95 protein-coding genes, 1 pseudogene and 1 riboswitch are annotated in these 111,389 nt (G+C 69.1%); of the genes and pseudogenes, 34 read left to right on the forward strand and 62 right to left on the reverse strand.

The window, feature by feature from the left end; translation table 11 throughout:
• Window positions 1–848: PASTA domain-containing protein (locus HMPREF0321_RS11125; RefSeq protein WP_006946644.1), on the forward strand; the 848-nt coding region annotated here is incomplete at its 5' end.
• A 77-nt stretch (window positions 849–925) separates the two neighbouring features.
• Here HMPREF0321_RS11125 and HMPREF0321_RS11130 read toward each other — a convergent pair.
• A complete protein-coding gene (locus HMPREF0321_RS11130; RefSeq protein WP_006946641.1) occupies window positions 926–2,266 on the reverse strand; it encodes a class II 3-deoxy-7-phosphoheptulonate synthase in 1,341 nt (446 codons plus the stop codon).
• Window positions 2,267–2,457: 191 nt separating this feature from the next.
• On the reverse strand, window positions 2,458–3,474 hold the full coding sequence (locus HMPREF0321_RS11135; protein WP_006946530.1) for a 1-acyl-sn-glycerol-3-phosphate acyltransferase: 1,017 nt from the start codon (window positions 3,472–3,474) through the stop codon (window positions 2,458–2,460).
• Window positions 3,475–3,649: 175 nt separating this feature from the next.
• Between HMPREF0321_RS11135 and HMPREF0321_RS15000 the strand changes: the two genes are divergently transcribed.
• Window positions 3,650–4,210 carry a hypothetical protein gene (locus HMPREF0321_RS15000; protein ID WP_006946580.1) on the forward strand — a complete coding sequence of 187 codons (561 nt, stop codon included), beginning with the start codon at window positions 3,650–3,652 and terminating at the stop codon, window positions 4,208–4,210.
• Window positions 4,211–4,281: 71 nt separating this feature from the next.
• Here the strand turns inward: HMPREF0321_RS15000 and HMPREF0321_RS11145 are convergent, their stop codons facing one another.
• The 4 genes from HMPREF0321_RS11145 to HMPREF0321_RS11160 all read right to left on the reverse strand — a co-directional run bounded on the left by HMPREF0321_RS11145 (window position 4,282) and on the right by HMPREF0321_RS11160 (window position 7,517).
• Complete coding sequence (locus HMPREF0321_RS11145) at window positions 4,282–4,962, reverse strand: endonuclease/exonuclease/phosphatase family protein (protein ID WP_006946560.1); 681 nt, start codon at window positions 4,960–4,962, stop codon at window positions 4,282–4,284.
• Window positions 4,959–5,945, reverse strand: a complete 987-nt coding sequence (locus HMPREF0321_RS11150) for an ROK family glucokinase (protein WP_006946529.1) — start codon at window positions 5,943–5,945, stop codon at window positions 4,959–4,961. Before HMPREF0321_RS11150 ends, HMPREF0321_RS11145 begins: the two co-directional genes overlap by 4 nt.
• A complete protein-coding gene (locus tag HMPREF0321_RS11155) occupies window positions 5,942–6,907 on the reverse strand; it encodes an ROK family glucokinase (protein WP_006946531.1) in 966 nt (321 codons plus the stop codon). Before HMPREF0321_RS11155 ends, HMPREF0321_RS11150 begins: the two co-directional genes overlap by 4 nt.
• A gap of 121 nt (window positions 6,908–7,028) precedes the next feature.
• Window positions 7,029–7,517: an SRPBCC family protein gene (locus HMPREF0321_RS11160; RefSeq protein WP_006946556.1), complete on the reverse strand. Its 489-nt coding sequence runs from the start codon at window positions 7,515–7,517 to the stop codon at window positions 7,029–7,031.
• A 107-nt stretch (window positions 7,518–7,624) separates the two neighbouring features.
• Between HMPREF0321_RS11160 and HMPREF0321_RS11165 the strand changes: the two genes are divergently transcribed.
• A complete protein-coding gene (locus HMPREF0321_RS11165) occupies window positions 7,625–9,430 on the forward strand; it encodes a long-chain fatty acid--CoA ligase (RefSeq protein WP_006946538.1) in 1,806 nt (601 codons plus the stop codon).
• A 35-nt stretch (window positions 9,431–9,465) separates the two neighbouring features.
• On the opposite strand, the gene HMPREF0321_RS11170 is transcribed toward HMPREF0321_RS11165, so the two are convergent.
• Both HMPREF0321_RS11170 and HMPREF0321_RS11175 read right to left on the reverse strand, forming a co-directional pair.
• Complete coding sequence (locus HMPREF0321_RS11170) at window positions 9,466–10,320, reverse strand: hypothetical protein (protein WP_006946609.1); 855 nt, start codon at window positions 10,318–10,320, stop codon at window positions 9,466–9,468.
• 20 nt (window positions 10,321–10,340) lie between these two features.
• Window positions 10,341–10,508: a hypothetical protein gene (locus tag HMPREF0321_RS11175; protein ID WP_006946593.1), complete on the reverse strand. Its 168-nt coding sequence runs from the start codon at window positions 10,506–10,508 to the stop codon at window positions 10,341–10,343.
• 332 nt (window positions 10,509–10,840) lie between these two features.
• On the opposite strand from HMPREF0321_RS11175, the gene HMPREF0321_RS11180 reads away from it, so the two are divergent.
• Complete coding sequence (locus HMPREF0321_RS11180; RefSeq protein WP_006946557.1) at window positions 10,841–12,667, forward strand: DEDD exonuclease domain-containing protein; 1,827 nt, start codon at window positions 10,841–10,843, stop codon at window positions 12,665–12,667.
• Here the strand turns inward: HMPREF0321_RS11180 and HMPREF0321_RS11185 are convergent.
• Together HMPREF0321_RS11185 and trpD are read right to left on the reverse strand one after the other, a co-directional pair.
• Window positions 12,616–12,897, reverse strand: coding sequence for an Lrp/AsnC family transcriptional regulator (locus tag HMPREF0321_RS11185; protein ID WP_038567799.1), 282 nt, complete (start codon window positions 12,895–12,897; stop codon window positions 12,616–12,618). The two genes, HMPREF0321_RS11180 and HMPREF0321_RS11185, sit on opposite strands and share 52 nt — an antisense overlap.
• Window positions 12,894–13,979, reverse strand: a complete 1,086-nt coding sequence (gene trpD, locus HMPREF0321_RS11190) for an anthranilate phosphoribosyltransferase (RefSeq protein ID WP_006946543.1) — start codon at window positions 13,977–13,979, stop codon at window positions 12,894–12,896. Before trpD ends, HMPREF0321_RS11185 begins: the two co-directional genes overlap by 4 nt.
• 246 nt (window positions 13,980–14,225) lie before the next feature.
• On the opposite strand from trpD, the gene HMPREF0321_RS11195 reads away from it, so the two are divergent.
• From HMPREF0321_RS11195 to HMPREF0321_RS11215, 5 genes and pseudogenes are all read left to right on the forward strand, one after another.
• Window positions 14,226–14,879, forward strand: coding sequence for a heme-copper oxidase subunit III (locus HMPREF0321_RS11195; protein WP_006946553.1), 654 nt, complete (start codon window positions 14,226–14,228; stop codon window positions 14,877–14,879).
• 61 nt (window positions 14,880–14,940) lie between these two features.
• Entirely contained in the window at window positions 14,941–15,720 is a 780-nt protein-coding gene (locus HMPREF0321_RS11200) for a c-type cytochrome (RefSeq protein ID WP_006946652.1), read from the forward strand.
• A gap of 50 nt (window positions 15,721–15,770) precedes the next feature.
• On the forward strand, window positions 15,771–16,880 hold the full coding sequence (locus HMPREF0321_RS11205; RefSeq protein WP_006946571.1) for a ubiquinol-cytochrome c reductase iron-sulfur subunit: 1,110 nt from the start codon (window positions 15,771–15,773) through the stop codon (window positions 16,878–16,880).
• Window positions 16,877–18,538: a ubiquinol-cytochrome c reductase cytochrome b subunit gene (locus HMPREF0321_RS11210; RefSeq protein WP_006946606.1), complete on the forward strand. Its 1,662-nt coding sequence runs from the start codon at window positions 16,877–16,879 to the stop codon at window positions 18,536–18,538. The genes HMPREF0321_RS11205 and HMPREF0321_RS11210 overlap by 4 nt, the downstream gene beginning before the upstream one ends.
• 937 nt (window positions 18,539–19,475) lie before the next feature.
• Window positions 19,476–20,494: pseudogene (locus HMPREF0321_RS11215) on the forward strand (transposase).
• Window positions 20,495–20,890: 396 nt separating this feature from the next.
• On the opposite strand, the gene HMPREF0321_RS11220 reads toward HMPREF0321_RS11215, so the two are convergent.
• From HMPREF0321_RS11220 to HMPREF0321_RS11255, 8 genes are all read right to left on the reverse strand, one after another.
• Window positions 20,891–21,292, reverse strand: coding sequence for a cytochrome c oxidase subunit 4 (locus HMPREF0321_RS11220; protein ID WP_006946541.1), 402 nt, complete (start codon window positions 21,290–21,292; stop codon window positions 20,891–20,893).
• Window positions 21,289–23,013, reverse strand: a complete 1,725-nt coding sequence (gene ctaD / locus HMPREF0321_RS11225) for a cytochrome c oxidase subunit I (RefSeq protein ID WP_006946564.1) — start codon at window positions 23,011–23,013, stop codon at window positions 21,289–21,291. The genes HMPREF0321_RS11220 and ctaD overlap by 4 nt, the downstream gene beginning before the upstream one ends.
• Window positions 23,013–23,942, reverse strand: a complete 930-nt coding sequence (gene coxB, locus HMPREF0321_RS11230) for a cytochrome c oxidase subunit II (protein WP_006946600.1) — start codon at window positions 23,940–23,942, stop codon at window positions 23,013–23,015. The genes ctaD and coxB overlap by 1 nt, the downstream gene beginning before the upstream one ends.
• A gap of 66 nt (window positions 23,943–24,008) precedes the next feature.
• Entirely contained in the window at window positions 24,009–24,710 is a 702-nt protein-coding gene (gene aat / locus HMPREF0321_RS11235; protein ID WP_006946588.1) for a leucyl/phenylalanyl-tRNA--protein transferase, read from the reverse strand.
• Entirely contained in the window at window positions 24,707–25,693 is a 987-nt protein-coding gene (locus HMPREF0321_RS11240) for a carbohydrate kinase family protein (protein ID WP_006946602.1), read from the reverse strand. The genes aat and HMPREF0321_RS11240 overlap by 4 nt, the downstream gene beginning before the upstream one ends.
• Window positions 25,694–25,771: 78 nt before the next feature.
• Window positions 25,772–26,134: an iron-sulfur cluster assembly accessory protein gene (locus HMPREF0321_RS11245; protein ID WP_006946562.1), complete on the reverse strand. Its 363-nt coding sequence runs from the start codon at window positions 26,132–26,134 to the stop codon at window positions 25,772–25,774.
• 94 nt (window positions 26,135–26,228) lie between these two features.
• Window positions 26,229–26,912, reverse strand: coding sequence for a M50 family metallopeptidase (locus HMPREF0321_RS11250; RefSeq protein WP_006946591.1), 684 nt, complete (start codon window positions 26,910–26,912; stop codon window positions 26,229–26,231).
• Window positions 26,913–27,037: 125 nt separating this feature from the next.
• Window positions 27,038–28,405, reverse strand: a complete 1,368-nt coding sequence (locus HMPREF0321_RS11255) for a dipeptidase (protein WP_006946573.1) — start codon at window positions 28,403–28,405, stop codon at window positions 27,038–27,040.
• Between the two features lie 72 nt (window positions 28,406–28,477).
• On the opposite strand from HMPREF0321_RS11255, the gene HMPREF0321_RS11260 reads away from it, so the two are divergent.
• Window positions 28,478–29,107 (forward strand): DUF3043 domain-containing protein, encoded by a 630-nt coding sequence (locus HMPREF0321_RS11260; protein ID WP_006946565.1) that lies wholly within the window; start codon window positions 28,478–28,480, stop codon window positions 29,105–29,107.
• 121 nt (window positions 29,108–29,228) lie between these two features.
• Here HMPREF0321_RS11260 and gcvT read toward each other — a convergent pair whose 3' ends face one another.
• On the reverse strand, window positions 29,229–30,332 hold the full coding sequence (gcvT, locus tag HMPREF0321_RS11265; RefSeq protein ID WP_006946532.1) for a glycine cleavage system aminomethyltransferase GcvT: 1,104 nt from the start codon (window positions 30,330–30,332) through the stop codon (window positions 29,229–29,231).
• A gap of 101 nt (window positions 30,333–30,433) precedes the next feature.
• Between gcvT and HMPREF0321_RS11270 the strand changes: the two genes are divergently transcribed.
• From HMPREF0321_RS11270 to HMPREF0321_RS11280, 3 genes are all read left to right on the forward strand, one after another.
• On the forward strand, window positions 30,434–31,918 hold the full coding sequence (locus HMPREF0321_RS11270) for a leucyl aminopeptidase (RefSeq protein ID WP_006946582.1): 1,485 nt from the start codon (window positions 30,434–30,436) through the stop codon (window positions 31,916–31,918).
• A 188-nt stretch (window positions 31,919–32,106) separates the two neighbouring features.
• Entirely contained in the window at window positions 32,107–33,957 is a 1,851-nt protein-coding gene (sucB, locus tag HMPREF0321_RS11275) for a 2-oxoglutarate dehydrogenase, E2 component, dihydrolipoamide succinyltransferase (protein WP_006946555.1), read from the forward strand.
• A gap of 23 nt (window positions 33,958–33,980) precedes the next feature.
• A complete protein-coding gene (locus HMPREF0321_RS11280) occupies window positions 33,981–34,889 on the forward strand; it encodes a TIGR01777 family oxidoreductase (protein ID WP_006946521.1) in 909 nt (302 codons plus the stop codon).
• 68 nt (window positions 34,890–34,957) lie between these two features.
• Here the strand turns inward: HMPREF0321_RS11280 and HMPREF0321_RS11285 are convergent, their stop codons facing one another.
• Window positions 34,958–36,643, reverse strand: a complete 1,686-nt coding sequence (locus tag HMPREF0321_RS11285; protein ID WP_006946649.1) for a serine/threonine-protein kinase — start codon at window positions 36,641–36,643, stop codon at window positions 34,958–34,960.
• A 143-nt stretch (window positions 36,644–36,786) separates the two neighbouring features.
• Here HMPREF0321_RS11285 and lipB point away from each other — a divergent pair, with 143 nt between their 5' ends.
• From lipB to HMPREF0321_RS11300, 3 genes are all read left to right on the forward strand, one after another.
• Complete coding sequence (lipB, locus tag HMPREF0321_RS11290) at window positions 36,787–37,428, forward strand: lipoyl(octanoyl) transferase LipB (RefSeq protein WP_006946636.1); 642 nt, start codon at window positions 36,787–36,789, stop codon at window positions 37,426–37,428.
• Window positions 37,429–37,543: 115 nt separating this feature from the next.
• Window positions 37,544–38,569 (forward strand): lipoyl synthase, encoded by a 1,026-nt coding sequence (gene lipA, locus HMPREF0321_RS11295; RefSeq protein WP_006946581.1) that lies wholly within the window; start codon window positions 37,544–37,546, stop codon window positions 38,567–38,569.
• A 4-nt stretch (window positions 38,570–38,573) separates the two neighbouring features.
• Window positions 38,574–39,383 carry a DUF4191 domain-containing protein gene (locus tag HMPREF0321_RS11300; RefSeq protein ID WP_006946616.1) on the forward strand — a complete coding sequence of 270 codons (810 nt, stop codon included), beginning with the start codon at window positions 38,574–38,576 and terminating at the stop codon, window positions 39,381–39,383.
• Between the two features lie 220 nt (window positions 39,384–39,603).
• Here HMPREF0321_RS11300 and HMPREF0321_RS11305 read toward each other — a convergent pair whose 3' ends face one another.
• Window positions 39,604–40,029, reverse strand: a complete 426-nt coding sequence (locus HMPREF0321_RS11305; protein WP_006946587.1) for an RDD family protein — start codon at window positions 40,027–40,029, stop codon at window positions 39,604–39,606.
• 246 nt (window positions 40,030–40,275) lie between these two features.
• On the opposite strand from HMPREF0321_RS11305, the gene glnA reads away from it, so the two are divergent.
• Window positions 40,276–41,700: a type I glutamate--ammonia ligase gene (gene glnA, locus HMPREF0321_RS11310; protein WP_006946569.1), complete on the forward strand. Its 1,425-nt coding sequence runs from the start codon at window positions 40,276–40,278 to the stop codon at window positions 41,698–41,700.
• On the opposite strand, the gene xerC is transcribed toward glnA, so the two are convergent.
• Window positions 41,688–42,854 carry a tyrosine recombinase XerC gene (xerC, locus tag HMPREF0321_RS11315; RefSeq protein ID WP_006946648.1) on the reverse strand — a complete coding sequence of 389 codons (1,167 nt, stop codon included), beginning with the start codon at window positions 42,852–42,854 and terminating at the stop codon, window positions 41,688–41,690. The genes glnA and xerC overlap by 13 nt on opposite strands.
• Complete coding sequence (locus HMPREF0321_RS11320) at window positions 42,847–43,464, reverse strand: DUF6214 family protein (RefSeq protein ID WP_040014930.1); 618 nt, start codon at window positions 43,462–43,464, stop codon at window positions 42,847–42,849. The genes xerC and HMPREF0321_RS11320 overlap by 8 nt, the downstream gene beginning before the upstream one ends.
• A gap of 139 nt (window positions 43,465–43,603) precedes the next feature.
• Between HMPREF0321_RS11320 and HMPREF0321_RS11325 the strand changes: the two genes are divergently transcribed.
• From HMPREF0321_RS11325 to HMPREF0321_RS11375, 12 genes are all read left to right on the forward strand, one after another.
• Entirely contained in the window at window positions 43,604–43,807 is a 204-nt protein-coding gene (locus tag HMPREF0321_RS11325; protein WP_006946578.1) for an AlpA family transcriptional regulator, read from the forward strand.
• 26 nt (window positions 43,808–43,833) lie between these two features.
• Window positions 43,834–44,508 (forward strand): hypothetical protein, encoded by a 675-nt coding sequence (locus HMPREF0321_RS11330; protein WP_006946561.1) that lies wholly within the window; start codon window positions 43,834–43,836, stop codon window positions 44,506–44,508.
• Window positions 44,501–44,875 (forward strand): hypothetical protein, encoded by a 375-nt coding sequence (locus tag HMPREF0321_RS15005; RefSeq protein WP_006946551.1) that lies wholly within the window; start codon window positions 44,501–44,503, stop codon window positions 44,873–44,875. Before HMPREF0321_RS11330 ends, HMPREF0321_RS15005 begins: the two co-directional genes overlap by 8 nt.
• A complete protein-coding gene (locus tag HMPREF0321_RS16135; protein ID WP_139023639.1) occupies window positions 44,875–45,714 on the forward strand; it encodes a helix-turn-helix domain-containing protein in 840 nt (279 codons plus the stop codon). The genes HMPREF0321_RS15005 and HMPREF0321_RS16135 overlap by 1 nt, the downstream gene beginning before the upstream one ends.
• A 397-nt stretch (window positions 45,715–46,111) precedes the next feature.
• A complete protein-coding gene (locus tag HMPREF0321_RS11345; RefSeq protein WP_006946572.1) occupies window positions 46,112–47,578 on the forward strand; it encodes a terminase TerL endonuclease subunit in 1,467 nt (488 codons plus the stop codon).
• Window positions 47,575–48,903: a phage portal protein gene (locus HMPREF0321_RS11350; protein ID WP_006946568.1), complete on the forward strand. Its 1,329-nt coding sequence runs from the start codon at window positions 47,575–47,577 to the stop codon at window positions 48,901–48,903. The genes HMPREF0321_RS11345 and HMPREF0321_RS11350 overlap by 4 nt, the downstream gene beginning before the upstream one ends.
• Complete coding sequence (locus HMPREF0321_RS11355) at window positions 48,900–49,451, forward strand: hypothetical protein (RefSeq protein ID WP_006946630.1); 552 nt, start codon at window positions 48,900–48,902, stop codon at window positions 49,449–49,451. Before HMPREF0321_RS11350 ends, HMPREF0321_RS11355 begins: the two co-directional genes overlap by 4 nt.
• The gene (locus HMPREF0321_RS11360) at window positions 49,432–49,893 is read left to right on the forward strand and encodes a hypothetical protein (RefSeq protein ID WP_006946595.1); all 462 of its coding nucleotides are present in this window, start codon (window positions 49,432–49,434) and stop codon (window positions 49,891–49,893) included. Before HMPREF0321_RS11355 ends, HMPREF0321_RS11360 begins: the two co-directional genes overlap by 20 nt.
• A gap of 11 nt (window positions 49,894–49,904) precedes the next feature.
• On the forward strand, window positions 49,905–50,081 hold the full coding sequence (locus HMPREF0321_RS16545) for a hypothetical protein (protein ID WP_006946536.1): 177 nt from the start codon (window positions 49,905–49,907) through the stop codon (window positions 50,079–50,081).
• Between the two features lie 109 nt (window positions 50,082–50,190).
• On the forward strand, window positions 50,191–51,060 hold the full coding sequence (locus HMPREF0321_RS11365) for a phage major capsid protein (protein WP_006946574.1): 870 nt from the start codon (window positions 50,191–50,193) through the stop codon (window positions 51,058–51,060).
• Window positions 51,061–51,149: 89 nt separating this feature from the next.
• On the forward strand, window positions 51,150–51,389 hold the full coding sequence (locus tag HMPREF0321_RS11370; protein WP_217490546.1) for a hypothetical protein: 240 nt from the start codon (window positions 51,150–51,152) through the stop codon (window positions 51,387–51,389).
• Between the two features lie 705 nt (window positions 51,390–52,094).
• Window positions 52,095–52,562, forward strand: coding sequence for an SRPBCC family protein (locus HMPREF0321_RS11375; protein ID WP_040014932.1), 468 nt, complete (start codon window positions 52,095–52,097; stop codon window positions 52,560–52,562).
• Between the two features lie 166 nt (window positions 52,563–52,728).
• On the opposite strand, the gene HMPREF0321_RS11380 is transcribed toward HMPREF0321_RS11375, so the two are convergent.
• From HMPREF0321_RS11380 to mraZ, 21 genes are all read right to left on the reverse strand, one after another.
• Window positions 52,729–54,876 carry a S9 family peptidase gene (locus tag HMPREF0321_RS11380; RefSeq protein ID WP_006946554.1) on the reverse strand — a complete coding sequence of 716 codons (2,148 nt, stop codon included), beginning with the start codon at window positions 54,874–54,876 and terminating at the stop codon, window positions 52,729–52,731.
• Window positions 54,877–54,905: 29 nt separating this feature from the next.
• A complete protein-coding gene (gene dnaE, locus HMPREF0321_RS11385) occupies window positions 54,906–58,454 on the reverse strand; it encodes a DNA polymerase III subunit alpha (protein ID WP_006946522.1) in 3,549 nt (1,182 codons plus the stop codon).
• Window positions 58,455–58,556: 102 nt separating this feature from the next.
• Entirely contained in the window at window positions 58,557–59,486 is a 930-nt protein-coding gene (locus tag HMPREF0321_RS11390) for an RluA family pseudouridine synthase (protein WP_006946614.1), read from the reverse strand.
• On the reverse strand, window positions 59,483–60,085 hold the full coding sequence (lspA, locus tag HMPREF0321_RS11395) for a signal peptidase II (protein WP_082740965.1): 603 nt from the start codon (window positions 60,083–60,085) through the stop codon (window positions 59,483–59,485). The genes HMPREF0321_RS11390 and lspA overlap by 4 nt, the downstream gene beginning before the upstream one ends.
• Window positions 60,058–60,474 carry a TraR/DksA C4-type zinc finger protein gene (locus HMPREF0321_RS11400; RefSeq protein ID WP_040014933.1) on the reverse strand — a complete coding sequence of 139 codons (417 nt, stop codon included), beginning with the start codon at window positions 60,472–60,474 and terminating at the stop codon, window positions 60,058–60,060. Before HMPREF0321_RS11400 ends, lspA begins: the two co-directional genes overlap by 28 nt.
• Window positions 60,475–60,687: 213 nt before the next feature.
• A complete protein-coding gene (locus tag HMPREF0321_RS15010; RefSeq protein WP_006946610.1) occupies window positions 60,688–61,815 on the reverse strand; it encodes a DivIVA domain-containing protein in 1,128 nt (375 codons plus the stop codon).
• 93 nt (window positions 61,816–61,908) lie between these two features.
• On the reverse strand, window positions 61,909–62,187 hold the full coding sequence (locus HMPREF0321_RS11415; protein ID WP_006946604.1) for a YggT family protein: 279 nt from the start codon (window positions 62,185–62,187) through the stop codon (window positions 61,909–61,911).
• 101 nt (window positions 62,188–62,288) lie between these two features.
• Entirely contained in the window at window positions 62,289–62,789 is a 501-nt protein-coding gene (locus tag HMPREF0321_RS11420; protein ID WP_006946575.1) for a cell division protein SepF, read from the reverse strand.
• Window positions 62,790–62,862: 73 nt separating this feature from the next.
• Window positions 62,863–63,642 carry a YggS family pyridoxal phosphate-dependent enzyme gene (locus HMPREF0321_RS11425; RefSeq protein WP_006946567.1) on the reverse strand — a complete coding sequence of 260 codons (780 nt, stop codon included), beginning with the start codon at window positions 63,640–63,642 and terminating at the stop codon, window positions 62,863–62,865.
• Entirely contained in the window at window positions 63,639–64,382 is a 744-nt protein-coding gene (gene pgeF / locus HMPREF0321_RS11430) for a peptidoglycan editing factor PgeF (protein ID WP_006946611.1), read from the reverse strand. Before pgeF ends, HMPREF0321_RS11425 begins: the two co-directional genes overlap by 4 nt.
• Before the next feature lie 15 nt (window positions 64,383–64,397).
• The gene (gene ftsZ / locus HMPREF0321_RS11435) at window positions 64,398–65,720 is read right to left on the reverse strand and encodes a cell division protein FtsZ (protein WP_006946559.1); all 1,323 of its coding nucleotides are present in this window, start codon (window positions 65,718–65,720) and stop codon (window positions 64,398–64,400) included.
• 223 nt (window positions 65,721–65,943) lie between these two features.
• Window positions 65,944–67,395, reverse strand: coding sequence for a UDP-N-acetylmuramate--L-alanine ligase (gene murC / locus HMPREF0321_RS11440; protein WP_040014934.1), 1,452 nt, complete (start codon window positions 67,393–67,395; stop codon window positions 65,944–65,946).
• Window positions 67,392–68,492, reverse strand: coding sequence for an undecaprenyldiphospho-muramoylpentapeptide beta-N-acetylglucosaminyltransferase (gene murG, locus HMPREF0321_RS11445; RefSeq protein WP_006946518.1), 1,101 nt, complete (start codon window positions 68,490–68,492; stop codon window positions 67,392–67,394). The genes murC and murG overlap by 4 nt, the downstream gene beginning before the upstream one ends.
• A 5-nt stretch (window positions 68,493–68,497) precedes the next feature.
• Window positions 68,498–69,751 (reverse strand): putative lipid II flippase FtsW, encoded by a 1,254-nt coding sequence (gene ftsW / locus HMPREF0321_RS11450; protein ID WP_006946534.1) that lies wholly within the window; start codon window positions 69,749–69,751, stop codon window positions 68,498–68,500.
• Complete coding sequence (murD, locus tag HMPREF0321_RS11455) at window positions 69,748–71,253, reverse strand: UDP-N-acetylmuramoyl-L-alanine--D-glutamate ligase (RefSeq protein ID WP_006946549.1); 1,506 nt, start codon at window positions 71,251–71,253, stop codon at window positions 69,748–69,750. Before murD ends, ftsW begins: the two co-directional genes overlap by 4 nt.
• A complete protein-coding gene (gene mraY, locus HMPREF0321_RS11460) occupies window positions 71,250–72,341 on the reverse strand; it encodes a phospho-N-acetylmuramoyl-pentapeptide-transferase (RefSeq protein WP_006946613.1) in 1,092 nt (363 codons plus the stop codon). The genes murD and mraY overlap by 4 nt, the downstream gene beginning before the upstream one ends.
• On the reverse strand, window positions 72,338–73,750 hold the full coding sequence (murF, locus tag HMPREF0321_RS11465; RefSeq protein WP_006946622.1) for a UDP-N-acetylmuramoyl-tripeptide--D-alanyl-D-alanine ligase: 1,413 nt from the start codon (window positions 73,748–73,750) through the stop codon (window positions 72,338–72,340). Before murF ends, mraY begins: the two co-directional genes overlap by 4 nt.
• Window positions 73,747–75,486: a penicillin-binding protein 2 gene (locus tag HMPREF0321_RS11470; protein WP_237723950.1), complete on the reverse strand. Its 1,740-nt coding sequence runs from the start codon at window positions 75,484–75,486 to the stop codon at window positions 73,747–73,749. Before HMPREF0321_RS11470 ends, murF begins: the two co-directional genes overlap by 4 nt.
• Before the next feature lie 326 nt (window positions 75,487–75,812).
• Window positions 75,813–76,478: a hypothetical protein gene (locus HMPREF0321_RS16550; RefSeq protein WP_006946514.1), complete on the reverse strand. Its 666-nt coding sequence runs from the start codon at window positions 76,476–76,478 to the stop codon at window positions 75,813–75,815.
• Window positions 76,475–77,446 (reverse strand): 16S rRNA (cytosine(1402)-N(4))-methyltransferase RsmH, encoded by a 972-nt coding sequence (gene rsmH, locus HMPREF0321_RS11480; protein WP_006946519.1) that lies wholly within the window; start codon window positions 77,444–77,446, stop codon window positions 76,475–76,477. Before rsmH ends, HMPREF0321_RS16550 begins: the two co-directional genes overlap by 4 nt.
• Before the next feature lie 138 nt (window positions 77,447–77,584).
• On the reverse strand, window positions 77,585–78,016 hold the full coding sequence (gene mraZ / locus HMPREF0321_RS11485) for a division/cell wall cluster transcriptional repressor MraZ (protein WP_006946550.1): 432 nt from the start codon (window positions 78,014–78,016) through the stop codon (window positions 77,585–77,587).
• 396 nt (window positions 78,017–78,412) lie between these two features.
• Between mraZ and HMPREF0321_RS11490 the strand changes: the two genes are divergently transcribed.
• Genes HMPREF0321_RS11490 through HMPREF0321_RS11500 form a run of 3 tightly spaced genes read left to right on the forward strand, consistent with a single transcriptional unit; the run spans window position 78,413 to window position 82,676 of the window.
• Window positions 78,413–79,384, forward strand: a complete 972-nt coding sequence (locus tag HMPREF0321_RS11490; protein WP_006946590.1) for a MoxR family ATPase — start codon at window positions 78,413–78,415, stop codon at window positions 79,382–79,384.
• Entirely contained in the window at window positions 79,381–80,481 is a 1,101-nt protein-coding gene (locus HMPREF0321_RS11495) for a DUF58 domain-containing protein (RefSeq protein ID WP_006946592.1), read from the forward strand. Before HMPREF0321_RS11490 ends, HMPREF0321_RS11495 begins: the two co-directional genes overlap by 4 nt.
• Window positions 80,478–82,676 (forward strand): transglutaminase domain-containing protein, encoded by a 2,199-nt coding sequence (locus HMPREF0321_RS11500; protein WP_006946586.1) that lies wholly within the window; start codon window positions 80,478–80,480, stop codon window positions 82,674–82,676. Before HMPREF0321_RS11495 ends, HMPREF0321_RS11500 begins: the two co-directional genes overlap by 4 nt.
• Before the next feature lie 261 nt (window positions 82,677–82,937).
• On the opposite strand, the gene HMPREF0321_RS11505 is transcribed toward HMPREF0321_RS11500, so the two are convergent.
• The 15 genes from HMPREF0321_RS11505 to HMPREF0321_RS15025 all read right to left on the reverse strand — a co-directional run bounded on the left by HMPREF0321_RS11505 (window position 82,938) and on the right by HMPREF0321_RS15025 (window position 105,689).
• On the reverse strand, window positions 82,938–84,599 hold the full coding sequence (locus tag HMPREF0321_RS11505) for an RNA polymerase sigma factor (protein ID WP_175282489.1): 1,662 nt from the start codon (window positions 84,597–84,599) through the stop codon (window positions 82,938–82,940).
• A 294-nt stretch (window positions 84,600–84,893) separates the two neighbouring features.
• A complete protein-coding gene (locus HMPREF0321_RS11510) occupies window positions 84,894–85,256 on the reverse strand; it encodes a universal stress protein (RefSeq protein WP_006946612.1) in 363 nt (120 codons plus the stop codon).
• A 69-nt stretch (window positions 85,257–85,325) separates the two neighbouring features.
• Window positions 85,326–86,498 carry a homoserine O-acetyltransferase gene (locus HMPREF0321_RS11515; protein WP_083607268.1) on the reverse strand — a complete coding sequence of 391 codons (1,173 nt, stop codon included), beginning with the start codon at window positions 86,496–86,498 and terminating at the stop codon, window positions 85,326–85,328.
• 34 nt (window positions 86,499–86,532) lie between these two features.
• Window positions 86,533–86,641, reverse strand: a riboswitch (SAM riboswitch).
• An 89-nt stretch (window positions 86,642–86,730) separates the two neighbouring features.
• On the reverse strand, window positions 86,731–87,669 hold the full coding sequence (locus tag HMPREF0321_RS11520; RefSeq protein WP_139023640.1) for a hypothetical protein: 939 nt from the start codon (window positions 87,667–87,669) through the stop codon (window positions 86,731–86,733).
• Between the two features lie 272 nt (window positions 87,670–87,941).
• Complete coding sequence (locus tag HMPREF0321_RS11525; protein WP_006946552.1) at window positions 87,942–88,628, reverse strand: EcsC family protein; 687 nt, start codon at window positions 88,626–88,628, stop codon at window positions 87,942–87,944.
• A gap of 127 nt (window positions 88,629–88,755) precedes the next feature.
• Entirely contained in the window at window positions 88,756–89,685 is a 930-nt protein-coding gene (locus HMPREF0321_RS11530) for a PAC2 family protein (protein ID WP_040014953.1), read from the reverse strand.
• Between the two features lie 73 nt (window positions 89,686–89,758).
• On the reverse strand, window positions 89,759–90,202 hold the full coding sequence (locus tag HMPREF0321_RS11535) for an HIT family protein (RefSeq protein ID WP_006946632.1): 444 nt from the start codon (window positions 90,200–90,202) through the stop codon (window positions 89,759–89,761).
• A 20-nt stretch (window positions 90,203–90,222) separates the two neighbouring features.
• On the reverse strand, window positions 90,223–94,185 hold the full coding sequence (gene hrpA, locus HMPREF0321_RS11540; protein WP_006946608.1) for an ATP-dependent RNA helicase HrpA: 3,963 nt from the start codon (window positions 94,183–94,185) through the stop codon (window positions 90,223–90,225).
• 70 nt (window positions 94,186–94,255) lie between these two features.
• Entirely contained in the window at window positions 94,256–95,509 is a 1,254-nt protein-coding gene (locus tag HMPREF0321_RS11545) for a DUF445 domain-containing protein (RefSeq protein WP_006946545.1), read from the reverse strand.
• Between the two features lie 160 nt (window positions 95,510–95,669).
• Window positions 95,670–96,980: an McrC family protein gene (locus HMPREF0321_RS11550; protein ID WP_006946533.1), complete on the reverse strand. Its 1,311-nt coding sequence runs from the start codon at window positions 96,978–96,980 to the stop codon at window positions 95,670–95,672.
• On the reverse strand, window positions 96,977–99,817 hold the full coding sequence (locus tag HMPREF0321_RS15020; RefSeq protein WP_006946642.1) for an McrB family protein: 2,841 nt from the start codon (window positions 99,815–99,817) through the stop codon (window positions 96,977–96,979). The genes HMPREF0321_RS11550 and HMPREF0321_RS15020 overlap by 4 nt, the downstream gene beginning before the upstream one ends.
• A gap of 303 nt (window positions 99,818–100,120) precedes the next feature.
• A complete protein-coding gene (serA, locus tag HMPREF0321_RS11560; protein ID WP_040014956.1) occupies window positions 100,121–101,317 on the reverse strand; it encodes a phosphoglycerate dehydrogenase in 1,197 nt (398 codons plus the stop codon).
• A gap of 163 nt (window positions 101,318–101,480) precedes the next feature.
• Window positions 101,481–104,408 (reverse strand): vitamin B12-dependent ribonucleotide reductase, encoded by a 2,928-nt coding sequence (locus HMPREF0321_RS11565; RefSeq protein WP_006946589.1) that lies wholly within the window; start codon window positions 104,406–104,408, stop codon window positions 101,481–101,483.
• Between the two features lie 80 nt (window positions 104,409–104,488).
• Window positions 104,489–104,947, reverse strand: coding sequence for a transcriptional regulator NrdR (gene nrdR, locus HMPREF0321_RS11570; protein ID WP_006946570.1), 459 nt, complete (start codon window positions 104,945–104,947; stop codon window positions 104,489–104,491).
• A 313-nt stretch (window positions 104,948–105,260) separates the two neighbouring features.
• Window positions 105,261–105,689, reverse strand: coding sequence for a LysM peptidoglycan-binding domain-containing protein (locus tag HMPREF0321_RS15025; RefSeq protein ID WP_139023642.1), 429 nt, complete (start codon window positions 105,687–105,689; stop codon window positions 105,261–105,263).
• Between the two features lie 336 nt (window positions 105,690–106,025).
• On the opposite strand from HMPREF0321_RS15025, the gene lexA reads away from it, so the two are divergent.
• Window positions 106,026–106,742, forward strand: coding sequence for a transcriptional repressor LexA (lexA, locus tag HMPREF0321_RS11580; protein ID WP_006946650.1), 717 nt, complete (start codon window positions 106,026–106,028; stop codon window positions 106,740–106,742).
• A 90-nt stretch (window positions 106,743–106,832) separates the two neighbouring features.
• Here the strand turns inward: lexA and HMPREF0321_RS11585 are convergent, their stop codons facing one another.
• Complete coding sequence (locus HMPREF0321_RS11585; protein ID WP_006946605.1) at window positions 106,833–107,666, reverse strand: Sir2 family NAD-dependent protein deacetylase; 834 nt, start codon at window positions 107,664–107,666, stop codon at window positions 106,833–106,835.
• A 70-nt stretch (window positions 107,667–107,736) separates the two neighbouring features.
• Here HMPREF0321_RS11585 and HMPREF0321_RS11590 point away from each other — a divergent pair, with 70 nt between their 5' ends.
• Window positions 107,737–108,669 (forward strand): LysR family transcriptional regulator, encoded by a 933-nt coding sequence (locus HMPREF0321_RS11590; protein ID WP_006946558.1) that lies wholly within the window; start codon window positions 107,737–107,739, stop codon window positions 108,667–108,669.
• Here HMPREF0321_RS11590 and HMPREF0321_RS11595 read toward each other — a convergent pair.
• Together HMPREF0321_RS11595 and HMPREF0321_RS11600 are read right to left on the reverse strand one after the other, a co-directional pair.
• Entirely contained in the window at window positions 108,660–111,146 is a 2,487-nt protein-coding gene (locus HMPREF0321_RS11595; protein ID WP_006946584.1) for a ComEC/Rec2 family competence protein, read from the reverse strand. The genes HMPREF0321_RS11590 and HMPREF0321_RS11595 overlap by 10 nt on opposite strands.
• A partial coding sequence (locus tag HMPREF0321_RS11600) for a helix-hairpin-helix domain-containing protein (protein ID WP_006946607.1) occupies window positions 111,143–111,389 on the reverse strand: 247 nt, incomplete at its 5' end. The genes HMPREF0321_RS11595 and HMPREF0321_RS11600, both read right to left, overlap by 4 nt.

Genomic DNA, 111,389 nt, shown 5'->3' on the forward strand with positions numbered 1-111,389 from the left:
CCGCGACGGCGATCGCCGCCGGCGGCCTCGCGCTCGCCCTGACGGTGGGGCCGCTGACGTCGACCGACATCCCCGAGGTAAACGCTCGACCTCAGGGTGAGGCCATTTCGACCCTCCGTTCCGCCGGATTCGACACGCGCGTCACGCTGGCTGATTCCGACTCTGTCCCGGCCGGCCGCGTCATCTCGACCTCACCCGAGCAGGGCTCGAGCCATCGTCGCGGCACCGACGTCACCCTCGTCGTGAGCAACGGACCGAAGATGGTCGACGTCCCCGCCGTGGCCGGCCTGCAGCGCGACAAGGCTGAAGCCAAACTCAAGAGTGAGGGTTTTGGCCACGTGACGCACACCGAACGGCACGACGTCCGTGAGGCGGGAACGGTACTGTCGGTCTCTCCCGGGGCGGGCGCTCACATCCGTCACGACACCACCGTCACCCTCGTCGTCAGCTCGGGGCCGGAGGAGTTCCACCTGCCCGACGTGGCGAAGCAGACGCAGGAGAACGCGACGACGACGCTGCAGGAGCGCGGCCTGACGGTCACGACGCGCGAGGAGTTCTCCCCCGACGTCCCTTCCGGCTCGGTCATCGGCACCGACCCGACGAGTGGAACCCAGGTGAAGACGGGTGACACGATCACGCTGCGCGTCTCGAAGGGCGTCGAGATGGCCGACGTGCCCGACGTCACCGGAATGAAGGCCGCCGAGGCCCGTTCTCGCCTCGAGGACGCGGGCTTCCACGTCGACGGGGCGTCCTGGCTCGACGAGCTGCTCAGCTCCACCGTCAGCTCGCAGACGCCGTCGGGCGGCTCGCGCACCCCCAAGGGGAGCAGCGTCACCCTGAGCTTCTGACGGCGCACCGTCGGAACATACGACGATGCCCGCCCACCATGAGGCGTGCGGGCATCGTCGTCAGTTCGACACGGACGTCACTGCGCGCGAGCGCTCAGCATCTCCGCGACGAGGTAGGCCAGTTCGAGGCTCTGCTGGTGGTTGAGACGCGGGTCGCAGGCCGACTCGTACCGGCTCTCCAGATCCTCGTCACGCACCTCGACGCTGCCGCCGAGGCACTCGGTCACGTCGTTGCCCGTCAGCTCGACGTGCAGGCCACCCGGGACGGTGCCCGCCGCCTCGTGAACCTCGAAGAAGCCGCGCACCTCGTCGACGATGTCGTCGAGACGACGCGTCTTGAAACCGCTCGCGGATTCGAACGTGTTGCCGTGCATCGGGTCGGTGATCCACACCGGCGCCGCGCCCTCGGCCTTGAGTCGCTCGACGATGGGCGGCAGCGCCTCACGGATCGTGCCCGCGCCCATGCGCGTGATGAACGTCAGACGGCCGGGCTCACGCTCGGGGTCGATCTTGTCGATGATGCGCAGCAGGTCGTCCGGGTCGGCCTTCGGCCCGACCTTCATGCCCACCGGGTTCGACACGCGGGAGACGAAGTCGATGTGCGCACCGTCGATCTCGCGCGTGCGCTCACCGACCCACAGCATGTGCCCGGACGTCGCGTACGGGCGGCCCGAACGCGAGTCGACGCGCGTCAGCGGACGCTCGTAGTCGAGCAGCAGCGCCTCGTGGCTCGAGAAGAAGTCGACGGCGCGCAGGGCGTCGAAGTCGACCCCGCAGGCGGCCATGAACCGCATCGCGCGGTCGATGTCCTTCGCCGTCTTCTCGTAGCGCGCGTTGGCGGCGTTGGCGATGAAGCCCTTGTTCCAGTCGTGGACGTTGCGTAGGTCGGCGAAACCGCCCTGGGTGAACGCGCGCACGAGGTTGAGCGTCGCCGCACTCGTGTTGTAGGCCTGCAGCAGTCGCTCGGGGTCGGGGCGACGCGCCTCGGGCGTGAACGCGAAGTCGTTGACCATGTCACCGCGGTAGGCCGGCAGGGTGACGTCGCCGCGCGTCTCGGTGTCCTTCGAGCGCGGCTTGGCGAACTGCCCGGCGATGCGGCCGAGCTTCACGACGGGCGTGCTCGCGCCGTACGTCAGCACCGCAGCCATCTGCAGGATCGTCTTGACGCGGTCACGGATGTTGTCGGCCGTCGCCGAGGCGAACATCTCGGCGCAGTCACCGCCCTGCAGGACGAACGCCTCACCGCGCGACGCTGCAGCGAGGCGGGTGCGCAGATCGTCGCACTCGCCCGCGAAGACGAGCGGCGGATAGGTGGCCAACGTCTCGCGCACGCGCTCCAACGAACCGTCATCCGGCCACGACGGCTGCTGCTTGGCAGGCAACTGCGGCCACTCGAGACCCACGGGACGCGTGGGCACGGACGGGGTGTTCTGCGTTTCGGGCGTGGTACTCACCCGAGCGAGCCTAGGCGTCGAAGCACGATGGCGCACATCGGCCCTGACTGTGAGACATCACGGGCGACGTGCGAGCCGGACTCGCGGGCGGCGATGCCAGGTCGACGCCCCGGCCCGAGAGCCCGGGGCGACGCCCGGTACAGCGTCGGCGATCGTCAGCCGGCGTCGCGAGCGCCGTGCGCGTCGCCGTCGGTGCCGTCGGTCGTGATGGATTCGACGCGCTCGACAGATTCGACACGCTCGACGGACACGGACGTCTCGCCGTCATCGATCGTGACGGCGTCATGAGCGGCGTCGTGGACCGCGATGTCCTCGACGTCGGCCGTGACGTCGGCTGCCTCGCCGGCGGGCGCGTCGTTGTTCTTGATGTCCTTGCCGTCCTTGTCCGAGCCCTTGCGCGGCAGGCGGGCGGCAGCGTCTTCGAGGGCCGCGGTGGCGCTGCCCTGGATCTCCTTGGCCACCTGCACGGCGCCCTCACCGAGGGAGCGGGCACGCTCGCCGACCGACTTCTTGCGCGACGCGGCGTACTCATCAACGTACTCCTGGCCGGACAGCAGCATCAGTTCATACATGATCTCGTCGGTGATGGAGCGCAGCACGAAACGGTCGGAGCCCATGCCGTCGAAGCGCGAGAAGTCGAGCGGCGCGCCGAAGCGCACGTGCGGCTGCGCGTAACGGCCGAACTTCTCGCCGGGAGGTGCCACGGTGTCGGTGTCCATGACGGCGACCGGGATGACGGGCACGCCACTCTCGAGCGCGAGACGCGCGATACCGGTCTTGCCCTTGTAGAGACGGCCGTCGGGCGAGCGCGTGCCCTCGGGGAAGATGCCGAACAGCTCACCGGCGGCGAGGATCCGCTTGCCGGTCGCGAGCGCACCGGCCGCGGCGGAACCGCTCGTGCGATCGATCGGCACCTGACCCGTGCCGGAGAAGAAGCCCTTCTGCAGACGCCCCTTGACGCCGGGCGTCGTGAAGTACTCCGACTTCGCGACGAACGTGACGCGGCGTTCGACGACGAGGGGGACGAACAGCCAGTCCGAATAGGAGAGGTGGTTGATCGCCAGGATCGCCGGGCCGGCGTCGGGAATGTGCTCGAGGCCCTCGACCGTCGGGCGGAAGACCGTTCGAAGCGCAGGCCCGACGAGAACCCTCTTGAGAAGCCAGTAGAGCACGGGAAGTCTTCCTCTCGGGGTGCAGGACGGCTTCACTCTACTGGGTCACACCGGCCTGCACATGCCGCCACGGCGACGCAGCGTGCCAGGATGAGCACATGCGAACCCGGCCCCGCACCCGCCCACCGACGTCCGCGCCCGGGCGGGCCACCTCGCGCATCGGCGAGGCGCTGCGATGAGCACCGAGCCCCGCGACCGCGACTGGGACGCCGAGTTCGCCCAGATCACCCGGCATCTCGACCTCGACGCAGCGTCGGAATCCGCGACGCGCCGCGGCGCCCACCGGGATCTCTTCGAGCCCACATCCGACGAGACCACGCCCATGACGCCCGCCTCGCCGGCCCCGGCCGACGACGGTCCTGTACCCGGCTTCCGGCCGCAGTGGCGCATGCCGGACGAGCAGCCATGGGTGATGACGCCGCCGCCTCACGGGCAGGCTGAGAGCGCTGCAGGTCAACACGACCACGACGATCTCGATGACCTGGACGAGGAACCCTTCGTCCCGCCTGAGCCCGCACCGTTCGAGACCGGTGACCCGGCGAGCGTCATCATGCTCGCCTGCTTCGTCCTCGGGCCGGTGTGGCTGCTGTACCTCACCCTGTTCGATCGTGAGGCGGCCACGCTGTGGTGGCTCGTCGCGGCGGGGCTGCTCGTCGGCGGCTTCGCCCTCGCCGTCGCGAGGCAGCCGAAGAACCGCGACGAGCACGACGATGACGACGACGGCGCCCGCGTCTGAGCCTCTGCGACTGCCGGCCCGAGCGGCCTCGTCCGATCCCCCGGGCCCTCCCAGCGGACGTCAGTCGGTCGTCAGTGCGACGTCACCGTGACGTCGACGACGAGCGGGCGGTGATCGGTCGCGACCGTCATGTCGTGCTCCACGGCGCTCATGTCGACCGTCTCCAGCGTCAGCGACGGCGAGGCGTAGACAAAGTCGATGCGCTTGTGCGGTTCGGCGGCGTTGAACGTGTTGATGCGCGGCCCTGCGTCGACGAGCCCGTGTGCCTTGAACTCCCGCCCCGCGGGCCCGTTCTCGAGCTCGTTGAAGTCGCCGGCGATCGCCCACGGCACGTCGCCCGGCAGGTTCGGGTCGGCGATGAGCTCACGCGCGTGCCCGGCGCGCATCGAGCTGTAGAGCGACAGATGCGTGCTGATCGCGAGCCACTTCGCCTCGCCGGGCAGGCACACCTCGGCCCATGCGTAACCGCGCGGCTCTTGCGGACGCGGCACGGTGTAGAGGCCGTGGCCGCTCGCGGCGACGTCGAGGCGCGGCGCCGTCACGATCGCGGTGCTCATGCGGTGACGGTTGCCTCCGCCCCACACGAGCCCGACGGATTCGGCGAACTCGGCGATGCGATGGTCGGAGAACGGATGGCGCGGCATCTCCTGCAGGCACAGCACGTCGGGCGCGGCGTGCCGGATGACGCGCAGCAGGGCCGCACGGTCGTCCTTGAGGCCGCGCACGTTGTACGACATGAGACGGGTGGTCATGCGATGTCCTCCTCGACGGCGCTGCGCGCCAGGTCGGCCGCGCCGATGAGCCCGGCCTCGTTGCCGAGCTGCGCCTGCACGATTCGTGCCTCCGGGCGGTACCCGCGCCCCGGCAGCTGCTTGCGGAAGGCCTCGCGCGCCGGCGTCAACAGCATCTCGCCGGCTGCCGACACGCCGCCGCCGATGACGAACGCGCCCGGGTCGAACGCACTCGCGAGGTTCGCGAGGCCGGTGCCGAGCCACGAACCGATCTCGGCGAGCAGTTCGGCCGCCGTCGCGTCCCCTGCAGCCGCGGCCTGGGTGATCATGGGCCCGGTCAGCTTCGTCAGGTCGCCGCCGATCTCGGCCTCGATGTCGTGCGCCATCGGCGACTGCGCCGCGAGCAGCGAGCGCGCCTCGCGCACGAGCGCGTTACCGCTGGCGTACTGCTCCCAGCAGCCGCGGTTGCCGCACTCACAACGGATGCCGCCGGGCACGACCTGCATGTGCCCGAACTCACCCGCGATGCCGTACCGGCCGCGCTGCATCACCCCGTCGACGAGGATCGCGCCGCCGATGCCGGTGCCGAGGTTGACCATGATGACGTGGCTCTCCCCCGCCACCGCGCCGAAACGCCACTCCGCCCAGCACGCGGTATTGGCGTCGTTGTCGACGAAGACGGGGAACGCGCAACGGGCGCGCAGGTTCTCGCGCAACGGCTCGTTGCGCCACGACAGATGCGGCGCGAAGACGACGGTCGAGCGGTCGGCGCCGACGAATCCCGCCGCGCCGATGCCGATGGCGCTGACCTCGCCGAGGTCGTCGCGTTCGGCGGCATCCTGCAGTTCATCGACGACGCTGACGAGTAGGTCCTCGACGACGGCGGCCTTCGTCGAGCGGTGCGGCGTGTCGCGGCGAGCGCGCGCGATGACGGTGCCGCGCTCGTCGACGAGGCCGCCCGCGACCTTCGTGCCGCCGATGTCGATTCCGATGGCGAGACTCATGCACGCCCCCTCTCTGCGAGCGCTGCGGCGCCGATGACGCCGGCGTCGTTGCCCAGTTGTGCGACGACGAAACGCGGCGACGGACGGTGCCCGCCGCCCGTCAGCTCGTCGGCGAAGTGGATGCGAGCCGATTCGAGGACGAGGTCGCCCGCCTCCGCGAGCCCCCCGCCGATGACGAAAACGGCCGGGTCGAGCACGGCCGCGAGTGACGCGCAGCCCTCGCCGACCCAACGGCCGATCTTGCTCAGCAGCGCCAGGGCTGCCGCGTCGCCCTCTTGTGCCGCTGCCGTGACGTGCGCGCCGCGCAACGCCTCCGGATCGCCCGCGCAGGCTTCGCGAAGCCGCGCGGCCTCGGTCGCGCCCGAAGCAACGAGATCGCGCGCCTCACGCACGAGCGCGGACCCGGAGGCGTACACCTCGAAACAACCGCGATTGCCGCAACCGCACAGGTGACCGCCCGGCACGACACGCATGTGCCCGATCTCGGCGGCGATGCCGTGGCTGCCGCGCATGAGTTCGCCGTCGAGGACGATGCCGCCGCCGACACCGGTGCCCAGCGTCACCATGACCATGTCGTCGACGTCCGCGCCGCCACCGTGGAGGAACTCGCCGTAGGCGGCCGCGTTCGCGTCGTTCTCGATGACGACGGCGTGCCCCGTCGCTTCTTCGAGGCGTGCGCGCAGCGGCTCGTGCCGCCAGGCGATGTTGGGGGCGAACAGGACGTTCGCGCCCTGCTTGTCGATGTATCCGGCGCACGCGACCCCCACCTTGGGCGCCTCGACGCCCTCGGCACGCGCCACGGCGCCCAGCTCGTCGATGAGTTCGACGGTGGCGGCCACGATGGCGTCGGGCTCCTGCGCGGGCGTGTCGCGGCGCGCGCGGCGCACGATGGTGCCGCCGGAGTCGACGAGGCCCCCGGCGATCTTCGTTCCACCGATGTCGATGCCGATGCTGAGTGTCACGCTCGTTCCTCACTGCTCGCGGACGGCGACGGCGCATGGGCCGTCACGATCATCCTGACGGGGCGGGGCGCCGAGCCCAAATCGGGTGGCGCCCCGGTGGCGGGGCCGTACATGCGGCGCCTCAGGCGGTGGCGTTCGCCCCACCGTGATCGAGATCCGGCGCCTCGGCGTGCGCCTTCAACGCATCGAGGGCCGCGGTGATGATCTGCGTCTCGACCTTCCGGCGCAACGCCGTGTGCAGCGGAAAGCCGGGCCGTGCGTGCAGGGCATACGCGACGTCGGTGGCGTCGCCGTCAGCACGCAGGTCGTAGTGGCCTTGCATCGCCTCGATGTGCTGCGCCTCGACGAGTTGCCACGCCACCCGTGCGCGGTCGGCGCGACGAGCCACCGTGTACGCGAGCGTCACGACGTCCTTGAACGGGCCGGAGGCGAACGTCAGCTGTGCCTGGTCGACGTCGCCGGAGGGCGTTCGACTCAGCACGACGGCTCGCGCGACGTCCTTCGACCACTGCGGGTAGGCCGGCAGGTCGAGCACCACGTCGAGCACCCGAGCGCAGCTCGCCTCGATCCGGATGCGGCCCTCGCTGAGGGCGTCGCTGTTCGTCGTCATGACACCGAGGGTATGCGCCGAGCGGCGGCAGGGTCGTAAGGTACGCATGACGACGGGCCTCACCGACCGCCGCCACCGACCCAGTACCGACCCAGCGAGGATCCGCAATGCGTGAAGTGAGCACGAAGCTGCTCGTGCCGTTCGACGAGGAGCTCGCGCTTCCGCACATCGTGGTGCGCAACGCGTCCGAGGATCCGCGAGGCATCGGTTACGCCCGGCGTGAGGGCGCGACGTGGGCCGGGGTGACACACGAGGAATTCCTCGCGCAGGTCGAGACGCTCGCCAAGGGGTTCATGGCGGCGGGCGTCGAAGCGGGTGACCGCGTCGCGCTCATGAGCACGACCCGCTACGAGTGGACGCTCACCGACCTCGCGCTGCTGACGTGCGGCGCTGTCGTCGTGCCGATCTACGAGACGTCCTCGAGCGACCAGGTCGCCTGGATCCTCGCCGATTCCGAGGCCGTCGCCGTCGTCGTCGAGAACCAGGAGATGGCGCTCACCGTCTCGCAGGTACGCGAGCGCTGCCCCCATCTGCGCGACGTCTGGCAGATCGACGCCGGCCACCTCGACGAACTGCTCGAGGGTGCCCCGGAGGTCAGTGACGCGCAGATGCGTGCGCGCCGCGACGCCGTCGACGCCGACCACGTCGCAACGATCATCTACACCTCGGGCACGACCGGCCTGCCGAAGGGATGCGTGCTGACGCACGGCAACTTCGTGTCGTTGTCGCAGAACTGCCTCGCGCTGATGGACGACCTCGTCAACGGCGGTGAGGAGAACAACGGCACCCTGCTGTTCCTGCCGCTCGCCCACGTCTTCGCCCGCCTCATCCAGTTCGTCGCGATCGCCTCACGCACACGCCTCGCCCACACGACGATCGGGACGCTCGTCGACGACCTCGGCACGTACGCGCCGTCGTACCTGCTCGGCGTGCCGCGCGTGTTCGAGAAGGTCTACAACTCCGCCGAGCAGCGCGCGCAGGGCGACGGCCGCGGCAAGATCTTCGCCGCCGCCGCCGACACCGCGATCGCCTACAGCGAGGCGACGAACGCCGGACGCCGCGCGCCGCTCACCCTGCGCGTCAAGCACACCTTGTTCGATCGACTGGTCTACGCGAAGCTGCGCTCGGCGTTCGGCGGTCATCTGCGCTACTCCATCTCCGGGGGCGCTCCCCTGTCGGCCCGGTTGGCGCACTTCTACAACGGCATCGGCCTGCCCGTTCTCGAGGGATACGGACTCACCGAGACGACGGCTCCCGCCTGCGTCAACCCGCCGAAGGCGCTGCGCATCGGCACCGTCGGCCCCGCCTGCCCCGGCGTCGGCCTGCGGATCGACGACGACGGCGAGATCCTCGTCAAGGGCATCAACGTCTTCCGCGAGTACTTGCACAACCCCGAGGCCACCGACGAGGCGAAGATCGACGGCTGGTTCCGCACCGGCGACCTCGGTGAACTGGACGCCGACGGCTACCTGTCGATCACGGGGCGCAAGAAGGACATCCTCGTGACGGCGGGCGGCAAGAACGTCAGCCCCGCCAAGCTGGAGGATTCCCTGCGCTCGCACCCCCTCATCGCAGAAGCCGTCGTCGTGGGCGACGCCAAACCGTTCATCGCGGCGCTGCTGTGCCTCGACGAGGAGATGCTGCCCGGCTGGGCGAGCGCGCACGGCATCACCGACCTGGACCCCGCAGACGCAGCACAGGATCAGCGGGTACTCGACGAACTGCAGAAGGCCGTCGACCAGGCCAACACCCTCGTCTCCCGCGCCGAGTCGATCCGCGCCTTCCGGGTGCTGACCACGCCTCTGACTCAGGAATCCGGGCACCTGACGCCGTCGCTCAAGGTCAAGCGCAACGTCGTGCTCGACGACTACGCCGACGTCATCGACTCGATCTACTCCTCTCCCCGCACCTGAGACAGCTCACGCCGCCTCGTCGCCGTCGTCACCCCTCACCGGAGCCGACCTGACAGCCAGGTGGTGAAGCTCTCTCGACCCGCGACGAGTGGCGCCGCGCCTGCGGTCGCGTCACGCGGTCGGGCGCGCACTAGGGCGACGACCCGTGCGGTGCCTGCACCATCGGCGAGATACGTGACGTAGGCGTGCGCCCATTCGTATCCGAGCTCGGTGCCCACCTGCTCCTGCGGGGGCGGTGAATCCCCGATCTTCTTCTGCGGCGCCGCTTGGGCGAGCGTCGGCCAGCGGCTGCGTTCAGGCACCGACACGAGAGGTGCGGCCGTCCACTCGGCGGCTCCCTCCTTCAGCCACCACTGCGTCGCGTCCGCGCCGAACTGCCCGAGCCACAGATGCGTCAGCTCGTGCGCGAGAACGACCCGGCGGCCGCCCTCCGTCAGCGACGAGGCGACAGAGGGCGCGAGGAACACACCCTGCCTCGTGGTGACGCCCGCGGTGTCGGCGTCCAACCCGTCGGCACTCGCCGCGAACTCCGCGTCGTCCCGGCAGAGCGTCACCCGCAGATCACCTTCGAGACCCGCCGGCCGCGTGGTGCCCCACACCTCAGCGATCCGGTGCGCGGCCGCCTCGACGCGCGCGCGCCACTGCGCCGAGGCATCGTCCCCGGCCCCTGATGGCGAGGACGCGCCTTCGTCGAGCGCGTTCGGCAACCGCAGCACCACGCGCCCGAGGACGGTGTCGATCGTGAGGCTGGAGACCCCGCCATCGGTTCCGCCACTTGCCTCGGCTGACGACGACGTGCCCCCGGGTCGGCGCTCGCACCCTGCGAGCCCCAGGATCGCCCCCGCGGGCGCGATGACGCCTCCCAGGACGAAGTGGCGTCTCGACAGCATGGCGCAAGCGTAGGAGGTTCTCACACGGCGGCGCGCAGACCGGCGAACGGAGCGCTCTCCAGCAGCGCTGACGCCGCGTCCTCATCACCGACGAGACCGGCGCTGCAGAGCATGTCGAGAACACGGTGGTCCTCCTCCTCCCAGACGGGGCCGCTGGTGACGGCGGGCATGTCCAGGAACGTCTTCATGACGCACGTGTCGCACGCACGACCTCGTGCCGGGCACGAATCACAGGTGATGAGCATGACGCCTCCTCGAAGCGCTGATCGGTCGATTCCCCAACGGGTCTCGATGTGTTTCGCACGCTAGGTTCGAGCACCGACAACCCCGCCGTCCCGGGCGATTCGGGGGTCATCGACACGTTCGTCGCGGTCGAAGATCGCCCGCGTCCGACCTCCGCGACCGCCCGTCGCGGCGCGCCTCGTCCCCGCCGCGCCGCCTGCCCGTCCCCACCCCCTTGAAAGGCACCGGCCACCGCCTCATCCGGGGGTTGTCACCACCGCCGTCTAGCGTTCGCGACATGGTGACGAACACGCAGACGAATCCGACCGCGGTGCAGGGCTGCCTCGACGATCTCGGCACCCCGTTGCACGACGTCACCTTCGTCATCGTCGACCTCGAGACCGCCGGGGGTCGCCCGGGCGCGCAGGGCATCACGGAGATCGGCGCCGTCAAGGTCCGTGGCGGCGAGGTGCTCGGCGAGTTCGCCACCCTCGTCGACCCCGGCTGCGCGATCCCACCGCAGATCCAGCGGCTCACCGGCATCACGACGGCGATGGTGCACAACGCGCCGAAGCTGGCATCGGTGCTGCCCGCATTCTTCGAGTTCCTCGGGCCCGACGCCGTCCTCGTCGCCCACAACGCACCCTTCGACGTCGGCTTCCTCACGGCGGCCGCACGGGATCTCGAGGTCCCGTGGCCCGCTCCTGCGGTCGTCGACACGGTCAAGCTCGCCCGCGCCCTCGTGCCGCGCGACGAGGTCCGCAATCACCGCCTCGGCACGCTCGCGGCCCACTTCGGCGCAAGTGTCAACCCGAATCACCGCGCCCTCGCTGACGCCCAGGCCACCGTCGACGTCCTGCACGCCCTGCTCTCGCGAGCCGGCAGTCTCGGCGTCACCTCGCGTGAGGAACTGCTCTCCTTCAGCGCGAAGGTGCCGGCGGCGCGGCGCCGCAAGGCCACCCTGGCCGACGGCCTGCCCGCCGAGCCCGGCGTCTACGTCTTCGAGAACGAGGACGGAAAGCCGCTGTACGTCGGCACGTCCGGCAACCTCCGCACCCGCGTGCGTTCGTACTTCACCGCGTCGGAGAAGCGTCGCGAGATGGGGCTCATGGTCGATCTCGCCGCCCGCGTGACGCCCATCCCCTGCGCGACGTCGCTCGAGGCACACGTGCGTGAGATCCGGCTCATCGCCGAGCATCGGCCACGGTTCAACCGACGCTCGAGCCGGCCGGAGAAGATCGCATGGCTCAAGATCACCGACGAGAAGTTCCCGCGCCTGTCCGTCGTGCGCGAGCAGCGAGCCGACGAGGCGACGTACCTCGGCCCGTTCCGCACGATGGTCGCCGCGCGGCTCGCCCGCGATGCGGTGCACGACGTCCGCCGCATTCGCCAGTGCACCACGCCCATCCGCGCCAAGGGCGGCACGGCGTGCGTCCTGGCGGAGATGGATCGGTGCGATGCGCCCTGTATCGGAGGCATCACCCAGCGCGATTACCTCGACCTCGTGTCGAGGTTGAGGCAGGAACTGCTCAACGAGCCCGGGTCCATCGTCAATGACGTCGAGGCGCGCCTGGCCCGCCTCGCGGGGCAGGAACGCTTCGAGGAGGCCCGCGCTGGGCGCGACGCCCTCATCGAGCTCCTGCGTGGGCTCGACCGTCACCAGCGCCGGGCACCCATCGTCAACAATCCGCATCTCATGGCGGCACGGCCACGTCGGGGCGGCGGCTGGGAGTTCGCCGTCATCCGACACGGTCGGCTCGCGGCGAGCGGTGCCTCACGACCCGGTCAGGATCCACGGCTGACGATCGAGGCCTTGCGGGCGACGGCCGAGGCCGTCGCGACCCCGCCTGCACACCGTTCCGCAGCGCTTGAGGAGGAGACGGAGGTGCTCCTGCGCTGGATCGCGCGCGCAGGCACCCGCATCGTCGAGACGGACGCGCCGTGGGTCAGCCCGCGGGATGCCGCGACACGCTACCTCGACGATCTCGATCCCGTCGTCCGCCGCGCGCACGAAGCGGCAGCCGTCGAATCCGGCGTGCTCGCGCATCCCGGACAGGGGCGGGCGACGACCCGTCAGTCGTCGAGCCCCAGATCGAACCCCGCGTCGAGATCGCGTTGGGAGTAGGTGCGAAAGGCCAGGTGCGTGTCGGTCTCGAGCACGCCGTCGACCTTGTTGATGCTTCCGGAGATCACCTCGGCGAGTTGCTCGTACGCCGTGACGCGCACCATCGCGATGAGGTCGACGCCTCCGGTCACCGAGTAGACCTCCGTCACCCCGGGCACGTCGGCGACGTGCTGGGCCACCTCGGGGATGCGTGCGACGTCCGCCTTGATGAGGACGATGGCGGTGATCATCGGGTCTCCTTCATGAGGGGCTCGGAATCGGCGTCTACGGCACTCGAACCGTGGATCCAGACGTCGAGGGTGCGTTGCGCGGCGCTGGAATCGACGGCCTCGGCAGCGCGCGTCATGCCCGCACGGATGCCGGACGCGAGGTCGTCCGCGCCACCGAAGAGGCTGCCGCGCTCGTACTGGGCGACGAGTGCGAGAGCCGCGCCGGCGTTGAGCAGGACGGCGTCGCGCACGGGCCCGCGCTTCCCGGCGAGGACGTCACGGACGACCTGAGCGTTGAACGACGCGTCTCCGCCGCGCAGCGCCTCGATCGGGGCTGGCGACAGCCCGACCTGCTCGGGCGAGATGCTCTCTTCGATGACCTCGCCGTCGTGCACCCACCACAGGCTCGACGTCGTCGCCAGGGTGAGCTCGTCGAGGCCGTCGTCACCCCGGAAGACCGCCGCATCGGCGCCGCGTTGCGCGAAGACGCCAGCCATGACCGGTGCCATCCTACGGTTCGCGCAACCCACAGCAGCGATGGCTGGGCGCGCCGGATTGGTCAGGGGGCCGAGGAAGTTGAACGCGGTCGGGACGGCGAGCTCCCGCCGCGTCGCGGCGGCGTGCCGCATGGCGGGGTGGAAGCTCTGGGCGAACAGGAACGTCATCGGGGCATGCGTCACGTCTTGCTGCAGCTCGTCGACGTCCGCGCTCAGGTCGACCCCGAGCGCTTCGAGAACGTCAGCCGTCCCGGTCGAGCTCGAGCTGGCTCGGTTGCCGTGCTTGGCCACCTTGACCCCGGCACCGGCGCACACGAGCGCGGCCATCGTCGAGATGTTGACGGTGTGTGCCATGTCGCCGCCCGTGCCGACGATGTCGAGGGCCGGCACGTCGAGCCTGAACGGCCGGGCGTGCTCGACCATGACGTCGGCGAGCCCCCGCAGCTCCTCCACCGTCTCGCCCTTGCTGTGCAGTGCGACGAGGAACGCCGCGAGCGGAACGGGGGCGACCTCCCCGTTCATCACGGCCGTCATCGCGGCGTGGGTCTGCTCTGGCGTCAGGTCCTCCCCACGCATGAGCTGGGCCACGAGGCTCGGCCACTTCATGACGGATCTCCTTGCACGTCGTTCGTCGTACCACCACCCTAAGCGGCGCCGTGACCGTGCGACAGGCGCGTCCACCGACGTCCCGCGTCACCGTGCTAGGCGCTGACGTGCGGGGTTGCAACCGCGTCAACACACACAGGAAGAACACCCTTCAACACCCAGCGAGCACACAGAGCAGATAACGAATATGTGTCCAATTGGGGGGCCGCTGTCATGATCGCTGCCAGGGCAGGACATAATGTCCGGGTGGCGACCGCAACTACAGCTCAGACGAGCGAACACGGCATCCCCGCCGGGCACGCACCGGCGACCCGACCCAACCTGACTGCCGTAGGCACGATGGTGTGGCTCGGGAGCGAACTCATGTTCTTTGCCGGATTGTTCGCGATGTATTTCACGATCCGCTCCGTGGCAGGCGACCTGTGGCACGAACGCACGTCGCACCTGAACGTGACGCTGGCGGCCATCAACACGACGATCCTCGTGATCTCGTCCGTGTGGTGCCAGCTCGGCGTGTTCAAGGCGGAGCACGGCATCCCCCACCGCACGGGCAAGCTGCTCGAGGTCGGCAAGTGGGGAATGCGTGAGTGGTACTCCCTCACCTACCTGTTCGGCGCGATCTTCGTCTCCGGCCAGATCATGGAGTACGCCACGCTGCACGAGGAGGGCATCTCCCTCGACAGCGACGCCTACGGCTCGATGTTCTACATCACGACCGGCTTCCATGGCATCCACGTGACCTGTGGCCTTCTCGCGTTCCTGCTCATCATCGGACGCACGTTCACCTCGCGCACCTACAGCCACCACCAGGCCACGGGCGCGATCGTGACGTCCTACTACTGGCACTTCGTGGACGTCGTGTGGATCGCGTTGTTCGCTGCCATCTACCTCCTCAAGTGATGCGCGACACCACTAGCAGAACCCGAACCCTGACTCCCCCGACCGCCGACAGGATGTCCTTGTGAGCACTCTCGCCGCCCGCCGCCGACACCCGGCCTCCCTGTTCGTCGTCCTGCTGCTGGCCCTGGTCGTCACCGGTGGCCTGTACGCAGCCTTCGCGCCGAAGAGCGCCAAGGCCGAGACGACGTCCGCCAGTGACGTCAACGCTGGCAAGCAGCTGTTCCTCGCGAACTGCTCGACCTGCCACGGCACGAACGCCACCGGCACGTCCGCCGGCCCCTCCCTCGTGGGCGTCGGCGCTGCCGCCGTCGACTTCCAGGTGGGCACCGGCCGCATGCCGCTCGCCGCGCCAAACACGCAGGCGCAGCGCAACACGAAGCAGTTCAGCGACAAGGAGATCGCCCAGATGGCCGCCTACGTGGCCTCGCTCGGCACCGGTCCCAACGTCCCCGAGAAGCAGTACACGACCCCGGGTGGCAACTCGGCCAAGGGTGGCGAACTGTTCCGCGTCAACTGCGCCATGTGCCACAACTTCGCCGGCTCGGGTGGCGCGCTGACGCGAGGCAAGTACGCGCCGCCGCTGACGTCCGTCTCGGGCAAGCACATCTACGAGGCCATGCAGACGGGCCCGCAGTCCATGCCGGTGTTCAACGACACGAACCTGTCGCCGCAGGACAAGAAGGACATCATCACCTACCTCAAGGACATCGAGAAGCAGCCTGCGCAGGGTGGTCACACCCTGGGCAACCTCGGCCCGGTCTCCGAGGGTCTGTTCGTGTGGACGTTCGGCATCGGCCTGTGCATAGCGGTGGCTGTCTGGCTCGGACGTAAGGCAGCGTGATGAAATTCCCCCGCTTCGGCTCTGACTCGTCAGACAGGAAACGCAACGAAATGAATGAAACCGGCGCGCATGCGCTCCCCGGTGACGGCCACCCGGACAACGCTCCGGTGAGCCCGAACGACGGGCACGTCGAGCGTTCGGGCGCACTACCCGAGCACTTCTCCGACCCGGGCCTGCCCCCGCACGTCCACCGTCTCGGTGACGAGGATCCGGCTGCGGCCAAGCGCTCCGAGCGCCAGGTCGCCATGCTGTTCCTGCTCTCGATGATCGCGACGATCGCGTTCGTCGTCTGCTACTTCGCGGTCGGCCGCGAGTCGATCATCTCGGTTCCTTTCATCGGCCCGATGAAGGCGCTGCACTTCGCTCTCGGCCTCACGATGGCGATCTCCATGCTGGGCATCGGCCTGGGTGCCATCCACTGGGCTAAGACGATCATGCCCGACGAAGAGGTCGTCGAGGAGCGGCACGAGCTCAAGTCCGACGACGAGGCCTGGGAAGCCGCCGCCAAGATCATGACGGGTGGCGCGGAGGCCGCGCAGCTGAAGCGTCGCCCGCTGCTCAAGTGGACGCTCGGTGGCGCTCTCGGTCTGTTCGCCGTCCCGGTGGCTCTTCCGCTGCTCGGTGGTCTCGGCCCCATGCCGAAGAACGACCTCGCGACGACGCTCTGGGACGAGAAGATCAACGGCCGCGGCCGCCGCCTCATGCGCGACCCCGAGGGCACCGCGATCCGCGCCTCGGACGTCACGCTGGGTTCGGTCTTCCACGTCCTGCCGGAGGGCATCAACACGACGGAGCACCCCCTCAACGAGAAGGCGAAGGCCTCCGTGCTGCTCGTGCGGCTCGACGAGGAGAAGATCAAGTCGGAGCGTCAGCGCAAGTGGGGTGTTGACGGCATCGTCGCCTACTCCAAGATCTGCACACACGTCGGCTGCCCCGTCGGCCTGTACGAACAGCAGACGCACCACCTGCTGTGCCCGTGCCACCAGTCCACGTTCGACATGACGGATGACTGCAAGGTCATCTTCGGCCCCGCCAAGCGTCCGCTGCCGCAGCTGAAGATCTCGGTCGACGACGAGGGCTACCTCGTTGCTGACCAGGGCTTCAAGCGCCCGGTCGGCCCGAGCTTCTGGGAAGACAACGGGAAGGAACTCAAGTCATGAGCACCGCTGCCTCTTCCGCGAGCGCAACGCACCCCACAACACAGCGTCAGGACCCGCAGGGCGGCCTGGCTGGCATGTCCAACTGGTTGGACGAGCGCACGGGCGGCGCCAAGGGCGTTCGCTTCCTCATGAAGAAGGTGTTCCCCGACCACTGGAGCTTCATGCTCGGTGAGGTCGCGCTGTACTCCTTCGTCATCCTCATGATCACCGGTACGTTCCTCACGTTCTGGTTCGTGCCGTCGCAGGGCGAGACGATCTACAACGGTCAGTACGTCCCGATGCAGGGCATCCAGATGTCGGAGGCCTACGCCTCCGCGATCGACATCTCGTTCGACATCCGTGGTGGGTTGCTGATCCGTCAGCTCCACCACTGGGCGGCGCTGCTGTTCATCGTGTCGATCATGATGCACATGTTCCGCGTGTTCTTCACGGGCGCGTTCCGCAAGCCCCGCGAGATCAACTGGGTCATCGGCACCCTGCTGTTCATGCTCGCGATCATCGAGGGCTTCATGGGCTACTCGCTCCCGGACGATCTGCTCTCGGGTACGGGTATCCGCGCCATGGAGGGCTTCATCCTTTCGGTCCCGATCGTCGGCACGTACATCTCGTACGCGCTGTTCGGTGGCGGCTTCCCCGGCGAGATGATCATCCCCCGCTTCTTCACGCTCCACATCCTCATCATCCCGGCGATTCTCGTCGCGTTGCTCGCCGCACACCTCATCCTGCTCGTCGTGCACAAGCACACCCAGTACCCCGGCCCGGGCCGCTCCGACAAGAACGTGGTCGGCTTCCCCCTCATGCCGGTGTACATGGCGAAGGCCGGTGGCTTCTTCTTCGTCGTGTTCGGTATCACGGCGCTGATCTCGGGTCTCATCACGATCAACCCGATCTGGATGTACGGACCGTACGAGCCGACGCAGGTGACGGCCGGTTCGCAGCCTGACTGGTACATGGGCTTCGCCGACGGTGCTCTCCGTCTGCTGCCCGGCGTGTTCGAGTTCCAGCTGTTCGGCCACACGTGGAGCATGAACATCTTCCCGGGTTCGATCGCCTTGCTGCCGTTGTTCTTCGGCGCCATCGCGGTCTACCCCTTCATCGAGGCCTGGGTCACGGGCGACAAGCGTGAGCACCATGTGCTCGACCGTCCGCGCAACGCTCCGACGCGCACGGCGATCGGCGTGGCGTTCGCGACGTTCTATGCGGTCCTCATGTTCGCGGCCGGCAACGACCTGATGGCGATCAAGCTGCACATGTCGATCAACGACATCACGTACTTCTTCCGCGTCATGGTCTTCCTCGGCCCGATCCTCGCCTACCTCGTGACGAAGCGCATCTGCCTCAGCCTGCAGCGTCGCGACCGCGACCTGGTGCTGCACGGGCGCGAGTCCGGACGCGTCATCCGCACGCCGGAGGGTCGATTCTTCGAGGCGCACGAGCCGCTCGACGAGTACACGCGTTGGCAGCTCGTGAGCTACGAGGCCGGTACTCCGAGCCAGATCGAGCTCGATGGTCTTTCGGGCAAGGAGCGGAGGAAGGCGAAGCGTCGCAACCGCTGGACCAACTTCTACTACAAGGACAGCATCGCCCCCGTCACTCCGGCCGAGCTCGAGGCAGCTCACCACCACGGTGACGACCACGCTCTCGAGGGCGCTCACTGAGTCGCCCGCGAGGATAACGCCGAAGGCCCCCGACATCACTGATGTCGGGGGCCTTCGGCGTATCTCGGCCGGGAGGCGTCAGGACGACGCTCCATGGCCACCTCAGGTGGGCCGGCCAGGGAGGAAGGGCAGCTTCCCGGGTGCAGGCGTCTGCGGGTGCCAGGTCGCCACGCGCTTCGGGTGGCGGAGTTCCGCGAGGCTGCCGGCCTCGCCCGGGATGGTGCTCTGGACGCACCGCATCGCCTCGATCCCCCTCGCCCGCGTTTGTCTCGCATTCGTCACCGGTCGTGAGGGTGTCGCCCACGCATCAGCTCATGCGTCCACGTGGTCCGGAGGGATTCTCCCCCGTCTCATCGTGCCGTACAGCGGTGCCTCGCTCGGCGGCCGGAGCCGTTCGCTCATCGCGCCCGGAGCCGCCTCGTGCTCACGTCAGGGCAACGTCGACATCGTGGCCGGAGCCGCCTCCTACTCGCGTCAGAACAATGTCGCCATCGTGCCCGGGGCCGTTTCGTCGTCGCCTCCCGGCCCCGGTCGTCGCTCAACGGCTGGTGGTCGTGGGGAGACGGCCGACGCCATACCAGCCTGCCCTGCCCCCGCCTGCGAGCGGGCACCCCTACAAGCGGGCATGAGGGCGCCGCCTCGGGAGGCAAGGAGCGCGCACCACGCTGTGAGAGGCGGCGGGCGCCCAGCAGCGTCTCTGCATGGTCCTTCGCCTGAGCTGATGGCGGCGCGCCCAGCAAGTCGCCCGTCGGTGCCCTGCGATGACGGCGGCGATTGGCCCTGGCCTGCTGTGCCGGCAGCGTAGCCGCGGCGCAGATGAGTCCCTGATTGTGGTGAAACACCGGTCGTCGCGCCCCCGGCCTCTTGGACGTGGGCGCAGCCACCGCGTGATCCTTCGAGTCAACCTCCTACAGAATCCTCGAACGGAGTCATCACGATAACCGCACCTCACATTGTCGACCCTGCCAGCGTGCTGGGCGAAGCCTTGTCCGAAGCAACCCGGACATGGTGCGCCACCTACTGCAAACCATGCTCAGCGCTCTGCTGTCCGCCGACGCGGACGCCGTGACCGGCGCCGAGTGGGGCCAACCCAGCCCGACACGCACGACCCACCGCAACGGCTACCGCGACCGCGACCTCGACACCCGCCTCAGCGCCCTCGACATCGCTGTATTGAAGCCGCGCTCAGGCGCCTACTTCCCCCGACTGGCTCATGGAACGATGCAAACGAGCCGAGTCCGCACTCAACACCGTCGTCGCTGACTGCTACCTTGCCGGCGTGTCCACGCCGCCGCATGGCCCCCCGCTACGCGCGATGCGGGGATCGCAGCGGGTGGTGCCCCCAAGCTGGTGAAAACCCTCGGCGCCAACGCACTGTCGAAGTCCTAGGTCAGCCGTATGGCCGCCGACCTCGACCAGCTCGTCGACGACTTCCGCAACCGCCCCCTGGGCGATGCAGGCCCGTTCACGTTCGTCACCGCCGACGCCCTCACGATGAAAGTGCTGAAGGACGCCGCGTCATCAACACCGTCGTCATGCTCGCCACCGGCGTCAACAATGACGGCCTCGTGAAATGCTCGGCCTGCGCGTGGCCACGAGCGAAACCGGGTCAGCGAGGAGCGAGTTCTTCGCCGACCTCGTCGCCCGCGGCCTGAGCAGTGTCTTGCTCGTCACCAGCGACGCCCACCCCGGTCTGCGCAAAGCGCTCAGCGCGAACCTGCCGGGCGCGAACTGGCAACCATGCTGCACTCACGACGTCGCGAACTCGTCGGGATCTTCTCCAGCCGCGACGCGATCGTGCACCTCGTCGGCGCCGTCCCGGCCGAACAAACCGATGAACGGGACGAAGGACGCCGCTACCTCGGCCTCGACGTCCTCGCCCGCTCACGCGCGGCCGTCCTCACCGACCCGCCCACCGAGCCAGGACACGAACCCATGCCCGCACTCACCGCCTGAACCCACCCCGCGAAGGAACACACCGTTACACCACTGCCAGAGACTTGAACGCCGGCGCGCCCAGGGGCGACGCGCACGAGCGCGAGCGAGACGCCGCGATCGCCGCACTCGCGCAAGATCCGCTGCGTGAGTTTGATTGTGCTTCGCAGTTGTGGACGCGATTCGCAGATGGGCACGTCATTGGCAAAGGGGGGACGGCAATCGCAATGTGGACGAAAATCGCAGGTACGCACGGGCCGGCTGGGGGGCGCCCGGGCGGCTTTGCCAGCCCCGCCACTGTCATCACCGCACCCTCGCGTGACGTCGCACAGCTGAACCAGCGAGCCCACCCCACCCAGACATGCAGATCGCCCCGCCCTTCCAGAGGAAGGGCGGGGCGATCTTTGGTGCGAGTGATCAGATGGCGTGCTCGCCACTGAAATATTCGAACGTCCATAGCACGACCGCAACGCAGACGAGCGGAGCGGCGATGAACACGATCCACCAGCCGACAGCCATCCCGAACGCGAGCAGCGAAATCGCAGCGGCGAGCCACAGCGGCGTCCACGAGTGGGGCGAGAAGAAGCCCTGCTCGCCGGACACGTCGCTGATCTCGCCCTCGGGGCGGTCGCTCGGGCCCGCACCCAGCTTGCGGTCGGTGACCGCGAAGTAACCGGCGATCATGAGGCCGAAGCCGGTGCTGAGCGCGAGGCCGACGACACCCACCGGCTCGTCCCAGTGGCTGAAGTGGCCGTAGATGAAGATCAGCGGCAGGTAGAAGAGGCCGAGCACGAGGAAGAGCTTGTATGACGTCTTCATGCGGTGTGAGCCTTTCCGCCCAGCTGGTCAACCGTGTCCTGCGCCGGCAGGACCGAGAAGACTCCGACCTCCGGGTGGTGCAGGTCGAACGCGGGGCGCTCGGAACGGATGCGCGGGATGCTGTTGAAGTTGTGACGCGGGGGCGGGCAGGACGTCGCCCACTCGAGCGAGGCCCCGAAGCCCCACGGGTCGTCCTCCGTGACGAGCGGCGCCTTTTTCCACGTGATGTACACGTTGTAGAGGAACGGCAGCATCGAGGCACCCAGCAGGAACGAACCAACGGTCGAGACCTGGTTCAAGAACTGGAAGCCGTCCTCTGGGAGGTAGTCCGCGTAACGACGGGGCATGCCCTCGACACCCAGCACGTGCTGGACGAGGAACGTCAGGTGGAAGCCGACGAACAGCAGCCAGAACTGGATCTTGCCGATCGTCTCGTTCAGCATGCGGCCGGTGAACTTGGGCCACCAGAAGTAGTACCCCGCGAACATCGCGAACACGACGGTGCCGAAGATCACGTAGTGGAAGTGCGCCACGACGAAGTAAGAGTCGGACAGGTGCAGGTCGAGCGCCGGGCTGGCGAGGATGACACCCGTCAGACCACCGAAGAGGAAGGTCGCGAGGAAGCCGAGCGCCCACAACATCGGAGTCTCGAAGGTGAGCGAGCCACCCCACATGGTGCCGATCCAGTTGAAGAACTTCACGCCGGTCGGGACGGCGATGAGCATTGTCATGACGGCGAAGAAGGGCAGGAGCACCTGGCCGGTCGCGTACATGTGGTGAGCCCACACCGAGACCGACAGCGCGCCGATGGCGATCGTCGCGAAGACCAGCGTCTTGTAACCGAAGATCGGCTTGCGCGAGAAGACCGGCAGGACCTCGGAGATGATGCCGAAGAACGGCAGCGCGATGATGTACACCTCGGGGTGCCCGAAGAACCAGAACATGTGCTGCCAGAGCATGGCTCCGGCCGTCTCCGAGTCGAACACGTGCGCATTCATCGTGCGGTCGAGGCCGAGGCCGAACAGAGCGGCGGCGAGGACCGGGAAGACGAGCAGCACGAGGATCGAGGTGATGAGCACTGTCCACACGAAGATCGACATGCGGAACATCGTCATGCCGGGAGCGCGCATGCAGACGATCGTCGTGACGAAGTTGACCGCACCCATGATCGAAGCGAAACCGGTCAGCGCGAGGCCGTAGACCCACAGGTTGCCGCCGAGACCGGGGCTGTAGGTGGTGCTCGAAAGCGGCGCGTACGCGAACCAACCGAACGAGGCCGCACCCTGCGGCGTCAGGAAGCCGGCCACGGCGATGAGGCTGCCGAAGAGGTAGAGCCAGTAGGCGAGCATGTTGAGTCGCGGGAAGGCGACGTCGGGTGCGCCGATCTGCAGCGGCATGAGCGCGTTCGCGAAGCCCGAGAACAGCGGCGTCGCGAACATCAGGAGCATCACCGTGCCGTGCATGGTGAACAGCTGGTTGAACTGCTCCGGGTTGTCGACGACCTGCAGGCCGGGCGACCACAGCTCGGCACGGATGACCAGAGCCATCGCACCACCGAGCAGGAAGAAGATGAACGACGTGATGAAGTACAGGTTGCCGATGACCTTGTGGTCGGTCGTCGTCAACCACTTGACGATGGTTCGGCCCGCGTTGAAGTCCTCAGGACGCCGTGCCTCGGGGCGCTGCTGAAGGCCTGCGGCGGGAGTCGTAGCCGTAGCCATTACTTACCCTCCTTGACGATGTCCGGCGCGCCGACACCCTCGGGCAGGTACTGCTGGTCCTGCGGGGCGACGCTGGAACGGTTGAGGGAGTTCGACAGGAAGCCGGACTTGCCCTGCTTGCGCAGGTCGTCCATGTGCTTGTCGTACTCCGCCTGCGAGACGACCTTCACGTTGAAGAGCATCTGAGAGTGGTACGCACCGCACAGCTCGGCGCACTTGCCCTTGAAGGTGCCCTCTTGCGTCGTGTCGACGGCGAACTTGTTCACCTTGCTCGGGATCATGTCGAGCTTCTGCAGGAACTGCGGCACCCAGAACGTGTGGATGACGTCGCGCGTCGTCAGCACGAACTCGACGCGCTTGTTCACGGGCAGGTACAGCGTCGGCAGTCCGGCCTCGGCGCCCGGCTTGCCGGCCTTCATGTCACCCATGACGCCGGTGTCGTAGGTCTTGGCGTCGACGTAGTTGAAGTCCCAACTCCACTGCTTGCCGACGACGTTGATCGTCACGTCGGGCTTCGGCTTGGTGTCGAGCAGCTTGTTCTCCAGCCCGACCGTCTTGCCGAACAGCACGGCGACCATGAAGATCGGCACGACCGTGTAGAGGATCTCCATCGGCACGTTGTACTGCATCTGCGCCGGGAAGCCCGTGTCGCTCTTGCGACGGCGGTAGCGCAGGATGCACCAGAGCATGAGGCCCCAGACGAGCACGCCGACGGCGAGCGCCCAGTACCAGGTGTCCACCCAGAAATCGATCACATGGTGGGAGTTCTCGGTGACGCCCTCGGGCAGCCAGCCGCGGCTGACCTCTCCGGAGCACGCGGTCAGCGGCAGTACCGCTCCACCGACACCGACAGCAGCAATTCGACGACGCCACGAGGGGCTCGTCTTCCGTAAGGGCCGACGCACAGCGTCCACCTTCCTCAGATCCATACCAGGCACATTCAAACCTTATCCCAGGCTCAGACTTCGCCAAGGGTCGGGGGGTATCTCCTGGCTCTAACGATTGCCTAACGGCACCCGCGCGCCCGGCACCAGACCGGTGATCGGCGGCGAGGTGACGAGGTGCGCGACGGCGTCGCGGTACGCCGGACGCTCCATGGTGGTGATGCCCAGGCTCGCGAGGTGGTCCGTGCGCCACTGCACGTCGATCAGACGCGGCCCGGGCTCGGCGAACACGACCTCGCTCAGCGCCCACAGCGCCACCTTCGATGCGTCAGTCGCGACGTGGAACTTCGACTCGCCGGCGAACAACCCACCGAGCGCGAGCCCATAGAGGCCGCCGACGAGTTCGCCGTCCTGTCTCACCTCGATCGAGTGCGCCACCCCGAGGCGGTGGAGTGCGCCGTAGGCCGAGGCGACGGCGGGGGTGATCCACGCGCCGTCACGGCTCGGGTCGGCGCAGGCGGCGACAACGTCGTCGAACGCGGTGTCGATGCTCACCTCCATCGTCCGGCCCGAGCGACGCAGGCTGCGGGAGACGTGGAAGTCACCGCGACGCAGGACGCCGCGCTCCAGCGGCGACCACCAGCCGAGCGGTTCGCCGCCGCCCTCCCCCAGACCCATCGGGAAGACGCCCTGGGAGTACGCCCCGACGATCGTCGCCGGTTCGAGGTCGGCGCCGAGGGCGACGAGGTCGTCATCGGCGTCGAAGTCGGCGTCGGCGAAGTTCCACCGGCACTCGAGCTCGAGCGGGTTCACGACCGCCGATCACGCAGGCGCGCCGCCACCTCGCCTGCCGCGGCGTCACCGTAAGCCGCGCGGAAGCGGTCGAGGAAGGCGGGCGCCTTCAGCACGTACTCCTGGGTGCCGACGGTCTCGATGACGTGAGCGGCGAGCACCGAACCCAGCTGGGCGCAGCGCTCCAGCTCGAGCTGCCACGACAACCCGGCCAGGAATCCAGCGCGGAAGGCGTCGCCGACGCCCGTCGGGTCGACCGCCTGCGCGATCTGGGCGACGGGCACGTCGATCGTCGGCTCACCGCGGCGGTGGATGCTCGCGCCGTCCTTGCCGCGGGTGATGACACGTACCCCGACGCGGTCGAGGATCTCGTCGGCGCTCCAGCCCGTCTTCTGCTCCGTGAGGTGCGATTCGTACTCGTTGGTGAACAGGTACTGCGCGCCGTCGATGATGTCGCGGATGAACGCGCCGTCGCCGAAGGCCAGCTGCTGGGAGGGGTCCGCGACGAACGGGATGCCCCGACGCCGGCACTCCTGCGTGTTGCGACGCATGCCCTCCGGGTCGTGCGCGCCGATGAGGACGAGGTCAAAACCCCCGTGGCGCTCGGCGATCGGGCCGAGTTCGACCTCGCGCCCCTCCGACATCGCACCCGGGTAGAACGACGCCATCTGCGCCATGTCGTTGTCGGTCGTGCAGACGAAACGCGCGGTGTGCTGCGTCTGCGAGATGCGCACCTCAGAGGTGTCGACGCCATGACGCTCCAACCAGGAGCCGTAGTCGGCGAAATCGGCGCCCACGCACCCGATGAGGATCGGGCGCAGGCCGAGGTTGCCGAGGCCGAACGCGATGTTGCCCGCCACGCCTCCGCGGCGGATCTGCAGGTCGTTCACGAGGAACGAGACCGAGATCTTGTCGAGCTGCTCGACGACGAGCGAATCGGCGAAGCGCCCGTCGAACGTCATGAGATGGTCGGTTGCGATGGAACCCGTCACTGCGATCTTCACCGCATCAACCTACCGTGAAACGCGTTCGGCGCCCACGCTGCCATCGCAGCAGTGGGCGCCGAGGCGGAGCCGATCGGATCAGCTGAAGCTGTCACCGCACGCGCAGGAGCTGCCCGCGTTCGGGTTATCGATCGTGAAGCCCTGCTTCTCGATCGTGTCGGCGAAGTCGATGGAGGCGCCGTCGAGGTACGGCGCGCTCATGCGGTCGACCACGACCTCGACGCCACCGAAGTCGCGCACGAGGTCACCGTCGAGGGTGCGCTCGTCGAAGTAGAGCTGGTAGATGAGGCCCGAGCAGCCGCCCGGCTGCACGCCGACGCGCAGGCGAAGGTCGTCACGGCCCTCCTGCTCGAGCAGGCTCTTCACCTTGGCTGCGGCGACGTCCGTCAGAATGACGCCGTGGGTGGCCGTCTCGGCCTGGGTGTTCGTCTCCACCGTCATCGTGGATCGATCCTCTCTCACGTCTTCGGTCCTGGTGGTCTCCAGGCCGTTCTTCGTGCAACACCGCGGCGGCCCGCCGTGTTCCCGCCCCACCTTACGCGCCGCCGAGGCGCGCCAGTGACGAGCGGACCGGCTCGAGCACTCCGACGACGGCGGCAGCCGCCGTCAGGCACGCGATGGCGGCGAGCAAGAACACGAACCGCCAGACGAACGCAGGGACGTGACCGACGCGCGCGAGCTCCATCGCGTCGTCACGCCCGACGTGGGGGCGGAACAGCTCGAGCGCGGAGCGCAGCCCGCCGACGAGCAGGAACCACGACGCGCTCGCCACGACGACGTTCGTGACGGGATCGGAGGCCCAACGTAGCGTCGCGACGAGCAACGCCCCGACGCACGCGATGACGACGACGCCGAACGCGTTGCGCAGGAGCAGTGCCATGAGTGCGACGACAACGGCGCCGGCGACGAGCCAGATCCGCGCCTGGTCTGCGCGCAGGGCGACCAGACCCCCGAGCCCGACGATCCCGGGCGCCGGGTACCCGGCCAGGAGGGTCAGCACGACGCCGAGCCCACCCTGTCGGCCGACGCTTACCGCCTCACCTGACGAATCACGGTTGAGCCGCACCGAGCGCACGCTGCGCCCCGCGAGAAGAGCGACGAGGGTGTGCCCCGCCTCGTGGACCGCGGTCACGGCATGACGCAACGGGCCGAACAACCAGCCTGCCAGCGCGCACACGGCACCGACGACGGCGCTCAGCAGCATGAGGTCGTCATTCATGTCCCGACATCGCCCCCTCGGGATGGATGAGGCTCTTGACCCCGGCCTTCACCACAGGCACCCGACAGCGGGTGAGGCCACGCGCCATCACGCAGGCCTCACCCGTCGTCGTCGAGCGCCCCGTGTCACGCGCCGTCCGAGGCCTTCGCGACGCGCTGCAGGAGAACCGCCTCGGCGAGGCAGACCTTCGCGAACTCGCCGAGGTGCAGCGATTCGTTCGCGCCGTGCGCGCGGGTGTCGGGGTCTTCGACACCGGTGACGAGCAGCGCAGCGTTGGGCATCATCTCCGCGAACAAGGAGACGAACGGGATCGAGCCGCCGATGCCGACGTCGACGGGGTCGCTGCCCCAGGCGTCACGGAAGGCGGCGCGGGCCTCGTCGTAGAGCGGGCCGGTGGCGTCGGCGTCGAAACCGGAACCGATCTCCTCGAGCTCCACCTCCACCTGCGCACCCCACGGTGCGTGGGAGCGCAGGTGCTCGGCGAGCGCCTCGTAGGCGGCCTGCGGGTCCTGCCCGGGGGCGACGCGCAGCGACAGCTTGGCTCGCGAACTCGCCGCGAGCGTGTTGCTCGCGACGTCGACGCCCGTCGCGTCGAGCCCGATGACGGTGATGCTCGGCCCACGCCACAACCGCGCGGTCAGCGGGCCCGTGCCGATGAGCTGCGTGCCCTCGAGCATGCCGGCGTCGCGGCGCAGCTCCTCGGGCGTGTAGTCGATGTCGACGTTCTCGTCGGAGTCCAGCCCGGCGACGGCGACGCTGCCCGCGTCGTCATGAAGCGTTGCGAGCAGGCGGCACAGCGTCGTCAGCGAGTCGGGGACGGCGCCCCCGAACATGCCCGAGTGCACCGAGTGCGCCAGGGTGCGGACGGTGACGACGGCGCGGACGGTGCCGCGCAGGGTCGTCGTCAGCGCCGGCGTGCCGACGGCCCAGTTCGCTGAGTCGGCGAGCACGAGGACGTCGGACGTCAGCTCGTCCGCGTACGTGCGCAGCAGTGCGGGCAGGGAGTCGGAGGCGATCTCCTCCTCCCCCTCGATGAAGAGGGTGACGGTGCAGGGCAGGTCGTCGCCCCAGGCGCGGATCGCGGCGATGTGCGCCATGACACCGGCCTTGTCGTCGGCCGCGCCGCGGCCGTAGAGGCGACCGTCGCGCTCGGTCGGTTCGAACGGCGGGCTCTGCCAGTCGGCGTCGTCACCGGGGGGCTGGACGTCGTGGTGGGCGTACATGAGGACACGCGGCGACCCTGCGGGTCCTTCCTTGTGCGCGATGACGGCCGGGCGGCCGCCCTCGGAGACGACCTTGACGTCCATCCCCTCGGCCTCGAGCAGCTTCGCGACGGCGCGCGCGGAGTCGTCGACGTGCTGTTGGTCGAACGATCCGAGGGAGACGCTGGGGATGCGCGTGAGGGCCTTGAGGTCCTCGACGACGCCGGGCATGAGGGTGGCGATGCGCTGGCGGAGATCCTCCGGGGCGCCCGCGTTCACGGTGGCAGTCACAGCCGCCACGGTATCCCCCGCGCGCCCGTGTCGGCGATGGGAGGCGCGCGGGCGTGACGTAAAGTGGCGCGGGTGCGAGCAGTGAAGAAGAAGACGAGCAGCGGCGCCACCGCCGTCGGAGCCACCGCGGTCGAGAAGGATGCGACGCGCGAGCCGGCCGCCCCGACGAATGATGCGGCGCACACTCCGCGCCCCGGTGCGAAGAACCGCCCGACGCCTAAGCGCAGGGACCAGGAGGCCGCTCGTCGGCGCCCCCTCGTCGAGACCGACCGCAAGGCAGCCAAGGCGGCAGAGAAGGAGCGCGCACGCGAGGCGCGCGCCCAGCAGCGCGCAGCCGCCGATCGTGGCGAGGAATCCGCGCTGCCGCTGCGCGACCGCGGCCCCGAGAAGCGCTACATCCGTGACCGCGTCGACGCCCGCCTCAGCCTGGGCGAGGTCGCGATGCCGCTCATGTTCATCCTGATCTTCTCGTGGTTCCTGCTGCCCAAGCTGGCCGCCATCACCCTGGCGCTCGTGTGGGTCATCGTGCTCGCGGGCCTCATCGACTCTGCCCTGCTGTGGCGCCGCATCAAGAAGGACCTCATCGCCAAGTTCGGTGCCGTGCCGCGCGGCGGCGCCCTCTATGCGGTGACGCGCTCGATGCAGATGCGCCGCCTGCGCTTCCCCCGTCCGACGGTGAAGCGGGGCGACACGGTCGCCTGACGCGCCTCACCTCGGCACGTCCAGAACGAACGCATGACGAAGGGGGTCGCACCATCCGGTGCGAGCCCCCTTCGTCATGTCGTCAGAGGAGACGCCGCCGAGGCGGGAGGCGCTCATCGCGTCAGCTGCTGCGCGTCTGCACCTCGACGAACGGCGGCTTCGTGACGACGGCCTCGAGCATGCGACCACGCACGTCGACGACGACCTGGTCGCCCTCGGCGAGCATTGGCGAGACGAGCGCGAGCGCGACGCCCATGCCGAGAGTCGGCGAGAACGTCCCGGACGTCACCTCGCCGAGTTCAGCGCCCTCGGCGTCACGCACGATGCAGTGCGCGCGCGGGATGCCGCGGCCGGTGAGCTTGAGGCCACGCGAGATGCGGCGCGGGCCCTCGGCCTTCTCCTTGGTCAGGGCGTCCTTGCCCCAGAACGCGTCCTTCTTCCAGCCGACGGCCCAGCCGGAGCGCGCCTGCACGGGCGTGATGTCGAGCGAGAGATCCTGCCCGTGCAGGGGGTATCCCATCTCGGTGCGCAGGGTGTCGCGCGCCCCGAGGCCACAGGGCAGACCCTCGTAGGGGGCCGCGGCCTCGACGAGGGCGTCCCACAGCGCGAGGGCATCGTCCCAGCGGCAGACGAGTTCGTAGCCGCGCTCACCGGTGTAGCCGGTGCGGCACACGGTGACGGGGCGGCCCTGCCAGTCGGCCTCGTCGAAGCTCATGTAGTCGTGGTCGACGGGCAGAGCGAGTGCGGAGACGACCTCGTCGGACTTGGGACCCTGGACGGCGAGCACGGCGTATTCCTCGTGCGCGTCGGCGACCTCGATACCCTCCGGCGCGGCCTCCTCGAGGCGGCGCACGACCTCGGCCGTGTTCGCGGCGTTGGGGATGAGGAACAGATCGTCCTCGGCCTTGACGTAGACGATCAGGTCGTCGACGACCCCGCCGCTCTCGTCGCAGCACATCGTGTACTGGGCCTGGCCGGGCCCGATCTTGCGCAGGTCGTTCGTCAGGCACGAGTTGACGAAGTCGAGCGCGCCGGCACCCTTCACCGTCGCCTTGCCCAGGTGGCTCACGTCGAAGATGCCGACGCGCTCACGCACCGCTGTGTGCTCGCGCACGACACCTCCGCCCGGATACTCGATGGGCATGTCCCATCCTCCGAAGTCGGCCATCTTCGGCCCGAGGGCGCGGTGACGCTCGTCGAGGGGCGAGAGCTTGTTCTCAGTCATGCCTCGAACCTACCGCGCCCACCACGTCCTACGGGCCGTTAAGCTCGCCCCAGCAGCACGCACGCCGATGACCTCGGCATCACCCACGAAAGGGGCCCCACATGGTCGACATCACCCTCAGCGACAAGAGCGCGGACGCCATCGCAGCCGACGCCACCGTCGTCCTCACCGCACCGACGAAGGACGGCGCCCGCGTCATCGACCCCGTCGGAGTCTCCCCCGCCGCCGTCAAGGCGCTCAACGAGGCTCTCGCGACGCTCGAGGCGAAGGGTCGCGCCGACGAGGTGCTGCGCCTGTCGGGTGCCGGCGACCTGAGCGGCCTCGTCATCGCCGTCGGCTCGGGCGTCGACGCCGAGCAGGCGCCGACGAAGGCCTCCGCGCTGCGTGACGCCGCCGGCGCCGCCGCGCGTTCGCTCACGGGCACCTCGAGCGCCGTCTTCGCCTTCCCCGCGGTCGCCGACGACCTCGTCCAGGCCATCTGCGAGGGCATCGCCCTCGGCGCGTACGCCTACACCGCGTACAAGAGCAAGCCGAAGGACGCCCTCGCCAAGGCAACGCTGCTCGTCACCGACGCGAAGTCCTCCGGCGCCCTCGCGGGCGTCGAGACCGCGGCGGCCGTCGTGACCGCGCAGAACTGGGCGCGCGACCTCGTCAACATGCCGCCGCTCGACCTCAACCCCGCCTCGTTCGCCGACATCGTCCGCAAGCGCATGTCGGGCACCAAGGTCAAGGTCGACATCATGGACGAGAAGGCCCTCGCCAAGGCCGAGTGCGGCGGCCTCATCGGCGTCGGCCGCGGCTCGGCGCGTCCGCCGCGCCTCGTGACGCTGACGTACAAGCCCGCGAAGGCGACGAAGCACATCTCCATCGTCGGCAAGGGCATCACGTTCGACTCCGGCGGCCTGTGCATCAAGCCCGCCAACGGCATGGCGACGATGAAGTGCGACATGGCCGGCGCCGCCGCCGTCGCGGCCTTCCTCGAGGCCGTCGCCGCGCTCGAGCTGCCGGTCGCCGTCACGGGCTACCTGTGCCTCGCCGAGAACATGACGGGCGCCGACGCGCAGCGTCCCGGCGACGTCATCCGCATGCACGACGGCACGACCGTCGAGATCGACAACACCGACGCCGAGGGGCGCCTCGTCATGGCTGACGGCCTGTGCTACGCCACCGAGGAGGAGCCCGATCTCATCATCGACATCGCGACGCTCACCGGCGCGGCCGTGCTCGCGCTCGGCAACCGCACGGCGGCGATCGTCGGCAACAACGACGAGGTGCGCGACGAACTGATCGCGGCCTCCGAGCGCGTCGACGAGCACATGTGGCCGATGCCGCTGCTCGAGCACCTGCGCCCGAGCATCGACTCCGAGGTGGCCGATCTCAAGCACACCGGCGAGCGCATGGGTGGGCTCATCACCGCGGCGATGTTCCTCAAGGAGTTCGTCGGCGAGAAGAACGGCGAGCAGATCGACTGGATCCACATGGACATCGCGGCGCCCGCGTTCAACGAGGGCAGCCCCTACGGCGTCAACCCCAAGGGCGGCACCGGTTTCGCCGTCCGCACCCTCGTCGAGCTGGCTCGCGCCTGATCGAGCAGGCCCGCGGGTGGGAACGGCCGTTTTCCTACCCGCGGGTATTCGGGGCGGGTTTCCGCAACCCCGTCCGCGAGTGACAAGATGGCCTTGATCGGGGAGATCCGCTCGCTGCGAAGTGCCCCGGAGTTCACAACTTCATCCGCGAAACCAAAGTGAATTTTGGATTGAGGAGACCTCCACCCATGTCTGACCGCGTGACCATGCCGGCCCTCGGCGAGTCGGTGACCGAAGGCACCGTGACCCGCTGGCTGAAGAACGTCGGCGACACCGTCGCCGTTGACGAGCCGCTGCTGGAGGTCTCCACGGACAAGGTCGACACGGAGATTCCGTCGCCGATCGCCGGAACGCTGCAGGAGATCCTCGTCGAAGAGGATGAAACGGTGCCGGTCGGCGCCGACCTCGCCGTCATCGGTGACGGCGACGCTCCCGCGTCGTCCGACTCCGGTTCCGACTCCTCCTCCGACGACTCGCAGGAAGCCGAGCCGCAGGCCGAGGCCGACGAGATGAAGGACGAGGCCGCCGAGAGCGCGCCGCAGGCGTCCGAGAGCTCGAACTCCTCGAACGACTCCGCTGCTGAGGTCTCCGGCGGCGAGAAGGTGACGATGCCCGCGCTCGGCGAGTCCGTCACCGAGGGCACGATCACGCGCTGGCTCAAGTCCGAGGGCGACGACGTCGCCGTTGACGAGCCCCTGCTCGAGGTCTCCACGGACAAGGTCGACACCGAGGTTCCCTCCCCCGTCGCGGGCAAGCTGACGAAGATCCTCGTCGCCGAGGACGAGACGGTGCCGGTCGGCGCCGACCTCGCCGTCATCGGCGGCTCGGCCGGTTCGAGTTCCTCCGACGACTCGGCCGAGGCCGAGAAGGCGCAGAAGAACCAGGACGAGGTCGACTCGAAGAAGCAGGACGAGGCCGTCGAGGCCGCGGAGTCGAAGAACGAGACGCCGGCCCCGGTCAAGGACGACGAGGCCGCCGAGAAGGAAGCCCCGGCGGCCGAGTCGTCGGCGAGCGAGGCGCCGAAGGACGAGGCCCCCAAGGCCGGCGCCGGCTCCGACAAGCAGCAGGAGACGTCGACGAAGGTCGACAACTCCGGCACCTACGTCACGCCTCTGGTGCGCAAGATCGCGGCCGAGAACAACATCGACCTGTCGACGATCACGGGCACCGGCGTCGGTGGCCGCATCCGTAAGCAGGATGTCCTCGACGCTGCGAAGAAGGCCCAGGAGCCGAAGCAGGAGGCCGCCCCGGCTGCGTCCGCCGCGGCTCCGGCAGCATCCTCCACCCCGGCCGCGTCGACGACGACGCCGCAGCCGTCCGCCGAGGCTCAGGCCAAGCGCGGCACGACAGAGAAGATGTCGCGTCTGCGCAAGGTCATCGCGCAGCGCATGGTCGAGTCGCTCGCCGTCTCCGCGCAGCTGACGGCCGTCGTCGAGGTCGACCTCACGAAGGTCGCGAGCATCCGTGCGCGCAACAAGGAGAGCTTCAAGTCTCGCGAGGGCGTCAACCTCTCCTACCTGCCGTTCATCACGACGGCTGTCGTCGAGGCGCTCAAGGCGTTCCCGCAGGTCAACTCCTCGGTCGACGGTGACAACATCATCTACCACAACGCCGAGCACATCGGCATCGCGGTCGACACGCCGCGCGGCCTGCTCGTGCCCGTCATCAAGGACGCGGGTGACCTGTCGATCGCCGGCATCGCGAAGAAGATCGCCGACCTCGCCGCTCGCACGCGTGACAACAAGGTGACGCCGGACGAGCTGGGTGGCGGCACGTTCACGATCTCGAACATCGGCTCGAACGGTTCGCTCATCGACACCCCGATCATCAACCAGCCGCAGGTCGCCATCCTCGGCACCGGCGCGATGGTCAAGCGTCCCGTCGTCGTCACCGATGAGTTCGGCAACGACTCGATCGCGATCCGTCAGATAATGAACCTCGTCCTCACCTACGACCACCGCGTGGTCGACGGCGCCGACGCCGGTCGCTTCCTCTCGGCCATCAAGGCTCGCCTGGAAGAGGGCGCCTTCGAGGTGTGATCGTCGCGGGCTAGTCTGACCGCATGACTGGACAGCGCATCGCCATCACCGGTTCCTCCGGAGTGATCGGCGGTGCGCTGTCATCATGTCTGCGTCGCCGCGGCGACACCGTCATCCGGATCGTCCGACGACCGGCGGTCACACCCGGCGAGGTGACGCTGCCCGAGGCCCGCAGCTCGAACAGCCGATTGGTCGAGACGCTCGCCACCGTCGATGCGGTCGTCAACCTGGCCGGGGCGGGCGTCGGGGATCATCGGTGGAGCCGCGCGTACAAGGACGCGATTCGCGAGTCGCGGATCGAGACGACGTCGAGGCTCGCCGACGCACTGGCGGAGGTGCCACAACGGATTCGTCTCGTCTCGGCTTCGGCGATCGGCTTCTACGGCGATCGCGGTGACGAGGTGCTCGACGAGACGAGCGCACCCGGGGAAGACTTCCTCGCTCGCGTCTGCATCGAGTGGGAAGCTGCGGCGATGAGGGCTGCGAAGCGCCACGACGTCGCCCTCGCGCGCACCGGTCTCGTCATGACGGGCGAGGCCGGAGCGTTCGCTCCCCTCCTGACGACGACGCGGCTGGGCGCAGGGGGCCCATTGGGTTCGGGGCGGCAGTGGTGGAGCTGGATCACGCTGCGTGACGAGGTGCGCGCGCTGGTGTTTCTTCTCGACCACCCCGACGTCGTCGGGCCCGTCAACCTCGTCGCACCGCGCGCGAGTCGGCAGGCCGATCTCGCACAGGCACTCGCGCGCTCGCTGCGGCGCCCCGCTGCCCTGCGCGTACCGAAGGGGGCATTGCGCTTCGTCCTCGGTGAGATGGCCGACCAGGTGACCGCGTCGACGCGGGTACGCCCCCACGTGCTCGAAGCTGCCGGGTTCGACTGGCAGGACGAGAACCAGGACCAGGCGCTCGACCGGCTCGTCGCGTCGGCGCTCTGACCGGCGCGCGTCGGGAGGCTGATCGGGCGCGTGGCGCGCTCTCGTCCGGTTCATGGCGGAGATGCGCCTCAGCTCGCTGACCAGGACGAGATGCGCCAGCCCGTGCCGTCGTGGCTGAGGACGAGCCGGACGTCATCGTGACGCGCAGCAACACGCTCGCTCGCGGTCTTGGTGCGGACGTCGTACCCCGACGTCGTGATTCGGCTCGTCAGGCACACCTGGCCACCGCTGCATGACGTCGGCGTCAGCGCGCCGATCGCGTAGCCGAGGCCGTCGTACGACGCGCCCTGCGCGCTCGCCCGCGTGAAGGCCTGCAGGTCGTGCGTGTGAGCAGCCGAGCCCGGCACGAGGCACCGGCCCAGGCCTTCTCGATCCAACGTCGACCAGGCCTTGGCCCGGCAGTCGAGCAGCGCCACGACCTCCTGACGCGTCGGAGCCGTCATCGTGGGCGTCTTCGCACCGGACGCGGGCACCGCCGTCCCCGCCTCCGGGTTGGTCGAGGGCGACACCGCGTTCGGCATCGTCTTCGACGGCGGTGCGGGCGTCACCGCCGTCGAGGACGTCGTCGAGTTCGCCGGTGTCACACCAGGGTTGGCGCGCGCGTAGGCCGCGCTCGTCGAAGATCCGGCGTCATTCGCCGAGTCTCCGCCTGCGTGAACGGGCCACATCGCTGCTGCTGTGACGACGCACGCCCCCAGCAGCGCCGCGGGCACCCAGCGACCAGCTCTCCAGCACGCGCCCGCCGCGTCAGCACGTCGCCCAGCGTCGACGGCCCCTGGACGCCACGTCCGTCTTCCCCCGACCTCGCCGCGGGTTTCAGCGCCACGACGCCCCCGTCGCCCACGACGTCCGCCCCTGAGTGACGACCCATGGCGCTCCGCGTCGGCCGGCTCGAGGAACTGCCGCCGCTGCGCCTCGTCCCGCAGTCGTCGCGTGATCGACTCACCAACGGCAGGGGTGTCACTCCCCTCGCCAATCGGCACGGCGGTCGGCACGGGCACCGGGCGTGCGGTGGCGACACCGCGCAGCCGGGTCGCCAGCTCCGCGGCGTGCGGGCGCGACGACGGCGTCTGTGCGAGGCACGCCGTGATGAGGTCGACGAGCGCGTCCGGCGCGTCGGGCAGGACGTCGACGAGGTGCGGCCGCAGCGCTGCGACGGGCGGCGGCATCCCCAGGAGACAGAACCAGGCGAGCGCCCCGAAGGAGTACACGTCGGCCGCAGCGCTGGGCGGTTCGCCGTCGACGATCTCGGGAGCGACGAACCCGTAGGTGGCCCAGTCGGCCCCGTCGGCGCGTGCCGCGACACGCGTGGCCCCCAGGTCTGCGATCGCAGGGCGTCCCTGGTGGTCGAAGAGAATGTTGGACGGGGTGAGGTCGGCGTGCACGCATCCTCGGTCGTGGAAACCCGCCATGGTCGCCGCGACCGGAGCGAGCGCCGTCACGCACTCGCCGACGGTGAGTCCGCCGCGTCCTCGCACGACGTCGTCGAGGCTGCCTCCGGCCATGTACTCGAGCACGAGCGCGCTGTGGCCCTCGGCGCTCGTCGTGAGATCGAGGGCCTCGACGACGTGGGGCCCCGCGTGGCGCCGCAGCATCCGCCATTCCGAACGCGCCGTGATCGCGGGTTCCGTGCCGACCTTGATCGCGACGGTGCCCTGCGGCCCGGTGGCGCGCCACACCGACGAGCTGCCGCCCTGCCCGATGAGCGCTTCGATGGTGTATCCGGCGATCGTGGGTGCGGTTGCGTCGGGCATGGTGACTCCTGGGTTCGGCGTGCGAGGGGCGCCGCGGTCGGCGTCACTGGTTCCACTGTCGCCCAGGAGGGCCGAAGCGTGCGTCGAGTTATCCACAGGCAGGCCGGCGGCCGTCGCGGCGTGTCGGAGAGTACGCTCGGGGGATGCGTATCCAGCACCTCGGCTTCGCCCCTGACTTCGTCGACTACGAGCAGGCGTGGGAGGTGCAGCGTCAGGTCCACGCCGACGTCGTCGCGGGCGGCGAGGACACGGTTCTGCTGCTCGAGCACTCCCCCGTCTACACGGCGGGCAAGCGCACCGAGGCGCACGAGCGTCCCTTCGACGGCACGCCCGTCGTCGACGTCGACCGCGGCGGCAAGATCACGTGGCACGGTCCGGGTCAGCTCGTGGGCTACCCGATCATGGCGCTGCCCATCCCCATCGACGTCGTCGCGCACGTGCGTCGCCTCGAGCAGCTCATGATCGACGTGTGCGCCGAGTTCGGCGTCGACGCCGACCGCGTGGAGGGACGTTCCGGCACCTGGGTGCTCGCCGACGACAAGGGCCCCGACCGCAAGATCGGCGCCATCGGCGTGCGCGTCTCGAAGCGCGCGACGATGCACGGTTTCTCGCTCAACTGCGACTGCGACCTGTCGTGGACGCAGACGATCGTGCCCTGCGGCATCGCCGATGCCGGGGTGACGACACTGAGCCGCGAGGTCGGTCGTGACGTCACCGTCGCCGAGGTGCTCCCTGTCGTGGAGCGTCACCTGTCGGCGATCGTCGCCCCGTCGAAGGCGGCGTGAGCGCCGTCCGCGTACTCGCCGGGAAGTTTTCACCCGCGTACGCTGTTGTTCTGAGCGCTGGCGCGCATCTTCGCGCCGTGTCGCCCTCAATCGCCAAGCCGAGGAGTGCTTTTCTGTGACCGTCGCGCCCGAAGGCCGTCGACTGCTGCGCGTGGAAGCGCGCAACGCCGAAACGCCCATCGAACGAAAGCCGAGTTGGATCCGCACCACGGCGAAGATGGGCCCGGAGTACAACTCGCTGCAGAATCTCGTCAAGGGTGGCGGCCTGCACACCGTGTGCCAGGAGGCCGGCTGTCCCAACATCTTCGAGTGCTGGGAGGACCGTGAGGCCACGTTCCTCATCGGCGGCGACACCTGCACGCGACGCTGCGACTTCTGCGACATCGCGAGCGGCAAGCCGTCCGCCCTCGACCTCGACGAGCCGCGCCGCGTCGCCGAGTCCGTCCGTGAGATGGGCCTGCGCTACGCCACCGTCACCGGCGTCGCGCGCGACGACCTGCCCGACGGTGCCGCGCAGCTGTACGCCGACACCGTGCGCCTCATCCACGAACTCAACCCGAACACGGGTGTCGAGATCCTGCCGCCCGACTTCGGCGCCGTCCCCGAGCTCGTCGGCAAGGTCTTTGACGCCCGCCCCGAGGTGTTCGCCCACAACCTGGAGACGGTACCGCGCATCTTCCGACGCATCCGCCCGGCGTTCACGTATGAGAAGTCGCTCAAGGTGCTGACGATGGCGCGCGAACAGGAGCTCGTGACGAAGTCGAACCTCATCCTCGGCATGGGTGAGGAGGAGCACGAGATCGACCAGGCGCTCGTCGACCTGCACGAGGCGGGCTGCGACATCATCACGATCACGCAGTACCTGCGCCCCTCGAAGCTGCACCACCCGATCGACCGGTGGGTCAAGCCGGAGGAGTTCGTGCACTGGTCCGAGCGTGCCGAGGAGATCGGTTTCTCCGGCGTCATGGCGGGTCCGCTCGTGCGTTCCTCCTACCGAGCCGGCCGTCTGTACGCCCAGGTCATGGCCAAGCGCGGCCAGGAGCTGCCGGAGAACCTGCTGCACCTCGCGGAGGCGGCGTCGTCGCCGGCGCGTCAGGAAGCTGCGTCTTTGGTGGCCCGCGCCGAGACCCGCGTATCCTGACCCCATGGCATCAACCTCCCCCACCAACGAGCCCAAGAAGTCGCGGTTCCGCCGCGGTTCGAGCGGCGGCGCCACGAAGGCCGACGGTGCGTCGAGCACGAGAGGCGAGGCCAAGGAGCCGGGCCGCTCCGCTCAGTTCCGTCAGGTGTTCGAGACGGCGCGCGCCAACGACCCCGCGCTGCTGGCGTGGATGATCGGTGCGTTCGCGCTCGTGTTCGTGCTGCTGCTCATCATCGGCTTCAGTATCGGCCACCCGATCTACCTCGGCATCATCGGCGTGCTGCTGGGTGTGCTCGCCGCACTGCTCGTGCTCGCCCGCCGCGCGAACACCGCGATCTACAAGTCGATCTCGGGTCAGCCGGGCGCGAGCGTCGCCGTCATGTCGTCGCTGCGCAAGGGCTGGTTCGTCGAGCAGGAGCCCGTCGGCGTCGACATGGGCCGCAACCGCCAGGTGCGCGACCTCTCGGGTGCCGCGATGGTGTACCGCGCCGTCGGCAAGCCGGGCGTCGTGCTCGTCGCGGAAGGCCCCAAGGGCATGGCCGAGCGTTTGCTCTCCAGTGAGAACAAGCGCACGACGCGGGTGCTCGGCCCCGAGGTTCCGGTGCACACGCTGCGCGTCGGCACCGACGAGGGCTCCGTCCCCGTCGAGCGTCTGCAGAAGGACATGCAGAAGATGCCCAAGGTGCTCACCGACGACGAGGCCGCTCGCATCACCAAGCGCTTGCGCGCCCTTGGGTCGGGCCGCCCCGCAGCTCCGGCCGGTATCGACCCCACGAAGGCACGCGTCAACCGCGCCGCGATGCGTGGCCGCTGAGCCTCCCACGCACGAACACGAGAGCCCGCCACCTCGAGGTGGCGGGCTCTCGTGTGTTCTGGGGCTTGTCGCGTGGCCCGCGCCCACGTGGTGCGACGCGGCGATGCATGTCGTCCCATCCGGGTGACGGGGCGTGCGGCGGGGCAACCCGCATGGGTCGTGCCGTGAAGGTCATGCTGCCTGGGGCGTGCGCGCGGCGAGCGTCAATGTCGCATCGAGTTCAACGCGAACGGACGATGACGGTGCCGGCGAGCTTGTCGTGCAGCCCGCGTCCGCTCGAGTCGGTGACGACGGCGGGGATCGCGAGGCAGAGCAGCACGGTGCGGACGGCGCCGGCGAGCAGACCGGGGGCGGCGCCGTCGCTGACGCGCTGCACCTGCATCCCCATGGCGCGGTGCCCGAGCGTCATCCCGAGGGTGCTGACGAGCAGGAGGTTCTCGACGGCGAAGACGGCGAGCGGTTTGAAGCCCTCGGCGCCGCTCCCGCCCCAGCGGTAGCCCAGCAACCCCATGGCGATGACGGAGCAGAGCGCCCAGTCGATGAGCAGCGCGACGGCGCGCGGGGCCAGCCGCGCGATGGAGCCGGGGCCCTCGACGGGGCGGTTCTCGGCGGGGTCGGCATCGGCGAGGGGGGCAGCTGGGGGCACGTTCGTTTCCGTTCGGTGGTGTCTCGCACTGTGAGTAGTAGCGCGCCCTCCAAGACTAGAGGTGAGGTGCCTGGATAGGTTGGAGGGGTGGTCGCGCGCCGTGCGCCGACCGGCGTGAACTGTTCACATGTTTCGTAACACCGACGAAACATGAGGGCCATGCCCGGGTAATCGGGGGGTCCTAGCATCATGGGCAACACGTGGTGTGGTGTCGACCGGCATCGCACACCCCAGTCAGGAGGATCCATGTTCAAGACCGCTGAAGAGGTCGTGAAGTTCATCGAGGATGAGGACGTCAAATTCGTCGACATCCGCTTCTGCGACCTGCCGGGCGTCATGCAGCACTTCAACATCCCGGCCGAGAGCTTCGACGCTGAGGCGATCGAGACCGGCCAGATGTTCGACGGCTCGTCCATTCGCGGTTTCCAGGCCATCCACGAGTCCGACATGAAGCTCATCCCGGACCTGCAGACGGCCTACCTGGACCCGTTCCGTGAGTACAAGACGCTCATCATCAACTTCTCGATCGTCGACCCGTTCACGGGCGAGCAGTACTCGCGCGACCCGCGCAATATCGCGGCGAAGGCCGAGGCGTACCTGAAGTCGACGGGGATCGCCGACACGGCGTTCTTCGGCGCCGAGGCCGAGTTCTACGTCTTCGACGACGTGCGTTTCGAGACGAAGCAGAACGCCGGCTACTACTACATCGACTCGATCGAGGCGGCCTGGAACACGGGCCGCGTCGAAGAGGGCGGCAACCTGGGGTACAAGACCCGGTACAAGGGAGGCTACTTCCCCGTCCCGCCCGTCGACCACTTCGCCGACCTGCGCGACGAGATGGTGCTGAAGCTGCACGAGGTCGGCCTCGAGGTCGAGCGCAGCCACCACGAGGTCGGCACGGCCGGTCAGATGGAGATCAACTACAAGTTCAACACCCTGCTGCAGTCGGGTGATGACGTCATGAAGTTCAAGTACGTCATCAAGAACGTCGCGTTCCAGAACGGACGCTCGGCGACGTTCATGCCGAAGCCGCTGTTCGGCGACAACGGTTCGGGTATGCACACGCACCAGTCGTTGTGGAAGGACGGCGAGCCGCTGTTCTACGACGAGCGTGGTTACGGTGGCCTGTCGGACATCGCTCGCTGGTACATCGGTGGTCTGCTCAAGCACGCGCCGTCGCTGCTCGCGTTCACGAACCCGACGGTCAACTCCTACCACCGTCTCGTACCGGGTTACGAGGCGCCGGTGAACCTCGTGTACTCCGCGCGCAACCGTTCCGCGTGCGTGCGTATCCCGATCACGGGCACGTCGCCGAAGGCGAAGCGTGTCGAGTTCCGTGTCCCGGACCCGTCGGCGAACCCGTACCTGTGCTTCGCGGCGCAGCTGATGGCGGGCCTCGACGGCATCAAGAACCGCATCGAGCCGCCGGAGCCGGTCGACAAGGACCTGTACGAGCTGCCGCCCGAGGAGCACGAGGCCATTCAGCAGGTTCCGGGTTCGCTCGGTGACGTGCTCGACGCGCTCGAGGCCGACCACGAGTATCTGCTCGAGGGTGACGTGTTCACGGAGGACCTCATCGAGACGTGGATCGAGTACAAGCGTCTGAACGAGATCGACCCGATTCGTTTCCGTCCGCACCCGCACGAGTTCGAGATGTACTACGACATCTGAGCAATGACGCGATGAGAATCCCCCTGGGGACTCACTGGGGACTCAGCTGAGACCGTCCGTTCCGCCATGGCAGCCGCCACGGCCGAGCGGGCGGTCTCGTCCTTGTCCGGCCACAAGTGCCCGTAGACGTTCAAGGTCGTCGTCGCGTTCTTGTGCCGCATCCTCGCCTGAACGATCTTCACGTCGAGCCCCGCCGAGATCAGCAAGCTCGCGTAGTAGTGCCGCAAGTCGTGGAACCGGAATCCCTCGGGCAGATCCTCGACGCTCCCCCGAACCTCGCGCATGGCGCGCTCGATGGCCCAGGGCGTCGCCTGGCGCCCGATCTCGTTCGTGACGACGTACTCGCCCGCGCCGCCCTCGACGGCCTTCGCCAGCATGAGCGATAAATCGTTCGGGATCGGAACCGGCGTCCGCGAGTAGTCCGTCTTGAGAGGCTCGGCGGGGTACTGCACCGCCGGCGTGACGATCCCCCGCATGAAGTCGACGTCGGCGGCACGAAGGCCGGCGCACTCGGCGAGGCGCAGCCCGGCGAACGCTGCGAGCAGGACGGCCGGGCGCAGATGCTCGGGGAACTTGTCATGCAGCGCCCACACCTGAGCCGACGTCGCCACGTAGGGCCGCTGCTCCCCCTGCGACGGCGCCGTCCGCCTCGAGCACGGCGAGCGGTGAATGAGCCCGTCGTGAACCGCGTCCCCCATGATCTGAGCGAATCGGCGGTAGGTCGCGTAGACGTAGCTCTGCGCTCGCCCGTCTCTCTGCATCGTGGCGACCCAGGCGTTCACGTCGGACGGCTTCACCGACCGAACCGGTACGTCGCCGAACGTGGCGCGGATGATCTTCACGTGCGTCTCAGCCTGTCGATACGTCGACGCCTTGCGTGACGAGTAGCCGGCGAGCCACGTCTCGCACCACTCCCCGACCGTCATTCGCTCCCGCGCCGGATCCACCCATGTCCCCGTGTGGATCTCCGACGCCTTGAGCTGCAACCACTCCTTCGCCTCGCGCTTGGTGGCGAACCCCTTGGAGAACTGCTTGCCGCCCTTCTCGCGCCGGTATCGCGCCCGGTAGCGCAGACCGACGCCATAGCGGTCGGTGTGCACCTTCTCGCCGTCGCGCTCGACGACCCAGCGGTCGTCGATGTGGGAGCTAATCATCCTGTGACTCCCGGCGCATGAAGGTGATGTCCTCGAGCGTGACCTCGCGCATCTCGAACCGCTGGTTGAACTGCGGCGTCTCGAACTCCGAAAGGAGACCGCGATCCCTGCAGGCCGCGACCATGCGCCCGGCAGTGGCGCGCGAAACCCCTGCAGCCCGCGCCACCGCCGCCGTAGGACCGTTACCCAATGCGCTGGCAAGTCGGTAAACCAGCGCGGTCCACTCCAACACGTCTTGAACGCGGTCGCCGTTAGGCCACTGCCCCCGAAGGTCGGGCGGCATGATCAGAACGGCCGGGTTGCTGCCCCAAAGAATTCGCCCTCCCTCGAACCTGACAAAAATGACTTGGGCTAGCGAGTCGCTAAGGATGGTTGCTATCGGTACTTTGCGCAGGGATTCGGATGTGACGCCGGTGCCACTGCGAGGAACCACGGTGACACGTACCGCGTATGGGCCGAGGACGTGAACACGCACGTCGATTTCCACTTCCCATTCGTCGGCGATATTGGCGTGCGCCACGTAACGGGAAGGCGCGTTGATCCCCGGCGCCAACACGACGCAATTGCTTTGGTCTCGGACGAACTCATCTGCGATGGGGTCGGTCCACACATCTAGTAGTGACACGATCCAACGATCCCACGCGTGAGCCAGCTCCGTCAAAGGTGTTGCACGGAAGCCAACACATGCCCTATCGTGAGTCATGCCCGACGTGACTCGCTCACGTCAACAATGACTCACAGGAGGAATCGTGAACGCCAAAGCAGGGCTCCACAAGATCGGGGAGATCTCCGAGTACACCGGCATCCCCGTCTCGACGCTGAGGTTCATGCGGCACCAGCACCGAGGCCCGAAGAGCGCACTTGTCGCCGGCAGGATCGTCTATCGACTCGAGGACGTGGACCGGTGGCTCGACGAGCAGTTCGAGAACGACCCGACCAACACCGCCGCCTGACGCGGCACCACGAAGGAGAACTGAGCATGCAGACCATCACCCAGACCGCTACCTGCCCCCGCTGCTCGTCTGAGTACGACCCCCGTTACCCGGCCATGAGCCGCGTCACCGGCGAGCGCGATATTCCCGTGTGCTCCATCTGTGGCGGGGATGAGGCAGTCGGACGCGGCGTCGTGCCGCGCGAAAAGTGGCCGCTCGAGGCGCTCACGTGGGGGCCGTGCCCGTCGTGGTGCGAAGCGCACACCGCTGCGCTGCCCGGCATGCACCTCGGCTCCGTCGTCGTCGGCGAGATGAACGTGACGATCCGTTCCGGCGACGAGACGGTCGATGGAGGGAAGCCTCACGCCGACCTCAGCGGATACGACTGGGCGAACGGGCAGCAGCTCCGTGACTACGCTGCGGCGCTTCACCGAGCGGCAATCGTCATGGAGCGCGGCCCCATCCTGGCGGATCCCGGCCCCGACGAGGACGAGGTGACGACACGCTGCTACTACGCCGAGGGCGACGACTGGCGCGTCGAGGTGTACCGCATCGGTGAGGATCCTGAGCTTCACGTCGACGTTCAGACCGACGGCGTCTTCAGCCTGGCGACGCTGCGCGAGTTCGGCGCCGCCGTCATGGGCGCGGACGCCTTCCTGGCGAAGACGGGCGAGGTGCTCAAGGGGATGCTCGCCGACGACGAAGGGGCCGACTGTGACTGAACCCCCGAACATGAAAACGGCCGCCGCCGAGCTGCAACTCGACGGCGACCAGAGCGGCGATCACCTGGAGGGCAATGCCGTGCACAAGATTAACGAAGCCAACAACGGGCAACAGATGTGGTGGCGGGACGCTGAGATCATCCTAGCCTCGAGAGCCGCATCGGGAGAACCTTTCACCGCCGATGACCTGCGGGCCGACGGGCTCGGCGAACCGGACAAGCCGGCGCGCTGGGGAAGCCTGTTCCGGCAGGCGCAGATGAACGGCGTCATCGTCGCCGTGGGCGTCGTGAACTCCAAGCGGACCCAGCGTCACGGATCACTCGGGCGCGTCTGGGTAGGTGCCACGGGCGAGGGAATCGCCGCCTGATGCCGAGCAACGACCACCAGACCGGGGATGACTCGGTCTGGTGGCGTAGCCGGTGGCTCGACGCTATGGCAGTGGCAGGCGTCAAGCCGATGCCCCGGCTCGTGGCGTACGTGTACGCCGACCACGCTCGGCAGCGGCGTGACGCGTGGGTGCCGATCTCCCGGCTCATCGAGCGGACGGGCATGAGCGAGAGCACGGTGATCCGCTCTCGCAAGAGCCTTGTCTCCGACGGCTGGCTCGTCGAGATGCAGGGCGCGAGTCAGCACCGGGCGGCCCTGTTCGCGTTCGTGATCCCCGAGGCATTCAGACCTGTCACAGCGACACCCCTGGAGGATCCAGACCTGTCAGAGCGACTGCCCAGACCTGTCACTCCGACTGCCCAGACCTGTCAGAGCGACACCCAATCAATCTCTGACCAATCTAAGAACCAATCTCTCTCACCGGACCAACGCGTTCTCATGCAGCTTCTCGACTGCGCAGCGGACGACGAAAGAGTGGATGCAGGGATTCGTCTCATCGCAGCCCGACAGCCGGCGAAGCCGGCGTCGTGGCTGCGAGCAGTCCACTCGAACGGCGACCTCGAGGACCTCATCGCCAACGAGATGAAGCCCGACACGCGACGCATCCCCGGCCGCGACTACTGGGACAACGGCGGCACCTTCTTCGACAAGCCGAGCCCCAGCCGCACGACACCCAGCATCGAGCACATCATCTGCACCGGCGTCCTCGACGACGGCAGCACGTGCGCTCAACCCATCCACCCGAACCGGCGCGACCGCCCGTGCATCGTCTGCGGACAGATCAACCGACCAACCTTCAAGGACGTGAACGCATCATGACCTTCACACCCTGCATCGACTGCGGTGAACCCTCACCCACCACGCGATGCCCCGAGCACACCAAGCCCGACCTACGCGGCACAGCGACCCAGCGCGGCTACGACTCCACCTGGGCAGCCCTGAGCCGCCGAGCGCGCCGCGCACAGCCGTTCTGCACCGACTGCGGCGCCCGCGACGACCTCACCGTCGACCACTCGCCTGAAGCATGGGCCAGGAAGAACGCCGGGCTCGTAATCCGGCTGCAGGACGTAGATGTCTGCTGCCGGTCCTGCAACTCCAAGCGCGGCCGAGCTCGACCCACGGGGGAGAACCCCAAAAGGGTGGGGCAAGCACCCCCGGTGAAGGCAGACTTTCCGACTCATTTGGGAACGATTCTCACCTCGGATCGGCGGGCCTCATGACTGGCGCGCTCAAGGCCGGCCCCAAGGCGCGGGTGACGGCCGATCCGCTCGACTTCAAGGGCTGGCCGGCGGGGCGCGCTGAGCGTCGTATCCGGTTCGTCGAGACCTACCTGCGGGTGCCCAAGGGTGCCGGCGCGCTGGAGCCGTTCGTCCTGCGGCCGTGGCAGCGCGAGATCGTCGACGGCGCGTTCGCTGCGGGGATCCGCACCGCGCTCGTCTCGTTGCCTCGAGCGAACGGTAAGACGGCCCTGGCGGCCGCGCTGGCCGTCGCTGAGCTGTTCGCCGGCCCGCCGTCGGCTGAGGTGCTCGTCGTCGCCTCAGATCAGCGTCAGGCGAACATCGCGCTCCGCATGGCCAAGCGCATGATCGAGCTGTCTCCCGAGCTGGCCGAGCGTGCGCAGATCTACGCCGACCGCATCGCAGTGCCCGAGAACGACGCGACGATGATCGCGCTCCCGGCCGACCCCGGCGCGCTGCACGGCTGGGATCCGTCGCTGTTGGTCGTCGACGAGCTGCACGTCGTCTCTGAAGCGGTCTGGGAAGCGGTCACATCGATGTCAGGTAAGCGGCCCGAGTCGCTCACCCTGGCGATCTCCACGCCGAGCACGTCGCCCGACTGCGTCATGTGGTCGCTCGTCGAGCATGGGCGCGCCGGCACCGACCCGGCGTTCTTCTTGCGCGAGTTCGCCGCGCCGGACGGGTGTGCCACCGATGACGAAGCCGCGTGGGCGGCCGCGAACCCCGCGCTCGGCGACTTCTTGAGCGCCGACGGGCTGGCCGCTGCACGTCGCACGCTGCGCGAGCCGGTGTTTCGTCAGCTGCGTCTCGGGCAGTGGGTCACCGGCTCCGACGCGTGGCTGCCGTGGGGCGCGTGGGACGCGCTGGCCGCGCCGGACGTGGCCGTCGAGCGCGGATCCCGCGTCGTGCTCGCGTTCGACGGCTCCGCCTCGGGTGACTCGACCGCGCTCGTCGGCTGCACGGTCTCAGAACAGCCTCACGTGTTCGTCGTCGGGCTGTGGGAGAACCCCGGCGACCCACGCTGGCGCGTGCCCCGCACCGACGTCGACCGAGCCGTCGACGTCGCGTTCGACCGGTTCGACGTGCTCGAGCTGGCCGCCGATCCGTGGGGCTGGCGCTCCGAGATCGAAGCGTGGGAGCAGCGCCACGGCGAGAAACGCGTCCTGCAGTGGAACACGGCCGCCGCCGCCCGCATGGCACCGGCGACGGACCGGTTCTACGCGGCGGTGACCGAGCAGACGATGACGCACGACGCGAACCCTGACCTCGCCGCGCACATCGCGCACTGCGTCGCCAAGCGCACCCCCATGGGCGACCTCGTCTCCAAGGACAAGCGCAACTCCCCGCGCAAGATCGACGCCGCCGTCGCCGCGATCATCGCGTTCGACCGCGCCTCATTCCACACCAACCGACCCACCAAACGAAGGGCAGTTTCGTTCCGATGAACAACACGATCAAGGCACTCTCCGACAAGCTCGACACCACGGTTCCCCGGCTCGTGCAGCTCGACCGGTACTGGCACGGCGAGCAGCCGGCCGCCTATCTCACCCCCGACGCCCGCGACGCGCTCGGCGACCGCCTCAAGACGTTGTCGGTGAACTTCCCGCGCCTGGCCGTCACCGCCCTGGCCGAGCGCCTCGAGGTGACCGGCTTTCGCACCGACGGCCCCGACGCCGAGCCCGACGCGGACCTGTGGCGCATCTGGCGCCGTAACGGCATGGAGGACGCCGCCGCACAAGCGCACATCGACGCACTCGCCTACGGGCGCTCGTTCGTCATCGTGTGGGCCGACCGCACGGGCGCGCCGTCCCTCACCGTCGAATCGCCCTTGCAGGTCGCGGTCCTGCGCGACCCGGCCACGCGTCAGGTGACGGCCGCGCTCAAGCGTTGGGTCGACGGATCCACCGGGCGCGCTGTGCTGTACGAACCCGAGCGCATCACGAAGCTCGTCGCGTCGGGGACGATGGTCGATCCGGCCGCGATGCCGGCGACGGGCTGGACCGCGACCGAGATCGTCCCGAACCCGCTCGGCGTCGTGCCGGTGGTGCCCATCGTCAACCGTGGCCGCCTCCTCGACGTCGACGGCGTCTCTGAGATGGCCGACGTCCTCGACCTCGCCGACGCGCTGAACAAGCTCGTCTCCGACATGCTCGTCACCAGCGAGTTCTACGCCCGCCCGCGCCGGTGGGCGACCGGCCTGGAGATCGTGGAGGACGCCGACGGCAAGCCCGTCAAGCCGTTTTCCGCTGCCCTCGATGACATCTGGCAGTCGGAAGCGCCCGAGACGCAGTTCGGGCAGTTCGACGCCGCTCGCCTCGACGGGTACGCCGACGCCGCCGCCCTCATCACCCAGCAGATCGGCGCGCTGTCCGGTCTGCCGCCGCACTATCTCGGGCTGCACGGCGACCAGCCGGCGTCGGCGGATGCGATCCGCTCGGCTGAGGCGTCGCTCGTCGCCCGCGCCTACGCGCTGCACCGCACGTTCGGTACGGCGTGGGCCGACGTCGCCCGCCTCATGATCGCCGTCCGTGACGGCGTCGACCCGGCCGGCCTCGACGTCGACGTCGTCTGGACCAACCCCGAGACGCGCACCCCGGCCCAGGCAGCGGACGCGGCCGCGAAGCTCGTCGGCGTCGGCGTGCCCTTGTCTGTCGTCCTGGCCGACACGCTCGGCATGAGCCCTGAGCAGGTCGAACGCGTGCGCGCCGCCCGTCGCGGGGACGCGCTCGACTCCGCCGGCGTCGACCTGACGAAGCTCGTCGCGTCATGAGCTACGTCGAGCAGGTCCAAGCACTCGGACAGTCCAGCGAGGACGACGCACAGTCGATCTTCGACCGCTGGAGCGACGGCGAGCTGACGTTCGACGAAGCCGTCGCATTGTTGGCCGCGCTCGTCGCGGCCGCCAACTCCCGCGCCGCCGCGCTGGCCGACCTGAGTCTCGCCGCGACGATCATGCACCAGATCGGCGAGCCCGTCGCCACGCTCGGACTCACCGCCCCGGCCGACGACGTCGAACGGCTGACGAAGGCGTCGCGGACGTTGTTGAGCCTGGACAGCGTCACGCCCGAGCGGGTGCGGCGCTTGGCGCGCTGCGAGCCGCTCGACACGGCCGCGAAGGCGTGGTCGGACGGCGTCGCCCAGTCGCGCTACGTCGACGGCTGGGTCCGTCAGACGCACGGCTCCTGCCAACTGTGCACGTGGTGGGCGCGAGGCGGCCAAGTGTGGGCCGCCGACCACCCGATGCCCCGGCACAAGGGCTGCACGTGCAGCCAGATCCCCACCCGAAAGGAAATCACCCATGACCGATATCGCCGCTGAGAACGAGATCGCCGAGCAGGAAGAAACTCTTCTGAAAAATTCCTCCCCGGACGAGCCGGCCGAGCCCGCCGACGACCAGACCGTCGACGACGACACTTCTTCTCCACAAGCAGGAGAAGACACCTTCCCCCGCGCCTACGTCGACAAACTGCGCAAGGAAGCCGCCGACGCCCGCGTGAAGGCAAAGGACCGCGACGAGATCGCGGCACGGCTTCACACGTCCCTCGTCGCCGCCTCCGGGCGCCTGGCCGACCCGTCCGACCTGCCGTTCGACGAAGCGCACCTGAGCGACCCTGACGCGCTCACGGCCGCGCTCGACGAGCTGCTCGCCCGCAAGCCCCACCTAGCCAGCCGTCGTCCCGTCGGGGACATCGGGCAAGGTGTGTCAGCGGTCACGTCTAGTGTCGATCTCGCCGGGATCCTCCGGCACAACGCCAACTGAAAGGTCTCAACATGTCGAACGTCAACGCAGATCTCCAAGCGGAAGCCCAAGCCGCGATCCTTGAGCGAATCAAGCTCGGCACGAGTTCAGACAAGCTGACCGTTAAGTCTCTCGAGTCCCTGGCCCGCTCCTATGCGCTCGTGATGGGGAATCCCATGGTTCCTAGCGGCACCGACGACGAGGTCTGATCTAGCCTCAGTGCTAGACTGAGGGGGACGCACCTGGCGTGCGTCCCCCTCGCTTGTGGGCCTGGCGTCCAGCGTGATCGAAACCCGATTCTCACGACTGGAGACCATCATGGCTGCATCCACCCAGACCGCCCCCGAGCTGACCCGCGAGCAGGTTCAGACGATCCTCGTCAAGCCCCTCGAGGCACAGTCGGTGTTCCTCGCCGCCGGCCCGCGCATCTTTGACTCGGCATCGCCCGTTCGCATCCCGAAGCTCGGCGGCCCGATCAACCCCGACTGGATCGGTGAGAACGAGCTGATCACCGAGCGCGACGTCGACTTCGACGAGATCCAGCTCCTTCCCTCGACGATGAAGTCCGTCAAGGTCATCACGCGCTACTCGAACGAGCTCGCCCGTCAGTCCGTCGTTGCCCTCGACGCCGCGCTGCGCGACCGCCTCGTGACCGACGTCGCTACGAAGCTCGACGCCCAGTTCCTCTCCGCCACCGGTGACGGCGTCACGACGCCCAAGGGCCTTTTCGCCTACGCCGGCGTGCAGAACATCGCCGTCGGCGGTGCGCTCACCCTCGACGTCCTCCTCGACGCCTGGGGCAAGGCACTGGCCGCCAACGTCAACATGAGCGCGCTCAAGTGGGTCATGACGCCGCGTGAGTTCGTCGGCCTGCGCAAGCTCAAGGACGGCGACGGCCGATACATGATGCAGCCGGATCCGACGCTCGACGGCGTGTTCCGTCTGTTCGGCGCGCCCGTCATCGTCACCGCCCGCGTGCCCGACGGCGACAAGGGCGCGGGCCGTGCCGCGCTCGTCGACTTCTCTCAGATCGCCGTCGCCCGCGATCTCGCGCCGAGCGTGAAGATCCTCACCGAGCGTTACGCCGACTTCGACCAGCAGGCCATTCGCGTCGTCGCCCGCTACGACGCGGCGCCGCTGAACCCGGCCGCCGTCGTCACGCTCACGGGCATCACGCCGGCCGCCTGATGGACCTCGTCAGCGTCGACGACCTCGTCGCGTTCGTCGGCGAGAGCGCCCGGTTCGACAACGAAGCGAACCGGGCGCAGGCTCGGCAGGTGCTCGACATCGTCACGGCGTGGGTCCACGTCCACACACGCGGCGTCGGATTCGACATCGACGGGCCGAACGACGCGCTTCGCGGCGTGATCGTCTCCGCGTCGGCCCGGCTGCTCGACAACAACGGGCTCGAGTCGACCGTGACCATCGACGATGCGACGATCCGCAAGGCCGCCTTCACCGGCTGGACCTTGCCCGAGCTTGCGGTCCTCAACTCCTACCGGAGACGGACCGCCTGAGACCTGGCGTCAACGTCACCCGCTGGACCCACTGTCGCCCGTCAGATACGGACCCGGCAGCCACGCGGGAACGATGGTCCAGCGGTACCTACCGGGCATGCGAACTGGACCAGCGCCGGCCCCCTTTGGCGTCAACGTCACCCGACGACCTGGCAGCACTGCGCCACTCCTTTGGGCGGCCGTACCTTTCCGGCCGTGACGTCGCTCGGGAACGATGGAGGGGAACTTCATGAGACTCCGACCCTCCAGCGCCACCCCGACGGACCCCCGAGTTACTGCATGGCTCGGGGGTCCGTTGCTGTCCCCCGGGGACTCACTGGGGACTCAATTTCCCCCGCCGCGCCCAATCTCCGCCGACCTCAGGCCACCAGAAAAGCGCGCCATTCCGGCAAATCTCAACTCGCCCGACATCGCGCAATCACGGGAACGGCGTTCGAGATGTACTACGACATCTGAGCCTGGGAGGCAAAGGCCGAGCGGGTTCAGATGTCGGAGAAAAAATGGTCATCTGAACCACCTCTGCATCTGGAGGCGAGGGTTGAGGGCCCGAGGCGGGCAGCGAGCGTGAGCGAGCTGCCCCCCGGGCCCTCTGTCGTGGCCGAGCGGGTTCAGATGCCGGAGAAAAAATGGTCATCTGAACCGATCTTCAACGCCAGCCCCGCCGTAGCCGAGGAGGATGACCAGCGGCCAGCTACGGTGGGCGTCATGGCTGACAACCTCGAATCTGAGATCTTCATCGCTGCTCCCCCGGAGCAGGTGTGGCCGCTCGTCAGTGACCTGCGGCGGATGCCGCAGTGGTCACCGCAGTGTCGCAAGGTGATTGCGCGGGGCCCGATCCGCCGTGGCACGTTCATGCTCAACGTCAATCGTGACGGCAATCTGTGGTGGCCGACGCGTGCCAAGGTGACTGATTTTCACGACCTGCAGCGCGTCGCTTTCCGGGTGCTCGACAACGGCACGACGTGGAGCTTCACGCTCACGCCGCAGGACGGCGGCACCGTGCTGACGCAGCGACGTGACGTGCCGCCGAGCGGTACGTCGAAGGTGTCGGCGCTGCTCGTCGACAAGGTGCTCGGCGGTGAGGACCACTTCGAGGCCAACCTCGTCGCCGGCATGAACACGACGCATCCGCGCATCCGCGCAGCCGTCGAGGCGCGCTCAGCTCAGGAGTGATAGCCGACGGCTTGGCGCAGCGGGCCCGTCCTCGACCTGAGCCGGCGCGACTCGCGTCGTGCCCAAGAGATGCAGCCCCCGTTCTTGCGCCCAAGTGCACCCGGGTGCCACTTGGGCGCAAGAACGGGGTTCACTTCCCCAGGGTGCCGATTTCTCAGGGCGTGAGTCAGACGTTGGCGGACGCTGGGTGCACGATCTCGGACGCGTCGAGACGGTCGAGAATCCACGCGGTCTCGAACGCCGCTTCCTTCCACGCCTCGTACCGCCCGCTGACGCCGCCGTGGCCCGCGACCATCTCGGTCTTGAGCAGAATCGGTCGCTCGTTCTGGTCACTCGTGACGGTGCGGCGCAGCATCTGCACCCACTTCGCGGGTTCGACGTAGAACACACGCGTGTCGTTGAGGCTCGTCGTCGCGAGCACCGACGGGTAGTCGACGTCGCGGACGTTCTCGTACGGCGTGTAACTCTTCATGTACGCGTACACGTCCGGGTCGGCGAGCGGGTTGCCCCACTCCTCCCACTCCCCCTGCGTCAGCGGCAGCGACGGGTCGAGCGTCGTCGTCAACGCGTCGACGAACGGCACCTGCGCGTGCACGGCGCAGAACAGCTCAGGCGCCTCGTTGATCGCCGCGCCGATGAGGAGGCCGCCAGCCGAACCACCCTCGGCCGCAAGGCGATCGGGGGCCGCCCACCCCGTCTCGACGAGGTGACGCCCCGCCGCGACGAAGTCGGTGAATGTGTTCTTCTTGTGCTCGAGCCGCCCGTCGAGATACCAGGATCGGCCCATCTCACCGCCACCGCGCACGTGCGCGATGGCGAACACGACGCCGCGCTGCAGCAGGCTGAGCCGCAGGACGGAGAAATACGGGTCGATCGACGACTCGTACGAGCCGTACCCGTACAGCAGCACGGGGTTCGTCCCGTCGGGCGTGACGTCGCGGTGCGCCACGAGCGAGACCGGCACCTGGGCGCCGTCGGGAGCCGTCACCCACAGACGGTGCTGCTGGTAGTCGGCCGGGTCGTGGCCGCCCAGCACCTCGCGACGCTTGAGCAGCGTCACCTCGTCCGTCGTCGTGTCCCAGTCGTAGATGGCGCGCGGCTCGATGAACGACTCTGTTGCGACCATGAGCGTCGTCGCCTCGTACGTCGGGTTCGCCCCGACACCGACGACGGTGAGCTCCCCCGCGAACGGCAGCTCGCGCGCCGCCCCGAAACCGTCGCCCTCCTTGGGCAGGAGCCGCACGGTCGGCAGGCCGCCGGCGCGCAGCCCGACGAGCATGAAGTCGCGGTAGGCGGAGACCCCGAGGATGCGCTCGCCCTCGGCGCCCACGAGCAACGGCTGCCAGTTGTCGACGCCGGGGTCGGCGAGCGGCGCCACGGCCACGTCGAAGTCGACGCGGTCACGGTTGTGCACGATGTAGAGCCGGTCCCCGTCGATCTCGATGTCGTAGTCGAGCCCCTCGGTGCGCGGCTGCACGACGCGCCAGCCGGCGGCCTCGTCGTGCAGATCCATGAGGTGGAACTCGGAGGTGTTCTTCGACCCCATCGACAGGATGAGCCACCGATCGTCATGCGTGCCGCCGATGCCGAGCCAGAAGGCCGCGTCGTCCTCCTGGTAGAGCAGCACGTCCTCGCTCGGGTCGGTGCCGACGACGTGACGCCACACCTGGTGCGGGCGCCACGACTCGTCGACGCGCGTGTAGAAGTACGCATCCCCCGCAGCCGACCACACGAGGCCGTACCCGACGTCGGTGACGCTCTCCTCGATCGTCTCGCCCGTGGCGATGTCGCGCACCGTGACGGCGTAGCGCTCGTCACCCGCGAAGTCCATGAGCGCGGCGAGCCGGTTCTGGTCGGGCGTCAGCGCGAGTGCGCCGACCGAGTAGAACTCCTTGCCCTCGGCCTCGACGTTGCCGTCGAGCAGCACCTGCTCCCCCGCGAGCGCCTCCCCCGGCCGCGGCGTCGGACGGGCCTCACCGTCACGGTACGGTGCGCGGCAGCTGATGCCGTACTGCTTTCCCTCGAGGGTGCGCGTGTAGTACCACCAGTCCTTGTCGCGCACCGGGATCGACAGATCGGTCTCCTTCGTGCGCGACTTGATCTCGTCGAAGAGACGCTCGCGCAGCGGCTCCTGCGCCGCGAGCACGGCGTCGGTGTAGGCGTTCTCCGCGTTCAGATGCGCGATGACGTCGGGGTTGCTCTTGTCGCGCAGCCACTCGTAGTCGTCGACGAAGACGTCCCCGTGGTGGGTGCGCTGCGTCGGCACGCGACGAGCGATCGGCGGCATCGGCTGAGTCGCCGTGGTGTCGGTCATGGGTGTTCCTTCCGAACGGTCGTCGTGCGTCAGCCGAGGCACGAGGGGCCCAGGAGGGCCTTGAGGTCACCGAACAGCGCGGGCGTCGCGTTGACGCGCAGGCTGTCGTCGAGCTTGACGGTGAGGGTGCGCCCCGGCCGCGAGAGCTTGAGGTGCACCTCGGTGATGCCGGGGTGCTCCCCCAGCACCTCCTTGAGCCGCTCGGCCAACCCCTGCGTCGCCCGCGCGTACGGCAGGTGCAGCAGCACCGGGCCGCGTGGGCCGTCCGTCAGCTCGGGCAGCGTCAGCTCCATCGCGTTGAGCGCGACAGACTCGTCACGACGGTTGACGCGCCCCTTGACGGCGCACACGACGTCCTGGCTCAGCATCGTCGAAACCGTCGCGTACGTCGAGGGGAAGAACAGGCACTCGATCGCGCCGTCCATGTCCTCGACGGTCGCGATGGCCCACAGATCGCCCTTCTTCGTGCGCTTGATCTGCAGGCCCGTGATGAGCCCGGCGATCGTCACCGTCGCGCCGTCTGGCAGCGCGTCCTCGGCGAGCAGGCGCGCGACCGATGTGTCGGAGAACTGCGCGAGCGCCGCCTCGATGCCGAACAGCGGGTGGTCGGAGACGTACAGGCCGAGCATCTCGCGCTCGAACGCGAGCTTCGTCTGCTTGTCCCACTCGATCGGCGGAATCTGCGGTAGCGCGGCGAACTCGATGCCCGGCGCGTCGTCACCGAAACCGGCGAACAGCGAATCCTGCCCGTGCTCCTCCTTGCGCTTCTCGTCGATGAGCGCATCGACGTACGACTCATGGATCTGCACGAGCCCCTGACGCTGGTGGCCGAGGTCGTCGAACGCGCCCGCCTTGACGAGTGACTCGACCGTGCGCTTGTTGAGCACCGTCGCGGGGCACTTGCGCAGGAAGTCCTCGAACGAGGTGAAGCGGCCCTTCTCCTCACGTGCCGCGATGATCGCCGCGACGACGTTGGAACCGACGTTGCGGATCGCCTCGAGCCCGAAACGGATGTCCTCGCCGACGGCCGCGAAGTTGCCGATCGACTCGTTGACGTCAGGCGGCAGCACCTTGATGCCCATGTGGCGGCACTCGTTGAGGTACAGCGCCGACTTGTCCTTGTCGTCACGCACCGAGGTGAGCAGCGCCGCCATGTACTCGGCCGGGTAGTTCGCCTTGAGATAGCCCGTCCAGTACGACACGAGCCCGTACGCCGCGGTGTGCGCCTTGTTGAACGCGTAGTCGGAGAACGGCAACAGGATGCTCCACAGCGTCTGCACCGACTCCTTCGAGAAGCCGTTGTCGAGCATGCCCTTCTCGAAGTTGACGTACTCGGCGTCGAGCACCTCCTTCTTCTTCTTGCCCATCGCGCGCCGCAGCAGGTCGGCGTTGCCGAGGGTGTACCCGGCGAGCTTCTGCGCGATCTCCATGACCTGCTCCTGATAGATGATCAGGCCGTACGTCATGTTGAGGATCGGCTCGAGCGCCTCGGTCAGCTCGGGGTGGATGTAGTCGATCTGCTGCTTGCCGTTCTTGCGCAGCGCGAAGTTGGTGTGCGCGTTGGCGCCCATCGGGCCGGGACGGTACAGCGCGAGAGCGGCGGAGATGTCCTCGAAGTTGTCGGGCTGCATGAGACGCAGTAGCTGGCGCATGCCGCCGCCGTCGAGCTGGAACACGCCGAGCGTGTCACCTCGCGCGAGCAGGTCGTACGTCTTAGCGTCCGTCATATCCTTGCTCAGCGCGTCGAGGTCGATGTCCTCGTCACGGTTGGCCTTGATGTTCTTGAGCGCGTCGTCGAGGATCGTCAGGTTGCGCAGGCCGAGGAAGTCCATCTTGACGAGGCCGAGCGTCTCGCAGCTCGGGTAGTCGAACTGCGTGATGACGGCGCCGTCCTGCAGGCGACGCATGATCGGGATGACGTCGATGAGCGGTTCGCTCGACATGATGACGCCCGCCGCGTGGACGCCCCACTGACGTTTCAGCCCCTCGAGGCCGACGCCCGCGTCGAAGATGTTCTTGAACGTCGGGTCGGAGGCGATGAGCTCACGGAACTCGCCGCCCTCGGCGTAGCGCGGGTGGCTCTCGTCGTACATCTTCGCCAGCGGCACGCCCTTGCCCATGACGTCGGCCGGCATCGCCTTCGTCATCTGCTCGCCGATGGCGAACGGGAAGTCCATGACGCGCGAGGCGTCCTTGACGGCCTGCTTCGCCTTGATCGTGCCGTACGTGACGATGTACGACACGCGATCCTCGCCGTACTTGTCGACGACGTACCGGATGACCTCCGAGCGCCGACGCTCGTCGAAGTCGACGTCGAAGTCGGGCATCGACTGACGTTCGGGGTTGAGGAAGCGCTCGAAGATCAGACCATGCGGGACGGGGTCGAGGTCGGTGATGCCCATCGCGTACGCGCACATCGAACCGGCACCCGAACCACGCCCCGGCCCGACGCGGATGCCGTTGCGCTTCGCCCAGTTGATGAAGTCGGCGACGACGAGGAAGTAGCCCGGGTAGCCCTTGCCGATGATGACGTCCTGCTCGTACTTCGCCTGCTTCACGGCGTAGTCCGGCACACCCTCGGGGAAGCGACGGCGCAGCCCCGTCTCGACCTCCTTGATGAACCAGGACGTCTCGTCCTCACCCTCGGGGCAGGGGAAGCGCGGCATGTAGCGCCCTTCGCCCTCGGTGAAGGACACCTCGCACTGCTCGGCGATGAGCAGGGTGTTGTCGCACGCGTCCGGGTGGTCTCGGAAGAGGTGACGCATCTCGTCGGCCGACTTGAGGTAGAACTCGTGGCTGCCGAACTTGAAGCGGTTGGGGTCGGTCAGGCGCGAACCCGAGTTGATGCACAGCAGCGCATCGTGGTGGACCGCGTCCTCCTTGTTCGTGTAATGCAGGTCGTTCGTCGCGAGAAGCGGCAGGTTGAGGTCCTTCGCCAGCTTGAGCAGGTCACTGCGCACGCGCCGCTCGATGTCGACGTCGAGGTCGTGCTCCATCAGCTCGCAGTAGAAGTTGCCGTCACCGAAGATGTCGCGGAACTCCGCCGCGGCCTCGCGCGCCTTGTCGTACTGCCCCAGACGAAGGCGCGTCTGGATCTCCCCCGATGGGCACCCCGTCGTGCCGATGATGCCCGTGCCGTACGCGTTGAGCAGCTCTCGGTCGAGTCGCGGATACTTCGAGTACACCTGGTCGAGCGAGGCCTGCGAGCCCATGCGGAAGAGGTTGTGCATGCCCTCGTTGTTCTTCGCGAGCAGCGTCATGTGCGTGTAGAGACCCCGGTTGGAGACGTCGTCGGCCTCCTGGCCGCGCTCGCCCCACGTCGTGCGCGTCTTGTCGGTGCGGTGCGTGCCCGGCGTCATGTACGCCTCGAGGCCGATGATCGGCTTCACGTCATACTTGCGCGACTTCGACCAGAACTCGTAGGCACCGAACAGGTACCCGTGGTCGGTGGTCGCGATCGCGGGCATGCCGAACTCCTGCGCACGCGCGAACATGTCATCGATACGGGCTGCACCGTCGAGCATCGAGTACTCGGTGTGGTTGTGCAGATGGACGAAGCTCTTCGACTGACTGGACATCGCCCAGAAGTCTACGACCGGCCACCGACAACCCCGCCGGATGCGCGACGCCCGGCTCCCGGGGCGAGCGGGGAGCCGGGCGGAACGTCGCGGAATTCCGCGTCAGGCGCTGATGCGATCGAGCGCGCGCTGCAGGTCGGCCGGGTACGGCGAGGTGAACGTCACACGTTCGCCGCTACCGGGGTGGTCGAATCCGAGCTCGACGGCGTGCAGCCACTGACGCTCCAGCCCGAGCTTCTTCGCGAGCGTCGGGTCGGAGCCGTACAGCGGGTCGCCGACGCACGGATGATGCATCGCTGAGACGTGGACACGGATCTGGTGGGTGCGCCCCGTCTCGAGATGGATCTCGAGCAGCGACGCCGACCGGAACGCCTCGAGCAGTTCGTAGTGCGTTACCGACGCGCGGCCGGAATCCATGACGGCGAACTTGTAGTCGTGGTTGGGATGGCGCCCGATCGGCGCGTCGATCGTGCCCTCGATCGGGTCGGGCAGGCCCTGCACGAGCGCGTGATACGTCTTGTCGACCGTGCGGTCACGGAATGCCTGCTTGAGCAGGGTGTACGCACGCTCGCTCTTGGCGACGACCATGAGACCGCTCGTGCCGACGTCGAGGCGCTGCACGATGCCCTGACGCTCCGGTGCGCCCGAGGTGGAGATGCGGTACCCCGCAGCGGCGAGGCCGCCGACGACATCCGGGCCGTCCCAGCCGACGCTCGGGTGCGCGGCGACGCCGGCCGGCTTGTCGACGACGACGATCTCGGTGTCGTCGTGCACGATGTTCATGCCGGGCACGGGTTCGACGCGGGGCGTCGCCTCACGCGGCCCGGTACGCTCCGGCATCGCGACCTCGAGCCACGCGCCGGCGCTCACGCGCTCGGACTTCGCGACCCGCTTGCCGTCGACGCTGACGGCGCCCTCGGCCGCGAGTTCGGCGGCGCGGGTGCGGGAGAAACCCAGCAGGCGGGCGATGGCCGCGTCGACGCGCTCCCCCTCGAGCCCTTCGGGGACGAACAACGACTTGACCTCGCTCATCGCTGAGCCTCCTCGGTGGTGGGCGACGCGCCATCATCTGCGCCGTCGTGGGCGCCCTCGCGCGTTCCGTCGAGACCGATGCCGCGGAAGGTCAGCAACACGACGAGGGCCGCGGCGACGCAGATCGCCGAATCGGCCAGGTTGAAGATCGGCCAGTGCGGCAGCTCGAAAAAGTCCACGACGTGGCCACGCCCCCCACCCGGCTCACGAAAGAACCTGTCGATCAGATTGCCGACGGCTCCTCCGATGATCAGCCCGAAGGCGAGGGCCCACGGGAGGCTACGCAGCTTGCGCGCGGTCACGGCGAGCACGACGACCACGACCACCGCGATCGCGGTGATGAAGAGCGTCGAATTCGTGCCGAGGCTGAACGCGGCGCCGGGGTTGTACGTCAACCGCAGCCGCAGGAACGAGCCGAGCAGATCACGCGGGCGGCCGTCACTCAGGGCGTCCTGCGCCCATTGCTTGCTGGCCTGGTCGGCCGCGATGACGCCGAGCGCCGCCACGGCGACGAGCGCGAGAGGGCGCCCCGAGACGCGGGACGGGGGGACGGTGGGTGTGGCGCCCGAGTTCAGCGGCGCTCCTGCTTCTTCTTGCATGTCATGCATAGGGTCGCACGAGGGAAGGCCTGGAGTCGAAGTTTGCCGATCGGGCCGCCGCACGATTCGCATACGCCGTACGTGCCGTCGTCCATCCGCCCGAGGGCGCGTTCGCTCTGACGCAGCACCTCCGCGGACTTGCGGGCCAACGAGATCTCGTGCTCGCGCTCGAAGTTCGCGTTGCCGACGTCGGCCTGGTCGTCGCCCGCCCCGTCGCCCGGGTTGCGCAGCAGCCCCTCGAAGTCCGTGGCGAGTTCGTCGAGCTCGGCGCGCACGCGGGCCACGTCGGCCTCGAGCTCGGCCCGCACCTCGGCGAGTTCGGCGTCGCCCCACGGCTCCTCGGCGCCGCCGACGGCCAGGTCGCTCGCGGCGGTCTTCTGTGTCGCCATGGTGGTCACTCCAGTCTCCCAGCGGCGCCCGCTCGGCGCGCACGATGATGCGGATATTACGCAGAGGATAGGCCACATCAGGCGGGTCGAGGCGAACAACAGATGAAGTTTTACGTACCCGCTAGTAGGACCAGCAAAGGGACGCACGAAGCGGGCTCGTGGACGACAGATCGTGCACGAGCCCGCTTGCTGACGGCCATGAGGCCGCGGTCATCACGCTTTGGTGTCGGGCGTCTGCTGCTTCTCGTCGAGCTTGCGCAGCTGCTCGCTCAGGTAACCCTTGAGGTTCGAGCGGTAGTCGGTCTCGAAGCCCTTGAGCCGCTCGATCTCGGCTTGCAGCGCCGTGCGTCGCGTCTCGAGGTCGGACAGGATGCTCGTGCGACGCTGCTCGGCCTCGGTCACGAGCGCGGCCGACTTCTCGGTACCCGTGCGCACGAGCTTGTCGTGCTGGCTCTGCCCGCTCGAGACGAGTTCGTCGTGCTTGGCCTGAGCCTTCTTGACGAGGTCGTCGTGCTCGCTCTGGCCGCGCTTGACGAGGTCGTCGTAGGTCGACTGGCCTGTCGTCAGCAGTTCGTCGTGGCGCTGCTTGGCGCTCGACAGCAACTTCTCGCTCTTCGCGTTCGCCTCCGTGACCACCTTGTCGCGGTGCGCGGTGGCTTCGCCGACGAGACGATCACGCTCGGTCTCGCCGTCACGCACGTGCTGGTCGTGCAGACGCTGTGCGAGGGCGATGACGCCCGCCGCGTCGGTGCCGGCGTTGGTCTCGTTCGTGGCCGGCTGCGTCGACGTCGCCGAGGCGGCCTCGCGGGCCTGCTTCAGCTCGTTCTCCAGCTGCGTGATGCGCGCGTCGGCCTCGGCCAGCTTCGCCTGCGCGTTCTTGGCCTCCTCGCGGGCGCTCTGGAGGTCGCGACGGGCGCTCGTGGGGTCGGCGCTCGCCGCGTCCTGACCTGCGTCGGCAGCCTCGTTCGCCTTGGGGGCACGCGCCTTGTCGAGTTCGGTGCGCGACGTTTCCAGTTCCTTCTTGAGGCGCGCGATCTCCGCCTTGTCCTCGTCGCTCGAGCCACCCGCGGCTGGAGCCGCAGCGTTGTTCACCGGCGTGAGGGCCGGGACGGCCGTCGTCTTCGACTGGCCCGCCATCGTCGCGTCGCCGTCTCCGCCGTGGCTGCGGCGGCAGTCGTCGAGCTTGTCGCTCAGCGAGTCGTTCTCGGCGTTCAGCCGACGCAGCTCGACGACGATCTCGTCGAGGAAGTCGTCGACCTGGATCTCGTCATACCCGTTGCGCCCGAACCCCTTCGGCTTCGAGAACTCCTTCTTGACGACGTCTTCCGGCGTCAGCGCCATGTATTCACCTCAGTAACGCTCGAAGCCGAGGCGGGGCCTCGGCAAATCCGTTTCGTGCACGCCGATGCGGGCACGCTCAAAAATTTCCCGACTTCACCTTAGGAGATTAGCCGCGACTTGCACAGCCAGCGCCACGATCAGGAACGCCAGGTCGATGCCGACGCCGCCGAGGCGCAGGGGCGGAACGACGCGGCGCACCGCCTTGATCGGCGGGTCGGTGACGGTGTAGACCGCCTCCGCGACGACGAGCACGACGCCACGCGGCGTCCACTGCCGCGCGAACACCTGGATCCAGTCGAAGACGAGGCGCGCGATGAGCACGACGAAGAACACGTCGAGCACGGTCGCGAGCGCCGTTCTGACGCCGTTCATCGAGTCTCCTTCATCACCATGACGCCATCCTCCCACGCATGGGCGCGGCCGCCGTCATCCAGGGGACAACGGCGGCCGCGGCCCGAGCGCGAGGCGACGATTCAGCTCTGGTTGAACAGCCCGCGCGTCGCCTTGGCGACCTCGGGCCCGCTCGTGGAGACCTCGACGTTCTCGGGCGAGAGGAGGAAGACCTTGCTCGTCACGCGCTCGATAGAGCCGTGCAGACCGAAGACGAGACCGGCGGCGAAGTCGACGAGACGCTTGGCGTCCGTGTCGTCCATGTCGGACAGGTTCATGATGACGGGGACGTTGTCGCGAAAGGCCTCACCGATCTCCTTGGCCTCGTTGTACGTCCGAGGGTGGATGGTCGTGATGCGACTCATGGTCGAGGCCTCCGTGTCGGAAAAGTCGTGGTGGGTCACCTCGGGGCGCAGCGGCGTGACCTCGGCAGGGGCGCGACGTTCGTACGCGTCATAGTCGTCGTGACGCTCGTCGTCGTAGGCGACCTCGTACTCCTCGACGTACTGCTCGCTCGCGCGCGGCGCGTGCGTGTCCACGTCGGACAGTCCGAGGTATTCCATCGTCTTGCGCAGTGCGCTCATTCTTCCTGCTCCTGTGTCCGCCTGGCCCCTCGCGGAAAGGGCACCACATAGCTCGTCGGTGTCAGGCTCGAAGTTACCCGGCGAGCGGACGCGAACCGAGTATTGCGCTTCCGACACGCAGGTGTGTCGCGCCGATCTGCACCGCGTCCTCGAGATCGCCCGACATCCCCGCCGACAACGACGTGGCCTGCGGGAAGTTTGCGAGGAAATCTTGACGGACGTGCGCGAGACGCGAGAACGCGGCGGCCGGCTCCTCTCCGAGTGGCGCGACCGCCATGAGCCCGCACAACCGTAGGTGCGGCGCCTGCTCGACCGCCGCGGCCACCTCGTGCAGCTCGGTCTCCTGCGCGCCACCGCGCCCCGAACCGTCACGCTCGAGAGCGACCTGCACGAAGATGTCGAGGGGGTTCTCGCGATCCGCGGCGCCGGCGTCGAGCAGCGGCACGAGCTTGAGCCGGTCGAGCGACTGCACGACGTCCGCGTGCCGCGCGATGCGGCGCGCCTTCTTGCTCTGGATCTGGCCGATGAAGTGCCGACGCGGTGAGGCGATGAGATCCGGACGCTCGGCGCGCAGCGCATCGACCTTCTCGACGAGCTCCTGCTCGCGGTTCTCCCCCACGTCGCCCACCCCGAGGTCGGCGAGCGCGACGAGGTCGGTGACGGGGAAGAACTTCGTGACGACGACGAGCGTCGGGGCGTCGTCACGCCCGGCCGCGCTCGTGGCGGCGGCGATGCGGACGCGCACGCGCTCCAGGTTGGCCTGCAACTCGGCGCGACGCGCGGGCGAGGCGTCGAGACCACGGCGACTGGGGTCGGAATCGGCGGTGCGTGACGGCGTCGGAGGCTGCATCACGACACGGCCGCCTTGCGGACGATGAGCCCGGCGAAGCGACCCGTCGCGCCGTCGCGACGATACGAGTACAGGCGAGGCTCCTCACGCGTGCATCCCGGCACCCATTCGAGCGGGACACCGGCGTCCGCGAGCTGCGACGCGACGCCCGCCGCGACGTCGATCGCCGGCGTGCCCGTCCACGTGATGGCGGCGCTGGCCGGGTGGGCCTGACGCGCGGCGTCATGCATCTCGCGCGGCACCTCGTAGCAGCGCCCGCAGATCGACGGGCCCAGCACTGCGCTGATGTCGCGCGCTCCGAGGTGGCGCATCGCCTCGAGCGCCGCCGGCACGACGCCGGCGAGCATGCCGGGACGCCCGGCGTGCGCGACGCCGATGACGCCGGCCGCGTCATCACTCAGGAGAACCGGCGTGCAGTCGGCCACCATGACGCCGAGCGCGAGGCCGCTGTCACGGCTGACCATCGCGTCAGCGCTCGGTCCGGCCTGACCGGAGGCGACGTCGGCGAGGGTGACCTCCGCGACGCTCGCGCCGTGGACCTGATCCATCCAGGCGATGGGGACGCCACCCAGCTGCGCGGAGACCCGCTCCCTGTTCACGCGCACCGCACGCTCGTCGTCACCGACGTGCAGCCCGAGGTTCAACGCCGAGAACGGCGCCTCACTGACCCCGTCGAGGGAATCGGTGAAGCACCGTTCGAGCGAGCCGCTCGGCGACTCACGCCGGTCGTGCCAGAAGAACATCGACCGGGCTCCGGATCACTTGAGGAAGTCGGGGACGTCCAGGTCGTCACGATCCTCGAACGTGACCTCCTTGGGCGGACGCACGACCTCGGGGGCCTGCTGACCGCCCTGCTGCGACTGCCCTTGCTGCGCCTGGCCCTGCTGAGCGTCCTGGGCGTGCTGCTGCTCACCCTGACCCGGCTGGACGCGGGCCGGCGGCGCGGAGACGCGCGTCGGGCCGGCGGTCGTCCCGGGAACGGTGACGGGCTTGATCGTCGCCGGGGCGGCAGCCTGCGGCTGGTAGGACTGCTGCGCCTGCTGGGACGGCATCTGCGCGGACGTCTGCTGCTTCGCGGGACGCTGCTGAGCGCCACCCTGCTGAGCAGGACGCTCATCGTTGCGCTTCTGCGGCGCACCACCGTCGAAACCGGCGGCGATGACGGTGACGCGCACCTCGTCGCCCAGGGCGTCGTCGATGACGGCGCCGAAAATGATGTTGGCCTCGGGGTGCGCCGCCTCCTGCACGAGGCGAGCGGCCTCGTTGATCTCGAACAGACCGAGGTCGGAACCGCCCTGGACCGACAGCAGGACGCCGTGGGCGCCGTCGATGCTCGCCTCGAGCAGCGGGCTCGAGATAGCGAGTTCGGCGGCCTGCACCGCGCGGTCCTCGCCACGGGCCGAACCGATGCCCATGAGCGCCGAGCCGGCACCCTGCATGACGGACTTGACGTCGGCGAAGTCGAGGTTGATCAGACCTGGGGTCGTGATGAGGTCGGTGATGCCCTGGACACCGGACAGGAGCACCTGGTCGGCCGAGCGGAAGGCGTCAAGCATCGAGACGGCGCGGTCGCTGATCGACAGCAGCCGGTCGTTCGGGATGACGATGAGCGTGTCGACCTCTTCGCGCAGCGCGGAGATGCCGAGCTCGGCCTGGTTCGCGCGACGACGGCCCTCGAAGGTGAACGGGCGGGTCACGACACCGATCGTCAAAGCACCGAGGCCGCGGGCGATCTTCGCGACGACGGGCGCACCACCGGTGCCCGTGCCACCACCCTCACCGGCGGTGACGAACACCATGTCGGCGCCCTTGAGGACCTCTTCGATCTCCTCAGCGTGATCCTCCGCCGCCTGACGACCGACCTCGGGGTCGGCGCCGGCACCGAGACCGCGCGTCAGCTCACGGCCCACGTCGAGCTTGACGTCGGCGTCACTCATGAGCAGGGCCTGGGCGTCGGTGTTGATCGCGATGAACTCCACACCCTTGAGGCCGACCTCGATCATCCGGTTGATGGCATTGACGCCACCGCCGCCGATACCGACGACCTTGATGACGGCCAGGTAGTTCTGGGGAGTTGCCACGAGAAGAGGCCTTTCGAAAGCGGGTGCGAGTATGCAGAGCCGATGCTACGCGACCGGATGCCCGGACGCGAACATCTCGACGTCAACTCGAACGTGACCCCGTCAGGCACGTGGCCCGCCGACCCGAGCACGAACGTACCCCCTCGGCGACCCGGGACCCCTGAGGCAACGGAAGACCCCCGGCATTCCGCAGAATCCCGGGGGGTCTTGGCCGCCGAAAATATTAACCTTCGACTTCACCTTCACGCGTCTTGAGGCCAGTGAGGATGCGCGGGCCGAGGTGCGTGACATCGCCCGCGCCGACGGTCACGACGAGGTCGCCCGGGCGAGCCACGTCGAGCACGCGAGCGAGCGCGTCGTCGGCCGTGGGAGTGAACTCGCCGCGTCCGGACGTCATGCGATCGGTGATCAGCGCGCCGCTCACCCCGGCGACGGGCTGCTCGCGCGCGCCGTACACGTCGAGGACGAAGGCGTGGTCGGCGCCATCGAGCGCCGCGGCGAGACCGGTCGCCGCGTGCTGCGTACGCGAGTACAGGTGGGGCTGGAAGATGACGATGAGTTCGCCGTCGTCCTTGAGCCCGGCCGCCGTACGCACGAGGGCGTCGAGCTTGCCGGGGTTGTGGGCGTAGTCGTCGACGACGCGGACGCCGCCCGCCTCACCACGCGGCTCGAACCGACGCGAGGTGCCGCGGAAGGCCCCGAGCCCGCGCGCGACATCGGCCGGCGCGAGACCGAAACCGTGGACGAGGGCGGTGTAGACGCCCGCCGCGTTGAGCAGGTTGTGGGCACCCGGCACATGCAGCGCGACGTCGTGGACGGCGTCCCCGTCGCGGAGGCTCATGCGCCAGTCGAAGCCCTCCCCGCTCTCCGCGACGATACGCACGTCTGCGTCGGTGTCGCGCCCGTACGTCAAGACGCGCGCGCCCGCGGCGCGACGGCGCTGGGCCAGGGCCAGCGAGCCCTCGTCGTCAGCGCAGGCGACGAGCAGACCCTGCGGCGCGATCGTCGCCGCGAAGGTCTCGTAGGCACGAGCAAGGTTGGCCGACGTGCCGTAGAAGTCGAGGTGATCGTCCTTGATGTTCGTGACGATCGCGACCTGCGGGTGGTAGACGACGAACGAGCCGTCGCTCTCGTCGGCCTCGACGACGAAGATCTCGCCCTCGCCCGGTGCCGCGTTGACACCGAGCCCCGCGACGTTGGCGCCGATCGCGAACGACGGCTTCTCCCCCGCCGCGACGAGGGCGGCCGTCGCCATTCCGCTCGTCGTCGTCTTGCCGTTGGCGCCCGCGACGGCGAGCCCGCGACCCGCGCGCATGAGCATCGCGAGGCCCTGGCTGCGGTGCAGCACCGGCAGACCGCGCCGTCTGACCTCGACGAGTTCGGGGTTGGCCTCGTTGATGGCGCTTGAGATGAGGACGACGGCGCCGTCCGGCACGTCGGCAACGTTCGCGGCGTCGTACCCGAGCTCGATGCGTGCTCCCTGGGCACGAAGGTCGTCGAGTACCGGCAGGTCGACGTTGTCGGAGCCGCTCAGGGTGACGCCCGCGGCGAGGAACAACCGCGCGACGCCCGACATGCCTGAGCCGCCGACCGCGATCATGTGCACGTGTGGCACGTCCGCGAGAGCGGGCAGCGGCGCGGCGAAGTCGAACCGCTCGTTCACACCGTTGCTCATGCCCGGCCCCCGGTCGCTGCAGCGTCCTCGATGAGGTCGACGAGGCGTGCGGCGCCATCCGCGTGCCCGCGGCTGCCGGCTGCCGCACGCATGCGGGCCAGCTCGTCGGCGTCCGTCACGAGCGGGATGACGACGCGCTCTACCCACGTCGCGTCGACGTCGCCGTTGTCGACGAGCAATGCTCCCCCGGCCTCGACGACGTCCTTCGCGTTGAGTCGCTGCTCGCCGTTGCCGATGGGCAGCGGCACGTAGATCGCGGGGATCGCGAGCGTGGACAGTTCGCTCACCATGCCGGCGCCGCTTCGCGTGACGACGAGGTCGGCCACCGCGTAGGCGAGGTCCATGCGGTCGCAGTACTCCTCGACGACGTAGCGCGGCCCCGAGGCGGTGGCCGGGGCCTCGAACCCCTTGCCCCGCCCGGTGATGTGCAGGACCTGCACCCCGGCCTCACGCAGCGCCGGCGCGGCCGCGGCGAAGGCCTCGTTGAGACTCGCTGCACCGAGCGAGCCACCGGTGATGACGAGCGTCGGGCGTCCGGGTTCGAGACCGAAGTACGTCATCGCCTCGGCGCGCAGCATCGCGGGGCGAAGCTCTCGGATCTCGCGTCGCAGCGGCATCCCGACGACCTCGGCGCCCGCCAGCGGGGTGCCGGGGAACGTCGTCGCCGTGTGCGCGGCCCATCGCACGCCGAGCTTGTTCGCCAGCCCCGGCCGGGCGTTCTGCTCGTGGATGACGATGGGGATCCCAGCCTTGCGCGCCGCGAGGTAGACGGGCGTCGAGACATACCCGCCGAAGCCGACGACGACCTGCGGGCGGCGTTCGGCAACGAGTGCCTCCGCCTGGCGCAGCGCCCCCCGGAACGCGGCGGGAAACCTCAGCGCGGCGACGTTCGGCCGACGCGGGAAGGCGACCTTCGGCACGTAAGACAGCGTGAAACCGTGCTCGGGCACCAGTCGCTCCTCGATGCCGTCAGGGGAACCGACGACCGTGATGACGGCTTCGGTGTGGCGGTCGGTGATCTCCTGCACCGTCGCGAGCAACGGCAGGACGTGACCGGCCGTTCCTCCTCCGGCGAGCAGAACGCGTTCGAGCGTCATGTCAGTCAGCCTTTCCGTCGAGGGAGCACGGCGAGTGTGCGCGCCACGCGGCGCGGTTTGAGGGTGAGAGCTTCGGCGGCACCTGGTTCCTGCCTGGCGAAGGCCAACAGGATGCCGATGCCGAACAGTGTCATGACGAGCGCCGACCCGCCATAGGAGACCAGCGGGAGCGGCACACCGACGATCGGGAAGATGCCCAGGACCGAGCCGATGTTGACCACTGCCTGGAAACAGATCCACACCATGATGCCGGCACTCGCGACGCGGACGAACATGTCACGCGTCTGCGCGATGAGCCGGTAGCACGCGTAGGCGAGCACGACGTACAACGCGAGCACCGTGAGGGCACCCGGCAGACCGAGCTCTTCGCCGATGATGGCAAAGATGAAGTCGTTGTGAGCCTCCGGCAACCACTGCCACTTCTCACGCGAGGCGCCCGGCCCGAGGCCCCACACTCCGCCCCCGGCGAGAGCGTACATGCCGTGCACCTTCTGGTAGCACCCGTCGAGATCGACGTTGTCGCACCCACCGAGCCAGGCCTGGATGCGCGAGGTCCGGTTACCACTCGTCCAGATCGCGATGGGCAACGTGACGAGGGCGAGGGCCGCCAGCCAACCGAACAACGCCTTGCGCGCGCCGGCACACCACAACATGCCGAGGTAGATGACCGAGACGACCATCGTCGTCCCGAGATCCTTGCCGAGCATGATCAGCCCGATGAGCAGGACGACATAGGGCACGGTAGGCAGGATCGAGCGACGGGGGTCGTGCAGGTGGGCCTGTCGGTTGGACAGGACGAGCGCCACCATGAGGATCAGCGCCACCTTGCCGATCTCGGACGGCTGGATCTGCAGCCCGCCCACTCGGATCCAGTTGCGGTTGCCGAGTACCTCCACACCGATCCCGGGCACCATGACGAGCACCTGCAGGAAGAGTGCGGCGAGCATGAGAGGAAAGGCCATCACCTTGAACACCCGGATCGGCAGACGACTCGTCACGGTAGCCACGATGACACCGACCACCGCGAATACCGCCTGCTTCGTGAAGTCCGAATACGGCGACTGCGTATCCATGTACGACGTCACGCTCGAGGCGGACAACACCATGACGAGTCCGAGTCCGACGAGCATGCCCGCCGAGCCGAGGATCAGGTAATACGTGGCCAGCGGCGACTCGAGCCACTTCAGGCGCCCTCTGAGCTGACGCGAGGCCCCCTGCACCGCAGGCGAATCCCGCCATGACAGGCGCGTCGCCGTCATGCCCCGGATCCGCTGAGTGCCGCGACCGCGTCGGCGAACGCGTCACCGCGCGCGCCGTAGGAGGCGTACATGTCGAGACTCGCCGCTGCCGGTGCGAGCAGCACGGTGTCGCCGCGCTGGGCGGCTGCGTTCGCCGCCGCGACGGCCTCACGCATCGCCTCGTCGGCATCGCTCGTCTCGATGACGGTGACGGGCACCTGCGGCGCGTGGGCCGCGAGAGCGTCGGCGATGATGCCCCGGTCACGACCGAGCAGCACCGCGGCGCGCAGCCGCGAGGCGTTCGCGCGCACGAGATCATCGACCTCGGCGCCCTTGAGCAATCCGCCGGCGATCCAGACGACGGGGTCGAACGCCTGCAGCGACGCCTGGGCCGCGGGCGGGTTCGTCGCCTTCGAGTCGTCGACCCAGCGCACGCCGCCGACCTCGGCGACGCTCGCCATCCGGTGCGGCTGGGGCGTGTAGTCGACCAGGCCCTGACGGACGGCGGCGAGCGTCACGCCGTAGCTGCGGGCGAGCGCGGCCGCGGCGAGCGCGTCGGCGACGTAGTGCGGTGCGGAAGCGTTCGGGCCGAGGTCACTCAGGATGGCGAGTTCGGCTGCGCTGGTGCGTCGTTCGGCGATGAAGGCACGGTCGGCGAGGACGTCGTCGACGATGCCGACCATCGACGGCCCCGGCGTGCCGAGCGTGAACCCGATCGCGCGACAGCCGTCGACGACCTCGGCGTCCTCGACCATCGCCTCGGTCGCGGGATCGTCCACGTTGTAGACGCACGCGACCTGGGTGCGCTCGTACACCCGCCCCTTCTGACGCTTGTATTCCTCGTAGGAGCCATGCCAGTCGATGTGGTCGGGGGCGACGTTGAGGCAGCAGGACGCGTACGGCGACACCGTGCGCGACCAGTGCAGCTGGAACGACGACAGCTCGACCGCGATGACGTCGTACGGCTGCGGGTGCAGTACTGCCTCGAGCAGCGGCATGCCGACATTGCCGGCGGCCACCGCGCGCAGCCCCTGCGCCTTGAGCATCGACTCGAGCATCGTGACGGCCGTCGTCTTGCCGTTGGTCCCGGTGATCGTCAGCCACGGCGCACCGCCCTCGCGTGGGCGCATGCGCCACGCGAGCTCGACCTCACCCCAGACGGGGATGCCGCGCGACATGGCGTCCTGCATGATCGGCGCGCTCGGCGCCACGCCCGGTGAGGTGACGATGAGATGCGTACCCTCCGGCGCCGCGTCCATGTGCTCGGCGCCGAGCGCGACGTCGGCGCCGAGGACGTCGAGGATCTGCGCGCGCTCGGCCATGACGTCGCTGTGGTCGCGCGAGACGACGCGCACGCGGGCGCCGCGCTCGAGGAGCGCGTCGGCGGCCGCGAACCCGGACACGCCGAGCCCGATGACGAGCACCGACAACCCGGACCAGTCGGCGTCGCGGTGCGTGAGGTCACGCTCCCCCGCGAACGGTTCGTACGAGGGGTCGAGGGCCCACAGGTCGTGCTGGCTCACTGGCTGACGTTCCATTCCGCGTAGAAGATGCCCAGACCGAACGCGACGCACAGCCCCGCGATGATCCAGAACCTGATGACGACGGTGATCTCGTTCCAACCCACCATCTCGAAGTGGTGGTGCAGCGGCGCCATCCGGAAGATGCGCTTGCGTCGGGCCTTGAACGAGCCGACCTGGAGGATGACCGAGAGCGTCTCGATGACGAACAGCCCGGCGAGGATGACGACGAGGAACTCGGTGCGCGTCGTGATGGCGAGGCCCGCGAGCGCGCCGCCGAGGGCGAGCGAACCGGTGTCACCCATGAAGATCTTGGCCGGCGTCGCGTTCCACCACAGGAAGCCGAAGCAGGCACCCATGAGCGCCGCGGCGACGACGGCGAGGTCGTGAGGGTCGCGCACGTCATAGCACTTGGCGGCGTGCGTCATCATCTCCGAGTACTGGCAGTTCTGGTTGAACTGCCAGATCGAGATGAGCACGTACGCGCCGAACACCATGACGCACGCGCCGGTGGCGAGCCCGTCGAGACCGTCGGTGAGGTTGACGCCGTTCGAGGTACCCGCGATGAGCAGGTTCGCCCAGATGACGAACAGCAGCAGGCTGACGACGGTGCCGCCGACCGCGAGCGACAGGCTCGAGTCGCGCACGAACGAGATGGCGTAGCTCGCGGGTGTGAGGCCGTTGGAGTTCTCGAACTGCAGTGCGAGCACGGCGAAGATGACGGCGACGAGCGTCTGCCCCCCGAGCTTCTGCAGTGACGTCAGCCCGAGCGATCGCTGCTTCGTGATCTTGATGGCGTCGTCGGCGAACCCGACGAGCCCCAGCCCCGCCATGAGGAACATGACGAGCAGACCGCTCGCGCTCATCGGCGTCATCGTGAACAGGTGGGCGCAGCCGTACGCGAGCAGGCTCGCCGCGATGATGACGGCGCCACCCATCGTCGGCGTGCCGCGCTTGGTGTGGTGCGTCGTGGGGCCGTCGTCGCGGATGAACTGCCCGTATCCCTTGCGCACCAGGAACTTGATGAACATGGGGGTGCCGAACAGAGCGGCGATCAGCGACACGATGGCCGCGATGAGCACGCCCTTCATGAGGTCACCTCCGTGACAGGAAATGCGGGTGTACCGGATTCTTCGACCAACCTATCCCCCAGCATGCGAAGACCCGAGTCACGACTCGACTTGAACAGCACGACATCCCCCGGTGCGATCTGCTCGACGAGCACGTCGTGTGCCGCGTCGATGTCATCGACGGTGGTGACGGCGTCCGCCGTCATGCCCGCCGTGCGCGCCCCCTGCGCGATGGCCTGCGCGCCCGCGCCGACGACGACGAGGCGGTCGATGCCGAGTTCGGCGGCGAGCTGCCCGACGGCGGTGTGCTCGTCATGCGAGGCCTCGCCCAGTTCACGCATCTCACCGAGCGCGGCGATGCTGCGGCGTGAGGTACCCATGTGGGCGAGGGCTCGCAGCGCGGCACGCATCGAGTCGGGGTTGGCGTTGTACGCGTCGTTGACGAGCGTCACGCCGCCGCCGACCTCGCTGACCTCCATGCGCCAGCGCGACGCGGCCCCGGCTCCGGCGACGGCCTCGACGACGTCGCCGAGCGCGAGTCCGAGGCTGGTCGCGGCGGCGATGACGCTGAGCGAGTTGCCGACCTGGTGCTCGCCGACGAGGGCGAGACGCACGTCTGCCTCCCCGAGGGGGCAGGTGAGGTGATACCTCGGGCGACCGGCCTCGTCGATGCTCACGTCGGTGGCACGGTAGTCGGCGTCCTCGCCGAGACCCACGAGGATGACCTTCGCCTGCGTGCGGCTCGCCATCGCGCGCACCCGCGAGTCGTCGACGTTGAGGATCGCGACGCCGTCCTGCGGCAGCGCCTCCACGAGCTCACCCTTAGTCCGGGCGATTGCCTCGACGGAGCCGAACTCGCCCATGTGCGCCTGCCCGACGTTGAGCACGATGCCGATGCTCGGCGGCGCGATCTTCGTCAGGTACGCGATGTGCCCCACCCCCGAGGCGCCCATCTCGGCGACGAGGTAGCGCGTCGCCTCGTCGATGCGGCAGACCGTCAGCGGGACCCCGACCTCGCTGTTGAGCGAGCCGTAGGGGGCGATCGTCGGCGCGAACCGCGCGAGCACCGCACCGAGCAGATCCTTCGTCGACGTCTTGCCCGACGAGCCGGTGATGCCCACGATCTGCAGGTTGGGTGCACGGTCGACGACGGCGCGCGCCACCTCGGCGAAGGCCAGTTCGACGTCGTCGACGACGACGCACGAAGCACCGTCGACCGCTCGCTCGCCGAGAACTCCGGCAGCGCCGACCGCCAGCGCGGCCGGGACGAAGTCGTGCCCGTCCGCGTGCTCACCGACGCGCGCGACGTAGAGCGAGCCGGCGGCGCACTCGCGCGAGTCGGTGACGACGGGACCGGTGATGCGAGCGTCGGGGCCGACCAGGCGTCCCCCGGTGACGGTCGCGATCTCCTCGAGTGATAGTTCGATCACTGGGACGACGACTCCTTCGAACGGTATTCGATCGGATAGGGCAACTTGTCGCTCTTGTTCGGGGGAATCTTACGGTTATGCAGGGCGTACCCCATGACCTTGGAGAACACGGGCGCGGCGAGGTCGCCACCGAAGGTGCCCGCCTGCGGCTTCTGCAGCGTCACCGACACGATGAGCTGCGGATCCTTCGCGGGCGCCATGCCGATGAAACCCGCCGTCACGCCGTCGTACGTCTTCTTCTGCGCGTCGTAGCGCTGGGCCGTCGAGGTCTTGCCGGCGACGTCGTACCCGTCGACGGCCGCGAGCGGCGCCGAGCCCTCCTTCGACACGACGCCCTGCATCATGCCGATGAGCTCGCGCGAGGTCTTCTCACTGAACACGCGCGTCGGCGTGCGATCGTCCTGCGGCGCCTTCATCGTCCCGTCGGCGTCCTGCACCTTCGACACGAGGCTGAGCGGCGAGCGCACCCCACCGTTGGCGATGGTCTGGAACAGCGCCGTCTGCTGCACCGCAGAACTCGCGAGGCCCTGACCGAACATCACGGTGTACCACGTGTCCCCCACCCAGTTCTTGACGGGCGGGACGATGCCCGCGGACTCGCCGGGAAAGCCGATTCCGGTCGTCTTGCCGAGCCCGAACTTCATCATGTACGAGTACAACGTCTCCTTGGGCATCTTCTCGCCCGCGAGGATCGTGCCCATGTTCGACGATTGTGCGATGACACCGGCGAGGGTCAGGTACTCGACGCCGTGGGGGTGCGAATCCTGGAACGGGCGCCCGGCGCGCTCCAACTTGGCGGGCACCTCGACGTGCGTCGTGGGCCTCGCGAGGCCTTCCTCGAGGAGCGCGCCCGCCGTCACCATCTTCTGTGTCGAACCGGGTTCGAAGGTGTCGGTGAACGCACGGTTCTGCAAGGCGTCGGACGCGGCCGAACTCATGTCGTTGTTGTCGAAGCTCGGGTAGCTCGCGGTCGCGAGAAGGTGCCCCGCCTTGTCGGCGACGACGATCTCGCCCGACTGCGACTTCGTCTTCTTGACGGCCGCGACGAGTTCGTTCTGCGCGTACCACTGGATGTCGTTGTCGACGGTGAGCTGCACGGCCCGGCCGCTGACGGGCTGCTGGTCGAGGTTGTCCCCCGTCGCGATCGGCTCGCCGTTGCGAGCGCGCTCGATCTGGTGGATGCCGTCCTTGCCGCGCAGCTGCGCGTCGAGCATCTGCTCCACCCCGCCGCCAGGCACGCCGGCCGAGTTCACCCAGCCGACGAGCGGGGCGACGGAGGTGCGCTGCGGGTATTCACGCTTCTGACGCAGTTCCGAGGAGATGCCGGGCAGCTCCAGCGCCTTGAGCTGGCTCCACTGCGCCGGCGTGATGTCCTTCGCGAGGTACACGAAGCGGCTCTTTCGCTTGCTCGCCTCGTCGAGCTTGCTCGCGTAGTCGCTCGCGTCGCCGCCGAGCACCTGGGCGAGTTGTGCGCCCACGCCGTCGATGCCCTTGGGCGACCTCTTCGAGTTCTTGCGGTACTGCGAGGCCGCAACAGGGTCTCCCGCGATGTCGCGGCGTTCGACGCTGCGGGCGAGGACCGCACCGTTCTCGTCGGTGATGGTGCCGCGCGCGGCCGGCACGTTGGTGCGCGTGAGCCGCTGCGTCAGCGCCTGCTGGGACAGCTCGTCCGCGTTCCACCACTGCACGCTGAACAGTTCGTAGGCGAAGATCGCGAACACGAGCGTGAATGCCATGAGCATGAGTCGCGAACGTCGGCGCGGGTGCCCGACGGCCGCGAGACGTGCCCGGGCGGGTTCGTTCCAGCGCACCGGGCGGCCCTGGCCGTCGCTGTTCTGACGAACGCCTCGCGCACCACCACCCGCAGCCGGCCGTTCGCGAGGCCGATCCTGACCCTGGGGTCGTCCCTGTCGCCGGTTCTGCGCCGGAACCCGACCGCGAGATCCAGGACGCTGGGAGCCGTCGGGACGGGGGCGGCGAGGCTGGCCGGGCTGAGAGCGCCGGGGTCGATCCACGTCAGCTCTCCTCGTCCCGCTCGTCCACGTCGTGCTCGCTTCACGTCTTACTTGCTCGTCTTCTTCGCCGCCTCGGCCTTCTTGGCCGCCTCGGCCTTCTTGGCCGCCTCGGCCTTCTTGGCCGCCTCGGCCTTCTTGGCCGCCTCGGCCGCTGCCTTCTCCTTGGCTCGAGCCTGCGCCTGCGCCACCGGGTCGGTGATGTGCAGACCGACGGTGCCGCTGGCGATCACCTCGCCGGCCGCCTTGCTGGCGGGGGTGCTCGGCAGCGTGTTCACACTAAGCGCCGTGCCCGCCTGGCTCGGGTGTGCCACGCCGAGCTTCTTGCCCGTGTCCCGACTCACATAGGTGATCGACGCCGGCTTGACCATGCCGTAGCTCTCGGCCTTCAGCGTGAGCTCCTCGGGCGCGGACACGGCCGAGATCTCGCTGTCGAGCGCCTGCTCTCGCTCGTTGAGCGTGGAGACGTCACTACGCAGCGTCGAGAGGGTGAACGACTGCTCGGCGCGCATCGTGTTGAGGAACAACAGTGCAAGCGCCGAGGCCATCGCGACGAGGACGGCGAGCGCCATGAAGCGAGTGTGCCCGGCGCGCTCGGCGGTGGCGACCTGAGTCGCCGGCCGAGCCGGACGCGCACCGGAACGGGCCGAGGTGACGCGGGGGCGACTCGTCGTCACTCGACGAGGGGCGCGGGTGGGGGCGGCCAGCTGGGTCATGACTGGCTTCCTTTCGCTCGGGTGCGTTCGATGACTCGTAATCTGACGGAGGCACTGCGGGGGTTGCTCTCGAGTTCGTCCTCGCTCGGGACGGCGGCGCCCCGGGTGACGAGCGCGAACTCGGGACGGTGCTGGGGTAGTTCCACCGGTAGACCGGGCGGCGCGGTCGAGGCGGACGCGGTTGCGAAGGCGCGCTTCGTGATGCGGTCCTCCAGCGAGTGGAACGACAGCACGGCGAGGCGTCCGCCGACGGCCAGCGAGTCGAGCGCCGACGTCACAGCCTGCTCCCAGCCGCGCAGTTCGTCGTTGACCTCGATGCGCAGGGCCTGAAAGGTGCGCTTGGCCGGGTGGCCGCTCTGACGCTGCGAAGCGAGCGGGATGACCGAGCGCAACATCTCGACGAGCCGACCCGACGTCGTCCACGGCTGCTTCTCGCGCTCCTTGACGACGGCGTGCGCGATCTTGCGGGCGAAGCGCTCCTCGCCGTACGTCTTGAGGATGCGCTCCAACTCGTCCTGGCTGGCGGTGTTGAGGACGTCGGCGGCCGTGGGCCCGTCGCTCGTCTGGTCCATCCGCATGTCGAGTGGCGCGTCGGCGCGGTAACTGAAGCCGCGGTCGAGCTCATCGAGCTGCAGGCTGGAGACGCCGAGGTCGAACAGCATCGCGTCCGCGGGGCGGGGCAGGACGTCGGCGACCTCGGTGTTGACGGCGTGGACGCCTTCGAAGCGGTCACCGAAGCGGGCGAGGCGTTCACCGGCCAGACGCAGGGCCTCGGTGTCACGGTCGATCCCGATGGCGCGGGCCTCGCCGAAGCGCTCGAGCACGGCCTCGGTGTGGCCACCCATGCCGAGGGTGGCGTCGACGTAGAGAGCGCCGGAGCGCTCGAGCGAGGGGGCGAGAGCGTCGAGGATCTCGGTGAGCATGACGGGCACGTGACGATCGGCTGCGAGGCCGCGTGACATCTCCATCGGTGCTCCGTCGCTCGAATCGGGGTGGGCGGCATTCGGCCGGCGGCGCTGCTGTCGCCAGGGCCCCCGCCGCTGGGCTTCCGGCACCGGGGAAGGTGTGTCGGATTCTCAGCGGCCGGAGACCTCGCGACAGCAGGGCTACAGCAAACCGGGAACGACTTCTTCGGCCTGCTCGGAGAACGGCTGTTCCGCGCCGGCGAGGTAGTCGTTCCACGCCTGCGTGTCCCAGATCTCGACGCGGTTACCCGCACCGATCACCGTGCATTCCTTCGAAAGACCCGCGTACTCGCGCAGCAGCGGCGGGATCGTCACACGGCCCTGCTTGTCGGGGATCTCGTCGGAGGCCCCCGAGAGCAGGACGCGCTGATAATCACGCACCGCACGCGAGGTGACGGGTGTCGTGTTCATCGCGGCAGCGATGCGCTCGAACTCGTTCATCGGAAAGACGTACAGGCAGCGTTCCTGCCCACGCGTCATGACGAGGCCCGCAGCGAACTTCTCGCGGAACTTCGCGGGAAGGATCATGCGGCCCTTGTCGTCGAGACGCGGCGTGTGGGTACCCAGAAACACGGCTGGGCACCTCCCGTCACCGATCTCGCTCCGATGACCCCCACTCTACTCCACTTCACCCCACCATGTCGCCCCACCATGTCTGATCTCGTGATCTGGGCAGAGCGATTTCCGCGTCATTGCAGGGCTGACGGCGGGTGGGGCGCGGTGGAGGGAAAAAACCGCCGCTCCCCGACCGTGGGGGCGCGGGGTCCGGCTCGGTCGACGGCTTCACGGCCACGGCACCTCGTCGAGAGCGCAGGTGGAGCGATGTGGAGGAACCCGGTGGAGCGCAGTGGAGGGCGTGCGTGGAGCGCGGTGGAGGGCGATGCGCTCGTCGGCCAGGCGGGTGACGACGCATCCAAGCCCGCGGGGCGAACTGTGGCCGGGGAGGGAAGTTTGGCAAGATCGTGAGTCATGGAACGCCGCAGCCCCGAGCCTTACCCCGCGACCACCGACGTCCTCGGCCTCGCCGACGCCGTGCGCCGCAACGTCGCCCTCGTCGTCGAGGGCAAGGACGACGTCGTGCTCACGGCCGTCACCGTGCTGTTCGCGGGCGGTCACCTGCTCGTCGAGGACGTGCCGGGCGTCGGCAAGACCGTGCTCGCCAAGGCCCTGGCCCGTTCGGTCGACGCGACGATGCGACGCATCCAATTCACGCCCGACCTGCTCCCGAGCGACATCACCGGTGTCAACGTCTACGACCAGGGCAAGGGTGACTTCACGTTCCGTCCGGGCGCGGTGTTCGCGAACATCGTCATCGGTGACGAGATCAACCGCGCCTCTCCGAAGACGCAGTCGGCGCTGCTCGAAGCGATGGAGGAGCACCAGGTGAGCATGGACGGGCGCACCATGCCGCTGCCGCGCCCCTTCATGGTCGTCGCGACACAGAACCCCGTCGAGATGGACGGCACCTTCCCCCTGCCCGAGGCGCAGCGCGACCGTTTCATGGCGCAGATCAGCATGGGTTACCCCTCTGCGCGCGCCGAGCTCGACATGCTTCTGCACCACGGTGAGAAGGACCCGCTCGACACGCTGCGTCCCGTCGCCAGCGCCGACGACGTCGAGCACGCGATCGATGCCATCGCGTCGCTGCACACGAGTGACGCGCTGCGTCAGTACGTCGTCGACCTCGTCGCCGCGACGCGCAGCCACCCCAGCCTGCGTCTCGGCGCGAGCCCGCGCTCCTCGCTGCAGCTGCTGCGCGCGGCGCGCGCCCACGCCGCCATCGCGGGGCGCGACCACGCGCTGCCGGAGGACGTCGCCGCCATGGCGCCCGCCGTCCTGTCGCACCGTGTCCTCATAAACCGCGCCCAGCGCGACGAGACGCCCGGTGACGTCGTGCGCCACCTCGTCGAGACCGTGGCTGTGCCGTCGGCGTCGCGATGAGCACGCTGCCGCGCCTCACCCGTCGTGGCCTGCTGCTCGCGGGAGCGGGCGTCTCCCTCGTGCTCATCGGCGCGTTCTCGGGTTTCACCGACCTCGTGCGAGCCGGAATCTTCGCGTTGCTGCTCCTCGTCCTCAGCGTGCTGACGCTGCTCGTCGCGACACGCGCGTCGGCGCAGGTGCGTCACGTCGGCCCGCGGTTGCCGCTCGAACCCGGTGACCGCGAGCGTGTCGCCGTCCACGCCGAGCTGTCGCCGTCGGCGCGCTTCTCGGGTGCCACCCTCCAGGAACCGCACACGTTCGGCGGCCCGACGCCGTCGTGGCCGGTCGAGGGGCGCCACTTCGACGGCGAATACGCGGTGAGCGCGCCTCACCGCGGCCGCTTCGTCACCGGTCCGACGCGCCTGGTCGTGCGTGACCCGTTCGGCCTCGCGCACCTGACGCGGGACGTCGCCGCGCGCCGTGAGATCCGCGTGTGGCCCCGCCAAGACGTCGCGCTCACGCCGCAGCGCGAGCGCAGCCTCGTCGGCGACTCGAGCATCGAATCGCACCTCGCCTTCGGCGGCGAGGTCGGGGCGAGCGTGCGCCAGTACGTGCGCGGTGACGACATGCGCCTCGTGCACTGGCCCGCCACCGCTCGCCGCGGTGAACTCATCGTCCGCCAGCTCGACCCACCGACCGACGAGACCGCGCGTGCCCGGCTCGTCGGGCACGTCGAGACCCCGGGTGTCGACGCCGGATGGGAAGGCCTCGTCGAAGCCTGCGCCTCGTGGCTCAGTGCACGCGCCCGCGCGCACCAGCCGTTCGCGCTGCGGGTCGGCGCCGAGACCTACCGCGATCTCCACGACGCGATGGACGCCCTCGCCGTCGCGGGTGATTGCCCCCTCGTCGACGACGCCGCATCCGCGCACGTCGTCTTCGTCCACGCCGACACCGCGGGCTCACTGGGGCCGGCGCCGTCCGGGGGTGAGGCGTTCGTCGCCGGATCACCCGATGCCGTGACGCCGATGCGCGCCCGCCTCGACGCCGACGGGTGGAGCACACACACGGTGCCCGAGGCGCGCCCCGTCACCACCGCCCCCGCCGAAGGAGCTCGATGACCACCCGCCGCATCCTCGCCGAGGTCGCCCTGGGGCTGCTGTGCCTGAGCGCCTGCTGGCCCCTCGTCGAGCTGTCGAAGGCCGACAGCGTCGGCGTGCCGATCGTCGTGGCCGCGCTCGTCATGTGGGCGATCGGCGCCGGGCTGCGACGCGTGGGTGCACGCTCCTGGCTCATCGTGCTCGCGCAGGCGGCGGCCGTCGTGGTCTCGCCACTCGCGGCGCTCGCCGCGCACGGGGTCTCCCCGACCCCGTCCGCGCTGCGGGCCGCCGGCCACGAGGCGCAGAAGGTCGCCAACTCCTCCGTCGCTCCCCTGCCGGCCGTCGCCGGCATCATCGCCGCGCTGACGCTCGGCGCCGCGCTCGTGGCCCTCGTCGTCGACTACGTCGGGGGCACGTCGAAGCTGCCGGCCGCCACCGTCCTGCCCGTCGCGGCGCCGTTCGTGCTCGCGACGACCGCCCTCGGTCAGACGTTGCCGCTGCCCTACTTCGCTGCTGCCGCAGCCGCGTGGGCGCTCCTGATGTGGCTGAGCACGAGTCGTTCCCGCACGTTGACGGGTGCGCCCGTCTTCGCCGCCGTGACGGTGCTGGCCGTGGCCGGCGCCGCCGCCCTGTCGGGGCACGTGCCGACCCGCGCGACTCCGGCTCTCGCCGAGGGTGGAGCCCGGGGCGTCGACACGAGCGTGGACTTCTCGACATCGCTCGACCTGAGCAAGGATCTGTCCTCGCGCAACGCGGCGCCCGTCCTCACCTACACGACCGAGGACTCACAGCCCGGCCCGCTCCGGGTGACGACGAGCTCGACGTACGCGGACGGCCAGTGGCGCGCGCGCACGAACGAGCCGACGACGAAGGTGAGGGCCAACAGCGAGTTCCCAGCGCTCGGCTACGACCCGGCCGTGCCGACGACGAGCTCGCAGGCCACCGTCACGCTCAACGGGATGAAGCCGCCGTTCATCGCCGCGCCGACGACGCTGCGCGCCGCCGCCTTCGGCCAGGGCCACGACACCTTCGACGTCGGAACGACGACCGGCGTGCCGCACCTCGCCGCTCAGGTGCCCGCGTACGCCGTCATCTTCCGGACGTTCACGGCGGCAGCGCGCCCCGTCGACGACTCGGCCGTCAGCGCCGGAACCGGTGGGGTGACGCAGGACGACCTCGCCGTCGCCTCGCTGCCGCAGGCGGCCCGCACGCGGATCGACGCGCTGCTCACCGCCTCCGGCGCCGGAGATGCGACCTCGCGTTTCGACAAGGCCGTCGCCATCCAGAACCACCTGCGCACCGACCCGTCCTACACGTACTCGCTGACGCTCGCCCCGACCCGCACTGTCGACGGCGCGAAGCTCGACCCCCTGTCCAACTTCCTCGAGACGAAGCAGGGCTACTGCACCCAGTACGCCACCACGATGGTGATGAGCGCCCGCTCACTCGGCATCCCGGCGCGCGTCGCGATCGGGTTCCTGCCCGGCACGAAGCAGGGCAACGAGTACGAGGTCCGCGCCGCGGACGCGCACGCCTGGCCCGAGCTGTACTTCCCCGGCATGGGGTGGACGCGGTTCGAGCCGACGCCCGGTTCGCGCTCGGGCGCGGCGCCGGCCTACGCGCGGACGAGCCCGTCGGCGACGAAGTCGTCGTCGAGCGCCCCGACGACGAGCTCGAGCGCGCCCGTGCCGTCGACTCGTTCGGTCGCCCCGTCGACCACGACGCAGACGTCGACGTCGACCTCGCACGGCGCGCCGGTGACGCACCACGACGACGGCGTTCTCGGTCGCGTCCTGCTGACGCTGCTCGGCGCGCTGGCCGTCATCGCCCTGCTCGGCGCGCTGCCGCTGCTCGGCTGGTGGCGACGCAACCGTCCGGTGCGTCAGGCACGTGAGCCCCGCGAGCGTGACGAGGCCCTGTGGCACCGCATGGTCTGGAACCTGCGCGACCTCGGGTACGTCGTCACGACCGAGCGATCCCCACAGGAAGCGGCCGGCCGGTTCGCCGACGACAACCCGCGCGCGTCGACGCACCTCGTCGAAGCCGTCGAACGCGCGGCACACTCGATCGAGAACTCGCGCTACGCTCCGACGCCTGCGCGGGGCATGGCTGCCACGACCGAACGCGTGACGCGCGCAGCACGCTCCGACGCCTCCGTCGGCGCTCGCCTGCGGGCTTGGCTGCTGCCCCGCTCGGCGTTCGGGGCACGGAGCTGAGGTCGCCGCGGGGCCCTTCGAGCGTGGGTCCCGCGGTGCGTCAGACGTTCTGGCTCGTCCGGTGTGCCGGATGGTCGGGCGTTCGACCCGTTAAGGTCGCGGATATCTGCGTTTTCCCTACGCCCAGACTGCTCGAACAAGGCACTCCAAACCCGGCGCGCATGACGGACTGGCCCGCATCCACTGGTGTGGATGCGGGCCAGTTCATCGTGCGCGACGCGCCGAGCGCGCGCCTCGTCGACGACTCTCAGTCGAGGATTCTCAGTCGAGGTAGTCGCGCAGCACCTGCGAGCGCGACGGGTGCCGCAGTTTGCTCATCGTCTTGCTCTCGATCTGACGGATGCGCTCACGCGTCACGCCGTAGACCTTGCCGATCTCGTCGAGCGTCTTCGGCTGGCCGTCGGTGAGGCCGAAGCGCATCGAGACGACGCCCGCCTCGCGCTCGGAGAGCGTGTCGAGCACCGAGTGCAGCTGCTCCTGCAGCAGCGTGAAGCTGACGGCGTCCGCCGGGACGACGGCCTCGGAATCCTCGATGAGGTCACCGAACTCGCTGTCGCCGTCCTCACCGAGGGGCGTGTGCAGCGAGATGGGCTCACGGCCGTACTTCTGGACCTCGATGACCTTCTCGGGGGTCATGTCGAGCTCCTTGGCCAGCTCCTCCGGCGTGGGCTCGCGGCCCAGGTCCTGAAGCATCTGACGCTGCACGCGAGCCAGCTTGTTGATGACCTCGACCATGTGCACCGGGATGCGGATGGTGCGCGCCTGGTCGGCCATGGCACGCGTGATGGCCTGACGGATCCACCACGTCGCGTACGTCGAGAACTTGTAGCCCTTGGTGTAGTCGAACTTCTCGACCGCGCGGATGAGGCCGAGGTTGCCCTCCTGGATGAGGTCGAGGAAGAGCATGCCGCGACCCGTGTAACGCTTGGCCAGCGACACGACGAGACGCAGGTTGGCCTCGAGGAGGTGGTTCTTCGCGTTCTTGCCGTCCGAGGCGATCCACCACAGCTCGCGCTTGAGCTTCATGTCCATCTTGACGCCCGACTCGAGCTTCTGCTCGGCGAACAGGCCGGCCTCGATGCGCTTCGCGAGCTCGACCTCCTGCTCGGCGTTGAGCAGGGCGACCTTGCCGATCTGCTTGAGGTAGTCCTTGACCGGGTCGGCCGTCGCACCCGCCGTCACGACCTGCTGGGCCGGCGCGTCATCCTCGTCACCCGGACGCAGGACGAAGCCGCCCTTCTCGTCTTCGGCCTCGCCGGCGGGCTTCTTCGCCTCGTCGACCTCCTCGGCGCCTGCCTCGACGTCCGTCACGACGACGTCGTCGATCTCGACGTCCTCGGCGACGACCTCGTCCGGCTCGCCAGCGGATGCTTTCTTGGCGGTGGTCTTCTTCGCGGTCGTCGACTTGACCGCGGTGGCCTTCTTCGCCGTCGCCTTCTTGGCGGTGGTCTTCTTGGCGGCCGCCTTCTTCGCGGGGGCCTCACTCGCCTCGTCGGCGGTGACGTTCTCGTCGAGCTCGGCGTCGGTCTCCGCCTCTACGGCCTTCTTCGCCGCCGTCTTCTTGACGGCAGCCTTCTTCGCGGTCGTCGTCTTGGCCGCGGTGGTCTTCTTCGCGGCAGCGGTCTTCGTCGCCGTCTTCTTGGCAGTCGACTTCTTCGCCGCGCTCTTGCGCCCGGTCGTCGTGGCGACGGCCTGGGCCGCGTGAACCTCGTCGAGCACGATCTCGATGCCCTCGGCCCCCAGCGCCTTCAGCACCGCCTTCTGCTTGGCCATGGAGATCTTCGCTTCTTCGAGGGCGGTCTTCAGCACCACGCTGTCGACCGTGCCGCTCGCGCGCCCCTGCTCGAACAGAGCAATGACCGCGGGATGGTCGATGTCCGCGGGAAGCGCGGGGGTCTGAGCCGTTTCGGACACTGAGGTCACCAACTACCTTCCGAGAGTGCACAACGCATCGGGCAGGCGCAATCGCGCGCCGAGCGCTTCGTACGAGGGAAGAGACGAACCACGGGGGCGGGATCCGACGAGAGCCGGTTGCCCGAGACTCACCTGAGCTCGCCTGGCACCGTGGTGCCTGATTCGATCCCCCGCGTCGCTTCTTTCACCATTATAGAACTCTGGGTCGAGAACCGCAGAATCACGGGGTTCAACGCCCCTGCGTGCGCGGGTGTTCCCGACCTGACGCAAGCGCGTTAGGCCGGGGTTGGGAGCAGCGCGAGATCAGTGCGCTGTGGGCTTGACCGCGAGGACGGGGCACGGCGCGTCGAGCAGCAGCCGCTGAGCGCTCGAACCGAGGATCAGCTTGCCGACGGGCGTGCGGCGACGCAGCCCGATGACGAGCAGCGCCGGGTCGAGTTCGGCCACCTCGTCGAGGATCACCTCGACCGCGTCCTGGCCCTCCTCCACCTGCACGACGCGGCCGCCGACCGCGTCCGCACTCTCCTGCGCGGCAGCGCGCGCGTCGTCGCTCGGGACGGTCGAGACGAGTACGAGCGGGCGCCCCAGCACACTCGACTGACGCACGGCCTCGGCCACCGCGGCCTCACCCTCCGGGCCCGGAGCGAAACTGACGACGACGGACATGCGCAACCCCTGTTCTGCGACTGTGGCGATCGGCTCACACGCTACCCGAGGTGCCGCGAGCGTCCGCCGTCACGCCACGGGACGGACGCGGCCCGCCTCGGCCGTGAGCGGCCGGGCGATGACCTCGCGCACGAGCGCCGCGATCTGGTCGGCTTCGATGAGGAAACCGTCGTGACCGTGCGGCGAGTGGATGAGACGCAGCCGTCCGCGCCCGTGAGCCCGGACGATGTCGGCGGAGGCACTGACCGGGAACAGCCGATCGGAGTCGACCGCGGCGACGACGAGCTCACCCCCGAACACCCGAAGCGCAGGCTCGATGCCGCCGCGGCCGCGGCCGACGTCGTGCGTCGCCATCGCCTGCGTGAGCCGCACATAACTCATGGCGTCGAACCGCGCGACGAGTTTCGCGGCGTGGTGCTCGAGATAGCTCTCGACGGCGAACAGGCCGCCGTCGAGCGTGCGGTCCGCTCCCTGCGACTCGCGTCCGAACCGCTCCTGCAACTCGTGCGCGCTGCGGTAGGAGGTGTGCGCGATCTGGCGGGCGAGCCCGAGCCCCGACGTCGGGAAGACGCCCTGCTCGAGGTAGCCGCCACCCCGGAAATCCGGGTCAGCTTCGATTGCCCGCACCTGCGTGTGCCCCCACGCGATCTGGTCGGCGCCCGCCGCCGCGCAGCTCGCGACGACGAGGGCGCGCTGCACCCGATGCGGGAAGGTCGCCACCCACTCCGCGGCGCGCATCCCGCCGAAGGAGCCGCCGATGACGGTGTGGAAGCGCGCGATGCCGAGAGCGTCGGCGACCCGCGCCTCGGCGCGCGCCTGATCCCTGACGCTGACGTGTGGGAAGCGCCCGCCCCACACCCGGCCGTCTGGTGCGAGCGACATGGGGCCCGTGCTGCCGCGACAGCCGCCGAGCACGTTGATCGCCACGACGAACAGCTCGTCGGTGTCGAGGGGCGCGCCGGGGCCGATGAGACCAGGCCACCACCCCGCCGTCGGCTGCCCGGGGCCGACCGGCCCGACGACGTGCGAGTCTCCGGTCAGGGCGTGCTCGACGAGGACGGCGTTGCTCGCGTCGTCGTTCAGCTCGCCCCAGCACTCGTACGTCATGACGACGTCGGGCAGGGCGGCGCCGTTCTCCAGCGTCAGGGTGCCGATGTGGACGGCACGTGCGTGCGGGTTGAACCCGTCGTCGGTGAGGGGCGCCGCGGGGTCGGCCACGGCGAGGCGACGGTGCGAAACCATGACGTCCTCGATTCCGAGGTGGGTCGCAACCCACCTCTCGCGCTTGCCGCCCACGGGCGGCCCTGTCGTCACCCGGGGCACCCCGCCGCGAGGGAGGGTTGCCGCTCAGCAAGCCGGGGCTTGTGTCGCTGAAACTCTTGACCTGCGACAGAGTAGGCGGCCCTGCCCGCGGCTTCCATCGCCCGCGCGGCGACGTCCACGATGTGGCGCGCTCCCACAACCGGCACGCTCGTCAGGCGACGGAACTCTGCCGAGCCTTCGTGTGGAGCGCACCGACGGCCTGCTCGTACGACAACCCCGTGCCTGTGATGTCGCGCAGCAGTTGCCCCAATGACGTCCGCCCGATGCGCAGCGACGCCGCGGCGCACGCACCGGCTCCCCGCAGGTCGCCTTCGCGCCAGGTCGCGGCGGCCTCGAGGGCCTTCCACGCGGCGCGGCCGTGGCGCGGCACGAGCGGCAGCCAAGTTCGCAGGCACGCGCTCGTCATCAGCGGGCCAGGCTCGCCGAGCGGCGTGCCCGGGCTCAGCAGACGAAACAGTTCGGGTGCGACGCACAGGAGGATCTCATCGCGCGTCGGGCCGTCGACGACAGCGTCGGCGAGCACCTGCAGGTCGGCGCTGCGGGAGCGTCGCCGGGTGCCCGACGCGGTGTCGGGGACGTCGCACAACCGTGCCCAGGCGGCTCGGACGTCGACGACGCTGGGAACGGGGCGCGCGGTGGCGGCCATGGCCTCGCCGCCGCGGCGGACGTCGCGAAGCTGCTCGCGGGTCTGCTCTGACAGGGACGGGATCTCGTGGATCGCGCCGTCACAGCAGCCGAGCTCGCATTCGATGGCCCACCAGTGCTCGTCGCTGGCACCGAGGACGTGGTGCAGCGGCACGCGGCGCTCGATGCGTTTCGCGAGGGCCGCGATGTCGACGCGGCCCGGCTCGCAGCGATAGGCGATGGCGATGGCGGCCTGCGCACCCATCGTCGCGCGCCGCTCAGCGACGACGTCGAGCATGTGCGCCGTCTCCCCGTCGCACGCATCGTCCGCCCAGCCGAGCACCCCCGCGAGCGCACCGTCACGTTCGAACAGGACGATGACGGCGCCCGCCCTCTCGGAGCCGACGAGATCGGGAAGGGCTGCCACCAGGGCGCTGAGGCCCTTGAGTCGTGTTGTTGTCTTCATGCCCCCAGCGAAACCCATGACGCCACCCGCGCGCTGACCACGAGCCACAAACCTGTGGACGAGGCATCCTGCGGGCCGCGAAACGGGCCGTAGCCGTCACACCTGTGGGTGAGTGGGCCGTTCGAGCAAGGCCAGGCGGGGGTTCGGGGCCCGTCAGATCGTCGCCCGGAAGCCCGTTGATGCGCACGGACGACACATCGCCGAACCGGCCCGGACACGCCGAACGCCACCCGTCGAAGACGAGTGGCGTTCGGGGTGGAATCAGGGCGACGTCAGGCTGACGGCGGGATCTGCGCGACGAAGTCGCGACGCGCCGACTGGGCGATCTTGCGGATGAGGACGACATCGAGGCCGCCACCGATGAAGCCGCCCGCCACGGGGATGAGGCGCGGAATGCGCGTGAGGAAGCGACGCCCCACCTGCGAGCCGAGACGGAACGCAACTGACTTGTTCACGACGGCGAGCGCCGCCGGCGGCAGCTTGCGCGTGGCGACGTTCGTCGCGACGCCACCCGTCATCGGGCCGAGGCCCTTGAGGACCTGCGTCGCGTCCGCACCGATGAGGTCGAGCAGGATCGCCGAGCGCACGGCTGGGTCGTCGACGTCGTGACCGTTGATGGCGGCGATTGCCGCGACCATGCGCGTCGCGACGGTGTAGAAACCGATGACGTTCGCGGGCAGTGCCACGGGGAGCGTGACGAAACCGCCGAGGTTGGTGAGGAAGCCGTTCGCGCCCGCGAGCTTCGTGTGTGATGCGACGACGTCGTCCATCGCCGCTTCCTTGGAGCCCGCCTTCTTCATCGCCTCGTCGGCGACGGCGCGGGCCGACTTGAACGTCGCCACGCCCCCGATGCCCACCGAGATGAGGTGCTGCGCCAGGGTGTTGGCCGTCGAGTCGAGCATGCCCGACGATTTCTCGGGGGCTGCAGGAGCCTTCTTGTCTTGACCGAATCCGAACATGAGGTGATCCTCCCAAGTTGGCGGGGGCCCGGCAAGCCACCGCAGGGGTGGCCGCAGCCAGGCGAGCGTTGCGAAGCCCGCGTGGCCGTCGGCTCAGACCGACGGCCGGCGAGAAGCGCTCGCGGGCTCACAACGAGCCCTTGGTGCCCGGATCCTCTCCCTCGGCGCGCAGGAACTGCTCCAGCTCGGCGCCGATCTCGTCTGCGCTCGGCAGGTCGTTCATCTCGGCGGCGAGGAGCGAGCGTCGACGACGACCCTCGGTGAAGGCGTCGTACTGCCGCTCGAGGCCCTCGACGACCTCGGTGACCTCGTCGTTCTCGCTGATCTGCTTGGCGATGTCGGCGCGATGCAGCCCGGCGATCGCGGCGAGCTCCTGAGCGGGGATCGCCAGCCCCGTCAGCCCGCAGACGGCCTCGAGCGCGGCGAGCGCGGCGTCCGCGAACTCGACCTGCGTGAGGTAGTGCGGCACGTGGATCGCGAAACCTGCGGTGTCCATGCCCGCCTCGGCGAGCCGGATGTGCATGAGCCCTTCGGCACTCGAGGGCACCTGGACGTTGCCGAAGAGCGGCTCGTTCTCCGTCAGCAGACGCTGATCGGAGGCGAAACGCGTGAAACCGACCGGGCGCGTGTGCGGCACCGCCATCGGGATGCCGTGCGCGCTCACCATGAGCGAGACGCCGAGGTTCGCCGCGAGGATGCGGACGGCCTCGCTGACGCGCTCCCACTGGTAGTCGGGCTCGGGGCCGGCGAGCAGCAGGAACGGCGTGCCTTCGGCGTCGACGAGGCGGTACAGCACGAGAGCCGGGTCGTCGTACTCGCTGTAGCGGTCGCGATCGAACGTCATCATCGGGCGGCGACCGCGGTAGTCGAGCAACTGGTCGACGTCGAACGACGCGACGACCGTGTGCTCAAGCGTGCCCAGCATGTGCGCCGTCATCAACTTCTGTGTGTTGCCCGCGTCGATGAAACCGCCCAGCGAGACCACGAGGGTCGAGGCGCTCTGCTCGGCGAGCGGGGTGTCGGTCTCGATGCGGAACAGTTGCGTGGGATCAAGCACGTCGTACTCCTTCGTCAGGTGCTCACCGTTCAACGCCCCGCGCGCGGGGATGATTCCCCCACGCCGCGGCCACTCAGGTCTGCGGCGACGCGGCGTCCGGAACGGTCTCGGCATGACCGTCGGTGCGCAACTGCGCCCGCAGCGCCTCGGCATTCTCGGCGAGGATCTGCTGGTCCTGGCCGCGCGTGACGGCGTGCGGGTCGAACTCGGCCGGGCTCTGCGTCGGCCACACGTGCAGGTGCAGGTGCGGCACCTCGTACCCCTCGACGAGCAGGCCGACGCGCTGCGCCTGCCACGCGCGCTGCTGCGCCTGACCGATGATCTGCGCGACACCCGTGAGATGCGCGAAGATGCTCGGCGGCGCCTGCGTCCATTCGACGATCTCCCCGCGCGGCACGACGACCGTGTGCCCGTCGGTGATGGGGTCGATGACGAGGAACGCCACGCACACCTCGTCCTGCCAGACGAAGTGCGCCGGGATGTCGCCGTCGATGATCTTGCTGAAGATGCTCGCCATGGCCTCCAACCTACGCCCGATCAGCGGGCCTCCGCAGCGTCCATCGCCTTGTAGATCCGCTTCTCGGACACCGGGTGAGCGGTGCCCAGACGCTGCGCGAACTGGCTGACGGCAAGCTCCTCGATCATCCAGCGGATGTCGAGCACGTCGGCGTCCCCACGGCGCTCGGGGCGCAGCCCGGCGACCATGTCGTCGTACTCACGTCGGACGGTCGCGACGAGGTCGGCGCGGTCGGCGTCACGCACGAGATCGGTGACGCCCTTGTCGAGCCGCTCGAGCATTCCCCGCACGTAGCGATCGAGGTGACCGAGGCGCGCCAACCCGGTCTCGGCGACGAAACCGGGATGGATGAGCGCGACGAGGTGAGCGGCGACGTCGTCGTGCAACGCCTTCGCCGCGGGCGCCGTCAATCGTGACAGCCCGAGCTGCACCTCGGCGGCGTGCTCGAGCACGGGCGCGAGCTTCTCGGCCGCCTCGAGCACGAGCGGTGCCACCTGCTGACGGATCGCCGTGAGGGCCGCGTCGAACTGCTCTGCGTCGCGCACTTCGCGCCCGGGCATGCCTTCGATGACGGAGTCGACGGCGGCCGCGAGGACGTCGTCCATGAGGGCGTCCATCGAACCGTGCGGGTTGTTGCCGAGCGCGAGCTTCTGCCGGTTGCTCATGAGGCCGAGGATTCGCTTCCACGGCACCTGCGTGTTGAGCAGCAGCAGACGGCGGGTGCCGAGCCGAGTGGCCTGGCGCGCCTCGGACTCGGTGCCGAGCACCTCGACAGCGACGTCACGGCCGTGGTCGACGACAGCCGGGAAGCCCGTCATCCGCTGGCGGCCGGCCGACTTCGTGAACTGGCGGGGCAGCTCACCGAACGTCCACTGCGTCAGCCCCTGCTGCTCGAGGTCTCCGGCCGCCTTCGCGATCGACTGACGCAGACGCCCGGCGAGTTCGTCCTGCAGCGCCGCGAGATCCTTGCTCTCACGGATCTTGCGGCCCCGCTCATCCTCGACCCTGAACGTGACCTTCAGGTGGTCGGGCAGCTTCCCCGGGTCCCAACTCCCCGCGGGCACACGTACCGAGGTGAGACGAAACAGCGCCTCGCCCAGCTCGTCGGCGAACGGGACCTCACCCGGGCGACCCTGGGCATCCATGAGCGCCAGCGCCCGCCGCGCATGGTCGGGAGCCGGGACGAAGCTGCGTCGGATGTTCTTCGGCAGCGACTTCACGAGGGCCGTCGCGAGTTCCTCACGCATACCGGGCACGAGCCAGTCGAACCCGTGATCCTCGACCTGGTTGAGCACCGGCAGCGGCACGTGCACGGTGATGCCGTCGGCGTCTGCACCCGGCTCGAACTGATACGTCAACTTGAGCCTGAGACTGCCTTGCCGCCACGACTTCGGGTAGGCCGACTCGTCGACGGCGTCCGCGTCGTCGGCGACGAGCAAATCCTCGGTGAAGGTGAGCAGGCTCGGGTTCGTGCGACGCTCGTTCTTCCACCACCGGTCGAAGTGCGCCCCGGAGACGATGTCCGCCGGGATGCGCTCGTCGTAGAAGTCGAACAGGACGTCGTCGTCGACGACGAGGTCACGCCGTCGGGCGCGCGCCTCGAGGTCGGCGAAGCGCGCGCGCAGCGCCGCGTTGTCCTTGAGGAACTGGTGCTGCGCATCCCAGTCACCCTCGACGAGAGCGTGACGGATGAACAGGTCGCGAGAGACCTCCGGATCGATCGCGCCGTAGGCCGCCTTGCGGCCCGCGACGATCGGGATGCCGTACAGCGTGACCCGCTCGGACGCGACGGCCCCCGCGCGCGAGCGCTCCCAGTGCGGTTCGGCATACGAGCGCTTGACGAGGTGGGCGCCCGCCCGTTCGATCCAGGCGGGGTCGACGACCGCGTTGGTGCGCGCCCACATGCGGGTCGTCTCGACCAGCTCGCCCGCCATGACCCAGTCGGGTTGGCGTCGGAACAGCGTCGAGCCGGGCTGGATCGCGAAACGCGCCTGACGGGCGCCGAGGTACTCACGCTTCTCACGATCCCGCAGCCCGACGTGGCTGAGCAGACCCGTGAGCAGCGCCTGGTGGACGGCATCCTCGCTCGCGGCGTTGTCGCTCATGAACAGCTTGGCCTGCTTGCACGCCGCCTTGAGCTGACCGTGCAGATCCTGCCATTCGCGCAGCCGCAGGTAGTGGAGGTACTCGCGCTTGCACAGGCGCCGGAAGGCACTGCTGGACAGTTCGCGCTGCTGCTCGCGCACGTAGTTCCACAGGTTGAGGTAGCTGAGGAAGTCGCTCTTCTCGTGCTTGAACCGGGCGTGCTGTTGATCCGCCTGGGCCTGCGCGTCCGCGGGGCGCTCACGCGGATCCTGGATCGACATCGCCGCGACGATGACGAGTACCTCCCGCAGCGAGCCGTTCTCGGCGGCGGCGACGAGCATGCGTCCGAGCCGCGGGTCGACGGGCAGGCGCGCGAGGGTGCGGCCGGTCGGAGTCAGCTTCTTGCGCGGCCCCTGAGCGGTGGTGTCGAGGGCGTGCAATTCCTCGAGCAGCGCCAGGCCGTCCTTGATCTGGCGGGCGTCGGGCGCGTCGACGAACGGGAAGCGCGCGATGTCGCCGAGGCCCAGGGACGTCATCTGCAGGATGACGCTCGCGAGGTTCGTCCGCAGGATCTCGGGGTCGGTGAACTCCGGGCGGGACGCGAAATCCTCCTCCGAGTACAACCGGATGCAGATGCCGTCGGCGACACGGCCACACCGGCCGGCGCGCTGACGGGCGGAGGCCTGCGAGATCGGCTCGATCGGCAGACGCTGCACCTTCGTGCGCTGGCTGTAGCGCGAGATGCGCGCGGTGCCGGTGTCGATGACGTAGCGGATGCCCGGCACCGTCAGCGACGTCTCGGCGACGTTCGTCGCCAGGACGATGCGTCGCCCGTGGTGCGGGGCGAAGACGCGATGCTGCTCGGCGGCGGACAGGCGCGCATAGAGCGGCACGATCTCGACGTCGTGACGCGCGCGCCCCCAGTCAGCGCCCTTGAGCGCGTCCGCGGCGTCGCGGATCTCGCGCTCACCGGAGCAGAAGACGAGGATGTCCTGCGCCGAACCGTCACCGCTGCCTGAGCGCCACAGCTCCTGTGCGGCCTCGACGATGCCCGTCACCTGATCGACGTCCTCGAGCTTGGGGTCCTCCCCCGGCTTGCTCGGCGCGAGCTCGCGCACGAGGGGGCGATACCGCGTCTCGACGGGGTAGGTGCGCCCCGAGACCTCGATGATCGGCGCGGGCCCGTCCGGGCCGGCGAAGTGCTCGGCGAAGCGCTCCGGGTCGATCGTCGCGGACGTGATGATCACCTTGAGATCGGGGCGCCGCGGCAGCAACTGCTTGAGGTAGCCGAGGATGAAGTCGATGTTGAGGCTGCGTTCGTGCGCCTCGTCGATGATGAGCGTGTCGTACTGACGCAGATCCCGATCGCGTTGCATCTGCGACAACAGGATGCCGTCGGTCATGACGCGCACACGGGTCTTCTTCGACGACTCGTCGACGAAGCGCACCTGATAGCCGACCGTCTCACCGAGCGGCGACTCGAGTTCTTCGGCGAGCCGCTCGGCGACCGAACGCGCCGCGATGCGTCGCGGCTGGGTGTGGCCGATGGCGCCGGCGCGCCCGCGCCCCAGTTCGAGGCAGAACTTCGGCAGCTGCGTCGTCTTGCCCGAACCCGTTTCGCCCGCGACGATGACGACCTGGTGGTCGCGGATCGCCTCGAGGATCTCGTCTTTCGCCTCGACGACAGGCAGGTGGCCCGGGTAGCGCAGGACGTACGACGCTGCTTCCGATGTGGGGTCGGGGATGGCCTCGGCGGCCAGGGCCGGTTCGTCCCCTCGGGGTGACGCGTTCGCTCTGCTCCGGCTCGGCCTGCGCCGGCGGGACGATGAGGCGAGCGGCGGCCCGGGCGTCGCCGGATCGCCGTTCGAGGAAGGTTGCGAAGGTCTTGGAGTACTCACGATTCGCTCATTTTCTCACGCGCGCCGGTGATGGCCGCGCGCGTTCGGGCAGGGCCCAGCGCCCCCGCCGTCAGGGCAGGAGCTGGCTGAGCGTGTAGATGAGGAGGCCGACGAGGCCGCCGACGACGGTGCCGTTGATGCGGATGAACTGCAGGTCGCGCCCGACGAACGACTCGATGCGTTCGGAGGCGTCCTGCGCGTCCCAGCGCTCGACCGTCGAGGAGATGAGGGCCGTGATCTCGTGGCCGTATCCCTCGACGCCGGCGGCTGCGACGTCCTCGAGGCGACGTTCGAGGCTCGCGTGGAGCGCGTCATCGGTGCGGATGCGCTGCGCGAGCGCCCGCAGGTGGTGGACCATCCGCGCCCGCAGCTCGCCGTCAGGATCCATGAGAGCGTCACCGAGCATCCGACGCACCGACGACCACACGTTCAGGGCCGCGTCGGCGACGCTGGGGTGGGTGAGGAAGCGCTGCTTGAGGTTCTCCGCCTGCTGCTGGGTCTTCTCGTCGTGCTGCAGGTCGTGCGCGGCGCGAGCGAGGAACGCGTCGATCGCGCGACGCATCGCGTGATCGGGTGTGTCGCGCACCTCCGCGAGCCACTTGACGATCTCGAGGTGGATGCGGTCGACGACGGCGTCGTCGAGCCACTGCGGTGACCACCACGGCGCCTTCGCCCCGACGATGCGCGTCACCGCATCCTTGTTCTCGCTCACCCAGACGTGCATCTCGGTGACGCAGACGTCGACGAACCCGTGGTGCGTGCCGTCCGCGACGACCCCTTCGAGCAGGTGCCCGGCGAGTTCGCCGATGGGCTCAAGCTGCAGACGCGGGATGAGGACGGCGTCGAGGAAGTGGCGCACCTCGTCCTCGTCGAGGCTCTCGAGCGCCTTGTTGAGCTGTGGGGTGATCTGGGCGACGAGCCGCTCGGCCTGACCGGGGCGTTCGACCCAGGCCGCGACGCGTCGCGGGACGTCGACGCCGCGGATGCGCTCGCGCACGAGATCGGGGGTGAGGAAGTTGGAGGCGACGAACTCCTCGAGGCTCTTGCCCAGCTGATCCTTGCGTGTCGGGATGATGGCTGTGTGCGGCACCTTGAGACCGAGGGGGTGACGGAACAGCGCGGTCACCGCGAACCAGTCGGCGACGGCACCGACCATCGCAGCCTCGGCCGCCGCGTTGACGTACCCCCATGCCCCGCCATGGCCGTGCGTGAGGATGTAGATGACGGCCGCGAGGACGAGCAGCCCCGTCGCCACGAGGCGCATGCGACGCAGCGCGGCACGGCGTTCGAGATCGGCGGGGGCCAGGTTCATCGTCGTGGACACGCCGCCACGATAGTCGGGCTCTAGCTCGCGCACCGCCTCGACGGCACCGGGTTTCGCTCAGGGCGCACTGCGGACGCCGGTGCGTGGCGGCCGCGGGGTGACGTGGCGGCGTCTCAGGTGAGAGGAGACGCAGGGGGCGTGCGCAGGAGCTCGGCGCCCGTCACCCGCACAGACGCCGCACGTGCGCCGCGAGATCGTCGAGGCCATCGCTCAGCTGACGCCACGACGCGTCGAGGTCGACGTGCCACGAGTGGACGCTCGCCCGCGTCGCCGGCATCCGGATGCGGCTCGCCGGGCGGCGCCGCGCGTGGGCATAGACGACGAGTGCTGCGTCGAGGTCGAGCGAGGCGGCCTGCACCATGACCGGGAAGAACGCGGCCGCGTCGTTCGCGACGGCGGCGGCCGGGTCGCGAGGAGTCCGCGCGGTGTCGCGACCACCGCCCGTCATGAGGTGCAGCGGGTCACCCGTGCGGCGGGGCACGTCGTCGTCACCGAGGTGGTAACGGGTGCCGATGACGAGGCGGGGGCCGCTCGCGTCACGCACGAGGATGTCGGCGGTAGCGCGCAGCGACGCGGCGTCGTCCAGCGCGAGCTCCTCGGCCTGCTCGACGCGATGCGCGGGCCACAACCGCGCCCGCAGCTCGGTGGCGACGAAGCGCAGGAAGACGAGGTCGACGTCGACGAGGAACGCGTTCGCACCGCGCTCGCCCTCGTCGTGACGGATCGCGAAACCGTCGATCGCGAGACGCGCCAGACCCATCGCGTGCTCGTAGTGCGCATTGAGCCGCGTCAACGGGATCTCGAGCGCCAACTCCCGCGGATCGGCGTCGGCGACCCCGTCGAACCGCGCCAGCAGCTCGACGGCGAGACGCCGCGTCTGCGGGCTGAGGCCGGGGGCGCCGAGCACGCGGACGACGGCCGCGCGCAGCAGGTGGTTCTCGACGACGTCTGACGTGAACTCCTCGAACCGGCACACCGGGGCGCCGACCGTCCACGGTCTGCGGGCGAGTTGGTCGAGGAGCAGGCGGCCCCGCAGCGTCGAACTCTCCTCTTCGCGCGTGCGATACCCGTGCAGCAGCCCGCGGCGCGTCGCCGCCTCGACAGCGCGCAGGACGACGAGCGCCGAGCCGTCGAGCAGTTCGCCGTCACCCGCGAAGTCGCTCGTCTCACTCCCCCATGCGATTGACGCGTCCTGCCCGCCGAGCATCGCGAAGATCGACGCCATCGGCACGTGCGGCACGATGCGCACCTCGAAACCGGGCACGCTGACCGTGCCGACCCACGACGTCGTCTCGACAACGACGGCCTCCGGATCGGCCGTGGCAAGCAACCTCACCCGATCCGAGCCGACCGAGAACAAGGCGCGACGCGCGCTGCTCGGCACGCGGACCGGCTCCGAACGCGAGTGCTCCGCCAGGGTGAGGCGAACGCGCTCGTCCGGCGCGAGCGCGCCGACCGCGAGCGCCGTCATGGCCCCTCGGGCGCCGCGTCGTCCGTGGCGCGCGCCGCGTCGTCGTCAGCATGCGCGGCCTGGGCGTGCCGTTCGAGCACGGCCTCCCAGGTGAACGTCGCGAGCACATCCTCGCGCCCGTAGAGCTGATCCTCGATGAACGGGTAGACGCCGTACTTCCAGATGCGGGCGAGTGCGGCGTCGTCGAGGTCGCGCACCATGAAGTGGCTGTGGCCGATCTGCAGGTGCGGGCCGCGCAGGATCTGACGCAGCTCCTCGTTGACCCGATCGACGACGCCCGCCACCCACACGGGGCCGTTCTCGCGCTTCAGCCAGCGCGCCAGCAGCCCCTCCATCGGGCCCTCGTGCGGCATGAACGGCAGGAAGTGGAAGCGGCGTCGCAGCGCAGCGTCGACGAGGGCGATCGAACGGTCGGCCGTGTTCATCGTGCCGATGAAGTACAGGTTCGAGGGCAGCTGGAAGCCCTCGTCGGGCCGGTAGCTCGTCATGACCGACTGCGAGCGGTACTCGAGCAGGAACAGCAGCTCACCGAAGACGCGCGGCAGGTTCGCGCGGTTGATCTCGTCGATGACCATGATGTGCGGCGTCGTCGGGTCGGCCTCGGCGGCCTCGGCCATGAGCGCCAGCGGCCCCTTGCGCAGTTCGTAGACCATTGCGCCAGCGGCGTCGAGACGCGGGCGGAAGCCCTCGAAGAAGTCCTCGTACGACGTGGACGGGTGGAACTGCACGACGGCGCGCTTCGTCGGGTCGGGCTGCAGGGCCGCCGCGAATCGCTGCGCCATGAACGTCTTGCCCGTCCCGGGCGGACCGTAGAAGATGAGCTGCTTCTTGTCCTGCAGCAACTCGTCGATCTCGCGCAGGAACTCCTCGTCCACGAGCAGATCCGCCGCCGCCTCGGCGATGAGATCTCGTTCGGGGTCGACGCTCGTCTCGCCCTTGCGCAGCAGCCACAGCGCGAACTGCACCTGCCCCCACGGGTCGTTCGGCAGCAACGGTTCGAGCTTGCCACGCAACCGGTCCGCGGCGATGACCTGCAGCCGACCACGCGACAACTCGCGCCGGCGCGGCAGGACGACACCGAGCGCCTGCGCGAGAGCGACCTTGCCGTCACGCCCCGTCATCGCGTACACGGGCAGGTAGCGGTGCGGGTGCGCGATCGCCAGGAGCTTCATCGCGACCGCCTCGTCGAGCGCGACCTCGTCGGCGCCCTCGGGGTCGATGACGGCGTCGATGCGGTCGGCGTCATCGCCCTCACCCCACAGCAGGTGCGTGAGGGAGCGCGCGAGGTTCTCGAGGCCACGCGCATCGAGCGCGGCGAGGCGCGCGTCGAGGACACTGTGCGTGCCCGTCGACCCGTAGGCGCCGCCGGCGATGATGCGCTTGAACGTCGCGAGGTCGAACGCGGCGAGCGCCTCGGGTTCGAGCGAGGCCGCGAAGGTGCGGCGCTGCTCGACGTGCCACTGATCGCGCTCCGCCGGGTACGGACGGTCGGCCAGGAAGGTGCGCAGCGCGATGGCGAGCTCTTCGTCGATGCCCTCGACGGGCGCATCGGAGCCGCGCATCGTGTCGACCAGCGGCAGCACGCGGCGGACGGTGTCCTCGACGTCCGCGGCGAAGCTGCGCCGCCCCACCCCGTCGGGGTGCGGGAACCAGCGGCCGACGAACACCTCGCCGCCCTCGTACGACGCCCCCGTCGGCGTCAGGCGGTCCGGCGCGCCGGCCGGGCCGAGATGGATGAACTCCAGACCGGCAGGCAGGTTCTGCTCGAGCCGCGAGCCGAGCTCCTCGTGACGTTCGGCGCCCGCCGCGGGATCCCAGCCCGACATCAGCCCGACGGCGATGCCGGAGCTCGTCATCCACACGCGCAGGGCGGGCGCTCCCCCGCTGCTCGCGGGCAGCAGCCACGTCGAGTGCGAATCGCTGCGGTAGGCCGCGCGCGAGGACGCCTCCGTCCGGGTCTGCAGGCTCGTCTCGGCGAGCTTGACGCCGGTGGCGCGCTCGAGCTGCTCGTGCAGGCTACGCGCGACCAGCGCGGCATGACCGCGCAACTGCAGCGCCAGGGACGCGGCGCGGGCCTCCGACTCGCCGTCCGGATAGCCGACTCCCTGCTCGAAAGTACGGTGCAGTTGCGTCGACTCGGTCGCCAGCGCAGGCAGCGCCGCGCCGAAGCCGACGAACGCCGGCTTCTCGCCCAGCGCCGTGACGACGCGCTGCGCCCGGTAGGCGCCGGCGGGGCTGAACGCACGGCACAGCGTCACGAAGTCGACGTAGCGCTCGGCGTGCGTGAGGTGGCGCCCCATCCACCCCAGGGTAGCGAACGCGTCCGCCCCACCCGGCCACAGCACCGGCCAGTCCCCCTGGCCGGAGGTGGCCCACACGAGCGACAGGAACGTCGGCACGCGCGCGAGATCAGGCCCACCGGATCCGATGACGTCCTCGAGACGCGCGATCGACGTGCCTGCCTCGTCGAGCGAGGTCGGGGTGACGAGCACCTTCGCCAGCACGTCCTCGAGCTCGCCGAGGCGGTCCACGCGGTGCGCTACGACGCGCGGCAGCCAGTGCCGCGCGAGCGGGCCGGCCCCGACATATGGGCCCGGCCGCGCGCCCCACTGCGCGAGGGCCTCGGCGAAGCGCTCGATGTCGGGGCGACGGATCATCGCCTCGACGTCAGCCCTCAGTTCGACGTCGCGGGCGTGCGCGAGCGCGTCGAACTGCTGCCACGACGCGACGAACGCGGGGTCGGCCTCGACGTGCTCGGCCATGAGGTCGTACGTGCTCCGCCACCGACCCAGATCGGTCTCGTGCTGGCCATCCGCAGCCTCGTCGGACCACGTCATGGGGGCTTGCATCACACCGTCACTCCCGGCACGGCAAACCCTCAGCGAGGGCCGCCGCCACCTGCGTCGAAGGGGGCATTCGGCGACGCGGAGCCTGCCGCTGCGGCGTCGTCGGTTCTGCCGGCCAGTCTAGCCTGCGACTCACCCCTCGGACGGTGTGCGTCCGGTGGCTCGAGAGAGGACGTCCGAAGGCGCCGACGACCACGCGATGGCGCGGGTACGCGCTTCGCGGGGGCGGTTCGGGGGCCGCTGACGCTGCACCCGCACACCGTCGCGGGACGGGTCGCGGCAGGTCGGTGCGGCTCAGCGCACGACGCGCAGCCTGATCGTCTCCGGCATCGCGCGCAGCTGGTCCAGGACGGCGTCGGGCAGCTGGGAGACGACGTCGGTGACGACGTAGCCGGTGTCCGCGGCGGTGTCGAGCATCTGACCCTCGATGTTGACGCCGTGCTCGGCGAGGATGCCGTTCATGCGCGCCAGCGCACCCGGCACGTTCTTGTGGAAATGCACGATGCGGTGCTGACCCGGGCGCTCGGGCAGGTTGAGCGACGGGAGGTTGACGTTGAGCGTCGTCGAACCACGCTGGACGTAGTCGCGCAGCTTCGCGGCGACGAATCGTCCGATGTCCTCCTGCGCCTCCTCCGTCGAGCCGCCGATGTGCGGCGTCAGCACGACGTTGGGGATTCCCTGCAACGGTGAGTCGAACGGATCGCCCTTCTTCTTGGGCTCGGTCGGGAACACGTCGACCGCCGCACCGGCGATGTGACCGGATTCGAGATGCGTCTTGAGCGCGTCGTAGTCGACGACGAAGCCGCGCGAGAGGTTGAGGAACAACGAGCGCGGGCGCATCGCGGCGAACTGCTCGGCGCCGAAGAAACCGGCGTTGCCGGAGCGCCCGTCGACGTGCAGCGTGATGACCTCGGCGATCGACAGCAGCTCCTCGAGCGACGAGCAGCGTGTCGCGTTGCCGAGGGCGAGCTTGTCGTCGGTGTCGTAGAAGTAGACCTGCAGGCCGAGCATCTCCCCGACGACCGACAGCTGCGAGCCGATGTTGCCGTACCCGACGATGCCGAGCTTGCGGCCGCGGATCTCGTGGCTGCCCTTCGCGTCCTTGTGCCACACCCCGTCGTGCAGCGCGCGGTCCTTCTCGCTGAGGCGGCGCGCCATCATGATGATCTCGGCGATGGCAAGTTCAACGACCGAGCGCGTGTTGGAGAACGGTGCGTTGAACACGACGATGCCCCGCCCCGCGGCGTGCGCGAGGTCGATCTGGTTCGTGCCGATGCAGAAGGCCCCGATCGCCTGCAGGTCGGGCGCATTGTCGAGCACGCGCGCGCTCACCTCGGTCTTGGAGCGGATGCCGAGCAGGTCGACGCCCTGCAGCGCCTCGATCAGCTCGTCCTCGTCCATCGCGCCGATGCGCATGTCGACCTCGAAGCCGGCCTCGCGCAGCAGCGCCTCCCCCAGGGGGTGCACGTTCTCGAGCAGCAGTGCCTTCACGGCCGGTTCCTTTCGCTGGCGGTGACGACGACCTGACGCGTCGCTCACATCATGAGACTTCATCGAGGCGATCGCAGGACGATCCATCTCAGCGGGCAAGACGGCAGGCGCCGTCGATGACTCTCGTCACCGGCGACGCCTGCCTTCATGCCTCAGCGAAGCATCAGCTGCAGCCGGAGGTGCTTCCGCAGCCCTCGCACACGTAGCAGCTACCGGCCGGACGCATCTTCGTCCCGCACGTCATGCACATCGGCGCATCCGCGGCGTGACCCTGGAACTTCTCGAGCAGCTCGGTGGAGCTGTGGATCTCGTTGCTCACCTCACGGGCCGAGGCTGCACCCGAGCCCGAGATGACCTCGTCGGCATGCTCCTCCTCCGACGTCGTCGGAGCTGCCGGCGCAGTGGTACCCGCGCGCTCCTGACGGGCCGGGGCGGCCGTCTGCGAGTTCGACTCCGCGTCGAAGCTCTCGTCGTCGCCCTCGCTCGGAGCGTAGGAACCCGTCTCGAGCTGACGCGCACGCTCGGCCGCGGTGTGGATGCCCATGAACGAGCGCGTGTCGAAGTCGAGGTAGTCGAGCGCCAGGCGGCGGAAGACGTAGTCCATGATCGACTGCGCCATGCGCACGTCGGCGTCGTCCGTCATACCGGCCGGCTCGAAGCGCAGGTTCGTGAACTTCTCGACGAACGTCTCGAGTGGCACGCCGTACTGCAGGCCGATGGAGACCGCGATCGAGAACGCGTCCATGACACCGGCGAGCGTCGAACCCTGCTTGCCGAACTTGAGGAACAGCTCGCCGAGGTCACCGTTCTCGTACGTGCCGGCGGTGAGGTAGCCCTCCGCGCCGCCAACGGCGAACGACGTCGTCTGCGACGAGCGACGCTTCGGCAGACGCTTGCGGACCGGACGGTACTCGATGACCTTCTCCGCAGCCGCGGTCTCGGTGCTGGTCGCGGCGGGCTCGGACTTCTTCTCCGCCTTGCCGTCGGACAGCGGCTGGCCGACCTTGCAGTTGTCGCGGTAGACGGCGATGGCCTTGAGGCCGAGCTTCCAGCCCTCGAGGTGCACCTCGGCGATGTCGTCGACGCTCGCGGTCTCGGGCAGGTTGACCGTCTTCGAGATGGCGCCCGACAGGAACGGCTGGCAGGCGGCCATCATGCGCACGTGGCCCATCGGCGAGATGGCGCGCGCACCCATGGCGCAGTCGAAGATCTCGTAGTGCTCGGGCTTGAGACCGGGCGCGTCGATGACGTGACCCTTCTCGGCGATGTGCTCGACGATCGCCTCGATCTGCTCGTCCTGGTAGCCCAGCTTCTTCAGCGCACGCGGGATCGTCTGGTTGACGATCTGCATCGAACCGCCCCCGACGAGCTTCTTGAACTTGACGAGCGAGAAGTCGGGCTCGATACCCGTCGTGTCGCAGTCCATCATGAAGCCGATCGTGCCGGTCGGGGCGAGGACAGAGGCCTGCGCGTTACGGAAGCCGTTCTTCTCGCCGAGCGTGACGACGTCGGCCCAGGCCTTCGTGGCGAGGGCGTGGATGTCGCTCGCCATCGCACCCATGTCCTTGTGCGACGACAGCTCGTCGTTGGCCGCGCGGTGCTTGCGCATGACGCGGTTGTGCGCCTGGCTGTTCTGGGCGTAGCCGGCGTAGGGGCCGACGACGGCCGCCATCTCCGCGGAGCGCTTGTAGGCGGCACCCGTGAGCAGCGAGGTGATCGAGGCCGCCAGGGCGCGGCCACCGTCGGAGTCGTAACCGTGGCCCGTCGCCATGAGCAGTGCACCGAGGTTGGCGTACCCGATGCCGAGCTGGCGGTAGTCGACGGTCGTCTTGCCGATCGACTCGGTCGGGAAGTCGGCGAAGCAGATCGAGATGTCCATCGCCGTGATGACGAGTTCGACGACCTTGGCGAATGTCGCCGCGTCGAACGTGTCGTCTTCCTTGAGGAACTTCAGCAGGTTGAGCGAGGCGAGGTTGCAGCTCGAGTTGTCGAGCGACATGTACTCCGAGCACGGGTTCGACGCCGTGATACGGCCCGTCTCGGGGTTGGTGTGCCACGCGTTGATCGTGTCGTCGTACTGCACGCCCGGGTCGGCGCACTCCCACGCGGCCTTGTTGATCTTGTCGAACAGCTCACGCGCATCGACGGTCTCGATGACCTCACCGGTGTCGCGGGCGCGCAGACCGAAGCTGCCGCCGTCGACGACCGCCTGCATGAACTCGTCGTTCACACGAACCGAGTTGTTGGCGTTCTGGTACTGCACGGAGACGATGTCGCGGCCACCGAGGTCCATGTCGAACCCGGCGTCACGCAGCGCGCGGATCTTGTCCTCCTCGCGCGCCTTCGTCTCGATGAACTCCTCGATGTCGGGGTGGTCGACGTCGAGGACGACCATCTTGGCCGCGCGACGCGTCGCGCCACCGGACTTGATCGTGCCGGCCGAGGCGTCGGCGCCGCGCATGAAGGAGACCGGGCCGGATGCGGTGCCGCCCGAGGAGAGCAGCTCCTTGGAGGAGCGGATGCGGGAGAGGTTGAGACCGGCGCCCGAGCCACCCTTGAAGATGAAGCCCTCCTCCTTGTACCAGTTGAGGATCGAATCCATCGAGTCCTCGACCGACAGGATGAAGCACGCACTGACCTGCTGCGGGCTCGCGGTACCGACGTTGAACCAGACGGGCGAGTTGAACGAGAACACCTGGTGCAGCAGGGCGTAGGTGAGCTCGTGCTCGAAGATCTCCGCGTCCTCGTCGGTAGCGAAGTAGCCGTTGTCGCGCCCGGCCTTGGCATAGGTCAGCACGACGCGGTCGATGAGCTGCTTGAGGGAGCTTTCACGCGCGTCCGTGCCGACGGCGCCACGGAAGTACTTGGTCGTGACGATGGTGGAGGCGTTGAGCGACCAGAAGTCGGGGAACTCGACACCCGACTGCTCGAAGATCGTCTCGCCCGTCTTCCAGTTCTGCTGGAGGACGTCCCGCTTCTCCCAGGTGACCTCGTCGTACGGGTGCACGCCGGGCGTGGTGAAAATGCGTTCGATCGTGACGCCGCCGGTGCGGCGTCCCGTCTTGGCGCGGGCCTTCGTCGTCTCGGTCATGACCGTGAGCCTCCTGGCAGGTGGGGTGAGCTGGTACGTGAGGGTGATCTGGGGGGCGCGCCCTCGGCAGGCGCGCGGGGTCAGGACGCCGAGGCGGCGTACTGACGCAACTCGCTGACCGCCGTCTCGAAGTCCTCGAGCGATTCGAAGGCCTGGTAGACGGAGGCGAAGCGCAGATACGCGACGTGGTCGAGTTCGCGCAGGGGCCCGAGGATCTCGATGCCCACGTCATGGGCGTCGATCTCGGCGGCGCCCTTCGAGCGAATGGACTCCTCCACCTGCTGGGCGAGAACGGCCAACTGGTCGTCGGTGACCGGGCGGCCCTGGCACGCCTTGCGAACCCCGGACATCACCTTGTCGCGCGAGAACGGCTCGCTGACCCCGGAACGCTTGACGACCGTGAGACTTGCGGTCTCCATCGTCGAGAACCGCTTGCCGCAGTTCGGGCACTGACGGCGCCGCTTGATGCAGGTGCCGTCCTCGCTCGAGCGCGAATCGACGACGCGGGAGTCGGTGTTGCGGCAGAACGGACAGTGCACGTCAAACCTTCCGACGGGGCTGGGAACACTCGGGACGACGGCGCTCCACCCCGGGATTCCGGCCTCAGAGCGCAGATGCACATCAGCGGAGGCGAATCAACATCTAGGGGGAAGCGGGGGCCAAATCCCCACATGTAGAGATATTAGGCCCCTGAGACCCGACGCGCAACAGCACCGAGGCCGCGTCTACTCGCCCTGCGCAGCCTAGCGACGACCCCCGCCACTCGTGCGCCGCGGAATCCTGCGCCAGCCGGGGGGGAGGCGACTCACGCCCCCTCGAACCCTCGAACACGACGATGGCGATCGTCACACTTCACGGTGCGGGGATGATCACCTTCTGGCCGGCCTGCACCTGCGACGAGCCGAGGTTGCTCTCGTGCTCGATCGCGGCGACCGCCTGGTCGTTGCGCACGCCCGGCATCTCACGCGCCGCGATCTGCGAGAGCGTCTCCCCCGCGCGAACTGTGACCTCGTGCCGCTGCGTACCGTCGACACCGCTCGCCATCGCCCGGCCCGCGAGGATGGCCCCCGCCACGACGACGAGAGCCACGCACACGGCCGTGAAGCGACGACGGGCGAAACGAACGCTCTGAGAGTTCGTGACGACCTGCACCGCGCCACCCGTGGGCACGAGGTGGAGGTGCGAGCGGGATGCCGCAGCGTCGACCCGCGCCACGCGGCGCACGTCGACACCCGAACCCAGCACGGGCTCACGTCGAACTGCAGTACTCGAAGCAACCATCGAAACCACTCCTTCTCTCGGGACACCCCCGAGGCGCCGCCACACCGTCACCGGTGCGGCTTCCTCACACGACCCGGTCAGCCCGGAGGGACCGATCGAACACGCGTGCGATAGAACAACTGTACGACACCCGAACGTGCTTTCGAACGGCGCGCACGGATTTCTTCGTACACATTTTTGAAAACTGTGTGCGACACCGCGTACTGTGGGTGATGTCAGATACACAAGCACCGCGCACCGACAACCCCGTCATGGCGGGCATTTTCGCCCCGCCGGAGGGTGCACGTGTCGCCACCGCGACCACCGACGTGCGACGAGGACCAGGAGGGTCACACCATGGGTGACGTTCATTCGATGCAGGAGCGCACGCCGGGCAAGCTGACGCCACGCCAGCACAAGGTGCTCACCGTGATCCGACGTTCCGTCGACGAGCGCGGCTACCCCCCGAGCCTGCGTGAGATCGGCGAGGCCGTCGGTCTGACGAGCCCGAGTTCGGTGGCCCATCAGCTCGCCGCACTCGAGCGCAAGGGATACCTGCGCCGCGACCCGAACCGCCCGCGCGCCATGGAGGTCGTCTCCCCCGACTCGGGTGCGGCGACCCGCGGCTACCGCGGCAACGCCGTGTCTGCGCTATCCGAGTCGCAGCACGACGAGACGGGCTCGGGCGACGAGCGACCCACGCCGTCATACGTGCCGGTCGTCGGCCGCATCGCGGCCGGTGGCCCGATCCTCGCCGAGCAGGCCGTCGAGGACGTCTTCCCGCTACCGCGTCAGATCGTCGGTGACGGCGAGCTGTTCCTGCTGCGCGTCGTCGGCGACTCGATGATCGATGCGGCCATCTGCGAGGGCGACTGGGTCGTCGTGCGACGCCAGGCCGACGCCGCCAACGGGGAGATCGTCGCGGCACTGCTCGACTCGGAGGCCACGGTCAAGACGCTGCGCCGCAGCGAGGGCAAGACGTGGCTCATGCCCGCGAACGAGGCCTACTCCCCGATCGACGGCGACCACGCGAGCATCATGGGCAAGGTCACGGCCGTCCTGCGCAGCATCTGAGGCGCTGGCCCCGCCGCGCGGATCGGTCCAGCGTGTGGTTGCAACTCGACTCTCAGCCCCTTCTGCGCCCCGACGTTCGACGCCGAGACGTCAGGACGTCGCGAGGTCGAGCCCCAGCGCGTCGCACACGGCGGTGAGGGTCGGGCCGAGGGGTTCGCGCACGACGAGGTCGACCCGCTCCTCGCCACGCATCGCGCCGAGCCCGACGAGGGCGACCGGCTTCTGCTGCTTGAGGGCGGCGAGCACGAACCGGTAACCCGACATCACCTTGAGCGAACTGCCGAGCACGAGCACGCCCCGGCAGCGTTCCAGTGCCCGCATCTGCGCCTCCACGACCTCAGGAGCGACGGACTCACCGAACATGACGACGTCCGGCTTCACCGTCGTGGCCGTGCAGCGCAGGCACGCCGGCACAATGACACCGCGCTCCAGCTCGACCGCGACGTCCGCGTCGCCGTCGGCGAGCAGGCGCGCCTGCGTCGGCAGCTGGGGGTTGAGTTCGCGCAGGCGTACCTGGAAGCCACGGCGCCCTTCCCGCGTCCCGCACGCGACGCAGACGACGTGCTCGAGCGACCCATGCAGCTCGGTGACGTCGCGGGCACCGGCACGCGCATGAAGGCCGTCGACGTTCTGCGTCACGAGGTGATCGACGAGGTCGCCACCCTGCAGTCGCGCCAGCGCGACGTGCCCGACGTTGGGTTCCGCCGCGTCGAAGATCTCCCAGCCGACGGCACTGCGCGCCCAGTACCGTTGACGCGCCTCGTGGGTGGCGAGGAACTGTTGGTATGTCATGGGAACCGTGCGGCGCGTGCCGTCGGGGCGCCGGTAGTCGGGGATGCCGGATTCGGTCGAGATGCCCGCGCCGGTGAGGACGAAGAGCCCTCCCGCGCGCACGAAATCGGTCAGTTCCGCGACGCCGCTCATCGTCCTGCCCCTCCCATAGGTCTGCGTTCGATTGTCTCAACAATGGATAAGAGCACGTTATTCTTGGTGCATGATCGATGCAGCCGGGCTCCGCGTCATGAAGGCGATCAGCGACGAGGGCAGCTTCACCGCCGCCGCTGCCGCTCTCGGCTATTCTCAGCCGGCCGTGTCGCAGATGGTGCGCCGTCTCGAGGAGAAGACCGGGACGGCTCTCGTGGAGCGCCTCGGCCGCTCGGTGCGGCTGACGGAGGCCGGGCAGGTGCTGGCGCGCACGGCGACGCCCGTCCTCAGTGCCCTCGAGGCCGCCGAGGGTGAGGTCGCCGCCATCGCGGGGTTGCGCGCCGGGCGGGTGCGCCTCATGGCGTTCCCGTCGGCATCGTCAACGCTCGTCCCGCGCGCCCTCGCACTCGTCAAGGAGCGGTTCCCAGACGTCAAGGTCAGCTTCGCCGAGGCCGAACCCCCGGAATCCCTGGCGAGCCTGCGTGCCGGCGATTGCGACGTCGCCGTGGCGTTCACGTACGACGACGCGGACCCGCTCCCCGCAGGCGAGGACCTGGACCCGTTCCTCACCCGCGGGCTCCTGCACGACGACGTGCGTCTCGCCGTCCCGCGCGATCACCCCCTCGCCGCAGCCGAGAGCGTCCGCATGGAGGAGCTCAGCGACGCCTCGTGGATCGCGGGGTGCCCCCGATGCCGTGGCCACCTCGTCAGCCTCGCCCAGGGCGCCGGTTACGCGCCCGACGTCGCGTTCGAGACGGAGGACTATGTCACCGTTCTCGGCCTCGTCGCGGAGGGCCTCGGCGTCGCGCTCATTCCCGAGCTGATCCTGCGCTCCACCTCTCATCCGGACGTCGTGACGTTGCCGCTGCTGCCGTCGAGCCGGCGCTGCGTGTTCGCCGTGACGACACCCGACCTGCAGCGGGTCCCCGCCGTCACCGCCACCCTCGAAGCCCTCGCCGACGCGGCAGCACGGGTGCCGAGCGCGCAGCACGCTCATCGCTGAGCCTGCAGGCTGATCGAGCCACCCGTCGCGAGGGCGTCCACGTCACCCTGCGTGTCGGTACGCCACACCCGCGCGTCGTGCCGGGCCAACAGTTCGAGCGTCTTCTTCGTCGGGTGACCGTAGTCGTTGCCGGCGCCCACCCCGATCACGGCCTGACGCGCGGCCGCCGCCTCGTAGAGGCGCTCGTTCTGGTTGGAGCTACCGTGGTGCGCCACCTTGACGAGGTCGAACGCGCGTCGCCGGGCGCTCTGACGCACCTGTTCGATCACCGCGGCCTGCGCCTCACGTTCGCAATCGCCCAGCATGAGCGCGTGATACGCGGGCGCCGATACGTCGAGCACGAGTGAGGCGTTGTTCTGCACCGACCCCTCCGTCATGACGCGGCGCGGCCACAGCACCTCGATCGTCACCTCGCCGATGACGAGGCGTTGTCCCGGTGCGAGCGCCCCGAGCGAAGCCCGAGGCTGTTCGAGCGCTGCTTGCACCGAACCCAACGCGCCCTGCTCGCCGCGCGATCGTGACGACGCCGCTGTACCGCGGCCTTTGAGTCCCTCGCTCTCCTGAGCGCCCTCCATGACCCACGTTCCGAGGACCGCCACCGGAGCGTCGGAAGCACGCAAGACCTCAGCCAGTCCGCCCACGTGGTCGGCGTGGAAGTGGGTGAGGATGACGGCGTCTAGCGTCGTGATGCCGTGACGCTCGAGGCATTGCGCGGGATGGCCGTCGGCAGGCCCCACGTCGATCATGACGGCGCGCGTCGCCCCGGTGCGCACGAGCGCGGCATCCCCCTGACCCACCGCGCACTGCGCATAGACCCACGCGGGCGGTGCGGCCGACTCCCCCGGCAACGGCGCGAGCACAGCCGCCAGGAGCGCCCCCGCGACCCCGAGCGCGACGAGACCGAAGCGACCGGTGAAGACGATGGCCCGCCACGCGCACAGGAGCACGACCACGACGACAATGGCGAGCACGACTCCGGCCAGCCCCGGCAGCCAGGGCACCGAGCCGCCGGGGACGGCGTCAGCGAGGCGGGCCACTGCGCAGATCACCCAGGTGGGCAGCCCCGGCAACCACACGAGCCACCCTGCGAGCGTCGGAGCGATGACGGCGACGGTCGACACGATCATGCCACCGAGCGTCGCCGGCGCGACGAACGGCTCGGCCGCGACGTTCGCGGGGATCGAGACCCACGACACCGACGAATTGAGGGCGACGAGCACCGGCAGGCACAGCGCCTGCGCGGCGAGCGGGACGCAGGTGATCTCGACCATCCCGTCGACGAACCGGCCGCGCCGCGAACCGAGCTTCGTGAGCAGGGCCTGCGACCAGCGTCGCGCGAACAGAACGAGCCCGAGCGTCGCCAGCGCCGACAAGGCGAAGCCGACGCTGACGGCCAGCCACGGATCCCACACCAACAATCCGACGATGGCTGCCGCGAGCGCCGGGCAGGCGGCGCGTTCGCGTCCCCACGACGTGCCGAGCACTCCCACGGCACCCATCGCGGCCGCGCGCACCACGCTCGGTTCGGGTCGGCACAGGACGACGTACGCGGCGAGCGCGACGAGAGCCAGGGCCACCCGCACCCGACGTGACGTGCGCGACCACCCCAACAACCACATCGTCGCGACGAGGACGACCGTCACGTTCGAACCGCTCACGGCGTTGAGGTGCGACATGCCGGTGGCGTTCATCGCGTCCGTCAGGTCGTCCGGTAGATGGGCCGTGTCGCCCACGACGAGCGCGGGCAACAGGCCGGCGGGGTCGTCCGGCAACTGCGACGAGGCGCCGACGAGCCCGGCCCGAACAGGTTCGAGTGTCGTCACCACCCAGGGCGGAGCGCCGACGACGTCCGGGGCGCCGTTGACCTGCACGACGGCGCGCGCCGCCCCGAGACGCTGCGATGGGGCCAGACGCCCGCGCGCCCGCAGGTGGGACTGCCAGGTGAGGTTCGTCCACCGACGATCGCCGACGAGGATGACGGGCGTCGCGACCTCCTGCGTGCGTCCGCGCGCCGTGATGCGGTCGATCTGGGCCGGGACGACGAAGCGCTCGTCGCCTCCGGCGCCGACGACCCGGTGCGGCTGGCCCGTCACTCTCGCCTCGAGTGTCGCGACGGCGCGGTCACGGGCCAGCGTCGTCACCGGCCCGGCTTCCTCGTGCGCCAACGTCACCTGCGCCGCAGCGAGGACGATCGTCGTCAGCGCGATGACCAGCAGCGCCCAGAGCGCCCACCCCGACCCGTGGGATGACGCCGGATTCTCGTCATCCTCGCCCTCGTGCCGGGCTCGGGCTGACTGGTCCGCCCGTAGACCAGGCAAGCGCGTCCCGAACGCGAGGGCCCCGGCGACGATCGTCACGAGGGCGAGGACGACGACCACGATCGCGGGGTCGGGGCGAGCCGAGAGCAGGGTGGCGAGGGCCGCCCAGGCGACGCACGCGGCCGACAACAACCGCATGTCGTGGCCGCCGAGACTCACACGGTGACCTTGCTGCGCAGGCGATCGAGCATCTTGTCGCCGATACCGGAGACCTCACCGAGTTCGTCGACGCTCGAGAACCGACCGTTCTTCTCACGCCACTCGACGATGCGCTGCGCGAGAACCGGCCCGACCCCGGGCAACGCGTCGAGCGATGTCGCGTCCGCGGTGTTGACGTTGACGACGCCCCCGGCCGCGGCCCCGCCACCGGGCGCTCCCGGAGCAGTCGGGCCCGCCACGGCC

The organism is Dermacoccus sp. Ellin185 (assembly GCF_000152185.1).
In the GTDB taxonomy this organism is placed as follows: domain Bacteria; phylum Actinomycetota; class Actinomycetes; order Actinomycetales; family Dermatophilaceae; genus Dermacoccus; species Dermacoccus nishinomiyaensis.

Bases quoted from the DNA above. Each gene is read 5' to 3' on its own strand.
- HMPREF0321_RS15000 (WP_006946580.1), top strand. From the start codon at position 3,650: ATGAGCACCGAGCCCCGCGACCGCGACTGGGACGCCGAGTTCGCCCAG.
- HMPREF0321_RS11145 (WP_006946560.1), bottom strand. From the start codon at position 4,962: ATGACCACCCGTCTCATGTCGTACAACGTGCGCGGCCTCAAGGACGAC.
- HMPREF0321_RS11150 (WP_006946529.1), bottom strand. From the start codon at position 5,945: ATGAGTCTCGCCATCGGAATCGACATCGGCGGCACGAAGGTCGCGGGC.
- HMPREF0321_RS11160 (WP_006946556.1), bottom strand. From the start codon at position 7,517: ATGACGACGAACAGCGACGCCCTCAGCGAGGGCCGCATCCGGATCGAG.
- HMPREF0321_RS11165 (WP_006946538.1), top strand. From the start codon at position 7,625: ATGCGTGAAGTGAGCACGAAGCTGCTCGTGCCGTTCGACGAGGAGCTC.
- HMPREF0321_RS11170 (WP_006946609.1), bottom strand. From the start codon at position 10,320: ATGCTGTCGAGACGCCACTTCGTCCTGGGAGGCGTCATCGCGCCCGCG.
- HMPREF0321_RS11175 (WP_006946593.1), bottom strand. From the start codon at position 10,508: ATGAAGACGTTCCTGGACATGCCCGCCGTCACCAGCGGCCCCGTCTGG.
- HMPREF0321_RS11180 (WP_006946557.1), top strand. From the start codon at position 10,841: ATGGTGACGAACACGCAGACGAATCCGACCGCGGTGCAGGGCTGCCTC.
- HMPREF0321_RS11185 (WP_038567799.1), bottom strand. From the start codon at position 12,897: ATGATCACCGCCATCGTCCTCATCAAGGCGGACGTCGCACGCATCCCC.
- trpD (WP_006946543.1), bottom strand. From the start codon at position 13,979: ATGAAGTGGCCGAGCCTCGTGGCCCAGCTCATGCGTGGGGAGGACCTG.
- HMPREF0321_RS11205 (WP_006946571.1), top strand. From the start codon at position 15,771: ATGAATGAAACCGGCGCGCATGCGCTCCCCGGTGACGGCCACCCGGAC.
- HMPREF0321_RS11210 (WP_006946606.1), top strand. From the start codon at position 16,877: ATGAGCACCGCTGCCTCTTCCGCGAGCGCAACGCACCCCACAACACAG.
- HMPREF0321_RS11220 (WP_006946541.1), bottom strand. From the start codon at position 21,292: ATGAAGACGTCATACAAGCTCTTCCTCGTGCTCGGCCTCTTCTACCTG.
- ctaD (WP_006946564.1), bottom strand. From the start codon at position 23,013: ATGGCTACGGCTACGACTCCCGCCGCAGGCCTTCAGCAGCGCCCCGAG.
- coxB (WP_006946600.1), bottom strand. From the start codon at position 23,942: ATGGATCTGAGGAAGGTGGACGCTGTGCGTCGGCCCTTACGGAAGACG.
- HMPREF0321_RS11245 (WP_006946562.1), bottom strand. From the start codon at position 26,134: ATGACGGTGGAGACGAACACCCAGGCCGAGACGGCCACCCACGGCGTC.
- HMPREF0321_RS11250 (WP_006946591.1), bottom strand. From the start codon at position 26,912: ATGAATGACGACCTCATGCTGCTGAGCGCCGTCGTCGGTGCCGTGTGC.
- gcvT (WP_006946532.1), bottom strand. From the start codon at position 30,332: ATGACTGAGAACAAGCTCTCGCCCCTCGACGAGCGTCACCGCGCCCTC.
- HMPREF0321_RS11270 (WP_006946582.1), top strand. From the start codon at position 30,434: ATGGTCGACATCACCCTCAGCGACAAGAGCGCGGACGCCATCGCAGCC.
- sucB (WP_006946555.1), top strand. From the start codon at position 32,107: ATGTCTGACCGCGTGACCATGCCGGCCCTCGGCGAGTCGGTGACCGAA.
- HMPREF0321_RS11280 (WP_006946521.1), top strand. From the start codon at position 33,981: ATGACTGGACAGCGCATCGCCATCACCGGTTCCTCCGGAGTGATCGGC.
- HMPREF0321_RS11285 (WP_006946649.1), bottom strand. From the start codon at position 36,643: ATGCCCGACGCAACCGCACCCACGATCGCCGGATACACCATCGAAGCG.
- lipB (WP_006946636.1), top strand. From the start codon at position 36,787: ATGCGTATCCAGCACCTCGGCTTCGCCCCTGACTTCGTCGACTACGAG.
- HMPREF0321_RS11300 (WP_006946616.1), top strand. From the start codon at position 38,574: ATGGCATCAACCTCCCCCACCAACGAGCCCAAGAAGTCGCGGTTCCGC.
- glnA (WP_006946569.1), top strand. From the start codon at position 40,276: ATGTTCAAGACCGCTGAAGAGGTCGTGAAGTTCATCGAGGATGAGGAC.
- xerC (WP_006946648.1), bottom strand. From the start codon at position 42,854: ATGATTAGCTCCCACATCGACGACCGCTGGGTCGTCGAGCGCGACGGC.
- HMPREF0321_RS11330 (WP_006946561.1), top strand. From the start codon at position 43,834: ATGCAGACCATCACCCAGACCGCTACCTGCCCCCGCTGCTCGTCTGAG.
- HMPREF0321_RS16135 (WP_139023639.1), top strand. From the start codon at position 44,875: ATGCCGAGCAACGACCACCAGACCGGGGATGACTCGGTCTGGTGGCGT.
- HMPREF0321_RS11345 (WP_006946572.1), top strand. From the start codon at position 46,112: ATGACTGGCGCGCTCAAGGCCGGCCCCAAGGCGCGGGTGACGGCCGAT.
- HMPREF0321_RS11350 (WP_006946568.1), top strand. From the start codon at position 47,575: ATGAACAACACGATCAAGGCACTCTCCGACAAGCTCGACACCACGGTT.
- HMPREF0321_RS11355 (WP_006946630.1), top strand. From the start codon at position 48,900: ATGAGCTACGTCGAGCAGGTCCAAGCACTCGGACAGTCCAGCGAGGAC.
- HMPREF0321_RS11360 (WP_006946595.1), top strand. From the start codon at position 49,432: ATGACCGATATCGCCGCTGAGAACGAGATCGCCGAGCAGGAAGAAACT.
- HMPREF0321_RS16545 (WP_006946536.1), top strand. From the start codon at position 49,905: ATGTCGAACGTCAACGCAGATCTCCAAGCGGAAGCCCAAGCCGCGATC.
- HMPREF0321_RS11365 (WP_006946574.1), top strand. From the start codon at position 50,191: ATGGCTGCATCCACCCAGACCGCCCCCGAGCTGACCCGCGAGCAGGTT.
- HMPREF0321_RS11375 (WP_040014932.1), top strand. From the start codon at position 52,095: ATGGCTGACAACCTCGAATCTGAGATCTTCATCGCTGCTCCCCCGGAG.
- HMPREF0321_RS11380 (WP_006946554.1), bottom strand. From the start codon at position 54,876: ATGACCGACACCACGGCGACTCAGCCGATGCCGCCGATCGCTCGTCGC.
- dnaE (WP_006946522.1), bottom strand. From the start codon at position 58,454: ATGTCCAGTCAGTCGAAGAGCTTCGTCCATCTGCACAACCACACCGAG.
- HMPREF0321_RS11390 (WP_006946614.1), bottom strand. From the start codon at position 59,486: ATGAGCGAGGTCAAGTCGTTGTTCGTCCCCGAAGGGCTCGAGGGGGAG.
- lspA (WP_082740965.1), bottom strand. From the start codon at position 60,085: ATGCAAGAAGAAGCAGGAGCGCCGCTGAACTCGGGCGCCACACCCACC.
- HMPREF0321_RS11400 (WP_040014933.1), bottom strand. From the start codon at position 60,474: ATGGCGACACAGAAGACCGCCGCGAGCGACCTGGCCGTCGGCGGCGCC.
- HMPREF0321_RS15010 (WP_006946610.1), bottom strand. From the start codon at position 61,815: ATGGCGCTGACGCCGGAAGACGTCGTCAAGAAGGAGTTCTCGAAGCCG.
- HMPREF0321_RS11415 (WP_006946604.1), bottom strand. From the start codon at position 62,187: ATGAACGGCGTCAGAACGGCGCTCGCGACCGTGCTCGACGTGTTCTTC.
- HMPREF0321_RS11420 (WP_006946575.1), bottom strand. From the start codon at position 62,789: ATGAGCGCACTGCGCAAGACGATGGAATACCTCGGACTGTCCGACGTG.
- pgeF (WP_006946611.1), bottom strand. From the start codon at position 64,382: ATGTTCTTCTGGCACGACCGGCGTGAGTCGCCGAGCGGCTCGCTCGAA.
- murC (WP_040014934.1), bottom strand. From the start codon at position 67,395: ATGAGCAACGGTGTGAACGAGCGGTTCGACTTCGCCGCGCCGCTGCCC.
- murG (WP_006946518.1), bottom strand. From the start codon at position 68,492: ATGACGCTCGAACGCGTTCTGCTCGCCGGAGGAGGAACGGCCGGTCAC.
- ftsW (WP_006946534.1), bottom strand. From the start codon at position 69,751: ATGACGGCGACGCGCCTGTCATGGCGGGATTCGCCTGCGGTGCAGGGG.
- mraY (WP_006946613.1), bottom strand. From the start codon at position 72,341: ATGAAGGGCGTGCTCATCGCGGCCATCGTGTCGCTGATCGCCGCTCTG.
- HMPREF0321_RS11470 (WP_237723950.1), bottom strand. From the start codon at position 75,486: ATGGCATTCACGCTCGTGTTCGCGATCTTCGCCTACGAACTGTTCAGC.
- HMPREF0321_RS16550 (WP_006946514.1), bottom strand. From the start codon at position 76,478: ATGACCCAGCTGGCCGCCCCCACCCGCGCCCCTCGTCGAGTGACGACG.
- rsmH (WP_006946519.1), bottom strand. From the start codon at position 77,446: ATGGAGATGTCACGCGGCCTCGCAGCCGATCGTCACGTGCCCGTCATG.
- HMPREF0321_RS11490 (WP_006946590.1), top strand. From the start codon at position 78,413: ATGGAACGCCGCAGCCCCGAGCCTTACCCCGCGACCACCGACGTCCTC.
- HMPREF0321_RS11495 (WP_006946592.1), top strand. From the start codon at position 79,381: ATGAGCACGCTGCCGCGCCTCACCCGTCGTGGCCTGCTGCTCGCGGGA.
- HMPREF0321_RS11500 (WP_006946586.1), top strand. From the start codon at position 80,478: ATGACCACCCGCCGCATCCTCGCCGAGGTCGCCCTGGGGCTGCTGTGC.
- HMPREF0321_RS11510 (WP_006946612.1), bottom strand. From the start codon at position 85,256: ATGTCCGTCGTCGTCAGTTTCGCTCCGGGCCCGGAGGGTGAGGCCGCG.
- HMPREF0321_RS11515 (WP_083607268.1), bottom strand. From the start codon at position 86,498: ATGGTTTCGCACCGTCGCCTCGCCGTGGCCGACCCCGCGGCGCCCCTC.
- HMPREF0321_RS11520 (WP_139023640.1), bottom strand. From the start codon at position 87,669: ATGAAGACAACAACACGACTCAAGGGCCTCAGCGCCCTGGTGGCAGCC.
- HMPREF0321_RS11525 (WP_006946552.1), bottom strand. From the start codon at position 88,628: ATGTTCGGATTCGGTCAAGACAAGAAGGCTCCTGCAGCCCCCGAGAAA.
- HMPREF0321_RS11535 (WP_006946632.1), bottom strand. From the start codon at position 90,202: ATGGCGAGCATCTTCAGCAAGATCATCGACGGCGACATCCCGGCGCAC.
- HMPREF0321_RS11550 (WP_006946533.1), bottom strand. From the start codon at position 96,980: ATGACGGCGCTCGCGGTCGGCGCGCTCGCGCCGGACGAGCGCGTTCGC.
- HMPREF0321_RS15020 (WP_006946642.1), bottom strand. From the start codon at position 99,817: ATGACGTGGTCCGACGAGGCTGCGGATGGCCAGCACGAGACCGATCTG.
- HMPREF0321_RS11565 (WP_006946589.1), bottom strand. From the start codon at position 104,408: ATGACCGAGACGACGAAGGCCCGCGCCAAGACGGGACGCCGCACCGGC.
- HMPREF0321_RS15025 (WP_139023642.1), bottom strand. From the start codon at position 105,689: ATGGTTGCTTCGAGTACTGCAGTTCGACGTGAGCCCGTGCTGGGTTCG.
- lexA (WP_006946650.1), top strand. From the start codon at position 106,026: ATGGGTGACGTTCATTCGATGCAGGAGCGCACGCCGGGCAAGCTGACG.
- HMPREF0321_RS11585 (WP_006946605.1), bottom strand. From the start codon at position 107,666: ATGAGCGGCGTCGCGGAACTGACCGATTTCGTGCGCGCGGGAGGGCTC.
- HMPREF0321_RS11590 (WP_006946558.1), top strand. From the start codon at position 107,737: ATGATCGATGCAGCCGGGCTCCGCGTCATGAAGGCGATCAGCGACGAG.